The sequence below is a fragment of the Arcicella aurantiaca genome (assembly GCF_003148625.1).
Classification (GTDB): Bacteria; Bacteroidota; Bacteroidia; order Cytophagales; family Spirosomataceae; genus Arcicella; species Arcicella aurantiaca.
In genome coordinates, this window is sequence record NZ_QGGO01000022.1 from 1 (window position 1) to 94,604 (window position 94,604).

Below are 94,604 nucleotides of genomic sequence, written 5' to 3' on the forward strand. Positions count from 1 at the left end.
ATTTATCAGAATCTAAAACACAAAATGTGGTTACGCTTTGGGAAACAAGAAATGTCGTTACTCTCTGGGAAACAAGAAACATTAATGTTATCTAAATACAGATATACTTTATATAAGTATTTCACAACAATAAGAGAAAGCTCCACAGAACTATTTTTCATTAGAAAAAAGGGTATATTACTTAAACAGTTATTTTAAATAGAATCCACAAAAAAAACTCCCCCTCATACCTGTTATTAATACATGCAAGAGAAGGAGAATTTTGTAAAGCTATTATATTTTTCTTAGAAAGAAAAATGTACAGAAGCTTTTAATGCAAAAGATTGTGGTAAATCTCCATTAGGAGCTTTATGGTCAAGATAGGTTAAGCGATGAAATGCTTGTAACCTAAATATTTTAAAGATATTGTCGATGCCGTACCCAACTTCTACGTATGGAATGTTGGGTTCAAGAGCCGAGAAATTATATCTTGGACGAATGATGGGATTTCCATCTTTATCAAAGGTTCGTCTTGGGTTAATTACAGGTATCGCTTCTTTCATTAAGTCAAGATTATCTTGACGTTGACTACCGAATAACACATTGGCTGATGCTATCAAACGCCATTTCAATTGCCTAATGGCAGGAATGCGGTTGAATAGTAATCCCTCGAAATTGTGATTGTAATTTAAAGACACAAATTTGTCACTCACAAATTCAAAAAAGTGCATCGTATTGAAAGCGGCTCTATTGTAAAACAAGGTCTGATTTCCCAAATGTGGAAATAAGAGTGGAGCAGGTAATTCGGAAGGAATATAACCTGCTTGAACAGTATAGTCTGAACGACCAAATGAGCCTACACGAAATGACTGATATATTTTTGCGGTGATGCGTTGATAATTAAAATTGCTACCCAATACTCCTTTCATTCCGTGTTGATATACAATGGAAATTACGGGAATTCTTTTGGCACCCAAAGAGATTCGCTCGTTGCCGTCCATTAAAAAGGTTTCATTTTTAGCATATCTTGCTTCTACTGTAATGAAACTATCGTCATAACCATCTAATGATGGAGATTTGGGACCTAATTCTGGCTGAGTTCTAAACTGAAAATTAAATAATGGGTCGAAATTTCGAGTAGTAAATGCTATATTAAAGGAAATTCCTTTGGTTGGCTCTGTCTTCAAAAAGATTTCACTTTCTCGGCGATAATACGCTCCCGTGAAACGCCCCCAACGAGTAAATGCGTAGAAAATCTTGTTGTCTCCTATCAATTCAGGGGTTAACCCTATCCGTTCAAGGTCATAGCTGTGTTTAATTCCAGCAACAGTCCAATGACGACGAGACAAGATATAATCCATTTCTCCGCCATATTTAAAAACTAAATCTTTGGTACCAAATCCAAGCCAACCTTTTAGTATCCATTTTTTATCAAAACCAGCTAAGGTTTTAAAGCCAAAACGTGTACGAAGACCTTCTTCGGAATTTACAGCAAAAAGATTTATATAAGGCCCTACGGCAAACTTATTTCCAAAACGTTTGTAACCGCTTGCTATAATTTCGGCAATTTCAACGTATGTTTTTACAATTGGTACATTTCTTACGGTATCAATCAATTTTGCAGCAAGAATATCTTGTGCCGAAAGTGATTCATGACGTGCATTTAACCAAAAATTAGGGTCTGGTTCTTTAGAATCTTCTGCAACTTCAACGGGAATATCATAAAAAGGTAAATCTCTTGGCTGATTGATTACAAAATTTTTATTGGAAATATACATTTTCAATAACATACCTGCGGAGTTTTTAGAAATCTCTGCAATATCAATCAAAAAACGGGTTTTAGCGGGTAACCAAGCCCCTTCTTCTGTTTTCTCTAACTCTTGTGATATTTTAATTTTATCGATAAAGTTGATATTGGCTTGCTTTCCGATGGTTGCGTCTATTTGCACAAGGGCATACGAAGTGGTGTCGATATATGCTTTTCCTACAAATACTAAATCTTTATCATTTTTAGGGTCAAATTCCATTCCATAACAAATATGACCGTCCACATCTGTCGTATCTGAAATATACCACGCATAAGTCCCTTTCCAGTTATTTCCAACTGGCGAAATAATATCTTTACCCAAAAAAGGAACGAAATTATCATAAAAATTATAGTTAGCAAATATGTTTCCGCCCACCAATTGAGATATAAAACTTCCTTCTTTTACACCCACTCCTTTAATATTATTTTTTAAAACAACCTCTTTTTTACGATTTGGCGTTTCTCGAAAATAAAATTTTGAAAGTGTCTCAGAAATAAATGTTGGAATAACAGCCTTTCCATCTTCACCAGCAATTTTTTCAAACTTTTCAATTGCTCCTTGAATTTGCTTCATGATTTTTTTTTCCTTAAACTTATCGGAAATATTGTCAACGTCTAATTCCATTTTTGAATATGAATCATACTCAAATGCGGTCAAACGTTTACGGTCATTCTTTTCTGCATTTTCACGAAGTCTTCTTAAAATTTTAAAAGCGGGATTTTCTCCAGAATAAACAACTACTTCATCCAAGGATTTTGCTTCTGCTTGCATCTGAAAATCGATTGTCTGTGCCGTAACAGTTTTATTAATGGCTTTAGATTTCTTCTTATAATTGACTGTACTTACATAAATAGAGTCAGAAAGGAATTTAGTTTTGATTGTATAAACACCATCAAAATTTGTTTGAGCTCCTACATTTAGTCCTTTTAAACCAACCGATGCAAAAGGTAGTGGGTCGCCATTTTTAGCGTCCGTGATTCGTCCTGTAATCGTATATTGGGCAAAAATTGCTTGGTGTGTAAAAACGACTATACAGAATATCAGTAGTTTAATTAATTTATGTTGAATCATTATAATATTGAAGAGTTTGTTAAGCAATTGGGCTTTTTCTATATCGAAGATAATAGCTTTCGCCATACTTTGCAATTTGGTCGTACTTATCTGACAACTTATCTACACTTATCCCCTATGGCTTTAATATAACACACCATTATAAAATCCAGTTTCAGTAAAGTTTGAACATTTTTTAGGACACCTTCCCCTTTTTTACCTCTTTTACAGAGAAACTATTTTAAAAAGTTCATTAATTTCTCGAATGCCTTTGCTCGATGAGAAATTTTCCCTTTTTCTTCTAATGACATTTCCGCAAATGTTCTATCAAAGCCCTCTGGCATAAAAATTGGGTCATAACCAAAACCATCCGTTCCTCGTTGTTCTTCAATAATTTGCCCTTCTATTGCTCCTTCAAATTGGCTTATTTTTCCATCTTGAATGAGTGTTATTACGGTTCTGAATTGTGCAGAGCGGTCAGACTTTCCTACTAAATTCTTTAATAGTAAATTCATATTATCCGCATGGCTACGTTGTTCTCCTGCATAACGTGCCGAATAAACTCCGGGTTCTCTATTCAAAGCATTTACTTCTAAGCCTGAATCATCTGCAAAGCAATTTACCTGATAATGGTCGTATAAATACTGTGCTTTTTGTAATGAATTGGCTTCTAAAGTATTTCCCGTCTCTGGCAATTCTTCATTACAATTAATATCTTTTAGACTCAACAAATTAAAACTATCACCCCAAATAGCTTGAATTTCTTCTAATTTATGAGCGTTATTGGTTGCGAAACATAGTGTTATTTTCATATTTAAAACGGAAAAAAGCCTTCTCTGTACAGAAAAGGCTTGATTTGACTCTAAAAAATATTTTTATTTTACTGCTGTAACCTCTATTTCAAACAATAGCGGTGTATATCCCGGAATGGTGCTTTTTCCAGCAGTTCCGTATCCTAATGATGATGGAAATATAAATGTTCCTTTATCCCCAACTTTCATCAGTTTTATTGCTTCTTCAAAACCTGCTACATATCCACCACCACCAATAAGGAGTGAAAGGCTTCCTGAGTCAAATTTATCTGTATAAATCGGGAATCCATTTGAATCTGATGATTTATATTGGTACAAAAATTTACCTGTATAAGCTACGGTTGCTGTTTTTCCTGTTTTAGCAGTATCTCCTGATGCACTTGTTTTTGTCAATAAATAATTCAAACCAGAAACTGTCTTTTTAACTGGTAAACCTGCAAAATTTGTTTTTACATATTCATCTATTTGCTCTGTTTCATTACGTGTTGACAACATAGTTATTTTCATGGCAACAGGCTCAATAGTGGTTGTTGATGTTGATATGGATGGGAAAACAAACACTGCTGATTCTCCTTCTTTCATGAACGAAACTCCATAATTGGGCAATGTAGTCGAAGACGATGAGTATAAAAGTGTTAATGGTATTTTACGATTTAGAGCTGTACTGTCTAAAACTGTTCCATCTAATTTAGTAAATACATAATGAACTTTCACATATTCATTAAATTGAGGGGCTCTTCCTGCTGGGTTCGACGTCGTAATCTTATAAAATATTGATTCTGGTGATTTTGTAAAAGTTATTCCTTGTGCTGCACCATAAGCTGTAATTTTAGCTAATGTTTCCTCCGAAACTTCTGTACTTGGCAATGTACTTTCAACTCCACAAGAACTCAAAAATCCAACGATACTTATTAAAAATATATAAATGATACTTTTGTTCATAATTTGCTGTGTTTATTTATCTTTCAAAGCTACAATTTCAATATCAAAAATTAGAGGTGATTCCCCCGGCACTTTACTACCACTTCCTGTTCTTCCATAGCCCAGTCCTGATGGGAAAATAATGGTTGCTTTTTCTCCAAGTCTCATTTTGGCAACACCAATTAAAAAACCTTGTACAAATGAGTTTGAACCTCCTACTGTATAGTTTAACGAATCAGTTTTGTTTACATTGCTATCAAAAACGTAACCGTTCAAAAGTCTTCCTGTGTATTTTAATTTTGCTACTTTACCTGTCACTAAATCTGCCGCTCCGTCTTTTACTCTGATATAACGCACATAGTTTGTATAACCCGTTGTTGTACTCACAGCCTCTACTTTCTCCGTTACATTAATTTTATTTTGTGCAACGTAAGCATCAATATTTTGCTCTTCTCCATACGTTTTGAAAAATGTAATATCACATCTTACTGGTGAGTTTGCAGGTAAATTAGAAAAACTTTGACTTCCTCCTGCCAATTCTGAAGGCAAAATAAAGGTTGCTTGTTCTCCCTCTTTCATTAGTAGCAACATTTTCAGAAATATATTCGTATTTGAACCATTATGAAAAAACACAAATGGTTGATTTTTAGCAACCGACGAACTTGCAATTACACTATCCGTCAATGATTTTATAACATAATGCAAACGTATTGTATCTCCATAAATCATTTGTCTTCCTGTAGGATTCGACTTTGTGATAGCATAATAAACTCCATTAGTAGCCTTTTGCATGGTCAGTTTTTGGCTACTGATATACTGCTGAATTTTAGCCTCATTTTGTTGTACAATAAGGTCATCTTCCAAAACAACTTTTGACAGACAAGAACTCAACGAGTAAATTAATACTCCTAACGCTAAACTTTGTAATAATCTGATTTTCATTATATTATCTCAATATCAGAGACATAATTTTAGTTTCTATATAAAACGCAAAATAACGAATTTGATTGCGAATATTGGCGTTAAAAACTGTTAAAAAGAAAAGGATTAGATTATAGACAAGGAGTTTTTTCAATTATTATGAAATAACTAAGCTCCAAAGCCATTAATCTAACCCTATAAAATTATTGTCCAGCTGGTTTGAAATCCAACAATTCAACTTCAAATACTAAAGGAGTATTACCCGGAATTGGTCCACCACCTTGTTCTCCGTAACCAATAGCTGGAGGAATCACGAATGTTGCTTTTCCACCTTTTTTCATCAACATCAATGCTTCGTTGAAACCCGGAATCATTCCACCAATTGGCATATCAATTCCTTTGTTTTGGTCGAAGATTTTTCCGTCTAAGAATTTACCTACATAGTTACATTTACAAACATCTCCATTTTTAGGGCTATTACCTGTTCCTTCTTGTGCAACTGTATATTGTAAGCCTGATGCAGTAGTCTTGAATGTTAAGCCTGTTTTCTTCACATAATCAGCAATCAATTGTGGTAATTGAGCTTTACGAGCATCAGATTCTACTTTTGCTTTTGCTTGCTCAGCTGCCATATCTTTCTCAAATTCAGCTTTTGACTGTACTTTCAAGATTTTGATTGAATATTTAATATCTGTACCTTTTTTCAAGAATGGAGGTAATTGACCACCTGCTTTAGCGATTGAATCTACGGGTACATAAATTGTTGCACTATCTCCAACTGATAATAAACGTAAACCATCTTGTAATGAACCTTTATATCCAGCTTGTCCAACAGGTTGAACCATGTCACGAGCAGGTTTTGTTACATCAATTGATTCTTGAAGAAGTGAATCTGATGATGTTTTAATACGGATTAAAAAAGATACAATATCACCTTCCTTTAATTTTTTAGCTTTATCGTCATGGCTATGAATTTGGATTTTCACACCCTCTTTTACTTCAACACGATTTTGGTTACAGCCCACCAATGCACTGGCAGCAAGCATTACTACACTTAGTTTTTTTAACATTTTTTTGTTTTTTATTCGTTAGTTGTTTATTACTGGTTATCTGTTATCGGTCACTGGTTATTAGGCATTGAGAACCAATAACTAACTCTTCACCGCCAAAAGACTTTCTTGATATTCGGGTAAAATACTTAATAATTTTTCAACGGTTGCTTCAAGCCCAATACCTGTGGTTTTTCCGCCTGAGGCATTTTTATGTCCACCTCCACTAAAATGTTTTGAGGCGATTTGATTCACCGCAAATTCTTCTACCGAACGGAATGACATTTTCACAGCTTCGGGTCTATCCACAATTATTACAGACATCACAACGCCTTCAATTTGTAAACCGTAGTTTACAATTCCTTCGGTATCTCCTGTTTGTGAATTAAATCTTTTTAGCTCTTCTGCAGTTACGGTAAAATACGCCACTCGGTATTGAGGAAGGACTACTAATTTTTCAGATAACACATATCCTAAAAACTTCATTCGTTCCATTGTCGAACTATCATAAATACGCCGATGAATCAGATTGGTATTTACGCCCAACTCCATAATATCTGCCGCAATACGATGCACCGCTGGCGTAGTGCTTGGATGGCGGAATGACCCTGTATCTGTCATAATTCCTGCGTAAAGACACTCACAAATTTCAACATCCAACAAGTCTTTATCTCCCAATAATTCTATCAATTGAAATATAAGTTGAGCCGTTGCTGCTGCTTTAATGTCATGATAAACAAATTGAGCAAAATCTTCTGGAAAAGTATGATGGTCAATCATTACTTTTATCGCTTTAGATTGTCTCACTGGCTCAGCCATTGACTCTATGCGTGCCAAAACCGAGAAGTCGAGGCAAAAAATAATATCTGCATGGGCAATAGCATGATTTGTTTTACCTCGAAGACGATAATCTTCGTAATTAATAACCTCTTCATTTCCAGCCATCCAAGCAATAAACTTCGGATAGTCAGACGGGGTAATTACGGTAACTTTATGTCCTTTCTTTTTAAGATACCCAGCCAAACCCAATGATGAACCCAGTGCATCTGCATCAGGTTTAAAATGAGTTGTGATGACAATGTTTCGGGGCGTGCTAATTAACTCACGAAAGGCTTCCAGATTTTGCATTTGTTTTGATAGCGGTTGCAATTAATAGCTGATTACATTTAGAATATACTGAATGAAATTAAACTAATAATCTAAAACCAAAAAATGAAGGACAAAGTTAGGCAGAAATCTTCATAAAAAAGACGGTAACGTTTCTAAAACAGTTTAGGTTGCGTAATTTTGTAAAAAAAATTGAATTATCACTTAAAGACCTATCGCATGGCAACTAACAGAACATTCACGATGATTAAACCTGACGCAGTGGCTGACGGTAACTCTGGGGCAATTATTAAAATGATTGAGGAGGCAGGCTTCCGAATCGTGGCGATGAAAAAAGCATTATTAACACAAACTCGTGCAGGAGAATTTTATGCAGTTCATGCTGAAAGACCATTTTACGCTGATTTATGTGAATATATGTCTTCTGGAGCGATTGTTCCTATGATTTTGGAGAAAGAAAATGCAGTGGCTGATTTCCGTAAGTTAATTGGTGCAACTGACCCAACTAAAGCTGATGAAGGAACTATCCGTAAATTATTTGCTAAATCAATGAGTGCAAATGCTATTCATGGTTCAGATTCTGATGAAAATGCAGCAATTGAAAGCTCATTTTTCTTTGCAGGTTTAGAGCAGTTTTAATTTTATCAGTTATCAGTTATCAGTTATCAGTTATCAGTTATCAGTTATCAGTTTAAAAGATGATTTCTTGAATTGAAGTTCAATAATCAATTTATAATTTACTGATAATTGATAACTGTTTACTGAAATCTGTTTACGCTTTATCTTTGTCGTAAGCGTCTGAATCACCTAAATCTTCTCCAATTAATTTTCCTGCCACTTTTTTAATACTTCCCAAAAGACTCCAGCCTGTTTTTTTCGATTCTGTTTCTTTTTTGCCCGTGTTTCCATTGCTTACTACTGGAGCAACTGGTAAAGGAACGATAATTGGTGGAGCATCTTTACGCAATTCTTTGTAAACATCTTCTCGTTCATCAATATCTTTTAATCCTTTCCAAACCAAACCGACAGCCGTAGCATAGGTTGGATTCTTGATTTCTTCGGTAAGGGTTTTTCCTAAATTTTCATTTGGGTGACCAATTCTTACATCACGTCCTGTTACACGCTCAAATAGTTCATCGATATAAGACATTTGTACACTTCCACCTGTCAAAACTATTCCGAAGTTCAAACGATTTCCGTATCCACAACGACTAATTTCAGCCTCTACTAAAGCTATAATTTCTTTTAAGCGTTCTTCTATGATAATTCCGATATTCTTAATTGAAATTGTCTTTGTTTTACGCCCATTAATACCTGGTATTGATACAACTTCTTCTACTGGAATTTCATCTGCAACGGCACAACCAAATTTTATTTTTAGTTGTTCTGCGTGTTCTGTTGAAATACCACATCCTTGTTCAATATCTGCCGTGATGGAATCTCCCGCAAATGGTAATACTGCAATATGACGAACAATTCCTTTATGAAAAATAACTATTTCAGTCATCCCACTACCAATATCTACCAAACACACGCCGCCTTTCTTCTCTTGGGGTGTCAGTACAGCCAAAGACGCTGCTAAAGGAGAAAATACCAATCCTCCTTCTATTTCCATCTTTCCTTTGGCACTCTCAATACATCTTTTAGTTTTGTCAAATTCAACTTGTGGCGACGTAATCATCATAAAGTCACACTGTAACTTTAGTCCACTAATTCCAACAGGGTCATAAATATTCCCAATTGAATCTACAAAATACTCTTGTGGAAGCGTATGTACTATGGCATTGCCTTTAGAAATAAAGGTGCGTTTAGCGTCATTTGCTACTTGGTCAACATCGGTTACGGTTACTTCTTCACCTTCTGTTTGGCGAGTGATAATAGAACGATGTTTTATACTATGAATATTAGGCCCTGCAACGCTTGCAAAGACACCTCTAATATGAATATTTGCTTGATTTTCGACTTGTTCAATGGCGGATTGAACAGCCTCAATTGTCTTATTGACATTCAAAACGACACCCTTGGATACATGTCCAGTTGTATCTGCTTTTCCCAAACCAAGTATTTCCAGCTTGCCCAAATGGTCAAGTCTGCCCGCTACGACATTCACCTGCTTACTGCCTATGTCAAGTCCTACAATTATTTCACTCATGGGAGGGGTAGTTTTAATTTAGAAATTAGAGAGTAGGGGTCAATCCCTAAAGTCTAATCACTATTATTCACACACAATCTGATTTCTATATTTAACGCTAATCTTCTTATACTTATCCCAGCCTTTTGAAGGTAGGATTTCTTTATACAATATTTTTAATTTTTTAAATTTTGCTTCAATTTCAATACCCATTCCAAATTCAATTTGGTGATTACCAATTTCTGGAACAAGTGTTATCCCTCCGTCACTTTCCACAACTAATTGTGAAATTTGTGCTTTCCAAAAAGCGTCCTCATTAATCGCCTTAATTAAGTCGATTATAGGTTTGCTTTTAGGCTCTTTGAGACTTTGACTTTGTTCAAAATAACTACCTGACAATAATAAGGTTCTTACGGTATAGTGTGGTGACACTCCTATTAACTCTCCACTTTCTGTTACGTAATCATCTGGTTTATTGTTACTTACTATTCTTGCGATTGGGGTGTGTTCTTCGATATCTACTGTCAATTCACCACTTAAATCACGGTGAACTTGACAATTTTTCACGAGCCTGTTAGCTCGTACTCTATTTTCAATTTTCTTGAAGTTAATCCTTTCAAATGGTTTACCTTCAGGACTATCAACAATGGTTGGGGCTATTAGTGAATATATTTCTTGGGGTGTTATTAGGCGGTTTTCGTTGTTACCTACGATTTCTACATTGATTTTTTTGCACTTCTGAAGACGGTGGATATTTTTTGCAAAAACCACCAGAGAGAGTGAAAGACAAGCTAACACTACGAACCATATCCATTTTTTAAACTTCAGTAAGGATTTCAAAGCAATCATTAAAATAATAGATTGGACTGTAAAGATGCTAATATTTTTTCATCTAAATTCCTAATCTGTTCAAAACTATAACGAAATTAAAAAAAAATAGCTAAAACTTTATAATTTTTTATTAAATGGGAAAATGAAGAGAAGATAGAGTTATTTCCTGTATTGACTATTTTGCTTTATATTTTACGCTTGTTTTTCATGGTTTTATATAAAAATGAAAAAGCCCTCAGAAATGAATCTGAGGGCTTGATTCGTTTAACATTTTATGGCTAAACCATAATTTATAACTATACCGACCAACGAGCTTTGCGGTAGTTTCCTACTCTCTCGGCTGCTTTGGCTTCTTTGGCTGCTTCTACTTGTTGCAATTCTTCTTTTGAAGTAATTACGTAGTCTGCATACTTGCGTACACCTGTTCCCGCAGGGATTAAGTGACCAACAATTACGTTTTCTTTTAAGCCGTCTAATGTATCTGCCTTCGCACGGATTGATGCTTCTGACAATACTTTAGTTGTCTCTTGGAATGACGCCGCTGAGATGAATGAATCTGTACCTAAAGATGCTTGTGTGATACCTTGCAAGTTTGGTTGTGAAACGGCCGGAGAAGCATCACGAACTTGTACGATTTTCAAGTCACGGCGTTTCAATGATGAGTTTTCATCACGTAATGCACGAGCAGATACAATCATACCTTCTTTCATTTTGTCTGAATCACCAGCGTCTGTAACAACTTTCTTATCCATGATTTTATCGTTTTCCTCACGGAATAAGAATCTATCAACATTTTGTCCGTTCAAGAACATGGTATCTCCTGATTCTACGATAATTACTTTTTGCATCATTTGACGAACGATAGACTCAATGTGTTTATCGTTAATCTTCACACCTTGAAGACGGTAAACGTCTTGGATTTCATTTACCAAATACTCTTGTACAGCAGTTGGTCCTTTAATCGCCAAGATGTCTGAAGGCGTAATAGCTCCATCTGAAAGTGGCACACCTGCACGCACAAAGTCATTGTTTTGTACAAGGATGTGTTTCGACAATGGTACAAGATATTTACGTTCCGCACCGTCTTTTGCACGGATATAAATTTCACGGTTACCACGTTTGATACCACCTAAAGTTACTACACCGTCAATTTCAGATACAACCGCAGGGTTAGATGGGTTACGAGCTTCGAATAATTCCGTTACACGTGGAAGACCACCCGTAATGTCACGAGTTTTACCCGCTGCACGTGGAATTTTCGCCAAGATTTGACCTGGTTTAATTTTCGCTCCATTTTCAACTGCTAAACGAGCCGCTACTGGTACGTTATAAGCTACTGGTTCGTCAGCACCTTTTACGTTGATTAAGATTGTAGGGTTTTTCGTTTTATCTTTCGATTCAATGATTACTTTCTCACGAAGACCTGTTTGTTCATCGGCTTCTTCTTTGTAAGTAATATTTTCTTCGATGGCATCAAATTCAGCTTTACCTTCAACTTCTGAAAGGATTACAGCGTTGTATGGGTCCCAAGCACAAATTTCTTCTCCTTTCGTAATCGTCTGTCCGTCTTTTACTCTTAAATAAGAACCATAAGGTACGTTATTTGCGATAAATACTTGTTGAGGATTATTAGCATTCAAGATTTGAACTTCACCAGAACGCCCCATCACGATATCTACTTCGTTTCCTTCTGGGTCGATAGAACCTACAGTACGAACTTCTTCAAACTTGATGATACCGTCAAATTTAGCTTTGATGGCTGCATCTAAAGTTACGTTTTGGGCAGTACCCCCAACGTGGAATGTACGAAGTGTAAGCTGTGTTCCTGGTTCACCGATTGACTGAGATGCAATTACACCTACTGCTTCACCGATACCTACCATTCTACCTGTTGAAAGGTTACGTCCATAACACTTAGCACAAACACCACTACGAGTTTCGCAAGTTAATACTGAACGAATTTCAATTGAATCAATCGCTGTATCATCTACTTTTGCAGCCATTTCTTCAGTGATTTCTTCTCCTGCTGTGATTAATAACTCATTAGTTACTGGGTCATAAACATCATGGATTGAAACACGTCCTAAAATACGTTCTGATAATGGTTCGATGATTTCTTCGTTGTCTTTCAACGCTGCAATCTGGATACCACGAAGTGTACCACAGTCATCTTCATTAACAATTACGTCTTGAGCTACGTCATGCAAACGACGAGTTAAGTAACCCGCATCGGCAGTTTTCAAGGCAGTATCGGCAAGACCCTTACGAGCACCGTGCGTTGAGATAAAGTATTCAAGTACGTCAAGACCTTCTTTAAAGTTAGAAAGGATTGGGTTTTCGATGATTTCACCAACTGAACCTGCTAAGTTCTTCTGAGGTTTTGCCATCAAACCACGCATACCACCTAACTGACGAATCTGTTCACGAGAACCACGAGCTCCAGAGTGCATCATCATAAAGATGGCATTGAAACCTTGTTTGTCATTCTCCATTTGTTTCATCAAGGTATCCGTAATTTTCGAGTTTACCTTTGTCCAAATGTCAATAACGGCGTTATAACGTTCGTTATCTGTGATTAAACCCATCAAATAGTTTTCTGTTACCGAAGCAACATCAGCTTTGGCTTTTACTACAAGTTCGGCTTTTTCTTCTGGAACGATAATATCGCCAAGACCCATTGAAAGACCGCCTTTGAATGCCATTTGATAACCTAATTCTTTAATATCATCTAAGAATTTAGCTGTACGAGCTACACCTGAAATCTTAAATACTTGAGCAATGATTTGTTGTAATTTTTTCTTTGTCAACAATTCATTGATATATCCTACTTCTTCTGGAACGCAAAGGTTAAATAATACACGACCTGCAACAGTTTCTACCATTTGAGATTTCAATGTACCATCTTCTTGACGAACGTTTGTTTTTACGGTAATATTTGCGTGTTTAGAAACAACGCCTTCATTCATACCGATAACAACTTCTTCAAAACCATAGAATTTCATTCCTTCACCTGGAACTCTGTATTCTGGTGTATCTCTACGTCCTTTTGTTACGTAGTATAAACCAAGAACCATATCCTGAGATGGTACCGTAATAGGAGCACCATTGGCAGGGTTCAAGATGTTGTGTGAACCCAACATTAATAAAGAGGCTTCCAAGATTGCTTCTTGTCCAAGTGGTACGTGTACCGCCATCTGGTCACCATCAAAATCGGCGTTAAATGCCGTACAAGTTAATGGGTGCAATTGGATTGCTTTTCCTTCAATTAATTTAGGTTGGAATGCTTGGATACCCAAACGGTGAAGTGTTGGGGCACGGTTTAGAAGAACTGGATGTCCTTTCATTACGTTTTCCAAAATATCCCAAACTACTGGGTCTTTTCTATCAACAATTTTCTTGGCAGATTTTACCGTTTTCACGATACCTCTTTCAATCAATTTTCTGATAACAAATGGTTTGAAAAGCTCGGCTGCCATGTCTTTTGGAAGACCACATTCGTGCATTTTCAATTCAGGACCTACTACGATTACCGAACGACCAGAATAATCGACACGTTTACCTAATAAGTTCTGACGGAAACGACCTTGCTTTCCTTTCAACATATCTGAAAGTGATTTCAAGGCACGGTTACCTTCTGAACGAACCGCATTTACTTTACGTGAGTTATCGAATAATGAATCGACAGCTTCTTGTAACATACGTTTTTCGTTACGTAAGATTACTTCTGGAGCTTTGATTTCGATAAGACGTTTCAAACGGTTGTTACGGATAATTACACGACGGTAAAGGTCGTTCAAATCCGAAGTCGCAAAACGACCACCATCTAAAGGTACAAGCGGACGTAATTCTGGTGGAATTACTGGAACCATCTTGATAACCATCCATTCTGGCTTGTTCTCAATACGAGTACCTGCTTCACGGAATGCTTCAACTACTTTCAAACGTTTTAAAGCTTCTGCCTTACGTTGTTGAGAAGTATCGTTTGCAGCCGAGTGACGTAATGTATAAGATAAGTTATCTAATTCAGTACGTTTCAACAACATATCCAAAGCTTCAGCACCCATCTTAGCGATGAATTTCTGAGGGTCTTCGTCTGGTAACAATTGGTTTTCACGAGGCAATTTGTCGATGATGTCCAAATATTCGTCTTCTGTTAAGAAGTCCATTTTGTTCACACCGTCTTCTGCCTTAACACCTGCCTGTACAACTACGTATCTTTCGTAATAAATTACTTGGTCAAGTTTTTTCGTAGAAAGTCCTAACAAATAACCAATTTTGTTAGGTAAGCTACGGAAGTACCAAATATGGGCAACAGGCACAACTAATTCGATGTGTCCCATACGCTCACGACGTACTTTTTTCTCGGTAACTTCTACACCACAACGGTCGCAGATGATACCTTTATAGCGAATACGCTTGTATTTGCCACAGTGACATTCCCAGTCTTTTGTTGGTCCGAAAATTCTTTCACAGAACAAACCGCCCATTTCAGGCTTGTAAGTACGGTAATTGATAGTTTCGGGTTGAGTAACTTCTCCGTGCGAGCCTTCAAGGATTGATTCTGGCGACGCTAAAGAGATGGTTACTTTTTGAAAATCACTATTTAATTTTCTATTCTTTTTGAATGACATTTTCGTGTTTGTTTGTGTTGAAAATGGTTCTAATATTTTCAGTAAACAGTTGTCAATTATCAGTAAATAATATTGTTTTCACTTTATATATTTACTGATAATTGTTCACTGAAATTACTCTAATGTAATTTCAAGAGCTAAACCTCTTAATTCATGAATCAATACGTTGAATGATTCTGGAATTCCCGGTTTTGGCATGGCTTCTCCTTTAACGATGGCTTCGTAGGCTTTTGCTCTACCAATCACGTCATCAGATTTCACCGTTAAGATTTCTTGTAGGATATTAGCTGCACCAAATGCTTCTAATGCCCAAACCTCCATCTCTCCAAAACGCTGACCACCGAATTGTGCTTTACCTCCTAATGGTTGTTGAGTAATTAATGAGTATGGTCCGATTGAACGGGCGTGCATTTTATCATCAACTAAGTGACCAAGTTTCAACATATAGATAATACCTACTGTAATTGGTTGGTCGAACATATCGCCCGTTAAACCATTGTACAAATAAGTACGTCCCCATGCTGGTAAACCTGCTTCTTCTAATTCTTTAGCAACTTCAGTAGATGATGCACCGTCAAAGATTGGTGTTGCGTACTTACGACCCAATTTCTCACCAGCCCATGCTAATACGGTTTCATAAATCTGACCGATGTTCATACGTGAAGGTACCCCAAGTGGGTTCAATACGATGTCCATTGGTGTTCCGTCTTCCAAGAATGGCATATCTTCATCACGTACAATACGGGCTACAACCCCTTTGTTACCGTGACGACCCGCCATCTTATCACCTACTTTCAATTTACGTTTCTTAGCAATATATACTTTTGCTAATTTCACGATACCCGCTGGAAGTTCGTCTCCTACTTCCAATACGAATTTCTCACGCTTATAGCGACCTACTACTTCGTTACGACGAACGTTGTAGTTTTTCACCATTTGCAATAATAAAACGTTAGTATCTGCATCTTCAGTAGCATTTTCCAAGATTAAGTCAGCAATTAAGTTAGCTTCTTCTGGAACGCTATATGAACTATCATCACGGTAAAGGTTTTTAGCTGGGAATAAAGCCTCCTCGATGTTACGAGATGAGAATTTTGTTCCTGCTTCAATAATTACTGTACCGAATTTGTGTTTGATACCGCTTGAAACTTTGCCATCTAACAATTCTACCATTTTCGTAATCATCTTCGCACGGATAGATGTTAAGTCTTTTGATAGTTGTTTAGATAAAGCTGCGATTTCTTTTTTGGCTTTCTCACGTTCGTCTTTATCTTTCTTAGGACGGCTGAAAAGTTTTGTATCAATAACAACCCCTTTCAATGATGGAGGTGCTTTTTTAGAAGCATCTTTTACATCACCTGCTTTATCTCCGAAGATTGCACGAAGAAGTTTTTCTTCTGGTGTTGGGTCAGATTCTCCTTTTGGTGTAATCTTACCAATCAAGATGTCTCCTTCTTTTACATCAGAACCTACACGAATTACACCGCTTTCATCCAAGTTTTTAACTGTTTCTTCAGCTACGTTTGGAATCTCCGCTGTTAATTCTTCTTCTCCACGTTTTGTATCACGTACTTCCAATTCAAATTCTTCAATGTGAATAGAAGTAAAAATATCGTCACGTACTACACGCTCAGAAATTACAATCGCATCTTCAAAGTTGTATCCTTGCCAAGGCATGAAGGCAACTTTCATGTTACGACCTAATGCTAATTCTCCTTGTTGTGTTGCATAACCTTCACAAAGTGCTTGTCCTTTATTAACACGCTGACCTTTACGAACGATTGGCTTCAAGTTGATAGTAGTATCTTGGTTGGTACGACGGAATTTAATCATTTGATATTCCTTCGTATCTCCTTCAAAACTTACTAAATATTCTTCTGGAGACATATCGTATTTTACTACGATTTTGATAGAATCCACATATTCAATAACACCATCAGCTTCTGCAACTACTAATGTACGAGAGTCAAGAGCAACACTTGCTTCCAAACCAGTACCCACGATTGGAGCTTCTGGACGTAACAATGGTACTGCTTGACGTTGCATGTTTGAACCCATCAAGGCACGGTTGGCATCATCATGTTCTAAGAAAGGAATCAATGAAGCCGCAACCGATACAATTTGGTTTGGTGCAATATCCATTAATTGAGCCTCATTAGGGTCAACTAAAGGGAAGTCACCTTCAAAACGTGCTTTTACTCTATCTGCTTGGAAAACACCGTTTTCATCATAACGAGCATTAGCTTGTACAATGTTTTTCCCGTCTTCTTCTTCAGCCGTTAAATAAGTAATTTCTTCAACTTTAACTTTACCATTATCAACTGTACGATATGGTGTTTCAATGAAGCCCATTGAGTTGATTTTCGCATGAACACAAAGTGACGAAATCAAACCAATGTTTGGACCTTCTGGCGTTTCAATCGTACACAAACGACCGTAGTGCGTATAGTGAACGTCACGAACCTCGAAACCTGCACGCTCACGAGAAAGACCACCTGGCCCAAGTGCCGAAAGACGACGCTTGTGCGTAATCTCTGCCAATGGGTTTGTTTGGTCCATGAACTGTGATAACTGGTTTGTTCCGAAGAATGAGTTAATTACCGACGATAAGGTACGTGCGTTAATCAAATCAACTGGCTTAAAGTCTTCGTTATCACGAACGTTCATACGTTCTTTAATGGTACGAGCCATACGAGCCAAACCAACACCAAACTGAGCGTATAATTGCTCACCTACTGTACGAACACGACGGTTTGACAAGTGGTCAATATCATCGACAACCGCTTTTGAGTTGATAAGTCCGATTAAGTATTTAACGATTGAGATAATATCTGATTTCGTTAAAACTTTTGTTTCCATCGGAATATCATGGCCTAATTTTTTGTTGATACGGTAACGACCAACTTCACCTAAGTCATAACGTTTGTCAGAGAAGAACAAGTTTTGAATAATATCACGAGCAGTTTGCTCATCAGGTGCTTCTGTGTTACGCAACTGACGGTAGATTTGCTCAACGGCTTCTTTCTCTGAGTTCGATGAATCTTTTTGTAACGTATTATAAATGATGTTATAGTCATTCACGTTCATATCTTCTTTGTGAAGAATGATTGTGTCTAAACCAGCATCAAGAATTGTCTCGATATCGTCAGAAGAGATAGTTGAGTCACGTTCCATCAATACCTCGTTACGGTCGATAGAAACTACTTCACCTGTATCTTCATCTACGAAGTCTTCTTGCCAAGTTCTTAAAACCCTTGCCGCCAAACGACGACCTACGGCTTTTTTCAAGTTAGCTTGGTCAGCTTTGATTTCTTCAGAAAGACCGAACAAATCCAAAATGTCTTTGTCAGAACCATAACCAATAGCACGTAAAAGTGTTGTTACTGGAAACTTCTTCTTACGGTCAATATAAGCGTACATTACGCTGTTTACGTCTGTCGCAAATTCAATCCAAGAACCTTTGAATGGAATGATACGAGCCGAGTACAATTTTGTTCCGTTTGTGTGACGGCTTTGAGAGAAGAATACCCCCGGAGAACGGTGTAATTGAGATACAATAACACGTTCAGCTCCATTGATTACGAACGAACCACGTTCGGTCATATAAGGAATATTTCCTAAGAATACTTCCTGCTCGATGGTCTCGAAATCTTCGTTGTCGGTATCGTTACAGATAAGGCGTAACTTTGCTTTTAAAGGCACTGAGTACGTCAATCCACGGTCAATACACTCATCAACTGAGTATTTCGGAGGGTCAACAGAATAATCAATAAAGTGAAGGACGAAGTTTTCACGAGAATCCGCAATTGGGAAGTTCTCAGCGAATACTTTGAAAAGACCTTCATCTGTACGATTTTCGGCTGCGGTTTCCAACTGGAAGAAATCCTGAAACGACTTCACCTGAATATCCAAGAAATCTGGGTATTCGAGTAAGTTTTTGACTTTGGCAAAATTAATTCTGCCTGTTGCGGGACGCCGCCCGTTTGTCATCTGTGTCAAGGCTTTTTACTGTTTTGAAGTTTGAATTTGGTTATCAGTTATTGGTTAATAGTTATTACACTGAACTTAGAAATAAATACCGATAAAACAGTTATTTCTAAACTTACGCTAATAACCAGTAACTAATCACTAATAACAGGGTAAAATACCCAAAAAAAGAGAGCCTCGTAGAAGTGAGTATTTCGTTTCCCTTTGCTTCTTTCCTACGAAAAAAAGAGGTGTTTCAGAAACGATTACCTTTTATAAACTGATTTATCTTTAAAAACGTTGCAAATCAGCCTGCAAAAGTACAACTTTTTTTCTTGATTTTCAAAGAGTTGAGCGTTTTTTTTATCATTTCTCGTTCGGATAATTGTCCGTCTGGTTTGAAGCTATACAGTAAGCATTTTTTCGCAAAGGAGGTTTATATAAATTTGTTTTTGTTTTTTTTATCCCTAAACTATTAACTTTCAAGGTTTTCTCTTAATTTTGCAGTCCCAAAATCGAAGCAAATGGTACTTTCGCTTTTGGATTAAATTAATGTACCAATACAATGAATCAAAAAATCAGAATTAAATTGAAGTCATTTGACCACACTTTGGTGGACAAATCGGCTGAGAAAATCGTTAAGGCGGTTAAAGCTACAGGTGCTGTTGTTTCGGGTCCTATTCCGTTGCCAACTAAAGTTGAGAAATTCACAGTTTTACGTTCTCCACACGTTAACAAAAAAGCTCGTGAACAATTCCAATTGTGTACTTACAAGCGTTTAATTGACATTTTCTCATCTTCTCCAAAAACAGTTGATGCGTTAATGAAATTAGAATTGCCTTCAGGTGTTGACGTTGAAATCAAAGTGTAGTTTACCTTGATTAGACGTTAAAACGATAAAAAGGTGAAGCGTAAATATTAAGGAGTTAAATCCTGATTATTTACGTTTCACCTTTTTATTTTATACACTTATCCCATTTACTGCTCCTTTCCTCCATCACTTCATCTTATAAGCAGGATGATTTCTTACGTATTCATCAAAAGAGAATTTTCCAGAACCTATTATCCAAAAAACAATTAACAAAACTAATACTACTAAAGACAACCAAAGTTCTGAATTAACTGCGGTGAAACCATTGCGGATATTGGTAAAGAAAACCGCAACGAACAAAATCGGAACTTGCAAAGCCGAAGCCAGTCGAGTAAGACAACCAAGCGTAATCAATAAACCACCTACTAAATGGGCAAATGCTACGTAATGTACCGCAACATAACTCCATGCGTTAAAATGCAAACCTTCAGTAAGAGCCGATAATTGAGATGTATCTCCAATGAAGCTCATTCCTTTGAAAAACAATAAAAGCCCTAATCCAATTCTTACGATGTCAAGCCAAGCGGGGTGATGTGCGTCGCCCCAATGTTCAATGCGTTCGATTGCTGTCATGGTAATAATAAGTTTTGTTAAATTTTTCAATTGAATTTAACGACAAAATACCAAATTTCCAATCAAAAATTGTACTTTTTTACGAAAACATATTTATATTAAAAGGCAATCTTCCCGACAATTCATTTCGCCACAATCTGCCAACTTTGTCATGTTAAACAATCAGAACAACATGAAAACATTATTAAACTTCACCTTCTTGGTATTATTTACTTTTTCAAGTTTTAGTCAAGACGCCAATTTTCGGAAAAAAGAATTTTTATTAGAAAAAGGAATTGCCATTAGTGGCTATGACCCAACAAGCTATTTTTCGGGGAAAGCACAAAAAGGCAAAAAGGAGTTTTCAGTAGTACATGAAGGCATTATTTATCAATTTTTGAATGCCAATAATTTAGAGACCTTTAAGAAAAACCCTACTAAATACGAGCCTCAATATGGCGGTTGGTGTGCTTACGCAATGGGTTCAAAAGGCGAAAAAGTGGAGGTTGACCCCGAAACTTTCAAAATTGTAAATGGCAAACTCTATTTATTTTATCACACACTTTTCAGCAATACCCTTACCGATTGGAACAAAGACGAAAACTCGTTGAAATCAAAAGCAGATATTAACTGGAATAAATTTATCAAACGATGAAGCATCAACAAATCTATATTTCGTGGGCTGCTCAAATTATAGCAGCCCTCATTTTAGCACAAACGCTTTTCTTTAAATTTTCGGGAGCAACAGAAAGTGTGGCACTTTTTACCAAATTGGGCGTTGAGCCATTCGGAAGATATGGTGCAGGCATAATGGAATTAATAACGGTTATTTTATTGCTAAATGCTCGTTGGGCATGGATTGGGGCAATTTTGGGCATTGGTACAATGTCTGGAGCAATTTTGGCACATCTCATTATTTTGGGAATCGAAAGTGCAGGCGATGGCGGTTATTTATTTTTCTTAGCATTAATTACGCTAACTTGCTGTTTGACGGTGGCTTACATTCGCAAAAGTGATATATTAGCAAAATTTTATTTTTTAACTTAAAATGCAAGAAGACGCAAAATATTGGTACCTCCACGACCATCAATTATTCTCTGTTTTATCTCGGGAAGAAAATCGAGCTTTATGTTTAATTCCGAGTTTTAAAACGGTTAAAAAAAATGAAATTCTATATTTCTCTCATGACGAAGAACAACGCCTTTATACTATCAAAAGTGGAACTTTAAAAATTGTACGAGTCGATAACGACGGTAATGAAACGGTGAAAGACGTTTTGAGGTCAGGGGATTTATTTGGACAATATACTTTTGATGAAATTGAAGATGAAAATCAAGATGAATACGCCGTTGCAGTTTCAGACAAAGTGGTGTTTTGTAGTTTCAGAATTAATGATTTTGAAGAAATCTTGAAACGAAATCCGCAGTTAGCAATTCGTTATACAAAATTGGTGGGTTTCAGAATTAAACGTATCTCAAATAATTACGCCAATTTAATGTTTAAAGACGTCAAAACTCGCTTTGCATTATTTCTGAAAGATTGGGCAATGAAAGAAGGAAACGGAAAAGATAAAGATGTCGTTATCAAAAATTATTTAACTCACAACGACATTGCAGGACTCATTTGTAGCACTCGGCAAACGGTAACATTGTTATTTAATGAATTAAAAAACGTTGGATTGATTGACTATAACCGCAATGAAATAACCATTTATGATGTGGCAAAATTGGCTTAAAACATAAAAACTCTTTTACGATTTATCGGAATTCTGATAAATCGTAAAAGAACCCAAATTACTTATGTTTCAACATATAACCCATCCCTACCACCGTATGAATCAATTTATTTGGAAAGTTTTTATCTACTTTATTTCGTAAATAATTAATATAAACCTCCACGAAATTTGTACCTGTATCAAAATTGATGTCCCATACTTTTTCTGCAATATCCACCTTCGACACGACTTTTCCTTTGTTTCTCATCAAATATTCTAACAGACTAAATTCACGGGCGGTAAGTTCAACAACATTCCCTCCTCTTCTGGCTACTTTTTCGTCTAAATCCAATTCTAAATCCGCCACTTGTAATTTTTCAACTGGCTGAGGAATTTCTTCAGTTCTTTTCAAGAGAGCTTTTACTCGTACCAACAACTCCATAAAATCAAATGGTTTTACCATATAATCATCCGTTCCTACTTCAAAACCTGATAATTTATCCGCCATCGTTCCTAAGGCAGTCAACATCAAGATAGGAACACGAGTATTGCTCTCTCGAACATGTTTACAAACATCCAAACCACTCATATCAGGCAAGTTCAAGTCCAGAATAATAAGGTCGAAATTTTGTTCCGAAAGGAGCGAAATAGCTTCTTCTCCGTCTGAGGCAATTGTTGCCTCAAAAGATTGTGTTTGCAAACCCTTTTTAATGAAGGTTGCCACTTTCAACTCGTCTTCTACAACTAAAATATGCTTGTTATTTGTCATTTTGATGTTTTTTGCAATTTTAAATCAAACTACTGCTTTTTCTTTCCAAATCGTTCTCGACACCAATCCATTAAGTGTTTAAAATCTCTTTTCGAGGAATTTCTGAGAGCTTTTCTCAATTCTTTTTTAAAAATTTTAGGTTCAAAGCTTACTTTTTCTAAAATCATTTTGGCATATTCTATTGGCGACATTCTGGTGGCTGTATTCATAAAGTTAGTTAATTATTAGGCATTTTGTAGTTTACTCTTTTTAGATTACTTTCCTTTTGCTCAATTTTCAAAACGCTCTCAGTTTGCTTTGATGCTATCTTTTTATAATCACGGCTTGTTTCGTCAATCGAAACTCTTACGCCTTTGGTTGAATCCCTTTTGGCAGCCGCAGCAGCTTTATTGGGATGTTTATAATTATGAACACTATAGCCTGGGTCATTAAGGGGAATTTCTTGTAAAAATAGGCTAAAATTAAAAATGCTGATGAATAAAATAACTGTTTTCATGATTGTTTCAGGTTTAATTACAAACACTCAAAAAAGGCAAATCAATGATGTCTTTTTTGATGAAACAAAGTTATTTAGCTAAAATTAACGTCGCATTAAAGCGAAATTAGAATGATATTAGATTCAAAACGAGTATTTATCCTTATGCCTATCGGGGAAGTTTTAAGGTAAAAATCGTCCCTTCATTTTCGGTAGATTGTACCAAAACGTTACCATTATGTAACTTGGCAATTTTTTGAGTCAATGATAAACCAACGCCATGCCCTTTAATATTTCTGGCATTTGAACCACGACGGAATGGCTCAAAAATTAGACCTAATTCTTTTTCAGGAATCACAGCACCATCATTATGAAATGATAAAATGAGTTCTTTTTGAGTAATTTGAAATCTAATATCTACTCGATTTTTAGGTGAAAACTTTACCCCATTTTCTATCAAATTCAAAAGAACGGTATAAAGTAGAGCTTCATTCGCTTTTACTTCGGGTAATAGGTCAGGGTTTTCGTCAAGTTCTGTAACAATTTGATAATGAGGACTTTTCTTTAATAAAACTTCACGTACTTGCCAAACTAATTCAGCTACATTGACCAACGAAAACTTAATTTGAGCATCGTCTGAATCAATACTTGTCATTTCTAAAAGATTATTGGTCAATCGGTTCAATTGTTGTACATCATCTAAAACAGACTGAATCATCATTTTGAGTTCTTGTGGGTCGTCTTCTGCCAAAAGTGATACCTGAATTTGACCTGTAATGGCAGTGAGTGGAGTCCGCAATTCATGCGAGGCATGAGCCACAAAGGAACGTTGTAATTTAAAGGCTTTTTCAATACGGTCGAGCATACGATTGAAACGCTGAGAAAGTTGGGCAATTTCATCGGTTTTATTTCCTTCATCCAATCTCAAATTCAATTGCGAAGCTCCAATGCTATCTACTTTTTTAATGATATTCTGAATAGGTTTCAACGCTCTTCCTGCAAAAAACCAACCAACATAACTCACAATTAAAAGCATTAATAAACCACCAAAAGCTAAAGTTAAACCTAAATTACGTTGTTCACTTAATCCGTATTTATCTAAAGCAGAAGCCACAATGACCAATTCTTCTTTGCCATTATTAAAGACCATTCCAAATACTTCTCGGTCTTTTTTCTGAAAAGAAAGTTCTTTTTCTTGGCGAATCTGAACAAGTGTGGCTAATTCAATTGTCAAATAATCTGTCCCACTTTCATAGACAATTTTATTTTTATTATTGTAAATGACAATTTCTTCCTGTGTTAAAACTGTCATTTGGTTTTTATCCAACAGTTTTAATAAATCAGGACTGATTTCATCTTTTCCAAATAAAATTTCGGCAGAAGTTCGGGCTTCTTCTCTCAAACGTGTTTCAAATTCTTTCTGACGGTGAAACTCGCCTTCGAGATAAATCACCACACAAAAAATCAATAGCAAGGTAGAAACAATGCCTAAGAAAAGGAGCGTTATTCGGGTACGGATGGTCATAATGTAAATTTACGAGAAAGCAGAAACGTTTTTGGGCATTATCGCATTAGATTTTCTTTAGAGTTTTTATTTGTTGATTATCTTTGTGGCTTAACCAAAAAATACAGAAAATGTCAAGACAAAATATCCTTACAGGTTCACCTTGGGAAGACAAAATGGGCTATTGCCGTGCAGTACGTATCGGAAATATTATCGAAGTTTCGGGAACAGTTGCTATTGTTGATGGAGAAACAGTAAAAGCTGACGACGCTTTTGCTCAAACAAATAACATCATTGAACGTATCGCTAAGGTTTTGGAAGAAGCAGGAGCAAGTTTAAATGACGTAGTAAGAACTCGTATTTTCACAACTGATATTGCTCAATTTGATAATATCGCAAAAGCTCACGGAGCATTTTTCAAAGACATCAAACCTACAACAGGTATTTATGAAATCAGCAAATTGGTTTCTCCTGACTATTTGGTAGAAATTGAATTCACGGCAGTTGTTTAAGCTATAAGTAGGGATTGGGGGTTGGGATTTAGGTGTTAGTAATACCATAAACTTGATTATCAATCATTTATGAAACATCAAAGCAGCACTCTATTTTATCTCATTACTTACTAAGAATTTGACCAATAAAAAAGCCTCGCTTTCAAGCGGGGCTTTTTTGTCTTATTTCAGACGTATGATGTTAAAACGCTAAATGTTTACAAAAAGTTTTACGTTTGAAAAATAGTGAAATAGTTTTTCATTTTTGTAACACAGACTTCAGTCTGTAAGTATATTTGTGTTACAGACTGAAGTTTGTGTTACAATTTTTACAGACTAAAGTCTGTGCTACTATGAAGCAACAAACAATATATGAAGTAGCCGTAATTCCGATTGGCTCATTAAATTCTATCCGACAAAAAGAAACCGTTTTGAGTTATTTCTCAAACCTCAGCAAGTGCCTCGACCAAGTTTCAACGGCTTTGGCAATTAATGGCTGGGACTCTAAAATAAATTATACGGCAGTTTACAGAAGTTTGAAGGAAAAGGAAAAATACGTAGCCGAATTCAATTTAGCAGGGAATAAAATTTTCAAAATTGTGATAACGTGTAGAACGATAAACCCTGCATTGACGATGTTAGGAATTGAAGAAAAACCTGTGTAACTCGATTTCCATTTAGGATAAATCAGGGAATTGACACCAATTTTTAGGCATAAAAAAAGACCTACATGAGCAGGTCTTTCAAAATCATTTTTGGAGATATAATAGTAAAACGTTTATCTGAGGAAAAAGTTTTATACTTGAAAAATAGTTAAATTATTTTTCATTTTTATTTCATTTATTTTCAAAACCTTGTTTAAAAGGTAATTAAAGGCATTTTTAGCTAAGAAATTATTTTTCTTTACAAGCTCAATAAGGCTTCTTTTTTCAGCAGTTCTTTGTCAATTGGTACTACCCCCACAAACTCACAAACTAAACCACCACCTAAATTGGAAAGTCCTGCAATAAGTTCGGGCGAAAGTCCCAAAGCTAAACAACAAGCCGCAATTGAAATAACAGTATCTCCCGCACCCGACACATCCGAAATGGTACGAATATGAGCAGGAATTGCTTTTTTCTGTCCGTTAAAATCAATATAAACACCCTGTTCGGAAAGCGTAACAAAAACACCTTTAAGCTCTAAAGTTTTCTTTAAAATCGAAACGGCATCAGTTAATTCATCTGGATTTTTTACGTCAAAAGAAATAGATAAACCCTCTTTCAATTCCTTCAAATTTGGCTTGAAAAGCGTTGCGTGCTGATAGTAAAGAAAGTTGCGTTTTTTGGGGTCAACAATGGTTGGAATATTATTATCATTGGCAAAAGTGATAATATCAAAGATTAATTCTTTAGACAAAACGCCTTTGTCATAATCTTCAAAAATGATAACGTCTGCCTCTTTCGACAACTCAATTATTTTGTTGGCAAGTATTTGGCGTTCAGCCTCATTAATAAGTTTATCCGTTTCAGTATCAACTCTTACAATTTGTTGAGAACCTGCAATAATTCGTTCTTTTACGGTTGTAATTCGAGTTTCAGATTGGATAATTCCTTCGGTTGAGAGGTTTTGTTCTTTCAGTAAATTTAACAAAGAATCACCGTAAGAATCCGCCCCGATAACCGAACAAATAATTGGCTTTGCTCCAAGCGACTGTACATTCATCACAACGTTTCCTGCACCGCCCAAACGTATTTCACGACTACGGACATTCACAACGGGTACGGGAGCTTCGGGTGAAATTCGTTCTACTTTACCCCATGTATAGGCATCAAGCATTACGTCGCCAATGATGAGAACTTTAAGATTATTGAAATTATCAAATATTTCTGGAATAGTCATTTTTCGGTAATTAGATATAACACAAAAGTACCAAAACTTTATAAAAGAATTAGTAAAAATCCTTTATTGATAAGTTTAACAAATTGAAAAACGCAATAAATTCAACTATATTTCGCTGAAAGTATATATATTTACACAGATTCAGCCATATATAATTAAAATTATGCAAAAAGAGCTAATTGGTCGAGAAAAAGAGAAAGAAATACTTTTAAAAGTTTTAGAAACTCCCGAAGCAGAATTGGTGGCTGTTGTGGGCAGACGGCGAGTAGGAAAAACATTTTTGGTGCGTTCCGTTTATGATTCATTAATTCGATTTGAAATAACGGGTCTGCAAAATGTGACTGCCAAAAAGCAATTAAATAATTTCTCAATCCATCTTCGCAATGCCTTCGGAGCAATTGCCCCAAAAGAAAAACCGATTGATTGGCTTGAAGCATTCCAACAGTTGATTGAATGTTGGGAAAAAACGGTAAACCCTTCAACAAAGTCGGTCATTTTCTTAGATGAATTACCTTGGTTAGCAGGACGAAAATCGGGCTTTTTGGATGGACTGAGTTATTTTTGGAATTCTTGGGCAGTAAAAAACAATGTTATTATTATCATTTGTGGTTCGGCTGCTTCATGGATGATTCAACAAGTGGTTTACAACAAAGGTGGCTTACACAATAGAATTACCCGAAGAATTCATCTGATGCCATTCAATTTGTATGAAACAGATTTATTCCTCAAGAATAAAAACATTTTTTTAGATAAATATCAGATTGTGCAATTATACATGGCAATGGGTGGTATTCCTCATTATTTGAAAGAAGTAGAGGCTGGAAAAAGTGCTATTCAAAATATAGAACAAATTTGTTTTTCGAGTACGGGTTTGCTCAATGATGAGTTTATGAAATTGTACCCAGCTTTGTTTGAAAACGCCACACACCATATTAGTATTATTAACGCTTTGGGGCATAAATGGAAAGGTTTGACAAGGCAAGAAATCATTAAGGAAACCTATTTATCAGATGGTGGAAATCTAAGTCGTTACTTGGATGAATTACTTTATTCTGGTTTTATTTCTGCTTATAATGCTTTCGGAAAGAAGCAAAAAGATGCCTTATACCGTCTTACAGATGAATATTCGTTGTTTTATCTTCATTTTATTCAACATCAAAATCAATTCACAAAAGATAGCTGGCAAAATTTGAGTCAAACATTCATGTTTAAGAGTTGGACAGGTTATGCTTTTGAAAATTTATGTCTGAAACATATCGACCAAATAAAAAAAGCATTGGGCATTTCAGGAATTTATTCAGAAACGAGCAGTTATTATCACAAAGGAACGTCAGAACAACAGGGTGTACAAATTGATTTATTGATAGACCGAAAAGATAATGTCATCAATTTATTTGAACTGAAATTTTATGCCGAACCATTTATTTTAACTAAAAAATATGCCGACATTTTGCGTGAAAAAGTCGGCACATTTAAACAATTGACGGGTACTCGTAAACAGATTTTTTTGAGTTTACTCAGTATTTATGGCTCAAAACCCAATGAAAACAGCATCGGGCTAATCAATAATTCTTTGGAAGTTGATGTTTTATTTGAAAATCAATAAGTAATGGGACAAAATAAAGCACTATTTTGAGATTTCATAAATAATTGATAATCAGACTTATGACAATCGTAAATTCTTAAATCGTCCTTCTACTTAATTACCCACCAATTGTAGTCATGGATTCTGTAATGACAGATTTACGATTGCGTTCGGCTTCAAAACCATCTTTTGGACGATTTTTGAAGGCTTGTAAAAAGGTCGATTTCAAGTCTTCATTCGTAATGCCGTCTCGTAATAAATCTCTAATATTCAGTACGCCTTCATCGTACAAACAAGTTTTTAAATCGCCCGTTGCTGTGAGGCGGATACGGTTACAAGTTCCACAAAATGTACGAGAAAAGGCAGCAATTACACCAATATTTCCTTGAAAATCAGGAACTTGATAATTATAAGAAGTTGAATTTGGAGAATCTACAAGTTTTTGCAAATCAGGATATTGACTTTTTATTTCGGCTAAAATACGATGTAAATTCCACGCTAATTTTGGATAATGATTGCCTTCTCCGTTGAAAGGCATTTCTTCAATAAAACGAATGGAAACGTTATGATTTTGCGTTAATCCGACCAAAGGCAAAATGTCTTCGGTATTTTTTCCGTCCATAACAACGGCATTTACTTTTACCTCAAAACCTGCATCAATTAACTGAAAAAGTGTATCGTAAACTTTATCAAATTCATCTCGACGAGTGATTTCAAAAAAGCGTTTTTTGTCTAAGGTATCTAAACTTAAATTAACAGCACGCACGCCCATTTCTTTCATTTGGCGAATATATTGCCCCGTCAAAATTCCGTTAGTGGTAATATTGAGTTCGTCAATTCCATTGATTTCAGATAATTGATACATGAAATCAATCATATTATGCCGAACAAATGGTTCTCCACCTGTAATTCTCACTTTTGAAATTCCCAACTCAGAAAGCACCGAAACCGTCCGAATCATTTCTTCGTAAGTCAATAACTTAGATTTGTGCAGATATTTTACGCCTTCTTCGGGCATACAATAAAAACAACGCAAATTACAACGGTCAGTTACCGCCAAACGTAAGTAGGTTATCGGGCGACCATGATTGTCGTAAATGATATTTTGAGTTTGAGTATTCAATTTTAATCAGTTTCTTTGTTGAACAAATTTAGCGAATATATTCAGAGTAGCAAAGGAAAGGAACAGAGTGCTTTAGTAGCAGAGGAACATAGGGATAAAGGAGTAACTTATAAAGTTAAAATTGAGTGTTGTTTCTCATTTTATTATATGTTCATTTTTCTTATTATACTCTTTTATCTCTCTGCTACTTTGCCCCTCCGTTCTTAAAAAAAACTAAAACATGAAATATAAAATTAATCTTTTCGGAATAACTCGTGATATTGTTGGCAAAAACATCACAGAGGTAGAAGTAAATCAAGAATCAGACGTTCAAACGGTTTTGGGAATCCTAAAAACTGACTTCCCAAAATTGCAAGAAATAAAATCACTTTTGATTGCCGTTAATAGTGAATACGCAGAAGCAGATTTAATGCTATCAGAAAGAGATGAAATTGCTTTAATTCCGCCTGTAAGTGGAGGCTAAAAACAGAAAAAGGAAAGGTTGAACAATAGAATTCCCATAAGTAAAAACACTCATTTTTTTACATTTTATCACATCTTTAATTTATGATAATTCCCAATTTTAATTTGGAAATCTCCCTAAAATTTGCCTAATTTTGTTCATAGAAAAATAACCTCCCCATAATTATAATTTAACCAAGATTTATTGCGAAAATTTACTGAACCCTCATATAATACAGTTGGTTTACGGAACTTTTTTTTCTTGAAATAAGGTTCTTTCAATTCAAAATCTTAATTAAGGTCATGTCTGACGCAATTAAACACGAGTGCGGTATAGCACTTATCCGTCTTCGGAAGGATTACCAGTATTATATCAACAAATACAACACGCCCCTTTACGGACTCAACAAGTTGTATTTGATGATGGAAAAACAAGTAAACCGAGGGCAAGACGGTGCTGGTGTTGCTAACATCAAAATTGATGTACCGCCTGGTCATCGTTATATTAGTCGCTATCGTTCAGTCGAACAAAATGCCGTACCTGACATATTCAGGAAAATCCACAAAAAATTCCAGAAAGCCATCAAAGGCAACAAAGAAAAAGCAAAAGATGCTCATTGGATTCAAGAGAACATCGCTTTTTCGGGAGAAGTTTTGTTAGGACACCTCCGTTATGGTACGCACGGACAGAACGAAATCGAAAACTGCCACCCAATGCTTAGACAAAGCAATTGGAGAAGTAGAAACTTAGTAATGGCTGGAAACTTCAATATGACCAATGTCGATGAATTGTTCGACAAATTGGTTTCATTGGGGCAACATCCAAAAGAAAAAGTGGACACGGTGACGGTAATGGAAAAAATCGGACACTTTTTGGACGAAGAAAATCAACGTCAGTTTGATTACTTCAAAAGTGAACATCACAATCCAGAATTGTCTGATATTATTGAAGAAAACATTGATTTACAGAGAGTTTTACAACGTTCTTGCCGAGATTTTGACGGTGGATACGCCATGTGTGGACTTACTGGATACGGTGCGGCTTTTGTAGCAAGAGACCCTGCGGGAATCAGACCAGCATTTTATTATGCCGATGATGAAGTTGTGGTAGTTGCTTCTGAAAAACAAGCTATCAAAACAAGTTTCAACTGTAATTACGATGACATTAAAGAAGTTCAACCAGGACACGCTTTAATCGTAAACAAAGATGGTTCTTATTCTGAAAAGCAGTTCATCGAGCCAATCGAAAGAAAATCTTGTAGTTTTGAACGCATTTATTTCTCTCGTGCTTCAGACCCAAATATCTATGCTGAACGTAAGCAATTAGGACGTTTAGTAATTCCTCAGGTATTACAAGAAGTTGATTACGACTTAAAAAATACAGTATTCTCTTATATTCCAAATACTGCCGAAACTGCCTTTTTGGGTATGATTGAAGGTTTGGAAGACCATCTTGCCAAAGAACGTAAAAAGGCAATTTTAGAAGGAATTATCTTTGAAAAAGACCTTGAAGATTTATTGACGTTCCGCCCAAGAGTTGAGAAACTGATTTCAAAAGATGTAAAATTACGTACTTTCATCACTAACGATGCCGACCGTAATGATATGGTGGCTCATGTGTATGATACTACTTTTGAGGTAATCAAGAAGGGCGTTGATAATGTAGTTTTAATTGATGACTCAATTGTTAGAGGAACAACATTAGAGCGTTCAATTGTAAGTCTTTTAGATAAATTAGGACCAAAGAAAATTGTTATTGTTTCGTCTGCTCCACAAATTCGTTATCCTGACTGTTACGGAATTGATATGTCGAGAATGAAGGAATTTGTTGCTTTCCGTGCAGCTTATGAATTATTGACAGAACGTAACATGGACGATGTTTTAGAAGATACTTTAGGACGTTGTTTGGCAGCTATTGAAATGGGAACGGCTTCAGAAGAAAACTTAGTAAAAGCCATTTATAAGCCGTTTACCACTGAAGAAATTTCTGATAAAATTGCAGAATTAGTAAAACCTAAAAATTTGAAAGCCGAGTTAGCAATTGTTTATCAAACCGTTGAAAACCTTAACAAAGCTTGTCCGAATGATACAGGAGACTGGTATTTTACAGGAAATTATCCAACACCTGGAGGAAATAAAGTAGTAAATACTGCTTTCGTAAACTTCATGAAAGGCGTTGAAATTAGAGCGTATTAGTCAGTTTTTTAGAGAATAGATGTTAGAGGATAGAGTTTAGAGAATAGAGAACAGATTTTAGAGAATAGAGGATAGATGTTAGAGAATGGAGTTTAGAAAAATCAGCTTCATTTCACAATTAAAATATTCTCTAATATCTACTAAACTCTAACATCTATTCTCTATTCTCTAACATCTATTCTCTAACATCTGTTCTCTACCTAATCGCTTTCACGATTCTATCTTTTCCAAACATATCTTTCACCACTTCTACGTAGTGAAAACCTTGATTCCAAAACAATTCTGCGGTTTCTAAACCAAGAGCTTGGTTAATTTCTACCACACACAAGCCATTTTTTATTAGGTTTTTAGCGGCAAACTCTGCAATTTTTTTGTAGAATATCAAAGGATTATCATCTTCCACAAAAAGAGCTAAATGTGGCTCATATTCCAACACGTTTTTCTCCATTTCCGCCTTTTCAGCGTTCATTACATAAGGTGGATTACTGACGATAATAGTAGGTTTTAGGGGTTGGGGATTAGGTTTTAGGGTTAAAAAATCCGTCTTTTCAAAAATTACCTTTACGCCATTTCTTTCAGCATTTTCTTTTGCCACTTTTAACGCATCTTCTGAAATATCATAGGCATACACTTGTGCTTCTGGGATTTCACAAGCCAAAGAAATTGCAATACACCCCGACCCTGTACCAATATCTAAAATCTTTGCTTCTACCCCAAAATGTCTCTTGTTTACTTCTAACTGATAACTGCTAACTGTTAACTGTACAAGCTCCTCTGTTTCAGGTCTTGGGATTAAAGTAGCTGGCGTAACTTTAAATGTTCGTCCATAAAATTCTGTTGTACCAATGATATATTGTACAGGTTCTTGGGCTTTTATTCTTTGTATTATCTCCGTAAAATCAAATAGTTGAGCAACTGGATTATCTAATAAAATATCCGTTTTAGAGATTTTCAGATAATGTTCTAAGAGTAAATAAACAATGCTTTTTGCTTCGTTTTCTTCGTAAACGGAAGTAATTTCGGCAATTAATTGACTGAAAAGTGTCTTTGTTGAATTCATATTTTTAGCATAAAAGACAAAGTTAAGCCTTAAAACCAAGAACAACTAAATGCCCAACTCACCACTCACCATTCATCATTCACAATTATATATGAAACGAGCCTTACAAATGGCACGTTTAGGAGCTGGCTATGTTTCTCCAAATCCAATGGTGGGTTGTGTGATTGTACATAATGGTAAAATCATTGGAGAAGGTTGGCACAAAAAATACGGCGAAGGTCATGCCGAAGTAAATGCTGTCAATTCGGTTGAAGACAAATCATTACTTTCAGAATCAGAGGTTTACGTTACACTTGAACCTTGTTCGCATTATGGGAAAACGCCTCCGTGTGCCGATTTACTGATAAAACATCATGTAAAAAAAGTGATTATTTGTAATCTCGACCCTAACCCATTGGTGGCAGGAAAAGGTATTGAAAAACTTCGTCAGGCAGGAATTGAGGTGGAAACAGGAGTTTTAGAAGCAGAAGGACGAGAAGTAAACAAGCGTTTTTTTACTTTTATCGAAAAACAAAGACCATATATTATTTTGAAATGGGCGGAATCTGCGGATGGTTTTATTGCTAAACCCAATTATCAAGCCGTTCAGATTTCTAATAATCTTTCCCGAAGATTTGTCCATAAAATGCGTGCCGAAGAAGACGCCATTATGGTCGGGACAAATACCGCTCGATATGATAATCCTAAATTAGATACTCGCTTCTGGACTGGGAAAAATGCCATTCGAGTAGTGATTGACAAGGATTTATCTTTATCCAAAGACTTAAATATTTTTGATGATTCACAAGTAACTATTTGTTATAATTTACTGGAAAACAAGATTTTAAACAATAATATTTGGGTAAAAATTGAAGAGAGTCATTCATTTGAAAAGTTTATTATTCAAGACCTTTATCAAAGAAAAGTACAATCTGTCATTATTGAAGGAGGAACGGTTTTATTACAAAGTTTCATCGATTTAGGACTTTGGGACGAAGCTATCATTTTGAAAAGCAAAAAGATTTTAGGCGAAGGAATTAACGCTCCGAAATTGAATAAACCCGAACATTCAAGAGAATATTTGTCAGGAGATAGTGTTGTTTATTATAAATTTTAGGAACGACAAACTATTTGTCGCAAACAAATTTAGACCACAGATTGAACGGATTTTACCGATTTACACAGGGATGCACAGTCGGATAAAGTAAAGAAAAATCAGCGAAAATCAGCATAATCTGTTCAATCTGTGGTCTATCTTTTGTCTTGTGACAAACCCTTTATCGTTCCGTAAATTCTTTCAACACCAAAAGTTTGTGCCTTTTCATACTTCCTAAAGTCTGAACTTGTAGTAAATACATTCCCATTTTCAGATTCTCTAAGGGTTTTATTTCTAAAATCGTCTGCGTTAATTTATCCGACTTTATCTTTATTTCATTTTCTTCAAAATCTGTCAATAGCAATCGAGTTTCGTCGGAATCTTCAACTTTTACATAAAATTTATCGGCTGAAGATGGATTTGGGAAAATACCAAAAGGTACATTTACATCTTCAATAATGACCGATTGTGGTCTAAAAACTTGTTGCGTTCCGTCTTTATCAATCTGTTTTAAACGATAATAATTTGTTCCGAAAAGGGCATTTTCATCTATAAAATTGTACAACTTCTTGGTTTGAGATAAACCTGCGGCTTCAATATTGGCAATCATTTTATAGTTTACGGCATCTCTACTATGTTCCAAAATGAAATAATTGCTATTAATTTCTGAAGCCGTTTCCCAACGAATATTCACTTTTTGATTGTCTGAAACTTGGGTTTGAAAAGACGTAATTTCTACGGGAACTGCTGAGGCTTTCAGCATAATATTGTCTAATCGTAAGCGATTCAAAGCGGTTACGGCATCATTTTTCTTGTAAAATCGGAAGTAAATATTGGGAAGATTATTGTAGTTTGTTCCTAAAATCATAGGCCCAGAGCTATTACATCCTGCGGTTGGAGCAGTGGCGTTTAGGTCGCCAATTTTAGAGAAATTTGCTCCATCAGAACTAACTTGAATTTCAAAATTACCTAAATCAATATCCGACATTCGGTAGTCGTAACTAAAGTTGAAAGGACCTATAAAACCAAGTGTACTCGACTGAATTTGAAGATAATCTCCAGCATTCCAGCTATTTACTGAAAATCCTTTACCTGTACAGGCATCTTCGGCAAAATTACTGAGTCCGTTTTGGGTCAAAGTTGCTGAACCTGTTGAGGCTGATATTGGCGGGGGTGTTCCTGCATATCCATTAAATTCAAAACTAAAAACGGTTTGGGCAGTACAAGCCCAAGAAAGCCCCAAAATAAGGCAAATCGTGAGAAACGTTTTCATAAAATTTTATATATTGAAAGTGAGAATCTTCTTTAGGAAAATTGTAAAAATAAGACTATCGGTTAACTTCCCGAAAATTTTAGAACTTTCGGGAAGTTCCAAGTCGAACATGGTACGTTTAAATTTATAATCTTCTTTAACACAAAATTAAAAATATCTACTAATTGGGCAATAAAAAAGGGGAAAAAGGTCTTGCCCCCTTTTCCCCTCCATTAATAAATCTTTGCTATTTTACCCTTCCTTCACAGTGTCAATAAAGCATTTTACATTATCTGGATTGGTGTCTGGATAAACGCCGTGTCCAAGATTAGCGATATGTCTGTGTCCGCCAAATTGTTGTAACATTGAGCGAGTTTGTTTTTTGATTTCGTCAAACGAGCCGTATAATACACACGGGTCAAGATTGCCTTGTAACGTTTTGGTATCCCCAATCAATTGACGAGATTCGGCAATGTCCATATTCCAGTCCAAACCAATTACTTCGCAATTTAATTTACCCATTTCTTCACGGGCAAAAAATGCACCTTTGGCAAAAACCGTTACAGGAACTTCCGTGATAGCATCGCAAATTTGAGAAATATACGGAAGCGAATAAATACGATATTGCTCTGGTGAAAGAATACCCGCCCATGAGTCAAAAATCTGCACTAAATTTGCTCCTGCGGCAATTTGAGCTTTCAGATAGGCAATGGTTGTATCTGTAATTTTCTGTAAAAGTGCGTGCGAAAGTTCTGGTTCAGTATAAAGTGCTTTTTTCGCTTTTGAGAAAGTTTTTGACCCACGACCTTCAATCATGTAGCAAAGCAAAGTAAATGGAGCTCCTGCAAAACCAATCAAAGGCACACGTCCATTTAATTCTTTTTTTACAATTTTGATGGCATCTAAAACGTATTTTAATTCCTCTTCTGGATTAGCAACTATCAATTTATCCACATCTGCCATTGATTTGATGACATTTGGAAAAATCGGCCCAACTTTTTCTTCCATGATATAAGGCAAGCCCATTGCTTCGGGAACAACCAAAATATCTGAGAAAATAATGGCGGCATCAACGCCCAAAATATCAACGGGTTGAATAGTTACCTCCGCTGCTAATTCTGGATTTGTCGCCAATTGGATAAAACTCCCTGCTTTCTCACGAACAGCACGGTATTCTGCCAAAATTCTTCCTGCCTGACGCATCATCCAAACGGGAGTGCGTTCTACACGCTCACCACGAGCGGCACGTAATAATAAATCGTTTTGTAAAATTTCCATAAAGAAATGTATCTCGACTCTCCTGAACCGAATAAGGATATTCTTTTTAATATCCGATGCAGAAGCATCGGACTACAAAGATACGATTGAAAGATGAGAATGGATTTTAATTCAAGAAGGAATTATCGAATACCTTAAACAATTTGTTAAATATACGTTCGTTGTGAGTAGGGGTTTCTATATTTTTGAATGTCAATTTTATAAAATCTTATTCTCTAAATTACGCTATTAACACTTAAACTACTCTTATCTAATGAAAAAATGCCTACAATGGTCTATTCTCTATCTTATTTTTATTATTCCTTTCACCTCTAAAGCCCAATCAAACGACCGATTTACGATTAACGGATATGTCCGTGAAAAAGGCTCTGGTGAGTTACTTCCAGGGGTAAGCGTCTATGTAAAAAATAAGAAAATTGGTATTCAAACCAATAATTATGGTTTCTACTCTTTGACCCTCAATACCTCCGAAGAAATTACAATTGTGTACAGTTTTGTGGGGTATCGTTCGGAAACGAAAACACTGAAAGTTCCGAAGAAATTAGAAATGAATATCGAACTTACACCTGATATTCAAGAACTTAAAGAAATAATTGTTCGAGGAAATTCTCCTGAGCAACAAAAGGTTTCAGAGAATGTTCAGATGTCGCAAGTTTCTGTTCCTATTCAACAAATCAAAGAAATCCCTGCTCTTTTGGGCGAAAAAGATGTTTTGAAAGTCTTGCAACTCATGCCAGGCGTTCAGAAAGGTTCGGAAGGAAATTCGGGGATTTATGTACGTGGTGGTGGTGCAGACCAAAATCTGTTGATTTTAGATGATGCTCCTGTTTATAATGCGTCTCACCTTTTTGGATTTTTCTCTGTTTTTAATGGCGATGCCCTCAAGTCGGTTGAACTGACCAAAGGTGGTTTTCCTGCTCGTTTTGGTGGGCGATTATCGTCCGTTATTGAGATGCAAATGAAAGAAGGAAATCGTGAAAAACTGCACGTGGAGGGTGGCATTGGCTTAATTTCGAGTCGGCTTTTGGTAGAATCTCCGATTGGAAAAAATAAAAAATCGTCTTTTCTAATTTCGGGAAGACGGACGTACATTGATGCTTTAGTGCGTCCATTCATCAATAAAAAAGATGGTGATGGTGGTTATTATTTTTATGACCTTAATGCCAAAGTTAATTACGATTTTGGGCAGAATAACAAACTATATTTGAGTGGCTATTTTGGAAAAGACGTTTTCTTTGGCATTGATAAACAAACCGATGGCACACAAAATGAATTTGGGCTTGATTGGGGAAATCAGACGGCTACACTTCGTTGGAATCATTTGTACAATGAACGCCTTTTTATGAATTCTTCGTTCATTTTTAGTAATTATCAGTTTAAAATTTACGCCGTTGACCAGTCTTTGCAACAAAATAAAAAGGTTGAATATGAGCTAAGTTACCTTTCAAATATTCGAGATGTAGGTTTTAAAACGGACTTTGATTATTTGCCAAACCCTCAACATTCTATCAAATTCGGCTTTTCGGGAACATTTCACCAATTTTCGCCAAGTTCAATCGTGGTAAAAGATGATGTCATTAGTAAATATCAAAATAATGTTGAAAACATTGATGCTACCGAAAGTGGCATTTACGCAGAAGACACTTATAAACCTTTTGATAGGCTGAAAATCAATGCGGGACTTCGTTTAAGCTCTTTTGTTACCAATAAAGTAAAATATTTTAACCCCGAACCTCGTGTAGCAATGGCATATTCTGCCCGTAATGACTTGGCTTTCAAGGCTTCATTTGCTACGATGAATCAATACATTCATTTGCTTTCTAACTCTGGTGCAAGCCTTCCGACTGACTTATGGGTTCCTTCTACGGATAAACTTCCAGCCCAACGGTCACGCCAATTTGCGATGGGTATGGCTAAAGATTTTGATGAAAAAAATCTTGCCTTGACTGTTGAAGGGTATTACAAGGAAATGGATAATATCGTGGCATATAAAGAAGGTTCTTCGTCGTTGTTGCAAGATGGGCCAGAAGAATTAGCGAAGGAAAAAGAACAAGGAAAATCTTGGGATGACCAAGTGACTTCGGGCAAAGGGCGGTCTTATGGGGCGGAAATTTTACTACAACGAAAAGTTGGAAAATTGACAGGCTGGATTGGCTACACACTTTCATGGACAAAACATCAGTTTGATGAATTGAATTTTGGGAAAGAATTTTGGGCAAAAAATGACCGTCGCCATGATTTATCTGTGGTTGGTGTTTATCATTTGTCACCTCGAATTACGCTTTCTGGTACTTGGGTTTATGGTACAGGAAATGCTCTCACAATTCCTACGGCATCTTATTCTGCCAATGTGCATAATCCCGGTATTTCTCCTTTTGGTATCCCCGGAAGTACGGGTTACACTTATAATTATTTCAGAGAATATCCTGATTATGGCGAACGTAATAATTTTAGGGCTGAGGCTTATCACCGCTTGGATATTGGCGTGCAGTTTCATAAAATCATGAAAAAAGGACATGAACGAACTTGGGAATTTAGTATTTACAACCTTTATAATCGTAAAAACCCTTATTTCTATTCTTTTACGAATACTTATAATAATGCCACTCAAACAACGACTCGAAATCTAACTCGCTATTCTTTATTAGGGATTATTCCTTCGCTAAGTTATAGTTTTAAATTCTAATCCTCAACACCGATGAAAACACTTAAATATCTCTTTTTTATAGCATCAACCTGTACAATGCTTTCATGCCAAACCGTTGTTGAAAATATTAATTTACCCTACGAAGAACGTTTGGTAATCGAATCTTTTATTTCCCCACAGGATACACTTTTGGAAGTAAAAGTGTCTAAAACCAAACCCGTTGTTGGCACTTTTCCAAGCAATCAGTATAGTCCGTATAGTGGAAATGAAGTAAGACCAATTATTGAAGGGGCAATTGTGGAAATTTCTGACGGACAGAAAAAAGCGACTTTTCAATTACAAACCATTGTTAATCCTTTTGGAACAGAGTATGACCCATCAACAGGGAAACCCATTCCTCAATCACGTAGGGGATATTTTTTAAAGACAAAAGATTTCCCCATCGTAGCAGGGAAAACTTATACGCTTACTGCCAAAGCTCCCAATTTACCCGAAGTTTCGGCTACTTGTACTGTACCTAATAAACAATTAATAAATGGTAATGATTTTACTATATTGAAAGGAAGTACCATTGATTCTATTCAGAATGGTTATTCAAGTACGGATGGCGTGATTACCAACAGATATTATAATTTATCCAGAAGATTTGATGTAACGGCGAAAGATTTAGTATCCGAAGAAAATTACTACGCCATTGCCTACTATACTCATAAAGGATATAAATACAATGATGGGAAAGGCGGTTTTATTACACAAACTATTACAGAGCAACAGCCATATAGTGATTTTATCAGTGATTATAAACAAGATGGTAAAACGTTAAATTTTAAGAAGGCAAATATTTCTTTGGGATACTATTCTACTGACTCCAATAATCCAAATCCTCAAAATACGCAGGTTTTGTCACACAACCTTTCTATTTATTTAGCCATAACGGATAAGGCTTATTATCAGTACAATAAGGGTTTAATTAACTCGCAAGGCATCAATAATGACGACCCATTTAGTGAAGCCGTTTTGACGTATTCTAATGTAAAAGGCGGATTGGGCGTTTTTTCGGGATATAATATGACTAAAATAGAATTTGATTTGTTGAAGTGATAAAATAACGGAACTATCAACTATTTTTTGCAGACAAATTTAGACCACAGATTGAACTGATTTTACGGATTTACACTGGGGATAAAATCAAGAAAAATCAGCGAAAATTAGTATAATCCGTTTTATCAGTGGGCTATCGTTTGTCTTGTGACAAACCCGTTATAATTCCGAAATAATAACGCAGACAAGGTTTAAACCCTGTCTGCGTTGAAAGTGAAATCATCTAAATTTTGGAACAATTAATCGGAAGTATATACTTAATGTCGCAAGTTAAATTTGAGTCGAAAAAACCTCACCCCCAACCCCTCTCCGATGGAGAGGGGAGCATTCGACCCATTTTTCTCCCCTCTCCATCGGAGAGGGGTCGGGGGTGAGGTTTTGCGACATTAAGTACATACTTCCGTATTTAAAACTTATACTCAAACACATACTCCCCCGCCCCCGCATCAAATTCAAGTCCTTTTTCTATTGTTTTAATATTCTGAAAACCTGATTGTGCGATTGTTTTTCCACCTTCTGTTGCCTCATTTGTGCCTTTGGGTAGTGTTATCGTGGCGATGGTATTGGCAGGAATTTTAACGGTTAATTTGATTTTTCCATCTTTCAATTCCCAACCCGAAGCAATTTCTCCGTAAGGACTATTTAACGAAGATTTTGCGTAAGATAATTTCGTTGAAGGTTCTGGCTTGATATAAAAATGTTTATAACCAGTTGATTTTGAATCTATTTCTATTCCTGTAACTACCCGATACATCCAGTCGCCGATTGCTCCATAAGCGTAATGATTAAATGAATTCATGCCAATATCTTGGAAAGTGCTATCCACTTTTTGTCCGTCCCAACGTTCCCAAATGGTGGTTGCTCCCATTTTTACAGGATAAAGCCACGAAGGATACGTTTCTTGTAAAAGCAAATCATAAGCAACATCGGTATGTCCGCTTTGTGAAAGTACGTGGCATAAATAAGGCGTTCCTAAAAAGCCCGTAGAAAGGTGATTTTGGCGACTTTTTATATCTTTTACCAAATATTCTGCGGCTTTACTTTGAAGATTTTGAGGTAATAAATCAAACATCAAAGCCAAAACGTAAGCCGTTTGAGAATCCGAAGCGATGCGTCCCGAAGGCGTAACGTATTGTTCGTTAAAGGCTTTTTTGATGTTTTCAAACAACTGAGCATACATTTTTGCATCTTCTGTCTTTCCCAAAGCCACCGCCGATTCTTGCAATAAATGGGTTGAATACGCAAAAAATGCCTGACACAAATAATCTCGGTCGGTGTATCCATCGGGTTCGGTGTGGCTATTCATGGCAGGTTTATAGTACAACCAATCGCCAAAAACGCTACCATTTTTCCACAAATAACTATCCCCTGCTTTTTTACGCATAAATTCAACGTAGGCTTTCATGCTTGGATATTGTGTTTCGAGCAATTGTTTATCGCCATAAGTCAAATACATTGTCCATGGAGCAATCACGGCTACATCGCCCCAACCCGCTGAACCTTGAACTGTTTTTGCATCTATTTTATTCAAAATATCTGGCACGACAAAAGGCACTGTCCCGTCTGGACGTTGGTCGGCGGCTACGTCTTTTAACCATTTTGTGAAAAATGCGGCTACGTCAAAATTATAAGCTGCCGTTCTGCAAAATGCTTGTGCGTCGCCCGTCCAACCCAAACGCTCATCTCTTTGTGGGCAGTCGGTTGGCACATCTACAAAATTACCTTTTTGCCCCCATTGAATATTATGTTGTAATTGATTTACAAGCGGATTTGAACATTCAAAAGTGCCTGTCGGCTTCATGCCCGAATGTACCACTACGCCCATCAAATTTTCAGGTTTTAAATCCATTCCTTCAATGGAAACATAACGAAAACCCATGAAAGTAAAATGCGGTTCGTAGGTTTCTACGCCTTCGCCTTTGAGCGTGTAGGTGAGCGTAACTTTGGCAGTTCTAAGATTTTCGATGTAAAAATTACCGTATTTATCCAACACTTCGGCATGGCGTAAAACGATTTTTGTACCCTTCGCTCCCGACACTTTCAAACGCATCCAACCAACCATATTTTGCCCCATATCGGCAACTAAAAGTCCTTTGGGTGTACGGAAAATTTTAAGAGGTTTTATTTCTTCAATACGCTCAATTTTTGCTCCTTCCGACGATACCAAATTACTATTATCAAAAGTAGCCGTTGCCACATTTGCCCATTGATTATCGCTAAAAGTTGGTTCATTCCAGCCTTTTATTTCACGAGTAGCGTCGTAACTTTCTCCGTCATAAATTTCGTTTACGGTTATTGGAGTTTCATTTGTGTATTTCCAAGAACCGTCAGAAATAATCGTTTCTTCTGTTCCATTGGCATATTTTACATTGATTTGGCATAAAAGTCCCAAGCGTTTTCCGTAAAAACCTCTGTTATTTGTCCAACCCAACGTACTTCTAAACCAACCTTCACCCAACATTGCCCCAACGGCATTTGCTCCCGAACGTAACATATTGGTCACATCATAAGACTGATATTGCAAGCGTTTTTGATAGGCTGTCCAACCCGGCGTAAGGACTTCATTGCCTACTTTTTGTCCATTCAAACTCAACTCATAATATCCGTGACTTGTTACGTAGGCACGAGCAGATACAATTTTTCCTTTCAACGAAAAACCTTTCCTAAGCATTGACGCAGGAGATTTTCCAACTTCTGCCATTACTTGATTGGCTGGTTCTATCCATTGAGCTTTCCAATCGTTAAGCGATAAAAGTCCCATTTCCCATGATGCAGCATTGCTCCAAGCTGATTCACGGTTTTGATTATCCCAAATTTTTACTTGCCAAAAATAGGTTTTGCCAGATTGCAAAGCTGTACCTTTGTAGGCTTGTAAAATAGATTCGCCTGATGTGATTTTACCTGAATCCCAAACTAAGTTTTTCTTATCAAAAGTTTGGTTTAAGGATACTCTAATTTGATAAGCAGTTTGTAAAATATTGCGTTCGGAAGACTTCAATTTCCAGCTTAATCGTGGATTTTGTGCATCTACCCCCATCGGATTTTGTTTGTGTTCGCAGGTCATTTCTGAAATCTGAACTTGAGCAAAAGCTGAGGAACATATTAAGGAAAAAAGAAGAAAATAAGCGAGTATTTTTTGAGTAATTTTCATGCTATCAAGTGTTTTGAAATAAGGTTACGTTTATTAATTCTTAGTAAATTTTAAGTTTATACAAGAATAAGTCAAAAAACTACAAAATGTATCATGGACTTGCCTGTTTAAACCAAGCCCAATGATGCAAGAGTCACATAATCGGGCGTATGTAATTGCCCTACTAAAATGTACCAGTTAAAACTAAATACAAGCGATAAAACGCCTAAATACAAACAGATTATCCAGTCTGTAATTGCTGATATTGAGCGTAATGTTTTGAAGAAAAACGAACAACTCCCTTCTATCAGCGAACTTAGTGAAGAGTATTATTTAGCTCGTGACACCGTCGAAAAAGCCTATCGAGAACTGCGTGAAAGGGGCTTTATTACCTCAGTACAAGGAAAAGGGTATTATGTGAATAGTGGAGAATCCAGAAAAATGCGTATTCTTCTGATTTTCAACAAACTAAGCTCATACAAAAAGCTTATTTATTATGCTTTTTTGAAAGTTTTGGGTGATAAAGCTTCGGTTGATTTGCAAATTCATCACTACAACGCCCGACTTTTCGAGGAAATTATTGATAAAAATTTAGGAAAATATAATTACTATGTGATAATGCCACATTTTTTTCCAGAAGAAGAAAAAGGTTTGGCAATCAAAACTTTAGAGAAAATTCCTGCCAATGAATTAATCCTTTTAGACAAAGATTTACCCGACTTCAAAAACGAATGTCTTTCTGTTTATCAAGATTTTGAACGTGATGTTTCGGAAGCTTTAGAAAGTGCCAACGACTTATTGACTAAGTATCAGCGACTTGTCTTGGTTTTTCCGAGTGACGGTAATTATCCTGTCGAAATTGTGCGTGGTGTTCGTTACTTTTGTGTAAATGCTCATAAAGAATTTGTGATTAAAGAGAGTGTTGAGGCTGAAATTTTACAGGCTCAAACCATTTATTTGGTCGTGGAAGAAACCGATTTGGCAGAATTGGTAAAAAAAGCCCGAATGTCGAGTTTTGAAGTTGGAAAAGATATTGGCATTATCTCTTTTAACGATACTACATTGAAGGAATTATTGGGAATTACCGTAATTACGACCGACTTTGAAACGATGGGCAGAACGGCAGCGGCATTGTTGTTAGACAAGAAAAAAATCAAAGTAAAAAATCCGTTTTACATGATTCGGAGAGAAACGTTGTGAGTCAAATGGAACACGGTTTTTACAGATTAGACACTGATTTTTTCTTTTTACTCAAACAACAAAATACTCATTTTTTAATTACATATAGAGATTAGGAAAAATAAAAATCCGTGTCCAATTCGTAAAATCCGTGTGCTATTAATCACAAATCATGAAATCAGAAATTCTTCAATACGTAAAAAACTATTTAGACCAACGAATGCAAACTTCTTTGGACGCTATGCAAGCAGCCCAAGAATCAGCCAATGGTGAGTCTAAATCTTCAGCAGGCGATAAATATGAAACTTCTCGTGCCATGGGGCAACTCGACCGTGATATGCACGCACGTATGTATCAGCAAACGCTTGAGGAACGTAAATTGGTAGAACGTATTGATGAAACTGCTCCTTTCAGAAAGGGGGCTTTGGGAGCTTTCTTAAAAACCTCAATGGGTGATTTTTTCCTTTCGGTGAGTATTGGTCAGGTGGATTTTGAAGGCAAAAAAATCATGATTATTTCGCCACAATCACCCATTGGGGCTTTATTGATGGGAAAAGGCGTTGATGATAAATTTAGTTTTAGGGGGAAAGAATCAGTTATTTTAGAGGTTTTGTAATGATTTACGAATTCCAGAATTACGATTGACGATTCAAGTTTAAAAGCGTCAATCGAATTATCCAAAATCAATTTAATCTCCTCACAATCAAACTATTAATTACTTCAAAAAACTGCAAAGGCTTCATCGTTCGCCAATTATTCACATTCAATGTACCGCCCATATTGACGTAAATATCAAGGTTATATTTAGCAAATTCTCTTTCTACGTGTTCTTGAAAATTACAAGCCGCAATCCAACCATCTTCCACATCTTCAAACCATTCAGCATAATATTCATCGTCTGAACCGTGAAAATTTAAAACATTTTCGCCCAATAAAATGAATTTATTGATACCTTGATACGTAAGATGGTCGATAACTTCACGCTTAAAAAACATGATGTCATTGTGTAGCGTATCATTCCATTCTCCAAACATTTCGATGATGGCAAATTTGCGGTCATAATCAGCAAAAAGGATTTTACAATAAAGCGTTTCCGAGCCAATTTCATCCCACATTGGGTGAATATAATAACCGTAAATGGTGTTTTCGTAATAATCCAAATTATAAAGTCGCTCATAAAAAGGTGAGCGTGGGTCACGGGAAGCCACATAAAACTCTTCCCAACGATAATGAGGTTCAAGGTCTTGCATTAATTATATTTTGGTTATAATGGGGTTGGGATTTGGTTATTAGCATTTTATTCTACCAAAGAATCATTTTCAGACATTTGAACAAATTCAAAAATGCCGTTTAAATTTTAAGTATTCGGGTAAAATTAGTTTATGTTTGAAAGGGTTATAATTTACTGATTAACAACACCCTATAATACTAATGCCTAACAACTAAACCCTAAAACCTACTTTCTTATAGTTTTCAACGATATATTTTTCTATTTTGTTACACCAAATGACAATCTTTTACGGAGAAAACAGCAATCAGAGTCAGGTTTAAATCATTGAAGTATTTAGGCTCACGAAAAATGTTTTAACTTTACAACATGACAGAAATACCAGCATTTAAAAAGAATCTCCCCACCCAAATTGCAGTATTGGGTGGTGGTAGTTGGGCTACGGCAATCATTAAGATTTTAACCGAAAATAACGTAAAAATCAAATGGTGGTTACGCCGTAAATCTGACGTAGATTTTATCAAAAAATACAACCACAATCCGTCATATTTGACAGATGCTCCACTAAATCCACGTAAAGTAAAAGCATATTATAAAATGTACGATGCCCTTCAAGGGGTTGACTATGTGATATTGGCTGTACCTGCGGCGTTTATTCCCGATGCCTTGAAAAACTTAACTCGCAATCATTTTGCGGGTAAAAAAGTTGTTTCGGCAATTAAAGGGATGATTCCCGAAGAAAATATGCTGGTGACCGACTGGATGGAAAAAGTCTTTGGCGTACCCATTACGCAAATGTGCGTGATAGCAGGACCTTGCCATGCAGAAGAGGTTGCACAAGAAAAACAATCGTATTTGACTATTGGCTCGCCTAATATTCAATTGGCTCAGGAATTTTCAAACTTGATGACTTGCCGATACATTCAGGCAAATCCTGTGGCAGATTTATACGGTGTTGAATACTGTGCGGTTATTAAAAATATTGTGGCTATGGCTTGTGGAATTACGCACGGACTGGGTTTTGGAGACAATTTCCAAGCCGTGATGGTTTCTAATGCGATGCAGGAAATCAAACGTTTTTTAGACATTGTTTATCCACAAGTAAATAGAGATTTACACAGTTCTGGCTATTTGGGTGACTTATTGGTAACGGCTTATTCGCAATTTTCAAGAAACCGAACTTTCGGAAATATGATTGGTCGGGGGTATTCGGTAAAGTCGGCACAAATAGAAATGAACATGGTTGCCGAAGGATATTACGCTGTGAAAAGTATTTATAAAATCAATGAACAGCATGATGTAGAAATGCCTATTATTGATTCGGTTTATAGAATTCTTTATGAAAAAGCTAATCCAATGGCTGAAATTGGCGTTTTGAAAGGATTTTTAAAATAGAAATTAACGTATTTGGTGATTAGTTATTGGTGATTAGAAAACTGGTAAAATGCTTATTATCAATCTATTATATCATGTGTAATTACCAGATAAATTTGAGAATCTAAGTACAAGGACGATTTAAGAACGGTTCGCCGTAGCGATTACGATTTACGATTATCATAAACTTGATTATCAATGGTTTGTGAGATTTTAAAATGTTGTTTTATTTTGTCTCATTACTTACTCACATATTTGAGAATAGCCAACTTTTAAAAGTTGGCTATTCTGATTTTAGGAATTATTAGGGACTGATGCAAAATTAAAATGTATTTTAATTTTGCATCAGTCATTGATAACTAAGCTCATGAAAATACTAAATCCTAACACCTAAATCCCAAAACCTACTTACAAAGATAAAAAGCCTAAAATGGTTACGTTCAGCGTTACAGACGCATTAGCTTTTACTGAAACGCTATTCAAACTAATTAAGCTATTAATATTAGCCATACTTTGTAAAGAGAATTGACCGCTTCCCGAATTTTTGTAATTGGCAAATTGAAGTTCGTAGTCGCCTTCTTCCAAAAATGCTAAATTATAATTCCCATTTCCGTCGGCTACGCAACTGGTTACAGCATTTTTAAATTGTACGTTTCCACTGCCTTGTCCTTTCGTTTCCGAAGATGAATAAGTCCCTTTTTTGTAAGCGTAAACAATCAACTTACTGTTGGTTTCTTTGTAATTGGCACAAGTTCCTTTAATTGCCCCAGCTTGTGCTTTTACCAACACACGAGTAGAAGCGTTTAAGTCGCCAGAACTCACAAAGCGATAGCCTCCCGAAGCACTTCCATTTTCATCCATTACGGCTTTCCGAATGTCAAAATCAAGTACCAAATTGGTTTGCTGATTTTCTTTTACTTCAAAAGCTTTTGAGCTTACTACTTCCGTTTGTCCCGTCACTGAACCTGTCAAATTATACTTGGTGTTATCAGTAGCCAAAGCATAACAACCCGGAGCATTTCCGTTTTGGTCGGTAGCATTATCCAAAATCAAGGAAATATTATTGTATGAACCTGTTTTGATATTTCCCAAACCTAAAGCTGCCACATTTCCATTTTGATACGCCGATAATTCAATTGTTTTCTTACCGCTAAATCCACTAAATTTCTTACCGTCAATTCTTACTTCTGTTACCGTTACAAATGTACCTTTTAAGTTTGCATCGTCAGAAGGAGCATCTGTGATTTCTACATTTACCGACCCTTGTACGCCCGTTGTTGTGTCGTCAGGACTTACAGAATCTTCTGTTTTTTTGCAAGATTGTGTTACGAAGGTTGCCATCAAAATGGTCATTACAGCCAAGAAGCTTTTCTTTAATTTAATCATGTTTGTTGTTTGTTTGATTTAAAAAACAAACGAAAACAACTATTTGTCAGATTGCTTTCAATGAGTAAACGGTCTATTTTTGAAAACAAAAAATAGTAATCAACTCAAAATCAACAATTTAAAAAAAACAGCTTTTATACACGTTCTCTGATACGTTTGAACCTCCTCTTAAACTGATAACGGGCTACTGCTTCAACGGCAAAAACCATATCTTCGGTTTTGTTTTCACTTAAAAACTTGGTTTGAAGCCCCAAACCAAAGCTTTTTGAAATGGGATAAATGTAACCTGCCGAAAACTGTAAATTTGAAAATGCCATTGTAGAACTTTCTGATTGATTGCCAAGTGCATTTGCCAAAGCATGATGAATAGAAACGCCCGTAGCCGCAGAAGCATAAAACCGTTTAAAAATCCGCATTTGCACACAAAATAAAATGGGCGTTACGGATAAACTGGCGGTATTTACATTTCTTCCTTCCGACAATTGGACTTCATAAATTTGATAATGTCCTGCTTCAATTCCCAAACTCAAACGATGTTCGGGTTCCCACATAAAACGGACAGAAGAGCAACTGAAATTTTGTCGTAATCCTACCCTTCGGGAGTCAATTTGTAAGGTATTTATGTAATGACTAACGCCTGTTCCTGCGGTAATGCTCACGCCTCTGGCTACGCTATCACGGGTATTCCATGTTTTTTGAGCCATTCCCACCTGAGCCATTGAGCAAATGAATAGTATGTATAATATTTTCCTCATGGTATTATCTCAAATAATGATAGTAAGCTACGATGGTCGGATAATTCGTCAGAATACCGTCAAAATCACCTTCTCGAACGTATTTTTTGATGAAAGCCTCATTGTCTAATGTCCAACAAAAAACCTTTCTATTTTGGGCGTGCATTGTATTTACTTCGGGCGTTAATAAACCCAAAGTCCACCTTGGAGCCCAAACTTGTGCATTAATATTCGTCACATCATCAACGGTCAATTCACATAATGATGGAACAGTCTGATAATTTGGATAAGTCTTGAAGAAATCTAACACTTGTTGTTCGGGTAAGCCGATGTAAATGGATAAATCTCGATTTTTCTGTTTGGCACGCTCCAGCATTTTTTGCTGAATCGGAATAACTTTCGCCATTGCATTATTGACCGATTTCATATCCAACCAAACCACATTCAAACTTGTACTATCAACAACTTTCAAAAGGGCATCTTCCAAAGTAGGGATTTTCTCTCCATTGACTAAGCGAATAAATCTTGATATTTCGGCAAAAGTATAATCTGCAATTGGACCATTGAAAGGGCTTTTTTTTGTCAATCTAATATTAATATCTTCATCATGATACAGCACTGGCACATTGTCTTTGGTTAATCTCACATCAATCTCAATGCCCGTTGAACCAAAATTTTCTGTAAAACCAATCATTTCTAAGGTATTTTCAGAAATGGATAATAAGTCTGACGTTCTTCCACCCGAACGATGGGCTAAAATTTTGAAATCATCTTTTAAAACTTTCTTTGAAAATGGTCTTACATAAACCATTTCAAATTCTTCTTTCGCTGAATTATTCCCAAAACCGTAACTTCCTTTTATTATCAAATTAGGTACTCGTGCTTGATTTTGGCTCAAAATAACATTGCTCCCATCACTTGGATTTAGTTGTAAATTAAAACCTCCCGTTTCGCTATTCAGAGCGTATCGCCAATAACCATAAACGTAAATTGAGGAATCTTTTTTAACGCCTTTGGTCACGGCATAAAGTCCGTTTATTCCTCCGAAAATGGATAAATTATTTTGATTATTCCATTTCAAAATAAGCGTATCTCCAAAAACAGCACGTCCTTTCGTAACCTTGTAAATTCCTTCTAATTTTTGTTTTGAAATTGCACTTAATGATTGCCCATCGCTAATGGGGGGCGTAATATTTACCGTTTCGGGGAGGTCATAATCGTTGCAACTACTCAGGAAAGCAATAAGTATGAGCAGGATAACGCAGGTAGCGTTTTGAACGCTACCTGCGTCTGTATTTTTAAACGTTTTATAAAATTTATATTCTTTCATAAACAAGCTAACTTCTTAAAAATCAAAAAATTGAACTACTAACCCCCAACCCCTAAAACCTAAGACCTATTTAATAATCAATCCCAAGAAAAACTCTATGTTGTGATATTTTCGATTGAATGACGTAAAGGCAGGCCAAACTGGATAATAATATTTCACATAATTATCCCGACAACCAACTATCATCACATGGTTTGCCCAAAGGCGTTGCTCAACATATACGCCTAACGCCCCGCCATTGAAAAAATCCTTAAATTCTGTCACTTTTATACCGCCTGCCGTGGTGTTTATGTAGGTAATTGCATTAAGTTCTGATTTCACCGTAATAGCAACATCTTTTACTTTAAATCCAATGGAAGCATTGGGATAATGCGACCAAGCAGAGGTTCTATTATCAAAACCGTATTGGGTTAATGCTCCGAAAATAAAACCTACATCGTAGCCCATTTTGGCAGAAAAAACTTTGCCTTGTTTGTTCCAATGCAAGCCTCCACGCACCTGATTTGCCATATAAATTGAACTGATATTTACAGAAGCATCAAAACCTTTGGGAAGCCCGATAGTTGCGTACAAATCAATTAAAGGAATTCGTAGTGCAGATTCTACATAATCTAAAGGGAATTTTGTGGAAGAAAGTCCTACCGCTGCTTTTAATTCCCCTGATTTCCACACATGAGGAAGTACAAAACTGTTCTTTTCGATGTTAAATACTCTTCTCGGACGCACAGAAATACTGTCAGTTTGGGCAGCCAAATTGAGGGTAAGAAAAGTCAAAAGAAAGAGTTGTATAAATCGTAAATTCATATAAATTGAGCCAAGAAATCATTGGAATGTGGTTAGGGAATTAAAAGTTTATAAGAAATTGTGCTTGTTATCGAAAAACGTTGTTTCGCTTTCACTCATTTACCCATAAAACTAAAACTCATTATAGACTGCGACATAACTTTATTAGAAGTAAAATTTAATAATTTGGCTCAACTTCCCGAAAGTTTAACCCCTAACGGAGTTATTTCGGGAAGTTCCAATTCCAATAAGTTATGTCATACTCTATAACTATTTAATCCCGCACAAGTTTACATTAAAAATTGTGCCTTTCTCAAATACTTCGTATAAATCTCAGCAGAAGCCCTGTATCTTTGCACCTTATTTCATTCTTAAAAAGAATATTAGCGTTTAGAACAAACCTAAATACTAATTCCCAAATATGATTTCAGTAGATAATGTAACGGTTGAGTTCGGTGGACGAGCTTTGTTTAGTGATGTAACTTTCAACATCAACGAAAAAGATAGAATAGCCCTCATGGGTAAAAATGGAGCAGGGAAATCTACGCTCTTAAAAATTATTGCAGGAGCTGACAAAGCAACACGAGGTAAAATTTCTGCCCCTGGAGATGCCGTAATTGCGTATCTTCCTCAGCATCTTTTGATGGAAGATGACAGCACCGTTTTTGAAGAAACGACGAAGGCTTTTTCAAAAATCTTAGATATGAAAAACGAAATTGATGAATTAAATCATCAATTGGAAACTCGTACCGACTACGAATCTGACGAATACATGGCTATTATTGAGCGTGTTTCGGAAGTAAGTGAGAAATATTATTCTATCGAAGAAATCAATTTTGATGCGGAGGTTGAGAAAACTTTATTGGGTTTAGGCTTTGTTCGTGCTGATTTTACTCGTAAAACATCTGAATTTAGTGGTGGCTGGCGTATGCGTATTGAATTAGCGAAAATTCTTTTGCAAAACCCTGATTTGATTCTTTTAGATGAGCCTACCAACCACTTGGATATTGAGTCGATTCAGTGGTTAGAAGAGTTTTTGATGAATTCTGCTAAAGCCGTAATCGTTATTTCTCACGATAGAGCTTTTGTGGATAACATTACAAATCGTACCATTGAAATCACGATGGGACGTATTTACGACTATAAAGTAAACTATTCGCACTATCTCCAACTTCGCAGAGAACGTCAGGAACAACAGCAAAAACAGTTTGCGGAACAACAAAAATTCATTGCTGAAACTACTGAATTTATTGACCGTTTCAAAGGAACATATTCAAAGACTTTACAGGTACAATCAAGAGTAAAAATGCTTGAAAAATTGGATATTGTGGAAGTTGACGAAGTTGATACTTCAGCATTAAATCTTAAATTTCCGCCTGCTCCACGTTCTGGAAATTATCCTGTAATTGTGGAAGATTTAACGAAAAGTTACGGCGACCATTTAGTTTTCAAAGATGCAAGATTGACCATAGAAAGAGGCGAAAAAGTAGCTTTTGTGGGTAAAAACGGAGAAGGAAAATCTACACTTGTGAAAGCCATCATGGGTGAAATTGATTTTGAAGGCGAAATGAAATTGGGACATAATTCAATGATTGGTTATTTTGCCCAAAATCAAGCAGCACTTTTAGACGGAGATTTAACGATTTTCCAAACAATTGATAATATTGCAGTTGGCGAAATCAGAACAAAAATCAAAGATATTTTGGGTGCATTTATGTTCGGTGGTGATGATGTTCACAAGAAAGTAAACGTATTGTCGGGAGGAGAAAGAACTCGTTTGGCAATGGTCAAACTTTTGCTTGAACCTGTAAACTTATTAATCTTAGATGAGCCAACAAACCATTTGGATTTAAAAACCAAGGATATTCTAAAAGATGCTTTAAAGGCTTTTGAAGGAACCGTAATCTTGATTTCTCACGATAGAGATTTCTTGGACGGACTTGCTGAAAAAGTGTTTGAATTTGGTAACAAACGAGTTTTAGAGCATTTTGAAGACATTAATGGTTTCTTGCGAAATAAGAAAATGGAGAATTTGAAGGAGATTGAGCGGAAGGGAAAATAGATAAAACGCCGTTGTTAGAGATTCTGACAACGGCGTTTTTATTGCTTAAAACTTTATTGATATTTCGAGTTCGCCCCCAAGTCCTTCATGAATTATCTTTTGAAGTGTTGAGAAACGAATGTCTTTTAAGTTTTTTTCAAGTTTTGAGATATAAGATTTATTTGTTCCCACTAAGTTTGCAAGTTGTTCTTGAGTCAAACCTTTTTTCTGACGTGCCTCTTGAAGAAGAACAGCAATCTTAAATGTCTGATATTCTGTTTCAAACAATTCTCGTTCAGTTGTTCCTTTTACGCCAACCTCTGAGTCTAAAAGTTGAGAAAGACTTGTTAAATTATTGCTTTTCTTCATAATATTCCTCTCTGATTTTTAACGCTTTTATAATTTCTTGTGAAGGTGTTTTTTGTGTCTTTTTCTGAAATCCGTTACCAACTACAACCAGATTATCTTCATCAAAAAAACAAAAGATTCTAAAAATATTACTTCCCATTTGTACCCTAATCTCATAAAGACCGTCCGTACCTTCCAAATGCTTTAAATACGTTTCGGGGACTCGTTGTAGTTCTTCAACAATCTTTAAAGTCCACAGGATTTTGGTCTTTACTTTGGGATTTTGTTTTGCAAAAAAGTCTATAAAATAGTTTTTGTAGAAAAACAGTTCTCGGATTTTATTCATGATTTTAAAAGCATTGCAGAAAAGTAGCCCAATAGTACAACTTTTATTGGTAAAATCAAATTAAATAACCTCTAATTCTATCCGCCGTAGCCTTCAATTCTTCTTGCGTAGGCTTCAATTTTTCTCTCGTGAAATTAATATCATTCATCGAATTCAGCGGAATCAAATGCACGTGTGCATGAGGAACTTCTAAGCCAATTACTGAAACGCCCACTTTCCGACAAGGACACGCTTGTGCGATAGCAGGAGCAATTTTCTTAGCAAATACCATCAATCCCGATAGTAAATCATCTTCTAAATCAAAGATATAATCAACCTCTTTTTTCGGAATTACGAGCGTGTGTCCGTCTGCCAAAGGCGTAATATCTAAGAACGCTAAAAAACGTTCATCTTCTGCAATTTTATGGCAAGGAATTTCGCCATTAACGATTTTTGTGAATATGGTGGGCATGGATATCTGGGGGTTAATGGGTTTAAGGGGTTTGGGGGATTAAAGGTCAAAATGGAATAATTTGTGGAGAAGTCATTTTAACTTCAACCCCTAAACCCAACAATCCCTAAACCCCTAAAAATTATTTAAACCATTCTGAATACATTACATAATTATTTGCGGTTCGCATAAAAACTTCTGAGGCTTCGGGCGATACGGGTTTTAATAATTTAGCGGGATTTCCTGCATAAATTGAACCTGCGGGTACACGAGTATTTTGCGTAACAATTGCCCCTGCGGCAATAATTGAGCCTGTTTCTATCACTGCTCCGTCCATTACGATTGCTCCCATGCCAATCAAAACTTTATCTTCAATCGTGCATCCATGAACGACTGCGTTATGGGCAATTGATACATAATTCCCAATAATGGTTTGTGATTTTTGGTAAGTACAATGAATCACCGCTCCATCTTGAATATTAGAATTATGACCGATGATGATAGAATTAACGTCTCCACGCACAACAGCATTGAACCAAATGGTACAATTATCTCCCATCGTTACGTCTCCTACAATGGTTGAGTTTTCGGCAAACCAACAGTTTTCTCCGAATTTGGGAGAAATTCCTTTTACGGGCTTTATTAACGGCATCTCGAAAGTATTAAGTATTGAGTCCAAAATATCAAATATTCTGAACTGTATTTATTTCCAGACAAATATACACCTCCACATTTTGAAGACAATAAAAAAGGCTAACGAAGATTTATCGTTAGCCCAAATTGATTTGTAGTGGCGAATCGCATTCGCCATACACTCAATAAAATGACGAATAGCATTCGCCATACTCAATGAAATGGCGAATGCTATTCGCCACTACTGTTCAAATATCTTGCGTCAATTATTTGTAAATGGTGAATACAATGCCCTAAAATAGCAAAACCTAACGCTCGTACTGAAACCTCAAAGTTGCTCGCAATACCTCTTTCTTCAAGCATTTCTTCGGTAAAACTTTCAAAAAGCAAAATCGTTCCCTGACGAACTGCGGTAAATTCTGCCACTAATTTCTGAATATCTCTTTGTCCTGCATTTGACGTATCTCCATAAAGCACTTCGTCATAACCAGGTAAAGGCGTTTTGTCTTTTCGTGCAAAACGCATAGCACGATACGCAAAAACACGCTCAGTATCAATAAGATGCCCAATCACTTCTTTGATTGACCATTTGCCAACTTGGTATTTATGGTTTAGTTGTTCTTCGGAAAGAGCAAGCATTTTTTGCTCAACAACTTGCAGATTTTCTTGTAAACCTGTCAGCAAATCTTGGGCTGTAACTTTGTTGATATAATTACTAAAATTGCCAAAATTCTCATTTGGCGATGGTGGTAAAATGTTCATGGTTTGTTAGATTCTAAAATGATATAAATTAGACCACAGATAACGCAGATTTTACGGATTTTCACGGATAAATATTCATAAAATCAGCGAAAATCAGTCAAATCTGTGTCATCTGTGGTCTAATCTTAGTTCGATAAATGCGAAGGTAAAGGAATATTTACACTTAATTCGTCAGGAATGGGCGTTAATCTTTTACTTGGAATGGGAATCAATCCCGACCAAATCGGTAAACTTTGGTCTTCTTCATCATCGCTTGGCATTCCTTCACGAGTTTTAGCAGAAGCCTCCGAAATATCAAATACCAAAAGCATCGTTTTGTCAACTTCTTTGGACTTCATCGGACGTAAATATTCCCAACTATTGGGAACAATTTTCTCGGTCAATTCTTTGAAAAAAGAGGCTTTCGCTTCATAATCATCAATTCTTTGAGCATTTGAAAAAATCACAACCGAACGATAATTTACCGAATGATGAAAGGCAGATTTTGCCACTACCAAAGCATCGGTAAGCATCACCGAAATACAAACAGGGATTCCACTCTCAATCTGACGCAGAAAATGACTTCCTACCGAACCATGAATATATAATTTATTTTCTTTACGGACAAATGCCGTTGGAATACTAAATGGCTGATTATCTACCGAATAGCTGATTGTGCAAAATAGAGCTTCGTCTAAAATTGGAAAAACGATGGCTTCATCATAGTGCATCCGCTGATTTGCGTAACGGCTTGGCGTTGTTTTGGGCGTTTTTTGTAACATATCTTTGAAAATTAAGTATCGCTTTTAATCAATAAACTTTGGTTTGGTTCTGTTAAAATTTACACGTGAGTTGTCATCCCGTATAAATTTTAACAGAACCCAAACTTTCTAATTTTTCAACAAATTTATATCTTTACTGGATACCCACACTACTCCACAATCAAACCACCAAGTAGTCCAGATGCAAATACCTTTCAAAACATTACTCGAAATCAACAAAGAATCGTCTTTGCCAATTTACGTTCAAATTGCCAATGGAATCAGTCAAAATATTCAAGCTGGAATTCTGAAAACAGGTACAAAATTGTTAGGTACTCGACAAATGGCAGAACTTTTGGAAGTTCATCGCAAAACAGTCGTAGCGGCTTATGACGAACTTTATTCGGAAGGTTGGATTGAGGTTTTTCCACAAAAAGGAACATTCGTTGCTCAACATTTGCCCACTGTAAAACCTGTTGAATTTTCCGTAAAACAAGAAAATACAAGCCATGAAATTCCTAATTTGACTATTGCTCAAAACGCCATTATTAAAATTCCGCCAGTTATTACACATCGCTTGGCTTTCAATGATGGATTACCCGATATACGCCTTGCTCCTCGTGAAGAATTGGCTCGTTTGTACGCCCATTATATCAAATTCGGCGATTCGTCTATTCTTCAATACACAAATCCTTATGGGCATATTCGGTTTCGAGAAGTGTTTTCTGCTTTCTTGAATGAAACTCGTGGCATGAATATTTTGCCACAAAATATCCTAACAACACGAGGAAGTCAAATGGCTTTTTACTTGATTGGTTCGGCTCTTTTTCAGAAAAATGATGAAATGCTGGTCGGTTCTCTAAATTATCCTGCTGCCAATATGACATTTGAAAGTTTAGGCTTAAAACTGAACATCGTTCCAATTGATGAAGATGGAATTGTAGTGGATGCAGTGGAGGAAATTTGTAAGCAAAAATCCATGAGCAATACACCAATTAAAGCGATTTATATCACCTCACACCATTATCATCCGACGACCGTAACGCTCAAACCCGAACGGAGAATTAAATTATTGGCTTTGGCTGAAAAATATGATTTTTATATCATTGAAGACGATTATGATTACGATTATCACTATGCCAATCGCCCAGTTTTGCCTTTAGCCAGTGCCGACCGTCATGGTTTGGTCATTTATTTAGGCTCATTTACCAAACGAATTGCTCCGACTTTTCGAGTTGGGTACATCGTGGCAAAACAAGAAATCATTGATGAATTAGCTAAATATCGCAGAATTATGGACAGACAAGGCGATACAATTTTGGAGTTATCGTTAGCCGATATGTTGGAAGACGGCACATTAAAACGATATACCACAAAGGCTGTAAAAACCTACCGAGAAAGACGAGATTTTACGTGCGATTTACTCAAAAATGAATTAGGAAACATCATTGATTTTAAAATTCCAGATGGAGGAATGGCTATTTGGGCAAAGTTCGACAAAAGCATTTCTTTGATGGAATTATCCGAAAAAGTAGGTAAAAAAGGGCTTTATCTATCAAACGGCTCAGCTTACGGAGATTTAAACGCTTGCCGAATGGGATTTTCTTCGATGAATTTGAAGGAGATGGAAGAATCGGTGGGGATTTTGAAAGTGGTCATTTGAACAAAGTATAAATCAAATAGATACTATATTTGAAAAATAATTTCGGCTTAGTCTTTGTTATGTTTATATAACATTAAAGCGTACTTTTGTAACACCATGATGTACTATAGACGAAAAATATTACTTTCAATTTTTGAAGCATTTGGGGGCCAACTAAGTAAAATTAGTCTCCAAAAACTTTTATTATTATTTACCAAATACCAAGAAAAGCCTGCTTATGAATTCGTTCCCCATAGATTTGGTTGTTTTTCCTTTCAGGCAAACTGGGACTTGCAAGCTTTAAAAACTTACGGCAAAATAAAAGATACAGCCAAGGGATGGGAGTTAACAAATGAAACTTTTTTTCGGAATGAGTTAACTGTTGAAGATAAAAACAGAGTTTCACACTTGTTTAGAACATATGAAAACTTCTCCGCAGATGAACTCATGCGAGAAACCTATATAAAGTTCCCCTACTATGCCATTCGTAGCGAAAAGGCAAGTGAAATTCTAAATAGTGCCGAGCTTTCAAGAGTATTAAAACAAAAACCTATTAAAGAAAAAACCGCACTTTTTACTCTTGGATACGAAGGAATCACGATAGAAAAGTATTTTAATAAACTATTACTTAACGACGTAAAAGTATTATGTGATGTCAGAAGAAATCCACTAAGCCAAAAGGTTGGTTTTTCAAAAAATCAACTAAAATCGGTATGTGACGCACTTGATATCACCTATATCCATATCCCACAACTTGGTATTCCAAGTGAAAAACGCCAAAGTTTAAATAGTCAAAAAGACTACGATGCTTTATTCTTAGACTATGAAGCTAATTATTTAATAAACCAAAGTGAATCTGTTAGTGCTATTTTTGATATATTAGAAAAAAATAAACGAATTGCACTAACTTGTTTCGAAGCTTCTTTTTGTCAATGTCATAGAAGTAAAGTTGCTAAAGCAATCACTAAATTAGAAAACTGGAAATACGAACTTATACACTTATAAAATGGCTAAAATACGTGTTTTAATTACGGTTAAGACTTACCCTACACTTTCAGGCAAATACGATGAACTTGTTTGCACAGCAGGATTTACAGAATCGGGAGAATGGATTCGAATATATCCTATTCAATTTCGTAAATTAGGCTATTTAAGTCAATATAAAAAGTACGAGTGGATAGAGATAGACTTAGTTAAAAACACAAGTGATTTTCGTCCCGAGAGTTATCGCCCTGCAACTCTTGAAACACAGCCAAGTATTGTTGGCTCTGTTTCAACAGAAAACAATTGGGCAGAGAGAAAAAATATTATTCTTAAAAATGTTTACACTGATTTAGAGTTACTAATAGCCGATTCAAAGGATAAAAATAAAAGAACTTCTCTCGCAGTTTTTAAACCAACAAAAATTTTAGATTTTGTATGGGAAGCTGTTGATAGAGATTGGGATAAGGCTAAAATAGCCGCAATGAATCAAATGAGTATATTTGAACAACGTGGAAGTGAAATAAAGGTTGTACGAAAACTACCATATAAGTTCAGTTATAAACTTGAAGATATTAATGGTCGTCAAAGTAAAATGATGATTGAAGATTGGGAAGTTGGTGCCTTATTTTGGAGGTATGAGAATGAAGAAGAAGCTTGTCAAAAGGTGCGTCAGAAATATTTTGATGATTTTGCAAAAACTAAGGATTTACATTTTTTCTTGGGAACTACACAATCTTTTCACTTGCAAGCAAAAAACCCATTTATGATTATTGGAACATTTCATCCAACTTTCCCCAAACCGACAAAAATTGACCCACAAATGACGTTATTTTAAGCCTAAACAGAATAAATTACAAAAGGAGGACAGTTTCAAGAAATTGTCCTCCTTTTATAATTTACTCCCCCCTCACATCAAACCGCCCATCTTTCAAAGTAAATATTTCCGAAGGGTTATCTTTATTGTGAAAAGTTACTTTGAATGTTCCTGCATAAATTTTTGTAATTGGGTCGAAATGGGTAATTGACACTTCGTTTTCACCCGTTTGTGCAATTGGGTATTGCCCGCAATTTCCACCTACACAACGCTGATACACACTTGCATAAGGCGTAAATTCAATGGCATTCTTTGGGAAATACGTCATGAATTTATATGTTCCAACGCCTTTTACTTTATCAACCATCAAACTAATCGACTCACGAGTTTCTTGATTGGTAACGGTCAATCTCAACGTTTCATTTTGTAAGCGTCCCCACACAACAGGCACAGGTTTAAAATTTGGATTGGATTTATATCGTTGGAAAGGAGTCCAAATAGCGTCATTAATTTTCACGCCAAAAGTTTGTTTGCCACTTTCAGTAACTGCTGGTAATTCTGTGGGTTGTACATAATCGTTTATTTCACAGCCTGTTAGGACTACAAAAGCAAATAATGTGAATATGTACGTCGTAATTTTCATAAAATTTCGATTGAATCAGAATTCTAAATTATACATTATTTTGAAACAATTGTACAATTCATGGAAATTTAATATTGATTCTTATTCTACGGTAATTTGATAGCATATAGATTTAATACGTGTCTAATCCGTAAAATCCGTGTGCCATAGACAACTTTGAACTATTATTATCAGAAATTAGTTATCATTTTCCCCATCTCAAAATCTGATAAAAACAAACAACTAATGAACTGATATGCAGAAACTTAATTTAACCATTTCGCTTGAGAAGTACGATAACGAAAACGAACTTACACCCATCGAACAAAAACTTTTGTCGGAAGCCCGTAGAGCCACTTATAAATCTTATGCTCCGTATTCAAAATTTCATGTAGGAGCAGCCGTATTGTTGGACGATGACCAAATCATCACTGCCAATAATCAAGAAAATGCCGCTTTCCCTTCAGGTTCTTGTGCGGAACAATCTGCTATTTTTTGGGTTGGTGCTAATTATCCAAATCATAAAATTAAATCTATTGCCGTAATTGCCCGTCCGGGTGCTGGCGATGATTTCAGAGGCGTTCCACCCTGCGGAGCGTGTCGTCAGGCAATGTTGGAATATGAATACCGTCAAAAGCAATCCATACGTTTACTCATGTTGGGTGCCGACAATCAAATATTAATCACCGATTCTATTGGAGATTTACTACCTTTGAAATTTAATGAATTTTAGATTGGTTATCGGTTATTGGGGAATTAGTTATCGGTTGTTACGGAATAAAACAGAATCATTATTCCCAAATAACCAATTTCCCAATAACTAATAACCAATAACCAACCCCATGCTTGACTTTATCCGTAAAAACTCATTCACCATCCTTTATACTTTCTTCTTGGGATTAATGCCTTTATTGGTGAGTTCTTCGATTAGTTATTGGGTTATTACGCATGAGCAAGAAATTCAGGCTTTTACTTTTCAGAATTGGATTTTGGCTTTCGTTGTCGCTTGTTTTACGATGGCATTCGCCCTCACTCCTACTACTTTTATTGCTTTACTGAGTGGATATTTTTTAGGTTGGAAAGCCTTTTTGCCCATTGCCATCACTTATTGGATTGCCTCATTTTTAGGTTTTAAAACTGCCCAAGTGATTGATGGAGGTCGATTTTTACAGATTCTTTCTGAAAAACCCAAAGTAAAACAAGTGTTGGAAAATTTGCAAAAAGACGAATTCAAAATTATTCTCCTTGCTCGACTATCCCCTGTCCTTCCTTTTGCTGTAACCAATGTTTTATTCTCCTTCTCTGGAACAAAATTACGTAATTTTTTGACGGCTGGTTTTCTCGGAATGCTACCAAGAACCATGCTTTCAATTTGGATTGGCACACAAGCCCAAGAGATAAAAAAACTCATCGAACATCCCAGCGAAGGGAGTTTATCACAAATCCTTATTTTAGGATTAATTGGCGGTTCAATTTTAGGATTAGGCTATTTTATCAAGAAAGCTGTGGAAAAGTAAGACAGGGTTCCATACTGTCAACAACTCTCTACAATATAACAAGGTAGAATTTCATCTTACTTTTAAAAATTTTCTTCCTCATTTTCAAATCATTACAGAAATTTTCTGTATCTTTGCACCCCCAATTCAAACGGGGAATTTAACTAAATTTCTTCGCCCTTTGCCCGAGGCGATGATGTAAACAGGGTTTTTTATTCGCACATGGCTAATCAATTAGCAGATTTCGACTGGGATTCGGTCGGTACTAAAGGTTTCGGTGGAGGTTACTCAGCTGAACAAAGAGCTCAATTAGAAGCACTTATCGAGGGAACTTTAAACCAAGTTACTGAGAAAGCAGTAGTAAAAGGTACGGTTGTAGGGATTACTGACCGTGAAGTAATTATGAACATTGGTTTCAAATCAGATGGTTTGGTTCCAACTTCAGAATTCAGAGATATGCCTGACTTAAAAGTAGGCGATGTAGTTGACGTTTACGTAGAAAACCAAGAAGACAAATCAGGTCAATTGATTCTTTCTCGTAAGTTAGCTAAAGTAATGACAGCTTGGAAAAACATTGAAGACGCTCTTGACCAAGACGTTATCATCGATGGTTTCGTAAAACGTCGTACAAAAGGTGGTCTTATCGTGGATATCTATGGTGTAGAAGCATTCTTACCAGGTTCACAAATTGATGTGAAACCAATCCGTGATTTTGACATCTTCGTTGGAAAGAAAATGGAAGTTAAAGTGGTTAAAATCAACCACGCTAACGATAACGTAGTAGTATCACACAAAGTATTGATTGAGAAAGACCTTGAACAACAACGTCAATCAATCCTTACTAACCTTGAAAAAGGACAAGTATTGGAAGGTGTTATCAAGAACATGACTAACTTCGGTGTATTCATCGACTTAGGTGGTGTTGATGGTTTACTTCACATTACTGATATTTCTTGGGGACGTATCAACCACCCACAAGAAATGCTTAAACTTGACCAAAAAATCCAAGTGGTTGTTTTGGACTTCGACGAAAACAAGAAACGTATTTCGTTAGGTATGAAACAATTACAAGCTCACCCTTGGGATGCTTTAGCAGAAACAACTGAAATTGGTTCTAAAGTGAAAGGTAAAATCGTAAACGTAGCAGATTACGGTGCTTTCTTAGAAATCACTCAAGGTGTTGAAGGCTTAATCCACGTTTCAGAAATGTCTTGGTCGCAACACTTGCGTAACCCACAAGACTTCTTGAAAGTTGGTGACCAAATCGAAGCAGTTGTTTTAACTCTTGACCGTGCTGAACGCAAAATGTCATTAGGTATCAAACAATTGACTGAAGACCCTTGGACTAAACAAGATTTATTAGCTCGTTACGCTTTAGGTTCTAAACATACTGGAACTGTTCGTAACTTGACTAACTTCGGTTTATTCCTTGAATTAGAAGAAGGTATCGACGGTTTAGTACACGTTTCTGATTTATCTTGGACTAAGAAAATCAAACACCCATCTGAATTCGTTAAAGTTGGAGATAAATTAGACGTAATCGTATTAGAACTTGATGCAGAAAACCGTCGTTTAGCTCTTGGACACAAACAATTAGAAGAAAACCCTTGGGATACTTTCGAATCAATTTTCACAGTAGGTTCAGTACACAAATGTACAATCACTGCGAAAAACGATAAAGGAGCTACTTTAGAGTTACCTTACGGAATCGAAGGTTCTTCTGCATTGAAGCAATTAGTGAAAGAAGATGGTTCAGTAGCTGAGGTTGGTGAGCAATTAGACTTCAAAGTAACTGAATTCAACAAAGATGACCGTAAAATCCAACTTTCACACGTTCGTGTTTACAACGATGCGAAAGAAGAGGTTATCGCTGAAGAGAAAAAGAAAACAGCTAAAGACGTACAGAAATTAGCTGATTCTGCTGAAAAATCTACATTAGGAGACTTAGATGCACTTTCAGCATTGAAAGCTCAAATGGAAGATTCAGCTCGTGAAGAAGCGAAAAAGAAATTAGACAAAAAAGCTAAAGCTGAATAATCTAATTCTTTAATGAATATAAAAAGACCTGTCGATAAATATTGGCAGGTCTTTTTTTTCATCAAAAAGTATAAACTTTAAAATATTGATTTTCAGACACCTATATTCAATACACAAAAAAACTCCACAAAAAACAAGATTTACTTTCACAAAAACTTTGATTTTAATGAAAACGGCATTAGTTTTGCAACCCATTCAATAAATAAGATGGTCTTGTGGCCGAGTGGCTAGGCAGAGCTCTGCAAAAGCTTCCACAGCGGTTCGAATCCGCTCGAGACCTCATCTAAAAGCTCCTAATCTTTTAGGAGCTTTTTTATTTTCTACTTAAAACGCCTCTCTTTTATATCCTCTCAACAATAAATTCCACTAAACTGTTGTATGCTAAAATACCTTGAAAATATTTGGGCTTATTTTTTTGTCATATAATACTCTAATATCTTTGAGTTCAAAAAATAAATAACATCAACAATGAAATATTTAATACTTTTCTTAATTCTTTTTTCCACAAAAGCTTTTGCTCATTTAGGAAACATCACAGGAGTCGTTTATGATGAAAAAACAAACTTGCCCATACAAGGCGTAAGTGTACAATTAACTGGGTTCAATAAGGTTGTTTTAACGAATGAGTTGGGACAATTTCGCTTTGAAAACTTACCCGAAGCTCCCTATAAAATTGAATGTTCCCATATCGGTTATAAAACACAAGTAACAAAAGCTGTGATTAATGATGACCAAAACACCTTTGTTAAGGTATTATTGAGTTATAAATCGGTAGAATTAACGGAAATTATCGTGCCTTCACAACGCCCGCACGACCAGCAATTGATTAGTAGTTTAGATATTAAATTACGTCCAATTACTAATTCTCAGGAAGTTTTGCGGATGGTTCCTGGTTTATTTATCGGGCAACACGCAGGCGGTGGAAAAGCCGAACAGATTTTCTTGCGTGGTTTTGACCTCGACCACGGAACGGATATAAAGTTGACCGTTGACGGAATGCCTGTTAACATGGTTTCGCACGCACACGGACAAGGTTACGCAGATTTACATTTTGTTATTCCAGAATTAATTCAAGGCGTGGATTTCAAAAAAGGGTCGTATAATGCTGAAAAAGGTAATTTGGCGACGGCAGGATGGGTGGATTTCCGAACTCGTAATAGTATTGACCATTCTTTCTTAAAATTAGAAGGTGGTCAATATGATTCTTTTAGGGCAGTGGGTGGACTTGATTTATTGGGAAAAAAAGGGAAAGCTAAAAATCAATCTGCTTATCTCGCTTCAGAATATTCTTATACAAATTCATATTTTGAAAATCCTCAAAACTTTAAAAGAATTAATCTCGTTGGTAAGTTTCATGGACATATTACGCCAAACACCAACCTTACCTTAACAGGCTCAACTTTTTGGAGTAAATGGAATCACTCGGGACAAATTCCAGATAGAGCAATCGAATCAGGATTAATTGGCTTTTTTGGTTCTATCGACCCAACCGAAGGAGGCGAAACAAGTAGAACAAACTTCAATGCTCAGTTTACTACAATTACTCCTCAAAACCATATTATTAAAAATCAATTCTTTTATAGTAATTATAATTTTGAACTTTATTCAAATTTTACCTTTTTCTTGAGTGATAGTATCAATGGCGACCAAATCCGCCAAAAAGAAAAACGTAATTTATTTGGATACAATGGTAGCTATTCAACAAACACAACCATAGGAAAAACTGATTGGACTACAACCTTTGGACTACAATTTCGTCAAGATATTACCAATGGTACAGAATTATCCAGAACCAAAGACCGTACAATTACAACTGAAAGATTGAAGTTTGGCAATATCAATGAAGTAAATGCTGCCATTTATGCAGATGAATTAATAAAATTTAATGAAAAATTTACTATTAATGCAGGTATCAGATTAGACTATTTCCGAAATAAATACGAAGATTTGCTACCCTCTCCCTCAACTCATGTTAAAGCAGATGCTACTATTATTTCGCCAAAACTAAATTTTTATTATACCTTCAATCCACAATTACAACTATATCTTAATACAGGAAAAGGATTTCACTCAAACGATATTAGAACCGTTGTTTCCCAAACAGGCATTAATACTTTAGCTCCTACTTACGGTTCAGATTTTGGAGCGATTTTCAAGCCATTTCCTAAACTTCTTATCAATACGGCTTTGTGGTATTTGTTGTCGGCTCAAGAATTTATATATGTTGGAGACGAAGGAGTGGTTGAAGCAAGTGGGCGTTCTCGACGTTATGGAATTGACCTTTCCTTACGTTATCAAATATCAAAACTCCTTTATTTTGATGCTGATTTAAATACGGCAACACCCCGCTCCTTAGATGCAGAATCAGGGAAAAACTATTTACCACTTGCTCCAGTTTTCACAACTACGGGAGGACTTTCCTTGCAAAACTCCTCAGGCTTCAGCGGTTCATTAAGGTATAGATATATTGCAAACCGTCCCGCTAATGAAGACAACACAGTTATAGCTAAAGGATATTTCGTAAATGATTTACAGCTCAATTATACAAAAAACAAATATGCCATTGGTTTATCGATTCAAAATTTATTTAATGTAAAATGGAAAGAAACCCAATTTAATACTGAGAGTAGATTACAAAACGAGGCAACCCCTATTGAAGAAATACACTTCACCCCCGGCACTCCATTATTTGGACGAATAAGCTTTAGTATTTCGTTTTAAAAAGTTTTACTTCTTTATTTGTGGTAACTCAAAAATGAAGAACTAAACTTTCATTTAAACAAAATTTCAAAACAACAGCTTTAAACCTTATGTAAAATATCAATTACATAAGTTCATTTTGTATTTTTGTGTGAAATATTATTTTTCAAACTTATTCTCAATATTATCCAATTGTTTCTGCATAAAATAAAAACATTTTGACATTCTAAATTAGAAAAAATCTAAATAGTTCCCAAAGAGTATAAAACTTCTAAAATTGCACAATAATTTAATTGGTTCGTAAATATTCCAATTGTACTTTTGTAACCCGAAAAAGTGTAAAATTTGAGTTTTTCAAGTAAAAAATTCTTGTTGCTCGCTTAGAAAGAAAATAAGTTTTGACAAAAAATTGAATTTAATTAGCGTAATTTTATATAAATGTTCTGTAATAAAACGATTATGATAACCATGAAACGCTTGAAAATTGTTGCTTTAATGGCAGTTTTAGGCTTCTTCGCCTCAGTCGTTAGTGTGAAGGCTCAAGATCCTGCTGAGGGTGAACAAATTTTCAAAAACAATTGTACGTCTTGCCACGCCGCAACTGATGAAGTAGTGATAGGTCCAGGATTAAAAGGTATTGGTCAAAGAAGACCTATCGACTGGCTTGTAAAATGGGTACATAACCCACAAGCTGTTATTGCCTCTGGAGACAAATATGCTGTTGATTTATTCAACAAGTATAACAAAACACAAATGAGTGCTTTCCCGAGTCTTTCGGAAGGACAAATCAAAAGTGTAGTTGCTTATATTGATGCTCAAGCGGCGGCGGCTCCAGCTCCTGCGGCTGACGGTGCTGCTCCTGCGGCTGGTGCTGCTCCCGCTGAAGGTTCTTCAAATGGTGGTATGATGCAGTACATTATGGTAGCATTGTTATTAATTATGGTATTGGTGTTAATTGCATTATTATCAATTGTATCAAGCCTTTCTAAGTTAGCAAGTATTTCTCCTGATGCAGCGGAAGCTCAAAATGTTCCATTATTGAAAAGACTTGCAGAAAATGGAAAGAAGTTAGCTGCTAATAGTGCATTCAAAACTGGAGCTGCATTGTTAATCACCTTATTGATTGGTAAAGCTACTATTGATGCTGCCTATGGTGTAGGTATTCACCAAGGATATGCTCCAGAGCAACCGATTCAATTCTCTCACAAACTTCACGCTGGACAGTATCAAATCAACTGTAACTACTGTCACACAGGTGTTTACAAAGGAAAAGGTGCAAACATTCCTTCTGCAAACATTTGTATGAACTGTCATAATTCAATCAAGCGTGAATCTCCTGAAATTCAGAAAATTTATCGTTCTCTTGAAAAGGATGAACCAATTCAATGGGTTCGTGTGCACAACCTTCCTGACTTGGCTTATTTTAATCACTCACAACACACAAATGTTGGAGGATTAGAATGTTCAAATTGCCATGGAGATATTGCTAAAATGGAAGTTGTTCAACAACGTTCTACATTAACAATGGGATGGTGTATTGACTGTCATAGAAAAACTGATGTGAATACAAAAGGTAATGCTTACTATGATAAATTAGTAGAATTACACAGTAAAGATCACAAAGAACCTTTGAAAGTACAAAACATTGGAGGTTTAGAGTGTTCTAAATGTCACTATTAATAAATTGGTGAATTAGTGCTTGGAGAATGGTGATTAGTAAATGACCATCCCAAAAGCAAAACAGTTAATCAAGACATTACAAAAAAAGCCAATTGCCGAAAGCCAAGAGCCAGAAGCTAAAAAAGCTAATCACATATTACAAATATGGAAAATAATACAAAACGGTATTGGAGAGGGATTGAGGAGTTAACAAACAATGCAGAGTTTGTAAAATATGCACATCGTGAATTTGGCGATGCTCCATCTGAAAATGAAAAAGGAGAAGCGTTAATCGATGGAACAAACACAGTTCGTCGTGACTTCTTAAAGGTTTTAGGTTTTGGAGTTTCTGCCGTAGCATTAGCAGCTTGCGAAGCACCTGTTAAAAAGGCAATTCCATACTTAAATAAGCCAGAAGACGTTGAACCTACTATTGCTAACTGGTATGCTTCCACTTTCATTGACGGAGGTGATTACGCATCAGTATTAGTAAAAACTCGTGAGGGTCGTCCAATCAAAATTGAAGTCAACCCAATGTCTTCAATTACAAAAGGTATATCAGCAAGAGTTCATGCGTCAGTATTGAGCCTTTATGATAACGAAAAATTAAAAGGTGCAACAATTGGAGGTAAACCTTCTGACTGGGCAACAACAGATAAAGAAATTATTGCAGAGTTAGGGAAAGTTTCTGCTCGTGGTGGTCAAATCAGAATTGTATCAAATACAATCGTTTCTCCGACTACAAAAAAAGTTATTAGTGAGTTTATTGCAAAACACCCGACTACGAAATTAGTAACTTATGATGCTAATTCTGTATCAGGTCTAATTCAAGCAAATGGAGGAATTTTGCCAAGCTATAATTTTAGCAAAGCAAAAACTATTGTTTCAATTGGTGCTGATTTTTTAGGTACTTGGCTTGCAGCAGATGAATTCTCAGAACAATGGGCAAAAACTCGTAGAGTAAGCTCTGCTGAGGGTGGAAATAAAGAAATGTCTCGCCATTATCAGTTTGAGTCAATTATGTCTATGACTGGAGCTAATGCGGACTACCGTTCAACTTACAAACCATCACAAGAAGGATTAGTTGTAACAAGTCTTTATAATGCTCTTGCATCAAAATTAGGAGCTACTCCGATTGGAGGTGCCTCTATCAAAATAGACCACTTTGACAAAGCTGTTTCAGATTTAGTGGCTACAAAAGCAGCTTCCATTGTAGTTTCTGGTTCAAATGACCCAGCAGTACAAACAGTTGTGATTGCAATCAATGCCATGTTGGGAGCTTATGGTAATACTATTGATGCAGGAATGCCTTCTAATTATAGACAAGGTTCTGATGCAGAAATGACTTCATTTATCAATGAAGCAAAAGCAGGTCAAATTGGTGCAGTAATTTTCTATAATGCTAATCCTGTTTATAACCACCCACGTGGAGCTGAATTAGCTGAAGCATTACCAAAAATTGGATTAACAATTTCTACAAATGACCGTGCTGATGAAACAGGGTCACTTTGTAAATATAACACTCCTGATTCTCATTACTTAGAATCATGGAATGATGCAGAGCCAAAAAGAGGATTCTTCTCATTTACTCAGCCTACCATTTCAACAATCTTCAAAACTCGTCAAGCACAATCAAGTTTATTAACTTGGGCTGGATTGAATGGAGATTATGCTACTTATCTTGAAAATGCTTGGTCTTCTACTTTAGGTGGAAAATCTGCTTGGTCTAAAGCACTACATGATGGTGTTTATGAACCAGGTGCAAGTGCTTCTTTCAATGTTCCTCAAACAGGTTTAGCAGATGCAGTCGTTTCTATTTCTAAGAATTACAAAGCTAATTCTGATAAAATGGAATTGGCAATCTACGAAAAAGTAATTATGGGTACAGGCTCACAAGCTAACAACCCTTGGTTACAAGAATGCCCAGAACCAGTATCAAAAGCTTGTTGGGGTAACTATGCTATGGTTTCTTTAGCAACTGCCAAGAAATTAGGCTTAGACCAAGAAATTGAATTAGACACACACGAAGTTGAAGTTTCAGTAAATGGTAAATCTGTTAAATTACCGTTCATTGTTCAACCAGGACAAGCTAATGATACCGTAGCCATTGCAATTGGTTACGGACGCACAAAGGCTGGAAAATCAGCTAATGAAGTTGGAGCAAACATATATCCATTTGCATCAGTTATCAATGGTAATATAGCATTCTCAAATACAGGAGATGTTCAAGTAAAAGCAACAGGAAAGTCTGCTCAGATTGCACGTACACAAACTCACAATACCGTTATGGCTCGTGAGGCAGTAGTACAAGAAACAGTATTGAGTGCTTATAAGAAAAATGTTGAGGCGGGTCGTTTCAAACCAGAAATCTCTACGGCTGAAGGTAAGAAAACAGCTACCGATATTTCATTATGGAATGGTCATAAATACAACAATCACGCATGGGGAATGGTCATTGACTTAAACACCTGTACAGGTTGTTCAGCTTGTGTTGTTTCTTGTAACGCTGAAAATAATATTGCAGTAGTTGGTCGTCAAGAAGTTATTAACCGTCGTGAAATGCACTGGATGCGTATTGACCGTTATTATTCTTCAGATGCAGACGTTGAAGATGTAAAAGGATTAGAATATGCTTCAGAAAACCCAGAAGTTGTATTCCAACCAATGCTTTGCCAACACTGTAATAACGCACCTTGTGAAACTGTTTGCCCTGTATTAGCAACAACTCACTCTTCAGAAGGATTAAACCAAATGACCTATAACCGTTGTATTGGTACTCGTTATTGTGCTAACAACTGTCCATATAAAGTTCGTCGTTTCAACTGGTTCCGTTATTATCAAACAGATGAATATGATTTCCAATTCAACAACGATTTAGGTCGTATGGTGATTAACCCAGATGTAACAGTTCGTTCACGTGGGGTAATGGAAAAATGTTCAATGTGTGTTCAACGTATTCAAGCTGGTAAATTAGAAGCTAAGAAGGAAAAGAGAAGACCGAAAGATGGAGATATCCAAACAGCTTGTTCACAATCTTGTCCTACAAATGCTATTACTTTTGGGGATATGAATGATGAAACATCAGAAATCTCTAAATTATTAGAAGCTGAACACAAAGGACGTGCCTTCGGTGTAATTGAAGAAATCAACGTAAAGCCAAATATCTCTTATTTAGTTAAAATCCGTAATAAGGATGAAAAAGTAAAGAAAGAAGAAGCTGCTGTTGAACATAAAGAACACGCATAGGTTGTAAATAATTTTGATTTTAAATTTTTAATTAAAAAATATATGTCGCACGTAGTATCACCCATAAGAGAAACCCTTGTTTCAGGCGGTAAATCTTATCATGACGTTACAAATGATATTTGTAAGCAAGTAGAAGGCGAACCTACCAAAGAGTGGAAAATCGCTTTTGGAGTATCTTGCTTAGTATTCGCTTACGGTGCTTATTGCTTAGGCTACACTTGGTGGCAAGGCATTGGAGTATGGGGTTTAAATAAAACCGTAGGTTGGGCATGGGACATCACCAACTTCGTATGGTGGGTAGGTATTGGTCACGCTGGTACGCTTATCTCAGCCGTATTATTATTATTCCGTCAAAAATGGAGAACGTCTATTAACCGTTCTGCTGAAGCAATGACAATTTTTGCCGTTCTTTGTGCAGCATCGTTTATCTTGGCTCACATGGGTCGTCCTTGGTTATTTCACTGGGCTTTACCATTACCAAATACATTTGGTTCATTATGGGTAAACTTCAACTCACCATTGGTATGGGACGTTTTTGCAATCTCGACTTACCTTTCAGTATCATTAGTATTCTGGTACTTAGGTCTTGTTCCAGACTTAGCAACAATCCGTGATAGAGCTCAAACAAAAGCATCTAAATTTTGGTATGGAGCATTCAGTTTAGGATGGAATGGTTCTGCTAAAACATGGGCTCGTTATGAATACGTTTCATTAATTTTAGCAGGTATCTCAACGCCACTTGTATTGTCAGTACACACAATTGTATCGATGGACTTTGCAACGTCTGTTATCCCAGGATGGCACACGACAATCTTCCCTCCGTACTTCGTAGCTGGAGCGATTTTCTCAGGATTTGCCATGGTACAAAGTCTTTTATTGATTACTCGTGTTGTATTCAAATTAGAAGATTACATTACTATTGAACACATTGAAATGATGAATATCATCGTAACAGTTACAGGTTCAATTGTAGGGATTGCTTATTTAACGGAGTTCTTCATTGCTTGGTATTCAGGAGTAGAATATGAGTCTTACTGTTTCATTAACCGTGCAACTGGTCCTTACTGGTGGGCATATTGGATGATGATGACTTGCAATGTAATCTCTCCACAATTATTCTGGTTCAAAAAGATTCGTCAAAGCATTTTAGTATCATTTATACTTTCTGTAGTAGTAAACGTTGGTATGTGGTTTGAGCGTTTTGTAATCATTGTATCTTCATTACACCGTGACTATCTTCCATCATCATGGGCGATGTTTACACCAACAATGTATGATATTGGTGATTATATTTTCTCTTTCGGATTATTCTTTACATTATTTTTCTTATTCGCTAAATTCTTACCAGTAATCAACATGTTTGAGGTAAAATCAGTAATGAGAGGTGTATCGACAAACTTCCCAGCAAAGAAGAAATCATCTGGAGATAAATCAAAAGAAACAGTTCATTAAGATATATCGAAGCTCAGCCATTGGCTATTAAAACAAAATAGTCAATGGCTGATTGCTAAATAAAAAAAATAAAAAAATGGATTCAACAGAAAGATATTTAGTAGGAGTTTTCGACGATGATGAGGAAGTATTACATGCTGTGACAGAAGTTAAAAACAGTGGTGTAAAAATTGAAGAAGTATATACTCCTTTTCCAATTCACGGACTTGATGTAGCAATCGGTCATCCACGTACACGTATTCCAATTGCAGCTTTTTTGTTTGGGTGTTTGGGTTTAACGTGTATCTTTTCCCTAATAAACTATACAATGGTCTTCGACTGGCCAATGATTATTGGAGGTAAAGATTTCTTTGCATTGCCAGACTGGATTCCAGTTTCATTTGAAGGTACAGTATTATTTACAGCCTTCGGTATGGTTGGTACATTTTTAGTATCAAATAGCTTATGGCCAGGTAAACAACCAAGAACATTCGATTTAAGAAGTACAGATGATAGATTTATTATGGCTGTAAACATGGCTAATAATAAAAAAACTGAGGCAGAAATCGAATCTATTTTAAGAGCATCTGGTGCTATCGAAGTAAATGTTAAACAATTTTAGTTCATAGGTATAAGGTATAAGGTATGAGTTATAAGGTCGAGAGTTATAAGTAATATAACTTTTTCCCTAATCCCCAATCCCTATTACTAATTCCTAACATGACTTACGACTAATAATCAAAATTATGTTTACCAATAAAACAAAAGGTCTTTTGCTAACTGGAATCGTTGCTTTGGCAATGACATCTTGCGGAGACAAACATAACGATTCGGGTACAGAATTTGCACCGAATATGTATCATTCAGTTGGATATGAACCTCTTTCGCAAACTGATGGAGATACAAACACAATCAATCCTCATGGAATGAATATGCGTTTGCCAGTAAAAGGGACTGTTCCTCGTAAATATTACGGACAAGAAGCTAAAAGTGACTCTATTGATGGTGATTTACTTCAAATGGAATTAATCTCTCGTAATATCAAATCTGGAGATATGGCTTCTTCAGAAGCTTTATTGACAAACCCTTACGAACCAACAGAATCAAATCTTGAAGCTGGAAAAGCTCAATATGAAAGATTTTGTATGCACTGTCATGGTGAAACAGGTAAAGGAGATGGAGCAGTAGCTAAAATGTACAAAGGGGTACCCGTTTATTCATCAGATGCCTTGAAGACTCTTAATGACGGTCATATTTATCATACTATTACACATGGTAAAGGTCGTATGTGGGCTCATGGTTCACAAATTTCTTCTGCTGACCGTTGGAAAATCGTTCTTTACGTACATCAATTACAGCAACAATAATACATGATGGCAAAGAAAAGTAACGACTGTTACTTGACTAAATGTTAACTTGCTAATCAATATCAGTTATTTTCAAATTATAAAATTTTCAAATTATAATGGCGGGACATTCACATTTTTCCCCATCTAATGTCGAAGAACATTTTGAGTTCACGGCAGAAGGTCGCAAAAGAGTTATTTTTGCTTTCTTAGCAGGATTAGTAGCACTTGTTGTAGGAATCTATTTGTTATCTCGTGGAGACCACGAAGCCGCACACGCTGTTGCTGAACACGGTGCAGAGCATGGCGAACACCTTTCTGGTGGTGCAGTGGCTCACCACGGAGACTATGACTGGACAAACCGTATTTGGGCCAATCTTTGGTTAAATGGTGTATTTTTTACTGGTATTTCAGTAATTGGTATGTTCTTCGTATCAATTCAATACTTAGCCAAAGCAGGTTGGTCTTCAGTAGTAAAAAGAGTAGCAGAAGCATTTCCTCCATTTTTAGTTGTTACAGGTACAGTATTGATTTTAGTTTTCTTGTTTAAGGGAGACGTAATTTTCCACTGGATGCACCATGGTATAACTGATAAAGGAAGTGAACATTACGATAAAATCATCGCAGGAAAATCTGGTTATTTGAACAAATGGTTTTTCTTAGGACGTATGGTTACATTCTTTGCTTTATGGTTAGTTCTTTGGAATTGGATGCGTAAAAAATCATTGGAAGAAGACCTTAATGGCGGAAATGAAAATTTCTATTCAATGGTAAAAATTGCAACAGGATTCATTGTTGTAATGGGTATTTCAAGTTCAATGTCTGCATGGGACTGGGTTATGTCAATTGACACACACTGGTTTTCTACAATGTTTGGTTGGTATATGTTCTCTTCTTGGCATGTAACTGGCTTAGCAACTATTACTTTAACAGTCTTATTGTTGAAAGATAAAGGCTATATGCAATATGTAAATTTTAACCACTTACATGATTTGGGTAAATTTATGTTTGCATTCTCAATCTTCTGGACTTACGTTTGGTTTGAACAATTCCTGTTAATTTACTATGCAAACTTCCCTGAAGAAACTATCTATTTCTTAGAACGTTGGGAAGGTCATAACAAGATTTATAAGGCTACTGAAATAATGAATGTTGTATTTAACTTCTTTTTCCCTTTCTTAATCTTAATGACTCGTGACGCTAAGCGTACAGCCATATTCTTAAAAATTGCTTGTTCATTTATTATTGTAGGTCACTACCTTGATTTCTACCAAATGATTATGCCGGGTACATTAGGACCTAATGGCGGATTTGGATTAGTAGAATTTGGAATGGTTACAGTATTTGCATCAGCATTTATCTACGTTGTATCAACACAATTGACGAAAGCATCTTTAGTGGCTAAAAATCACCCATTCTTGGAAGAAGCTCTTCACCACGATATCTAATATTGATTGGTTGCCTAATGGCAACCAATTATTTTCTATAAAATAACATATTCCTAAAAACATTTTTATTGAACGTTTTTTTATAGAAGAGTAAACAGAAGTATGACACTTGAATATTCAGGTGAAATTTAAAAAAGATTTATAACCAAAAATTAGCTAATAAAATGACATATTTAATAGGTCTTTTGTCGGTAGTATTCTTAGTATTGGCAATCATGATTGTCAGTAAGAGTATGTCTCTTTCAAAAGGTATTCAAGGAACTGAACAAGACCAAGATACACCATTAGATGGAGCAAATAATGCAAATGCAATCGGTATGATTGTATTCTTAGTGTTAGGTTCAATTGGGGCAGCATGGTCATTCTTGTATTCAAGACCAGATTTGCTACCTGTTGCGGCTTCAGAACATGGTTTAAAAACAGACCAAATGTTTTGGGTTTCAATGGGAGTTATCACTTTTGCATTTTTTGTTACAAATGCTTTATTATTTATATTCTCATTTATCTACCGTCACAAGAAAGGATACATTGCAACATTTTATCCTGTTAACCACAAGTTAGAGTTAATCTGGACAGTGATTCCTGCAATTGTGATGGCTGTATTAGTATTCACAGGTTGGAGAACTTGGAGAGACATTACCTCACAAGCTCCAGATAATGCGGTTGTAATTGAAGTGACAGGTCACCAATTTGGTTGGTATGTTCGTTACTCTGGTAATGATGACAACAAATTAGGGAATAATAACTATAAGTTAATTGATGCTACTAACTCAGTGGGTATTGACTTTACAGATGAAAAATCATTTGATGATTTCACTGCAAACGAAATGCACTTACCAAAGGGAGTTCCTGTATTATTGAAGATTAAAGCTCAAGATGTTTTGCACTCGGTATATTTACCTTACCAACGTGTTAAAATGGATGCTGTACCAGGTATGCCAACTAAATTCTGGTTTGTTCCAAATAAGACAACTGATGAAATGCGTTATATAACTGGTAACCCAGATTTTAACTACAAATTAAATTGTACAGAAATTTGCGGAAGTGGTCACTTTGGTATGGCAATTACTGTATTTGTTGATGAACCAGAAGATTATGCTACTTGGTGCAAACAACAAAAACCTTTTTTGACACAAAATCCAGATTTCTTAGCTAAAGTTCCAGAAAAGCTAAAAGGTAAAGCACAGAAGTATATTGAAGCTCCTGCGGCAACACCAGATAGTACACAAGCGAGTGGTGCAACACCAGCCGCAGCAACATCATTGAGATAATTTTAAGATTCAACATAGAATAAATAACAATAAATTATGGCAACTGCAACACTACACGCAACAGACACTCATGACCACGAACATGAGCATCACGAGCTGGGATTCGTGCAGAAGTATATCTTCTCAGAAGACCACAAGACAATTGCAAAGCAGTATTTAATTTCAGGTATCATTTGGGCATTCTTCGGGGGTGCAATGTCAGTTATCTTCCGTTTACAATTAGGTTTTCCTAATATGGATTTAACATGGTTAAAACCAGTGTTAGGTCAGTGGATTGTTGAAGGTAAATTGGAAAAAGAATTCTATTTAGCACTTGTAACAATGCACGGTACTGTAATGGTATTCTTTGTATTGACAGCAGGTCTTTCAGGAACATTCTCAAACTTCCTGATTCCATTACAAATTGGTGCAAGAGACATGGCTTCAGGGTTTATCAATATGCTTTCGTATTGGTTCTTCTTCTTAGCATCAATCATCATGTTCTCTTCATTGTTTATTGAGACAGGGCCAGCATCAGGTGGTTGGGTTATCTATCCTCCATTAAGTGCATTACCTCAAGCAATGCCGGGTTCTGGATTGGGTATGACATTATGGTTATCAAGTATGGCATTGTTTATCGTTTCTCAATTAATGGGCGGTATCAACTATATCTGTACAGTAATTAACTTACGTACACGTGGAATGTCATTTACTAAATTACCATTAACTATTTGGGCATTCTTCTTTACTGCTATCTTAGGTTTATTATCATTCCCTGTATTATTATCAGCAGCGTTATTATTGATTTTTGACCGTAGCTTTGGTACATCATTCTATTTATCAGAAATCTATATCGGAGGTGAAGCTTTACCAAACATTGGTGGTTCAGCAATTCTTTACCAACACTTATTCTGGTTCTTAGGACACCCTGAGGTTTATATCGTATTATTACCTGCATTAGGTATTACTTCTGAAATCATTGCAACAAATTCTCGTAAGCCAATTTTTGGTTACCGTGCGATGATTGGTTCAATGATGGGTATTACGTGTTTAGCGTTTATCGTTTGGGCTCACCACATGTTTGTAACAGGTATGAATCCATTCTTAGGTTCTGTATTCATGTTCTTAACATTGATTATCGCAGTACCGTCAGCAGTAAAAGCATTTAACTACATTACAACACTATGGAGAGGAAATATCATCTTTACTCCTGCCATGTTGTTCTCAATTGGTTTGGTTTCGTTATTTATTTCAGGAGGTCTTACAGGTATCATTTTAGGTAACTCTGCTCTTGATATTAACCTTCATGATACCTATTTCGTAGTTGCTCACTTCCACTTAGTAATGGGTGCGGCATCATTCTTCGGATTAATGGCAGGTGTATATCACTGGTTCCCTAAGTTATTTGGAAAAACAATGAATAAAAACGCAGGTTATATTCACTTCTGGTTTACCTTCGTTGGTGTTTATTGTGTGTTCTTCCCAATGCACTACATCGGTTTAGCAGGTTTCCCACGTCGTTATTATTCATTTACTGCTTTAGGAAATGGAAGAATGGAAGCTTTTGTAGATATGAATATGTTTATTTCAATTGCGGCTATTTTAACATTCTTAGCACAAGCAATTTTTGCGGTAAACTTCTTCTATTCAATTTTCAAAGGAAAGAGAGCTCCTCAAAACCCATGGAACTCAACTACTTTAGAGTGGACTGCTCCAATCGAAGGTATTCACGGAAACTGGCCAGGCGAAATTCCAGCAGTTTATCGTTGGCCTTACGATTATAGCAAGCCAGGTTCTTCAGTAGATTTCATTCCTCAGAACGTGCCATATTCAGCAACTCCTGAGTCGAACTTCCCAGAAGAAAATGAAGAAATTGCTAACGAAAAAGAAATCGAAGGACTATTAGATATTCAGAATTCTGCTTATAGTCACTAAGAAATAAATACCTCTAAAATTGAGAATATGTTAACCATGAAGATTCGGGTTAATATATTCTCAATTTTGTTTAAGAGCAATTCATACTTTTGTTTTTCAAAGAAAGCCTTGTACTTAACGGTCTTTAAAAATTAAAACAGAATTTGGATTTGAAATAAAACAACAACTAATATGCTCTTTAGAAAATTAGGCATAGCAACAATAATAACGATATACTTACTGGTATTGGCAGGAGGAATAGTGAGAAGTACAGGCTCAGGAATGGGATGCCCAGATTGGCCAAAGTGCTTTGGAATGTTAGTGCCACCCACAGATGTTAGCCAGTTGCCTGCGAATTATCAAGAAATTTATGCAGAAAAATTGCATGGTGAAGTTGAATTTAATGCAACAAAAACATGGATTGAATATGCAAATCGACTTATTGGTGCTTTAACTGGAATAATTGTTTTTGCCGCATTTATTACATCAATATTTTACTACTGGTCAAAAGATAGAGTAATTGTTTATCTGTCATTCTTAGGAGTAATCTTGATAGGTGCAAATGGTGTTTTAGGAAAATACGTAGTTGATTCTTTCTTAAAACCGGGCGTAGTAACCATGCACATGCTTCTTGCGATTTTAGTCATCTTCGTTTTATTGTACGCAATAGCAAGAGCATGGTCAGAAGTTATAATTACAGAACAAGTAGAAAATAAAAGTACTATTACAAGATTATTAGTGTGGGTATTGATAGTCTCTACTTCTCAAATTTTATTAGGCACACAAGTAAGGGAAGCAATAGATAAAGTGATAGCGAATCCGTTTTTTGGATATAATCGAGAGACATGGATAGAACAATTAGGACTGCCATTTTATATTCACCGTTCTTTCTCGATTATCATATTAGGTTTACACATTTACTTAATATGGAAATTACAAAAAAATACCAAACAAACAGGCTTGATTTCAACGTTTACAAAAGCACTGGTGTTATTGGTTATTGTTGAAATATTAACAGGTATTGTAATGGCATATTTTGGTATTCCAGCCTACTTACAACCGATTCATTTAACATTAGCTTTAATTTCGGTAGGAATACAATTTGTACTCTTACTTTTACTAAATTTTAAAAATGTAACACGATTTAGTGAATCGTGAATAAGATGATTACTAAAGAAAAAGAAGTTTCAGAACAAAACGAGAACGTTGGTTCTACTTCCAAAATAAAAGCTTATTACGAATTACTAAAATTCAGATTGTCATTTTTAGTTGCATTTTCTGGAGCATTTGGGTATTCATTGGCAGTTGATAAGATAGATTGGTGGAAAATAGTATTAATAAGTCTTGGAGGTTTTTTGATAACTGGAGCAGCTAATATTGTTAACCAAATAAAGGAAATTGAGCTTGACAAATTAATGAAAAGAACACAAAATCGACCTTTACCAACAGGCAGATTAAGTGTAAAAGAAGCAACAATTTTTGGCGTAGTGATGTTTTTATTAGCAAGCTACATTTTAATATTTGAATTCAATATCAAAGCAGGTGCTTTAGGAATATTATCATTCATATTGTATGGGTTTGTATATACACCGCTCAAAAGAGTTGGTCCTATTTCTGTATTCGTAGGAGCATTTCCAGGGGCATTTCCGCCAATGATTGGTTGGGTAGCAGCAACAAACCATTTTGGCTTAGAACCTGGAATATTATTTGCTATTCAATTCTTTTGGCAATTTCCACACTTCTGGGCAATTGCATGGGTTGCAGATGAAGATTACCAAAGAGCAGGTTTTAAAATGCTACCAAACAATGGTCATAAAGACCTAAGAACAGCATTAACAATGATGATTTATACCATTTTTCTTGTACCGTGTGGGTTTATTCCTCATGTATTAGGAATGACAGGATTTAACTCAGCCATTGTTGCAGTTTTGTGTGGCGTATTATTTTTATCACAAACATTTTATTTAATGTCAAGACCTACCGACAAAGCTGCTTTAATGATGATGTTTGGCTCATTTATTTACTTACCAATAGTACAGATAGCATTTTTGATGGACAAAATTTAAAAACATGACACAAGAACATTTAGCAAATATAAACATTGATGAGCCAGAAGAAACGCTCAAGATGAACCCTAAAAAATTTATGCTTTGGCTCGCAATTGTATCAATTATAATGATGTTTGCAGGCTGGACTTCAGGTTATTTGGTTCGTAAGGCAGAAGGACGTTGGCATGAGTTTGAATTACCACAAATCTTCTGGTATTCAACAGGAATATTATTAGTAAGCAGTATTTCTATGTTTTTTGCAGTACAAGCAGCAAAAAAAGACAATTTCAGTACGCTTAAAACAGCAATTTCTATTACTTTTGTGTTCGGTTTAGCTTTTTTAGCGACACAAGTCATTGGTTTTTCTGATTTAATTAAAAACCAATTATATTTCGCTGGAAGTGATGTAGCATCCTCTTGGATTTATGTTCTGGTTGGTTTACATGCTTTACACGTAGTATCTGGTTTGATAGTCTTATTGATTTCATTGATTTCATCATTCAAATTCACTAAAGATTCCAAAAACCTTACGAGAATACAATTATGTGCCACCTATTGGCACTTTTTGGATGGACTCTGGCTATATTTATTTTTATTTTTGTATTTTAATAGATAATTTTAGCGACGACAATCTTTAATAAACATTATAAAAGATTGAAAAACTTAAATTATTAGCCTCTTGGGCTACTGATATATTAACTAATAACTAATAACTTAATACTTAAAAAATGTCTGCATTACACGCTCCTGCCGTTCCTGAAAAATTAACTTGGACGGGTGGTTCAGAACCCTTGAAAGCAAGCTACGGAAAACTCATGATGTGGTTTTTCTTACTTTCAGATACCTTTACGTTCTCAGCATTGCTGGTAACTTATGGTATGATTCGTTACAGTCAGCAAGCCTATGAAGGGGCGGTAGAAAAATTCTATTTCTCTACAACTCACTGGCCAATTCCAGAAAAGGTATTTGAATCTGTTCCATTTTTACATGGAATGTCATTACCATTAGTTTTTGTTGGAATTATGACATTTATCTTGATTTTTAGTTCAGTAACAATGGTATTAGCTGTTGAAGCTGGACACCGTAATGACCGTGCTGATGTTGAAAAATGGATGTTATGGACTATTTTAGGAGGTTTTACTTTCTTAGGTTCACAAGCATGGGAATGGTCACACTTTATTCATGGCCCAGAATTAGCTTTAGCGGCTAAAGATGCTGCTGGTAATGCAATTGAAGGTGCTAATTTGGTTCGTAATCCTTATGGTCCTCCAGCATTTGCTGATTTATTCTTCTTCATTACAGGTTTCCACGGAACACACGTATTTTCAGGAGTTATCTTGAATATCTTGATTTTCTTCAACACTGCAACAGGTTTGTACGAACGTCGTGGACATTATGAAATGGTAGAAAAAGTAGGTTTATATTGGCACTTTGTAGATTTAGTTTGGGTATTCGTATTTACCTTCTTCTACTTAGTATAGTAAAACCTCGTTCAACCAGAACAAAGAGATTTAAAGAAATTTATTAATAGAAAATATTATACAAATGGCCTCACACGCACATTCACACGAAGCAGAACATCAAGAAATTGCCGCTCCACAAACAGCCGCTATTTGGAAAACATTCTGGATATTATTGATATTAACAGCGATTGAATTCGTAATCGCATTTACCATTGGCAAAGGAACATTGAAAACTTCAATCTTCGTTGGAATGACAATCGTAAAAGCATTTTATATTGTAGGTGAATTTATGCACTTAAAGCATGAAGTAAAAACTTTGATATGGGCAATTTTATTACCAGCAATCTTTGTGGTTTGGTTATTAATTGCACTTATGTATGAGGGTGGTCACCTTTACTGAGAAATAAACGTTTGATTTTTCACTTTTCAGAAGTGAAAAATCAAACAAAAAAGAAATATAAGTGTTAAGTAGTCAATTAAATAAGTTAAAATTAAGTAGCTATTGAACTACTTATTTTAATGAATACTAATTACTAAATCGAAAATGACACAAAAAACTATGAAAGCTGGAATCCTAATCGCTGCATTAGTTGTTCCAGCTTTAATTTTTTTATATCTAAAAGGCTTCGGTGAAAACCACTACGAATTGCCTTATATGATTCCATTGACAGATTCTACTACGGGGAATATAATGCTTAGGAAAAATCCTAACCCAAAATGGAATCAACCAGAAATGGATACCGTTTTTCATACAATTCCAAATTGGAAATTGACAGATGAAAATGGTAAAGAATTTGCGGGAGAATCTTTAAAAGGAAAAATCTATGTCGCAGATTTTTTCTTTACTCGATGTGAAACCATTTGCCCGAAAATGTCAACTGAATTCACACGTGTGCAAGATACATTCTCTCAAAATGATGATGTACAATTTGCCTCTTTCTCGGTTGACCCAAGCCATGATACACCTGAGGTATTGCAAGAATATGCAAAAAAATATGATGCCAAAGCAGGAAAATGGCACTTTTTAACAGGAAAAAAAAGTCAAATATACCCTTTGGCTATTAAAGGGTATTTTATTCCAGTAGCAGATGCTTCTGAATATGATAAAGCTGTAAAAACTCCTGACGAAACATTTATTCATTCCGAAAAATTAATTTTAGTAGATAAGGACGGACACATTAGGGGATTCTATGATGGAACTGACAAAAAAGATGTTGATAGGCTTATCTTAGAAATACGAGTATTAACGAAAATTTACGAAACAAAAAGTTAAAATAACACATCAACAAAATGAACCACATAATTTTAGAAAAAAGTACTAAGAATGACAACTTAGTTAAGATTTTATCAATCGTTATTCCTGTGGCGGTAGCTTTATTGATTGGTATTAGAACAAAAATTGATTTAGGTGCTTGGACAAAGACACTACCACACGTGATTGGTCTTTTAAACACAACAACTTCAATTACGCTAATCTTAGGATTTTTTGCCATAAAGAATAAAAATATTGTAAGACATCGCCAGATGATGGGATTATCATTTATACAAGGTGCTTTGTTTTTAGTTTTGTATATTCTTTATCATATCTCTAACCAATCGACACCGTTTGGCGGAGAGGGTATTTTAAGACCTATTTACTATTTCCTTTTGGTTTCACATATTGTTTTATCAATTGGTGTAGTTTGGTTTGTTCTCAGAGCAGTATATTTTGCATTGAGTGGGCAAATTACCGAACACAAAAGAATTGTAAAGTGGACGTTCCCTTTATGGCTTTATGTGTCTATCACAGGCGTAATTGTATATTTGATGATTTCACCTTATTATAATTAGGTTTTAGAACTCAACATTTAAAAGTATCTCAAAAAATGAAAAAGATATTTTCGACAGTAATTTTATTTTTGATTAGCATTTCAATGAGTATAGCTCAATGTGCTATGTGCCGTATGACGGTGGAAAGTACAGTTTCGAATGGACGAAGCCAAATTGCTTCAAATTTGAATCATGGCATATTGTACTTATTATCAGCTCCGTATATTTTGGTAGCAATAGTTGGCTATTTATGGTGGACAAGCTCAAAGAAAAATATGTCGCCACAGACTATTTTAAGACAAAGAATCAGAAAGGCATTTAGTCAATTACAATAATCAAAAAAGCCTTCTTTCTATGAGATATTTCATATAAAGAAGGCTTTTCGTTTGTTCACAAACTTATTTTTTGAACTGCTCCAAAAACATCAAGATTTTCTGTAAATCAGGTTCACTTATTTTTTCTTTAAAACTTGGCATTTTGTTAATCCCTTCTGCAATAGCACTCCTTGCTTTATAAGATTCTAACTCTTTTTCTGTAAAATTCGGAACTCCCTTCCCTCCTTCTCCTGACTCTCCATGACATTTTGCACAGTACAAACTATACAATTTATGACCGTGGTCTAAAAACTTAATATATTCAGCTTTTACATTTTCGTCTAACCCATCAGGAATTTTGTAAACAATAGTGGCAGGTGGCTTACCTTCTTTTTTTTGTGCATTGCCAGTAAAAACTAAAGTCAGAAAAAGTATTCCGAATAATAAAATGGTATTTCTAAGCATTGTTTAATAAAGTTTAGTATTCTCCTCCTATTTTGCGTTTGTTAAGTAAATTATCCTTAGAAATAGGCAGAGATAAAGGGGCTTTTTGTTTGGGTATTGTTTCATTCAATGAATAAATGAAAGCCTTTAATTCTTGCTTTTCATTAATAGTTAAATGTAAAGAATCACTGGATAATGTTTGATTGCCTACATTCAAATTTCTACCAAGCCCACCTCCATTATCATAAAAATCTATTACTTCATCTATTGTTTTAAATACACCATTGTGCATATACGGCATAGTATGTGCTGAATTTCGAATAGTAGTGGTTCTAAAGGCATTTTTAGTTTCTTTAGCAGGGTTTATTCCGAATCTACCTAAATCAGGACTTAACTGATTATAGTTAGGGTTATTAGGAACACCAATTACTTCAAATTCAGACCCTACATAAGGTGGTTTTACTCCGTTAAACTGTGGAACAAAATGACAGGTACCGCACTGAGCTTTGCTCATAAACAGATTAAAACCTTTTTCAGCCTTTCGGTTCAAGGTTATCATTTTATTCATCGCTTTATCAAAAGGTGAAACAAAGTAACTAAATTCCCTGTAATACAAAGTGATAGCTGAGGTGATATGCTCAATGGTGATTTCATCGAATTGAGGCGTATATTTTAGGTATTTCTCAAAAATGTGTTTATACTTTTCACAGCTTAAAATTTTATCTAAAATAATCTTTTCATCTCCAGCCATTTCTGAAGGATTTTTAATTACATCTTCCGCCTGTGCTTGCAATGATGTATGTTTGCCATCAAGCATTATTAAATGATTAAAAACAACATTCAATAGCGAAGGCGTATTTCTGGGTAGAACTTTCGTATTATCGAAGTCTGGTGAGGTAGTATGAAGAGTATCTGTAAAAAACTGAGTTGGTTTATGACACGAAGCACAACTTCGCTTATTATTTCCAGATAAAATAGGGTCATAGAACAACATTTTTCCTACTTGTTTTATCTCCTCAAGTTGATATTTATCCTCAATAAATCCGTAAACACCCTTCGTATTTTGACCAAAATATAAAGTTTTGTCAAAAATACTTTTGCTATTTTTATTTAAAGAATAATCATTAAAGCTCTCTGAACGAATATGATAAGTATTTAACAAACGCTGATTGAGAGAGAATAAAGGATTCACATAGTCTCTAATAAAACGAAAATGGCTAAAACTTGAATAATCATCTTTGCTCTTTTCAATAAAAAGAATAGTTTGTTCAAATAGATTGAGATAATTATCAGGAAAACGATTATTTGGAAATTGCTTGTTATATATGGTATAAAAGTCTCGTTGACTTTTAAGCATTTGGGATAATTCAGGTAAAATTTGTTGTGAGTCTGGACACTCAAAACCTGTGGTATAAATAGCTGATAAATTTAGTAGGAAAAGACGATTTGCTAACAAATAAGTATTAGACGTTTTGAGCTTTGCTTGCAGAGAATCACTCCTAAAATACGAAATACCAATTTTTGCTTGATGGATTAAATGCAAAAGAGAGTCTTTATTAGTTTCCTCTTCGTTTATTGATATTTCAGCGATAGTTAAACCGAAACCTTCTCGTTTGTAAGGTTTCTCAAATTTCTCAAAAACCTCTGTTTCCCATTCAATAGGCAAAGGACCATTAATTTTCTTGTATTGTGTAGGTTCAAGATACCGAAGAATAAAATCAAAGGATTTTAAAAGCAAACGTGATTGATGTATGCGAGCAATAATTTCTTGCCGATGCTTAGGGTTCTTTAAGTCACTATTTGTGATGGTAGTTGAAAGAGTATTTAGCGATGCTTCAAATTTGGAAATTTTATCACCAACAAAGTACTCTAATGAATTTTCATCTTTAGGAACAAATGCAACACAAATAAAAACAATAAAACAGATTGTAAATGATAATACCCTTATTCTCATGGCGGATTGAATGTTGGCAGGCAAAGTTTACCTAATTTCACGAAATACAATTACCTTGCCAAAAACCAAGCTTTCTTTTGGGGTTAACTTACTCCCAAAGCGGATAATGCTCTAAGTGAATTTGTTCACCAAAGAAAATTTTAGTCGAAGTTTCAAATGAAGCCGTATAATCAGAAACATAAAAATGTTTGATGTGAGAATTCATTGAACAAAGAATATCATTTTCTGAAAGATATTTATTCAATGATTTTGCTACAATTTCGGAAGTATCTAAAACCGTAACTTTGCCTTGATAATAATTCTCAATTTGAGTTTTTATGAGTGGATAATGCGTACAACCCAAAATTAAGGCTTCAATTCCTTCTAATTCAGGATGGTTTAAATACTCCTGAATAATGCTTTCTGAAATATTATTATTGAAAAAACCTTCCTCAATCATCGGTGCAAGCAAAGGCGTGGCTAATGATTTTAAGGTAATTCCTTTGCCCGTCGCATCAATTTTCTTTCGATAAATATTTGAATTAACAGTTTGTTTTGTACCAATCAAGCCAATCGTTTTGTCTGGATAAGTATTAGCCAAATATTCTACTACGGGGTCAATCACATTGATAACCTTAGCTTTACTTCCAACATATTCACGGACAAGCTCAAAAGCCGCCGCAGAGGCAGAATTACAAGCAATTAGAATAACTTTACACTTCTGTTGCAAAAGAACATTGCAAATTTTGATAGAATACGCCTGAATGGCGGAAGAAGATTTATCACCATAAGGCAAATGTGCGGTATCTCCGAAATAAATTATATTTTCGTTAGGCAAAAGCGTCGTTACAGCGTGTGCAACGGTAAGTCCGCCAATGCCACTATCAAAAATTCCAATTGAGTTTGAATTCATATTTTTATGGCTGTCGCTACCGACAATCAACTTTTAAAGTTTGTTTATCAAAATTAATTGAAAGCATTTTGCTAAAAGCCGAAAATTAAAAAAAAATCGTAACTCCCTATGCAACCTTTCATACGTCTATTTCATCTTGAATTTATAAAATCTCAGACCTTAAGATTTAAACCAAAACAGTATCGTGAAACTACTTAATTTATTTCAAAGCGAAGAAGCTCTGGTGAAAGCCTGCCAAAAAGGCGACCCCAAAGCTCAACGACGAGTTTATGAAAAATATTCTCCCAAAATGTTGGGAATATGTTTTAGATACGTCCACGATGATTATGAAGCAGAAGAAATAATGATTGAAGGTTTTGTGAGAGTTTTTGAAAAAATTGATACTTTTAAATTGGAAGGTAGTTTTGAAGGTTGGATTCGCAGAATTATGGTCAACGAATCATTAATGTACCTCAGAAGTAATAAAAAAGCTCAATTTGAAACCAGTTACGACCAGATTCTCTATGAACCAGAACCAGAACAATTTAGAACCGACCTCGAAAGTCAAGACCTTTTAAAATTGATAGAAAAATTACCACTTGGTTACAAAACAGTTTTTAATCTTTACGCCATTGAAGGATATTCTCATGCTGAAATTGCCAAACAATTAGGTATAACCGAAAGTACTTCAAAATCACAACTCTCTCGAGCAAGAGTTATTTTGCAAAATGCCGTAATGGAAATGGCATGAAACGTAACACAGACTTTAGTCTGTTTGTCATATTACAGACTAAAGTCTGTGCTACAAAACGAAAATGAAAAATTCAGAAAATATAGATAAAATATTCTCAGAAGGCTTACAAAACTACGAGCGTCAACCCCGTAGTGAAGCTTGGGTAAAACTTCAAGCGAGACTTGAAAAACCACAAAGCAAAGTATTGCCTCTATGGTGGAAATTTGCTTCGGCGGCATCTGTTGCCTTACTTTTGGGCGTAGGCGGATACTGGTATAATTCACAAAAAAATACGGTAAATGAGGATTTTGCAGTGGTAAATCAGTTGAAAAATACTTCAAAAGAAACTACACTTCCGCTACAAAACACTTCTAAAACGGAATCAGTAGCAGTAACCACTACGAAAGAAACGAAAATCGAAGTAACAAAACACAATACAAAAGTGTTGAAATTTGATTCTCAGAATGAAATTTCTGTTTCGAAGATTTCTAAATCAAATGAGATATTAAATACAAAAAATATCGTCTCTCCTACTCCATTAGCAGAGATAAAAACAACCATTGAACCAAACACAATTGTCTTAGTTCTTGAGGACACAAAGCCAAAAATTCAAGAAGAAACCATTGTTCTGAACTTCGTTGAAGCAAAACCTGAAGCAGTTGCTCAAATTGACCCAAATGAAGAAAACCTTAAAAAACAAAGCCGTTTGAGTAAAATTTGGCAACAATTAAAACGTGCTAAAAACGGCGAAGACGTCAATTGGGGAGAAGTTGGGATTAAACCACAAAAAGTTTTAGCACGTGCGGATGCAAAAATTGAAAATGCTTTAACAAAAGGAGAAAATAATGAAAAATAGATGCAACCATTATCAAAAACCCTGCATCTTGAAAGTATAAAACATAAATCACTAAGTTTCCTAAATATGTGTTGATTCTCACTTCAACCAACATTACCAAAGAAACTCTAAACATTTAAAACGTAAAATCATGAAAACACTAATCAATATGAATACACTAAAAAAAATTAGTTATTCAATTATCGCAACCATCGCTTTTATCATCTCTACCAATCAAGTAATGGCAAAAGGTGGAGAAAAAGATTCAACTGTAATTAGCATCGACAAAAGAAATCAAACGCTTCTCAATCAAAGTAATAACACAAAAACGCTAAGAGAAAACTTACAAGAGTTGTTTCAAAAAAGTGGAATGTCGCTTGATGATGATACTTGGAGAGGCATAAGAAGAGTTGTCAACAGCGACCTCAATAAAGATACCCTTTTAATAATAACACAAAGCGATAAAAGTATCAAAGTTGTTATTAATACCAATACAAAAAATAGTAACGTCAATACCAACGTCAATGTTAATACAAATGGAGAAGGCACATACAACAATGATAAACAAGTAAAAGTTGGATTAGGTGGTGTTGTCGTAAAAGATGGAAAAGACGAAGTAAGAGTTGGCTGGAATGGCGTATATGTAAATGACGGTGGACGAGAAACTAATATTACATTGAGAGACTCTGCACGCATTAATCGTAAAAACAGTGGGTTTAATAGTCGTTCTGGTTTCAATATCTATTTAGGTTTAAATTCATTTACAAATGCCAGCAACATTGGCGGGATTTACAATTCAAAAGATTTTGAATTAAGTCCATTTGGTTCAAGATACTTCGGATTTGGCTGGACACGCAGTGGAATGATTAGTAAAGGCACAAAAGCTGCCTTGAAAATAAGCTACGGTTTAGAGTTCTCTTGGTACAACTTTATGTTAGAAAATAACGCTTTCATTGTTAAAAACACAGACAATATTGGGTTCGCAGATTATCGAGATTCAAAAGGAAACCAAGTTGCTCTATCTCGCAATAAATTAACAGTTGCTAACATCAACATTCCAATAATGCCGTATGTAGCCTTCAAAAAAGGAAGTACAATCACATACATTGCCGCAGGTGGTTATATTGGCTATCGTTTGGATAGTTATACAAAAACCAAAGAAGAAGACAGCGGTAAAAAAGAATGGAATCACAGTAGTTTCTTCTTAAATAATGTTAGATATGGTTTAGCATTCGAATTAGGATTGAAAGATTTTCCAGATTTATTCGTCAATTATGACATGAATAATTTATTTCAAGACAACCGAGGACCCAAAATTGGAGGAATCAGCTTTGGCATTAGACTTTAGTCGTAAAAAAAAATGAAAAAAAATATTGAGAGATAATATTCCAACAACGTGTTTATTTTTAGACATTTACGGCAATACTATCTCTCAATTTTACGCTAAACACAGTATTAAAAGATATTTTTTGTAAATTTTTTTTTGCGATACTCTTTGAGATAACAAAAAATAGAGCTACTTTTGCACACTCTTTCACCAAAACACTAAACGAAAGTGCTAAAGGGAAAAGAAAATGGGGGTGTACCAGAGTGGCCAAATGGGGCAGACTGTAACTCTGCTGGAGTATTCCTTCGGTGGTTCGAATCCATCCGCCCCCACTGTTTCAGTAACAATTAACAGTAAATAAATTTCAACTTGTTTACATTTTGTTTTTAAATAAAACTGTTAATTGAAACTGATAACTAATGATTCAAAAGCGGGAGTAGCTCATTTGGTAGAGCGATAGCCTTCCAAGCTATAGGTGGCGGGTTCGAGCCCCGTCTCCCGCTCCAATCAGAAACTATATTAGGTGGTTGGTTGTTAATTAGTTAATAGTTATTAGTTTAGCTAAAAACAATTAACAATTGACCATTTGTAGTTTCATGGGGTCTCTGCCTTTGTAGCTCAGTGGTAGAGCACTTCCTTGGTAAGGAAGAGGTCGGCAGTTCAATCCTGCTCAAAGGCTCGAATCAATTTGTTAATGTTATAATTTGAAAATTTGAAAATGATTTTATGATTAGACTTATCGTTTTAATCAGATAAAATCTAAATCATTTTCAAATTTCTTCATTTTCAAATTTTCAAATTAATTAAGTTTTTTCATTCTTTTTATAAAATCAAATTAAGAACTAAATATCATGGCAAAGGAAAATTTTGACCGTAGTAAACCCCACGTAAACATTGGTACAATCGGTCACGTTGACCACGGTAAAACTACATTGACTGCTGCAATCACTAAAGTGTTGTCAGAAAAAGGTCTTGCTGAGAAAAAAGATTTCTCTTCAATTGACTCAGCTCCAGAAGAAAAAGAACGTGGTATCACTATCAATACTGCTCACGTAGAATATTCAACAGCAAACCGTCACTATGCACACGTTGACTGTCCTGGTCACGCCGATTACGTTAAAAACATGGTAACTGGTGCTGCTCAAATGGACGGTGCTATCATCGTGGTTGCTGCAACTGACGGTCCAATGCCACAAACTCGTGAACACATCTTGTTGTCACGTCAGGTAGGTGTACCTCAATTAGTAGTATTCATGAACAAAGTGGATATGGTTGATGACCCTGAATTATTAGAATTAGTTGAAATGGAAATTCGTGAATTATTATCATTCTACGAATTCGACGGAGATAACATTCCAGTAATCCAAGGTTCTGCTCTTGGTGGATTGAACGGTGAGCCGAAATGGGTTGCTACTATCGAAGCGTTGATGGATGCAGTAGATAATTGGATTCCACTTCCAAAAAGAGATGTTGATAAGCCATTCTTGATGCCAGTTGAAGACGTATTCTCGATTACAGGTCGTGGTACTGTAGCAACAGGTCGTATCGAAACAGGTGTAATCAACTCTGGTGATCCAGTAGATATCTTAGGTATGGGTGCTGAAGGTCTTAAATCAACTGTAACAGGTGTTGAGATGTTCCGTAAAATCCTTGACCGTGGAGAAGCTGGTGATAACGTAGGTTTATTATTACGTGGTATTGACAAAGAATCTATCCGTCGTGGTATGGTTATTTGTAAGCCAGGTTCAGTTAAGCCTCACACTAAATTCAAAGCTGAGGTTTATATCTTGTCTAAAGAAGAAGGTGGACGTCACACTCCATTCTTTAACAAATACCGTCCACAATTCTATTTCCGTACAACTGACGTAACAGGAGAAATCATGTTACCAGAAGGAGTAGAAATGTGTATGCCTGGTGATAACTTGACAATCGATGTAACTTTATTAAACAAAGTTGCAATGGACAAAGGACTTCGTTTCGCTATCCGTGAGGGTGGTCGTACAGTAGGTGCTGGTCAAGTAACTGAAATCTTAGACTAAGATTTACTAAGTATATAAAAAAAGCGTCTCTCAAAAGGAGACGCTTTTTTGTTGTTTAGGAATTGACTCTATTTTAAGGTTTACATTCTTAAACTCTTAATTATTTTCAAAGTAGGCTTTTGTTGATGATTCTTCTGTGGCTGGTCTCCCGACCAGTCCAGTCGAATGACCAGTCTTCCGCCCCGTGACTTGTCGGCTTCCCGTGGCTGGTCTCCCGACCAGACCACTCAAATAACCAATCCACACAAAAATGAAACCACCACAAATACGTAAGTCACACATGGATATTGGAGAAGTGTACTTCTATACATCTACCATTATTTCATGGAAAAGACTATTTATGACTGATAATTTGAAGTTAATAATTATAGATTGTTTGAAAAATTTAGTCGAAAGAAAATTGATTATTGTTTATGGATTCGTAATTATGCCAAACCATATCCATATTATCTGGGAATTAAATTCCATGAATGGAAAAGAGTTACCAGATACCAGTTTTACCAAGTTTACTGC

At 35.7% G+C, this 94,604-nt stretch carries 81 protein-coding genes and 4 tRNA genes; 49 read left to right on the plus strand and 36 right to left on the minus strand.

The annotated features are described in order from the left end of the window. Positions 1-284 precede the first annotated feature (284 nt). From LV89_RS17575 to LV89_RS17600, 6 genes are all read right to left on the minus strand, one after another. Positions 285-2,858: a DUF5686 and carboxypeptidase-like regulatory domain-containing protein gene (locus LV89_RS17575; protein WP_158279621.1), complete on the minus strand. Its 2,574-nt coding sequence runs from the start codon at positions 2,856-2,858 to the stop codon at positions 285-287. A 215-nt stretch (positions 2,859-3,073) separates the two neighbouring features. After that, complete coding sequence (locus LV89_RS17580; protein ID WP_310588791.1) at positions 3,074-3,649, minus strand: non-canonical purine NTP diphosphatase; 576 nt, start codon at positions 3,647-3,649, stop codon at positions 3,074-3,076. Between the two features lie 63 nt (positions 3,650-3,712). Continuing rightward, positions 3,713-4,591 (minus strand): FKBP-type peptidyl-prolyl cis-trans isomerase, encoded by an 879-nt coding sequence (locus LV89_RS17585; RefSeq protein ID WP_109744236.1) that lies wholly within the window; start codon positions 4,589-4,591, stop codon positions 3,713-3,715. Between the two features lie 12 nt (positions 4,592-4,603). Then, on the minus strand, positions 4,604-5,512 hold the full coding sequence (locus LV89_RS17590) for an FKBP-type peptidyl-prolyl cis-trans isomerase (RefSeq protein ID WP_109744237.1): 909 nt from the start codon (positions 5,510-5,512) through the stop codon (positions 4,604-4,606). Positions 5,513-5,694: 182 nt separating this feature from the next. Next, entirely contained in the window at positions 5,695-6,561 is an 867-nt protein-coding gene (locus LV89_RS17595) for an FKBP-type peptidyl-prolyl cis-trans isomerase (protein WP_109744238.1), read from the minus strand. A gap of 81 nt (positions 6,562-6,642) precedes the next feature. Then, a complete protein-coding gene (locus tag LV89_RS17600; protein WP_109744239.1) occupies positions 6,643-7,668 on the minus strand; it encodes a DHH family phosphoesterase in 1,026 nt (341 codons plus the stop codon). A 198-nt stretch (positions 7,669-7,866) separates the two neighbouring features. Here LV89_RS17600 and LV89_RS17605 point away from each other — a divergent pair, with 198 nt between their 5' ends. Beyond that, positions 7,867-8,286, plus strand: coding sequence for a nucleoside-diphosphate kinase (locus tag LV89_RS17605; protein WP_109744240.1), 420 nt, complete (start codon positions 7,867-7,869; stop codon positions 8,284-8,286). A 133-nt stretch (positions 8,287-8,419) separates the two neighbouring features. Here the strand turns inward: LV89_RS17605 and ftsA are convergent, their stop codons facing one another. The 4 genes from ftsA to rpoB all read right to left on the minus strand — a co-directional run bounded on the left by ftsA (position 8,420) and on the right by rpoB (position 19,230). After that, positions 8,420-9,799 (minus strand): cell division protein FtsA, encoded by a 1,380-nt coding sequence (ftsA, locus tag LV89_RS17610; RefSeq protein ID WP_109744241.1) that lies wholly within the window; start codon positions 9,797-9,799, stop codon positions 8,420-8,422. Positions 9,800-9,862: 63 nt separating this feature from the next. After that, entirely contained in the window at positions 9,863-10,627 is a 765-nt protein-coding gene (locus LV89_RS17615; RefSeq protein WP_109744242.1) for a cell division protein FtsQ/DivIB, read from the minus strand. A gap of 278 nt (positions 10,628-10,905) precedes the next feature. Further along, positions 10,906-15,240, minus strand: coding sequence for a DNA-directed RNA polymerase subunit beta' (rpoC, locus tag LV89_RS17620; RefSeq protein ID WP_109744243.1), 4,335 nt, complete (start codon positions 15,238-15,240; stop codon positions 10,906-10,908). A 114-nt stretch (positions 15,241-15,354) separates the two neighbouring features. Beyond that, positions 15,355-19,230, minus strand: a complete 3,876-nt coding sequence (gene rpoB / locus LV89_RS17625) for a DNA-directed RNA polymerase subunit beta (RefSeq protein WP_109744244.1) — start codon at positions 19,228-19,230, stop codon at positions 15,355-15,357. Positions 19,231-19,771: 541 nt separating this feature from the next. Between rpoB and rpsJ the strand changes: the two genes are divergently transcribed. Beyond that, positions 19,772-20,077, plus strand: coding sequence for a 30S ribosomal protein S10 (gene rpsJ / locus LV89_RS17630; protein ID WP_109744245.1), 306 nt, complete (start codon positions 19,772-19,774; stop codon positions 20,075-20,077). A gap of 126 nt (positions 20,078-20,203) precedes the next feature. On the opposite strand, the gene LV89_RS17635 is transcribed toward rpsJ, so the two are convergent. After that, on the minus strand, positions 20,204-20,650 hold the full coding sequence (locus LV89_RS17635; protein ID WP_109744312.1) for a DoxX family protein: 447 nt from the start codon (positions 20,648-20,650) through the stop codon (positions 20,204-20,206). A 172-nt stretch (positions 20,651-20,822) separates the two neighbouring features. Here LV89_RS17635 and LV89_RS17640 point away from each other — a divergent pair, with 172 nt between their 5' ends. From LV89_RS17640 to LV89_RS17650, 3 genes are read left to right on the plus strand one after another with little or no spacing between them, the layout of a single operon-like run. Beyond that, complete coding sequence (locus LV89_RS17640; RefSeq protein WP_109744246.1) at positions 20,823-21,284, plus strand: YHS domain-containing (seleno)protein; 462 nt, start codon at positions 20,823-20,825, stop codon at positions 21,282-21,284. Beyond that, complete coding sequence (locus tag LV89_RS17645; protein ID WP_109744247.1) at positions 21,281-21,676, plus strand: DoxX family protein; 396 nt, start codon at positions 21,281-21,283, stop codon at positions 21,674-21,676. Before LV89_RS17640 ends, LV89_RS17645 begins: the two co-directional genes overlap by 4 nt. Position 21,677: 1 nt before the next feature. Beyond that, on the plus strand, positions 21,678-22,364 hold the full coding sequence (locus tag LV89_RS17650) for a Crp/Fnr family transcriptional regulator (RefSeq protein WP_109744248.1): 687 nt from the start codon (positions 21,678-21,680) through the stop codon (positions 22,362-22,364). 58 nt (positions 22,365-22,422) lie between these two features. On the opposite strand, the gene LV89_RS17655 is transcribed toward LV89_RS17650, so the two are convergent. From LV89_RS17655 to LV89_RS17665, 4 genes are all read right to left on the minus strand, one after another. Next, complete coding sequence (locus LV89_RS17655; protein WP_109744249.1) at positions 22,423-23,112, minus strand: response regulator transcription factor; 690 nt, start codon at positions 23,110-23,112, stop codon at positions 22,423-22,425. 29 nt (positions 23,113-23,141) lie between these two features. Next, a complete protein-coding gene (locus LV89_RS24935; protein WP_146199198.1) occupies positions 23,142-23,321 on the minus strand; it encodes a hypothetical protein in 180 nt (59 codons plus the stop codon). Between the two features lie 8 nt (positions 23,322-23,329). Next, positions 23,330-23,608 (minus strand): hypothetical protein, encoded by a 279-nt coding sequence (locus tag LV89_RS17660; protein ID WP_109744250.1) that lies wholly within the window; start codon positions 23,606-23,608, stop codon positions 23,330-23,332. Positions 23,609-23,756: 148 nt separating this feature from the next. Continuing rightward, the gene (locus LV89_RS17665; RefSeq protein WP_109744251.1) at positions 23,757-25,112 is read right to left on the minus strand and encodes a HAMP domain-containing sensor histidine kinase; all 1,356 of its coding nucleotides are present in this window, start codon (positions 25,110-25,112) and stop codon (positions 23,757-23,759) included. 110 nt (positions 25,113-25,222) lie between these two features. Between LV89_RS17665 and LV89_RS17670 the strand changes: the two genes are divergently transcribed. Both LV89_RS17670 and LV89_RS17675 read left to right on the plus strand, forming a co-directional pair. Then, positions 25,223-25,603, plus strand: coding sequence for a RidA family protein (locus tag LV89_RS17670; RefSeq protein WP_109744252.1), 381 nt, complete (start codon positions 25,223-25,225; stop codon positions 25,601-25,603). A gap of 332 nt (positions 25,604-25,935) precedes the next feature. Then, positions 25,936-26,247 (plus strand): hypothetical protein, encoded by a 312-nt coding sequence (locus LV89_RS17675; protein ID WP_109744253.1) that lies wholly within the window; start codon positions 25,936-25,938, stop codon positions 26,245-26,247. Positions 26,248-26,485: 238 nt separating this feature from the next. Here the strand turns inward: LV89_RS17675 and LV89_RS17680 are convergent, their stop codons facing one another. Further along, on the minus strand, positions 26,486-27,463 hold the full coding sequence (locus LV89_RS17680; protein WP_109744254.1) for a bifunctional heptose 7-phosphate kinase/heptose 1-phosphate adenyltransferase: 978 nt from the start codon (positions 27,461-27,463) through the stop codon (positions 26,486-26,488). Positions 27,464-27,626: 163 nt separating this feature from the next. On the opposite strand from LV89_RS17680, the gene LV89_RS17685 reads away from it, so the two are divergent. Then, positions 27,627-29,069, plus strand: a complete 1,443-nt coding sequence (locus LV89_RS17685; RefSeq protein WP_109744255.1) for an AAA family ATPase — start codon at positions 27,627-27,629, stop codon at positions 29,067-29,069. Between the two features lie 97 nt (positions 29,070-29,166). Here the strand turns inward: LV89_RS17685 and moaA are convergent, their stop codons facing one another. Beyond that, a complete protein-coding gene (gene moaA / locus LV89_RS17690) occupies positions 29,167-30,150 on the minus strand; it encodes a GTP 3',8-cyclase MoaA (RefSeq protein WP_109744313.1) in 984 nt (327 codons plus the stop codon). A 241-nt stretch (positions 30,151-30,391) separates the two neighbouring features. On the opposite strand from moaA, the gene LV89_RS17695 reads away from it, so the two are divergent. Next, complete coding sequence (locus LV89_RS17695; RefSeq protein ID WP_109744256.1) at positions 30,392-30,634, plus strand: MoaD/ThiS family protein; 243 nt, start codon at positions 30,392-30,394, stop codon at positions 30,632-30,634. Between the two features lie 281 nt (positions 30,635-30,915). Further along, a complete protein-coding gene (locus tag LV89_RS17700; RefSeq protein WP_109744257.1) occupies positions 30,916-32,808 on the plus strand; it encodes an amidophosphoribosyltransferase in 1,893 nt (630 codons plus the stop codon). 196 nt (positions 32,809-33,004) lie between these two features. Here the strand turns inward: LV89_RS17700 and prmC are convergent, their stop codons facing one another. Continuing rightward, positions 33,005-33,868, minus strand: coding sequence for a peptide chain release factor N(5)-glutamine methyltransferase (gene prmC, locus LV89_RS17705; protein ID WP_109744258.1), 864 nt, complete (start codon positions 33,866-33,868; stop codon positions 33,005-33,007). A 49-nt stretch (positions 33,869-33,917) separates the two neighbouring features. Between prmC and ribD the strand changes: the two genes are divergently transcribed. Next, positions 33,918-34,964 (plus strand): bifunctional diaminohydroxyphosphoribosylaminopyrimidine deaminase/5-amino-6-(5-phosphoribosylamino)uracil reductase RibD, encoded by a 1,047-nt coding sequence (ribD, locus tag LV89_RS17710; protein ID WP_109744259.1) that lies wholly within the window; start codon positions 33,918-33,920, stop codon positions 34,962-34,964. A gap of 160 nt (positions 34,965-35,124) precedes the next feature. Here ribD and LV89_RS17715 read toward each other — a convergent pair whose 3' ends face one another. After that, positions 35,125-36,216: a T9SS type A sorting domain-containing protein gene (locus LV89_RS17715; protein WP_109744260.1), complete on the minus strand. Its 1,092-nt coding sequence runs from the start codon at positions 36,214-36,216 to the stop codon at positions 35,125-35,127. Positions 36,217-36,447: 231 nt separating this feature from the next. Then, positions 36,448-37,473 (minus strand): uroporphyrinogen decarboxylase, encoded by a 1,026-nt coding sequence (gene hemE, locus LV89_RS17720; RefSeq protein WP_109744261.1) that lies wholly within the window; start codon positions 37,471-37,473, stop codon positions 36,448-36,450. 253 nt (positions 37,474-37,726) lie between these two features. Here hemE and LV89_RS17725 point away from each other — a divergent pair, with 253 nt between their 5' ends. Both LV89_RS17725 and LV89_RS17730 read left to right on the plus strand, forming a co-directional pair. Then, the gene (locus tag LV89_RS17725; RefSeq protein ID WP_109744262.1) at positions 37,727-40,159 is read left to right on the plus strand and encodes a TonB-dependent receptor; all 2,433 of its coding nucleotides are present in this window, start codon (positions 37,727-37,729) and stop codon (positions 40,157-40,159) included. A 12-nt stretch (positions 40,160-40,171) separates the two neighbouring features. Continuing rightward, positions 40,172-41,221 (plus strand): DUF4249 domain-containing protein, encoded by a 1,050-nt coding sequence (locus tag LV89_RS17730; RefSeq protein WP_109744263.1) that lies wholly within the window; start codon positions 40,172-40,174, stop codon positions 41,219-41,221. A gap of 406 nt (positions 41,222-41,627) precedes the next feature. Here the strand turns inward: LV89_RS17730 and LV89_RS17735 are convergent, their stop codons facing one another. Further along, positions 41,628-44,372, minus strand: coding sequence for an alpha-L-rhamnosidase (locus LV89_RS17735; RefSeq protein ID WP_109744264.1), 2,745 nt, complete (start codon positions 44,370-44,372; stop codon positions 41,628-41,630). 168 nt (positions 44,373-44,540) lie between these two features. Here LV89_RS17735 and LV89_RS17740 point away from each other — a divergent pair, with 168 nt between their 5' ends. Together LV89_RS17740 and LV89_RS17745 are read left to right on the plus strand one after the other, a co-directional pair. Beyond that, positions 44,541-45,551: a GntR family transcriptional regulator gene (locus LV89_RS17740; protein ID WP_109744265.1), complete on the plus strand. Its 1,011-nt coding sequence runs from the start codon at positions 44,541-44,543 to the stop codon at positions 45,549-45,551. Between the two features lie 151 nt (positions 45,552-45,702). Further along, a complete protein-coding gene (locus LV89_RS17745; protein WP_109744266.1) occupies positions 45,703-46,146 on the plus strand; it encodes a transcription elongation factor in 444 nt (147 codons plus the stop codon). A 67-nt stretch (positions 46,147-46,213) separates the two neighbouring features. On the opposite strand, the gene LV89_RS17750 is transcribed toward LV89_RS17745, so the two are convergent. After that, entirely contained in the window at positions 46,214-46,780 is a 567-nt protein-coding gene (locus LV89_RS17750) for a hypothetical protein (RefSeq protein ID WP_109744267.1), read from the minus strand. Between the two features lie 347 nt (positions 46,781-47,127). Here LV89_RS17750 and LV89_RS17755 point away from each other — a divergent pair, with 347 nt between their 5' ends. Next, positions 47,128-48,153 (plus strand): NAD(P)H-dependent glycerol-3-phosphate dehydrogenase, encoded by a 1,026-nt coding sequence (locus tag LV89_RS17755; RefSeq protein ID WP_109744268.1) that lies wholly within the window; start codon positions 47,128-47,130, stop codon positions 48,151-48,153. 387 nt (positions 48,154-48,540) lie between these two features. Here LV89_RS17755 and LV89_RS17760 read toward each other — a convergent pair whose 3' ends face one another. From LV89_RS17760 to LV89_RS17775, 4 genes are all read right to left on the minus strand, one after another. Continuing rightward, complete coding sequence (locus LV89_RS17760) at positions 48,541-49,518, minus strand: DUF4382 domain-containing protein (RefSeq protein WP_109744269.1); 978 nt, start codon at positions 49,516-49,518, stop codon at positions 48,541-48,543. 134 nt (positions 49,519-49,652) lie between these two features. Beyond that, on the minus strand, positions 49,653-50,273 hold the full coding sequence (locus LV89_RS17765) for a hypothetical protein (protein WP_146199199.1): 621 nt from the start codon (positions 50,271-50,273) through the stop codon (positions 49,653-49,655). Between the two features lie 4 nt (positions 50,274-50,277). Further along, complete coding sequence (locus LV89_RS17770; protein WP_109744271.1) at positions 50,278-51,582, minus strand: glycerophosphodiester phosphodiesterase; 1,305 nt, start codon at positions 51,580-51,582, stop codon at positions 50,278-50,280. Positions 51,583-51,648: 66 nt separating this feature from the next. Then, complete coding sequence (locus tag LV89_RS17775) at positions 51,649-52,386, minus strand: hypothetical protein (RefSeq protein WP_109744272.1); 738 nt, start codon at positions 52,384-52,386, stop codon at positions 51,649-51,651. A gap of 400 nt (positions 52,387-52,786) precedes the next feature. Here LV89_RS17775 and LV89_RS17780 point away from each other — a divergent pair, with 400 nt between their 5' ends. Then, entirely contained in the window at positions 52,787-54,427 is a 1,641-nt protein-coding gene (locus LV89_RS17780; RefSeq protein ID WP_109744273.1) for an ABC-F family ATP-binding cassette domain-containing protein, read from the plus strand. A gap of 45 nt (positions 54,428-54,472) precedes the next feature. On the opposite strand, the gene LV89_RS17785 is transcribed toward LV89_RS17780, so the two are convergent. The 6 genes from LV89_RS17785 to LV89_RS17810 form a co-directional block, all read right to left on the minus strand. Then, complete coding sequence (locus tag LV89_RS17785; protein ID WP_211321227.1) at positions 54,473-54,775, minus strand: helix-turn-helix domain-containing protein; 303 nt, start codon at positions 54,773-54,775, stop codon at positions 54,473-54,475. Continuing rightward, positions 54,759-55,100 (minus strand): type II toxin-antitoxin system RelE/ParE family toxin, encoded by a 342-nt coding sequence (locus tag LV89_RS17790; protein ID WP_109744275.1) that lies wholly within the window; start codon positions 55,098-55,100, stop codon positions 54,759-54,761. Before LV89_RS17790 ends, LV89_RS17785 begins: the two co-directional genes overlap by 17 nt. Positions 55,101-55,155: 55 nt before the next feature. Then, entirely contained in the window at positions 55,156-55,551 is a 396-nt protein-coding gene (locus LV89_RS17795) for an HIT family protein (protein WP_109744276.1), read from the minus strand. Positions 55,552-55,672: 121 nt separating this feature from the next. Continuing rightward, positions 55,673-56,182 (minus strand): gamma carbonic anhydrase family protein, encoded by a 510-nt coding sequence (locus LV89_RS17800; protein ID WP_109744277.1) that lies wholly within the window; start codon positions 56,180-56,182, stop codon positions 55,673-55,675. Positions 56,183-56,394: 212 nt separating this feature from the next. Then, complete coding sequence (locus tag LV89_RS17805; protein ID WP_109744278.1) at positions 56,395-56,925, minus strand: DinB family protein; 531 nt, start codon at positions 56,923-56,925, stop codon at positions 56,395-56,397. A gap of 125 nt (positions 56,926-57,050) precedes the next feature. Further along, positions 57,051-57,686 carry a pyridoxamine 5'-phosphate oxidase family protein gene (locus LV89_RS17810; RefSeq protein ID WP_109744279.1) on the minus strand — a complete coding sequence of 212 codons (636 nt, stop codon included), beginning with the start codon at positions 57,684-57,686 and terminating at the stop codon, positions 57,051-57,053. 181 nt (positions 57,687-57,867) lie between these two features. Here LV89_RS17810 and LV89_RS17815 point away from each other — a divergent pair, with 181 nt between their 5' ends. From LV89_RS17815 to LV89_RS17825, 3 genes are all read left to right on the plus strand, one after another. Beyond that, positions 57,868-59,328 carry an aminotransferase-like domain-containing protein gene (locus LV89_RS17815; protein WP_109744280.1) on the plus strand — a complete coding sequence of 487 codons (1,461 nt, stop codon included), beginning with the start codon at positions 57,868-57,870 and terminating at the stop codon, positions 59,326-59,328. A 96-nt stretch (positions 59,329-59,424) separates the two neighbouring features. Further along, positions 59,425-60,312 carry a DUF488 domain-containing protein gene (locus tag LV89_RS17820; RefSeq protein WP_109744281.1) on the plus strand — a complete coding sequence of 296 codons (888 nt, stop codon included), beginning with the start codon at positions 59,425-59,427 and terminating at the stop codon, positions 60,310-60,312. Position 60,313: 1 nt separating this feature from the next. Then, complete coding sequence (locus LV89_RS17825) at positions 60,314-61,126, plus strand: DUF8758 domain-containing protein (protein ID WP_109744282.1); 813 nt, start codon at positions 60,314-60,316, stop codon at positions 61,124-61,126. 61 nt (positions 61,127-61,187) lie between these two features. Here LV89_RS17825 and LV89_RS17830 read toward each other — a convergent pair whose 3' ends face one another. Continuing rightward, positions 61,188-61,748, minus strand: coding sequence for a Riean_0653 family protein (locus LV89_RS17830; protein ID WP_109744283.1), 561 nt, complete (start codon positions 61,746-61,748; stop codon positions 61,188-61,190). 235 nt (positions 61,749-61,983) lie between these two features. Here LV89_RS17830 and LV89_RS17835 point away from each other — a divergent pair, with 235 nt between their 5' ends. The 21 genes from LV89_RS17835 to LV89_RS17935 all read left to right on the plus strand — a co-directional run bounded on the left by LV89_RS17835 (position 61,984) and on the right by LV89_RS17935 (position 85,909). Next, the gene (locus LV89_RS17835) at positions 61,984-62,460 is read left to right on the plus strand and encodes a cytidine deaminase (protein WP_109744284.1); all 477 of its coding nucleotides are present in this window, start codon (positions 61,984-61,986) and stop codon (positions 62,458-62,460) included. Between the two features lie 109 nt (positions 62,461-62,569). Beyond that, entirely contained in the window at positions 62,570-63,244 is a 675-nt protein-coding gene (locus LV89_RS17840; protein ID WP_109744285.1) for a TVP38/TMEM64 family protein, read from the plus strand. 201 nt (positions 63,245-63,445) lie between these two features. Then, a complete protein-coding gene (gene rpsA, locus LV89_RS17845) occupies positions 63,446-65,260 on the plus strand; it encodes a 30S ribosomal protein S1 (RefSeq protein WP_109744286.1) in 1,815 nt (604 codons plus the stop codon). A 209-nt stretch (positions 65,261-65,469) separates the two neighbouring features. After that, a tRNA-Cys gene (locus LV89_RS17850) sits at positions 65,470-65,540 on the plus strand. A gap of 188 nt (positions 65,541-65,728) precedes the next feature. Next, on the plus strand, positions 65,729-67,981 hold the full coding sequence (locus LV89_RS17855) for a TonB-dependent receptor (RefSeq protein WP_109744287.1): 2,253 nt from the start codon (positions 65,729-65,731) through the stop codon (positions 67,979-67,981). A 447-nt stretch (positions 67,982-68,428) separates the two neighbouring features. Beyond that, on the plus strand, positions 68,429-69,640 hold the full coding sequence (locus LV89_RS17860) for a cytochrome c3 family protein (protein WP_109744288.1): 1,212 nt from the start codon (positions 68,429-68,431) through the stop codon (positions 69,638-69,640). 144 nt (positions 69,641-69,784) lie between these two features. Next, positions 69,785-72,865, plus strand: a complete 3,081-nt coding sequence (locus LV89_RS17865) for a TAT-variant-translocated molybdopterin oxidoreductase (RefSeq protein WP_109744289.1) — start codon at positions 69,785-69,787, stop codon at positions 72,863-72,865. A 42-nt stretch (positions 72,866-72,907) separates the two neighbouring features. Beyond that, the gene (gene nrfD, locus LV89_RS17870; protein ID WP_109744290.1) at positions 72,908-74,317 is read left to right on the plus strand and encodes an NrfD/PsrC family molybdoenzyme membrane anchor subunit; all 1,410 of its coding nucleotides are present in this window, start codon (positions 72,908-72,910) and stop codon (positions 74,315-74,317) included. A 76-nt stretch (positions 74,318-74,393) separates the two neighbouring features. Next, on the plus strand, positions 74,394-74,918 hold the full coding sequence (locus LV89_RS17875; RefSeq protein ID WP_109744291.1) for a DUF3341 domain-containing protein: 525 nt from the start codon (positions 74,394-74,396) through the stop codon (positions 74,916-74,918). A gap of 124 nt (positions 74,919-75,042) precedes the next feature. Further along, positions 75,043-75,663, plus strand: coding sequence for a c-type cytochrome (locus LV89_RS17880; protein WP_109744292.1), 621 nt, complete (start codon positions 75,043-75,045; stop codon positions 75,661-75,663). Positions 75,664-75,761: 98 nt separating this feature from the next. After that, complete coding sequence (locus LV89_RS17885; protein ID WP_109744293.1) at positions 75,762-77,090, plus strand: quinol:cytochrome C oxidoreductase; 1,329 nt, start codon at positions 75,762-75,764, stop codon at positions 77,088-77,090. Positions 77,091-77,254: 164 nt separating this feature from the next. Further along, positions 77,255-78,361, plus strand: a complete 1,107-nt coding sequence (locus tag LV89_RS17890) for a cytochrome c oxidase subunit II (RefSeq protein ID WP_109744294.1) — start codon at positions 77,255-77,257, stop codon at positions 78,359-78,361. A 36-nt stretch (positions 78,362-78,397) separates the two neighbouring features. Next, on the plus strand, positions 78,398-80,275 hold the full coding sequence (locus LV89_RS17895) for a cytochrome c oxidase subunit I (protein ID WP_109744295.1): 1,878 nt from the start codon (positions 78,398-78,400) through the stop codon (positions 80,273-80,275). 171 nt (positions 80,276-80,446) lie between these two features. After that, positions 80,447-81,412 (plus strand): COX15/CtaA family protein, encoded by a 966-nt coding sequence (locus tag LV89_RS17900; RefSeq protein ID WP_109744296.1) that lies wholly within the window; start codon positions 80,447-80,449, stop codon positions 81,410-81,412. A 5-nt stretch (positions 81,413-81,417) separates the two neighbouring features. Further along, positions 81,418-82,320 (plus strand): heme o synthase, encoded by a 903-nt coding sequence (gene cyoE, locus LV89_RS17905; protein ID WP_109744297.1) that lies wholly within the window; start codon positions 81,418-81,420, stop codon positions 82,318-82,320. Between the two features lie 4 nt (positions 82,321-82,324). Continuing rightward, positions 82,325-82,918: a cytochrome c oxidase subunit 3 gene (locus LV89_RS17910; RefSeq protein WP_109744298.1), complete on the plus strand. Its 594-nt coding sequence runs from the start codon at positions 82,325-82,327 to the stop codon at positions 82,916-82,918. A gap of 112 nt (positions 82,919-83,030) precedes the next feature. After that, positions 83,031-83,783, plus strand: a complete 753-nt coding sequence (locus LV89_RS17915; RefSeq protein ID WP_109744299.1) for a cytochrome c oxidase subunit 3 — start codon at positions 83,031-83,033, stop codon at positions 83,781-83,783. A gap of 64 nt (positions 83,784-83,847) precedes the next feature. Continuing rightward, entirely contained in the window at positions 83,848-84,165 is a 318-nt protein-coding gene (locus tag LV89_RS17920) for a cytochrome C oxidase subunit IV family protein (protein ID WP_109744300.1), read from the plus strand. A 144-nt stretch (positions 84,166-84,309) separates the two neighbouring features. Next, positions 84,310-85,038 carry an SCO family protein gene (locus LV89_RS17925; RefSeq protein WP_109744301.1) on the plus strand — a complete coding sequence of 243 codons (729 nt, stop codon included), beginning with the start codon at positions 84,310-84,312 and terminating at the stop codon, positions 85,036-85,038. A 17-nt stretch (positions 85,039-85,055) separates the two neighbouring features. Next, positions 85,056-85,595, plus strand: coding sequence for a DUF420 domain-containing protein (locus tag LV89_RS17930; RefSeq protein ID WP_109744302.1), 540 nt, complete (start codon positions 85,056-85,058; stop codon positions 85,593-85,595). A 35-nt stretch (positions 85,596-85,630) separates the two neighbouring features. Continuing rightward, positions 85,631-85,909: a CAMCR motif-containing small membrane protein gene (locus LV89_RS17935; protein WP_109744303.1), complete on the plus strand. Its 279-nt coding sequence runs from the start codon at positions 85,631-85,633 to the stop codon at positions 85,907-85,909. 63 nt (positions 85,910-85,972) lie between these two features. On the opposite strand, the gene LV89_RS17940 is transcribed toward LV89_RS17935, so the two are convergent. The 3 genes from LV89_RS17940 to murI all read right to left on the minus strand — a co-directional run bounded on the left by LV89_RS17940 (position 85,973) and on the right by murI (position 89,178). After that, on the minus strand, positions 85,973-86,353 hold the full coding sequence (locus LV89_RS17940; RefSeq protein WP_109744304.1) for a c-type cytochrome: 381 nt from the start codon (positions 86,351-86,353) through the stop codon (positions 85,973-85,975). 13 nt (positions 86,354-86,366) lie between these two features. Continuing rightward, on the minus strand, positions 86,367-88,286 hold the full coding sequence (locus LV89_RS17945) for a cytochrome-c peroxidase (protein WP_109744305.1): 1,920 nt from the start codon (positions 88,284-88,286) through the stop codon (positions 86,367-86,369). Between the two features lie 88 nt (positions 88,287-88,374). Continuing rightward, entirely contained in the window at positions 88,375-89,178 is an 804-nt protein-coding gene (gene murI, locus LV89_RS17950) for a glutamate racemase (protein WP_109744306.1), read from the minus strand. 181 nt (positions 89,179-89,359) lie between these two features. Between murI and LV89_RS17955 the strand changes: the two genes are divergently transcribed. From LV89_RS17955 to LV89_RS17990, 8 genes are all read left to right on the plus strand, one after another. Next, positions 89,360-89,908 (plus strand): RNA polymerase sigma factor, encoded by a 549-nt coding sequence (locus LV89_RS17955; RefSeq protein WP_109744307.1) that lies wholly within the window; start codon positions 89,360-89,362, stop codon positions 89,906-89,908. 64 nt (positions 89,909-89,972) lie between these two features. Next, positions 89,973-90,746, plus strand: coding sequence for a hypothetical protein (locus LV89_RS17960; protein ID WP_109744308.1), 774 nt, complete (start codon positions 89,973-89,975; stop codon positions 90,744-90,746). Between the two features lie 130 nt (positions 90,747-90,876). Beyond that, complete coding sequence (locus LV89_RS17965; protein ID WP_109744309.1) at positions 90,877-92,073, plus strand: porin family protein; 1,197 nt, start codon at positions 90,877-90,879, stop codon at positions 92,071-92,073. Between the two features lie 228 nt (positions 92,074-92,301). Further along, positions 92,302-92,384 (plus strand) — tRNA-Tyr (locus LV89_RS17970). 98 nt (positions 92,385-92,482) lie between these two features. Then, positions 92,483-92,558: transfer RNA gene (locus tag LV89_RS17975), tRNA-Gly, on the plus strand. A 101-nt stretch (positions 92,559-92,659) separates the two neighbouring features. Then, positions 92,660-92,731: transfer RNA gene (locus LV89_RS17980), tRNA-Thr, on the plus strand. A 172-nt stretch (positions 92,732-92,903) separates the two neighbouring features. Beyond that, entirely contained in the window at positions 92,904-94,091 is a 1,188-nt protein-coding gene (gene tuf / locus LV89_RS17985) for an elongation factor Tu (RefSeq protein ID WP_109744310.1), read from the plus strand. A 250-nt stretch (positions 94,092-94,341) separates the two neighbouring features. Then, positions 94,342-94,604 (plus strand): transposase (locus tag LV89_RS17990; RefSeq protein WP_510185566.1); only part of this gene is annotated, 263 nt, incomplete at its 3' end.

Coding starts and splice junctions, on each gene's coding strand:
- prmC (WP_109744258.1), bottom strand. CDS start 33,868: ATGAATTCAACAAAGACACTTTTCAGTCAATTAATTGCCGAAATTACT.
- LV89_RS17580 (WP_310588791.1), bottom strand. CDS start 3,649: ATGAAAATAACACTATGTTTCGCAACCAATAACGCTCATAAATTAGAA.
- tuf (WP_109744310.1), top strand. CDS start 92,904: ATGGCAAAGGAAAATTTTGACCGTAGTAAACCCCACGTAAACATTGGT.
- LV89_RS17895 (WP_109744295.1), top strand. CDS start 78,398: ATGGCAACTGCAACACTACACGCAACAGACACTCATGACCACGAACAT.
- LV89_RS17655 (WP_109744249.1), bottom strand. CDS start 23,112: ATGACAAATAACAAGCATATTTTAGTTGTAGAAGACGAGTTGAAAGTG.
- LV89_RS17940 (WP_109744304.1), bottom strand. CDS start 86,353: ATGCTTAGAAATACCATTTTATTATTCGGAATACTTTTTCTGACTTTA.
- LV89_RS17740 (WP_109744265.1), top strand. CDS start 44,541: ATGTACCAGTTAAAACTAAATACAAGCGATAAAACGCCTAAATACAAA.
- LV89_RS17915 (WP_109744299.1), top strand. CDS start 83,031: ATGTCTGCATTACACGCTCCTGCCGTTCCTGAAAAATTAACTTGGACG.
- LV89_RS17745 (WP_109744266.1), top strand. CDS start 45,703: ATGAAATCAGAAATTCTTCAATACGTAAAAAACTATTTAGACCAACGA.
- LV89_RS17700 (WP_109744257.1), top strand. CDS start 30,916: ATGTCTGACGCAATTAAACACGAGTGCGGTATAGCACTTATCCGTCTT.
- LV89_RS17945 (WP_109744305.1), bottom strand. CDS start 88,286: ATGAGAATAAGGGTATTATCATTTACAATCTGTTTTATTGTTTTTATT.
- LV89_RS17660 (WP_109744250.1), bottom strand. CDS start 23,608: ATGAAAACAGTTATTTTATTCATCAGCATTTTTAATTTTAGCCTATTT.
- hemE (WP_109744261.1), bottom strand. CDS start 37,473: ATGGAAATTTTACAAAACGATTTATTATTACGTGCCGCTCGTGGTGAG.
- LV89_RS17860 (WP_109744288.1), top strand. CDS start 68,429: ATGAAACGCTTGAAAATTGTTGCTTTAATGGCAGTTTTAGGCTTCTTC.
- LV89_RS17800 (WP_109744277.1), bottom strand. CDS start 56,182: ATGCCGTTAATAAAGCCCGTAAAAGGAATTTCTCCCAAATTCGGAGAA.
- ftsA (WP_109744241.1), bottom strand. CDS start 9,799: ATGAGTGAAATAATTGTAGGACTTGACATAGGCAGTAAGCAGGTGAAT.
- LV89_RS17615 (WP_109744242.1), bottom strand. CDS start 10,627: ATGATTGCTTTGAAATCCTTACTGAAGTTTAAAAAATGGATATGGTTC.
- LV89_RS17880 (WP_109744292.1), top strand. CDS start 75,043: ATGTTTACCAATAAAACAAAAGGTCTTTTGCTAACTGGAATCGTTGCT.
- LV89_RS17795 (WP_109744276.1), bottom strand. CDS start 55,551: ATGCCCACCATATTCACAAAAATCGTTAATGGCGAAATTCCTTGCCAT.
- LV89_RS17590 (WP_109744237.1), bottom strand. CDS start 5,512: ATGAAAATCAGATTATTACAAAGTTTAGCGTTAGGAGTATTAATTTAC.
- LV89_RS17855 (WP_109744287.1), top strand. CDS start 65,729: ATGAAATATTTAATACTTTTCTTAATTCTTTTTTCCACAAAAGCTTTT.
- LV89_RS17685 (WP_109744255.1), top strand. CDS start 27,627: ATGCAAAAAGAGCTAATTGGTCGAGAAAAAGAGAAAGAAATACTTTTA.
- LV89_RS17585 (WP_109744236.1), bottom strand. CDS start 4,591: ATGAACAAAAGTATCATTTATATATTTTTAATAAGTATCGTTGGATTT.
- LV89_RS17735 (WP_109744264.1), bottom strand. CDS start 44,372: ATGAAAATTACTCAAAAAATACTCGCTTATTTTCTTCTTTTTTCCTTA.
- LV89_RS17890 (WP_109744294.1), top strand. CDS start 77,255: ATGACATATTTAATAGGTCTTTTGTCGGTAGTATTCTTAGTATTGGCA.
- LV89_RS17645 (WP_109744247.1), top strand. CDS start 21,281: ATGAAGCATCAACAAATCTATATTTCGTGGGCTGCTCAAATTATAGCA.
- LV89_RS17935 (WP_109744303.1), top strand. CDS start 85,631: ATGAAAAAGATATTTTCGACAGTAATTTTATTTTTGATTAGCATTTCA.
- rpsJ (WP_109744245.1), top strand. CDS start 19,772: ATGAATCAAAAAATCAGAATTAAATTGAAGTCATTTGACCACACTTTG.
- LV89_RS17790 (WP_109744275.1), bottom strand. CDS start 55,100: ATGAATAAAATCCGAGAACTGTTTTTCTACAAAAACTATTTTATAGAC.
- LV89_RS17695 (WP_109744256.1), top strand. CDS start 30,392: ATGAAATATAAAATTAATCTTTTCGGAATAACTCGTGATATTGTTGGC.
- LV89_RS17765 (WP_146199199.1), bottom strand. CDS start 50,273: ATGAGGAAAATATTATACATACTATTCATTTGCTCAATGGCTCAGGTG.
- LV89_RS17920 (WP_109744300.1), top strand. CDS start 83,848: ATGGCCTCACACGCACATTCACACGAAGCAGAACATCAAGAAATTGCC.
- LV89_RS17635 (WP_109744312.1), bottom strand. CDS start 20,650: ATGACAGCAATCGAACGCATTGAACATTGGGGCGACGCACATCACCCC.
- cyoE (WP_109744297.1), top strand. CDS start 81,418: ATGATTACTAAAGAAAAAGAAGTTTCAGAACAAAACGAGAACGTTGGT.
- LV89_RS17770 (WP_109744271.1), bottom strand. CDS start 51,582: ATGAAAGAATATAAATTTTATAAAACGTTTAAAAATACAGACGCAGGT.
- LV89_RS17755 (WP_109744268.1), top strand. CDS start 47,128: ATGACAGAAATACCAGCATTTAAAAAGAATCTCCCCACCCAAATTGCA.
- LV89_RS17840 (WP_109744285.1), top strand. CDS start 62,570: ATGCTTGACTTTATCCGTAAAAACTCATTCACCATCCTTTATACTTTC.
- LV89_RS17760 (WP_109744269.1), bottom strand. CDS start 49,518: ATGATTAAATTAAAGAAAAGCTTCTTGGCTGTAATGACCATTTTGATG.
- murI (WP_109744306.1), bottom strand. CDS start 89,178: ATGAATTCAAACTCAATTGGAATTTTTGATAGTGGCATTGGCGGACTT.
- LV89_RS17750 (WP_109744267.1), bottom strand. CDS start 46,780: ATGCAAGACCTTGAACCTCATTATCGTTGGGAAGAGTTTTATGTGGCT.
- LV89_RS17605 (WP_109744240.1), top strand. CDS start 7,867: ATGGCAACTAACAGAACATTCACGATGATTAAACCTGACGCAGTGGCT.
- LV89_RS17675 (WP_109744253.1), top strand. CDS start 25,936: ATGAAGCAACAAACAATATATGAAGTAGCCGTAATTCCGATTGGCTCA.
- LV89_RS17650 (WP_109744248.1), top strand. CDS start 21,678: ATGCAAGAAGACGCAAAATATTGGTACCTCCACGACCATCAATTATTC.
- LV89_RS17730 (WP_109744263.1), top strand. CDS start 40,172: ATGAAAACACTTAAATATCTCTTTTTTATAGCATCAACCTGTACAATG.
- LV89_RS17830 (WP_109744283.1), bottom strand. CDS start 61,748: ATGAAAATTACGACGTACATATTCACATTATTTGCTTTTGTAGTCCTA.
- LV89_RS17715 (WP_109744260.1), bottom strand. CDS start 36,216: ATGAAAACGTTTCTCACGATTTGCCTTATTTTGGGGCTTTCTTGGGCT.
- rpsA (WP_109744286.1), top strand. CDS start 63,446: ATGGCTAATCAATTAGCAGATTTCGACTGGGATTCGGTCGGTACTAAA.
- LV89_RS17910 (WP_109744298.1), top strand. CDS start 82,325: ATGACACAAGAACATTTAGCAAATATAAACATTGATGAGCCAGAAGAA.
- LV89_RS17825 (WP_109744282.1), top strand. CDS start 60,314: ATGGCTAAAATACGTGTTTTAATTACGGTTAAGACTTACCCTACACTT.
- LV89_RS17785 (WP_211321227.1), bottom strand. CDS start 54,775: ATGAAGAAAAGCAATAATTTAACAAGTCTTTCTCAACTTTTAGACTCA.
- LV89_RS17805 (WP_109744278.1), bottom strand. CDS start 56,925: ATGAACATTTTACCACCATCGCCAAATGAGAATTTTGGCAATTTTAGT.
- LV89_RS17865 (WP_109744289.1), top strand. CDS start 69,785: ATGGAAAATAATACAAAACGGTATTGGAGAGGGATTGAGGAGTTAACA.
- LV89_RS17925 (WP_109744301.1), top strand. CDS start 84,310: ATGACACAAAAAACTATGAAAGCTGGAATCCTAATCGCTGCATTAGTT.
- rpoC (WP_109744243.1), bottom strand. CDS start 15,240: ATGTCATTCAAAAAGAATAGAAAATTAAATAGTGATTTTCAAAAAGTA.
- LV89_RS17600 (WP_109744239.1), bottom strand. CDS start 7,668: ATGCAAAATCTGGAAGCCTTTCGTGAGTTAATTAGCACGCCCCGAAAC.
- LV89_RS17595 (WP_109744238.1), bottom strand. CDS start 6,561: ATGTTAAAAAAACTAAGTGTAGTAATGCTTGCTGCCAGTGCATTGGTG.
- LV89_RS17670 (WP_109744252.1), top strand. CDS start 25,223: ATGTCAAGACAAAATATCCTTACAGGTTCACCTTGGGAAGACAAAATG.
- LV89_RS17875 (WP_109744291.1), top strand. CDS start 74,394: ATGGATTCAACAGAAAGATATTTAGTAGGAGTTTTCGACGATGATGAG.
- LV89_RS17900 (WP_109744296.1), top strand. CDS start 80,447: ATGCTCTTTAGAAAATTAGGCATAGCAACAATAATAACGATATACTTA.
- LV89_RS17965 (WP_109744309.1), top strand. CDS start 90,877: ATGAAAACACTAATCAATATGAATACACTAAAAAAAATTAGTTATTCA.
- LV89_RS17835 (WP_109744284.1), top strand. CDS start 61,984: ATGCAGAAACTTAATTTAACCATTTCGCTTGAGAAGTACGATAACGAA.
- LV89_RS17810 (WP_109744279.1), bottom strand. CDS start 57,686: ATGTTACAAAAAACGCCCAAAACAACGCCAAGCCGTTACGCAAATCAG.
- LV89_RS17640 (WP_109744246.1), top strand. CDS start 20,823: ATGAAAACATTATTAAACTTCACCTTCTTGGTATTATTTACTTTTTCA.
- LV89_RS17960 (WP_109744308.1), top strand. CDS start 89,973: ATGAAAAATTCAGAAAATATAGATAAAATATTCTCAGAAGGCTTACAA.
- LV89_RS17815 (WP_109744280.1), top strand. CDS start 57,868: ATGCAAATACCTTTCAAAACATTACTCGAAATCAACAAAGAATCGTCT.
- LV89_RS17665 (WP_109744251.1), bottom strand. CDS start 25,112: ATGACCATCCGTACCCGAATAACGCTCCTTTTCTTAGGCATTGTTTCT.
- nrfD (WP_109744290.1), top strand. CDS start 72,908: ATGTCGCACGTAGTATCACCCATAAGAGAAACCCTTGTTTCAGGCGGT.
- LV89_RS17885 (WP_109744293.1), top strand. CDS start 75,762: ATGGCGGGACATTCACATTTTTCCCCATCTAATGTCGAAGAACATTTT.
- LV89_RS17930 (WP_109744302.1), top strand. CDS start 85,056: ATGAACCACATAATTTTAGAAAAAAGTACTAAGAATGACAACTTAGTT.
- ribD (WP_109744259.1), top strand. CDS start 33,918: ATGCCCAACTCACCACTCACCATTCATCATTCACAATTATATATGAAA.
- LV89_RS17680 (WP_109744254.1), bottom strand. CDS start 27,463: ATGACTATTCCAGAAATATTTGATAATTTCAATAATCTTAAAGTTCTC.
- LV89_RS17775 (WP_109744272.1), bottom strand. CDS start 52,386: ATGAATTTACGATTTATACAACTCTTTCTTTTGACTTTTCTTACCCTC.
- LV89_RS17820 (WP_109744281.1), top strand. CDS start 59,425: ATGATGTACTATAGACGAAAAATATTACTTTCAATTTTTGAAGCATTT.
- LV89_RS17780 (WP_109744273.1), top strand. CDS start 52,787: ATGATTTCAGTAGATAATGTAACGGTTGAGTTCGGTGGACGAGCTTTG.
- LV89_RS24935 (WP_146199198.1), bottom strand. CDS start 23,321: ATGAATACAGCCACCAGAATGTCGCCAATAGAATATGCCAAAATGATT.
- LV89_RS17725 (WP_109744262.1), top strand. CDS start 37,727: ATGAAAAAATGCCTACAATGGTCTATTCTCTATCTTATTTTTATTATT.
- LV89_RS17575 (WP_158279621.1), bottom strand. CDS start 2,858: ATGATTCAACATAAATTAATTAAACTACTGATATTCTGTATAGTCGTT.
- rpoB (WP_109744244.1), bottom strand. CDS start 19,230: ATGACAAACGGGCGGCGTCCCGCAACAGGCAGAATTAATTTTGCCAAA.